Annotated in this window: 115 protein-coding genes and 2 pseudogenes (2 of these 117 running past the window's edge); 72 read left to right on the top strand and 45 right to left on the bottom strand. The window is 55.9% G+C overall.

Annotation, left to right across the window (positions count from 1 at the left end; genetic code table 11):
• A protein-coding gene (rbfA, locus tag GKR98_07590; protein ID QMU58070.1) for a 30S ribosome-binding factor RbfA crosses the window boundary here: on the bottom strand, positions 1-56 show its 5' end (the start). Its footprint begins 343 nt before the window's first position; only the first 56 of its 399 coding nucleotides appear in the window; its start codon is at positions 54-56; the stop codon falls past the left edge of the window.
• 93 nt (positions 57-149) lie between these two features.
• On the opposite strand from rbfA, the gene GKR98_07585 reads away from it, so the two are divergent.
• Together GKR98_07585 and GKR98_07580 are read left to right on the top strand one after the other, a co-directional pair.
• Positions 150-962: a 4-hydroxy-tetrahydrodipicolinate reductase gene (locus tag GKR98_07585; protein ID QMU58069.1), complete on the top strand. Its 813-nt coding sequence runs from the start codon at positions 150-152 to the stop codon at positions 960-962.
• A gap of 51 nt (positions 963-1,013) precedes the next feature.
• A complete protein-coding gene (locus GKR98_07580) occupies positions 1,014-1,370 on the top strand; it encodes a dihydrodipicolinate reductase (protein QMU58068.1) in 357 nt (118 codons plus the stop codon).
• Between the two features lie 15 nt (positions 1,371-1,385).
• Here GKR98_07580 and GKR98_07575 read toward each other — a convergent pair whose 3' ends face one another.
• The gene (locus tag GKR98_07575; protein ID QMU58067.1) at positions 1,386-1,562 is read right to left on the bottom strand and encodes a DUF1674 domain-containing protein; all 177 of its coding nucleotides are present in this window, start codon (positions 1,560-1,562) and stop codon (positions 1,386-1,388) included.
• A gap of 72 nt (positions 1,563-1,634) precedes the next feature.
• Between GKR98_07575 and GKR98_07570 the strand changes: the two genes are divergently transcribed.
• The 7 genes from GKR98_07570 (at position 1,635) to GKR98_07540 (ending at position 10,145) form a co-directional block, all read left to right on the top strand.
• Positions 1,635-2,885 (top strand): methyltransferase domain-containing protein, encoded by a 1,251-nt coding sequence (locus GKR98_07570; GenBank protein ID QMU58066.1) that lies wholly within the window; start codon positions 1,635-1,637, stop codon positions 2,883-2,885.
• Between the two features lie 136 nt (positions 2,886-3,021).
• Positions 3,022-4,728 carry a heparinase gene (locus tag GKR98_07565; protein ID QMU58065.1) on the top strand — a complete coding sequence of 569 codons (1,707 nt, stop codon included), beginning with the start codon at positions 3,022-3,024 and terminating at the stop codon, positions 4,726-4,728.
• Between the two features lie 22 nt (positions 4,729-4,750).
• Entirely contained in the window at positions 4,751-6,337 is a 1,587-nt protein-coding gene (gene purH / locus GKR98_07560; protein QMU58064.1) for a bifunctional phosphoribosylaminoimidazolecarboxamide formyltransferase/IMP cyclohydrolase, read from the top strand.
• A gap of 17 nt (positions 6,338-6,354) precedes the next feature.
• On the top strand, positions 6,355-6,840 hold the full coding sequence (locus tag GKR98_07555; protein QMU58063.1) for a signal peptidase II: 486 nt from the start codon (positions 6,355-6,357) through the stop codon (positions 6,838-6,840).
• 27 nt (positions 6,841-6,867) lie between these two features.
• Entirely contained in the window at positions 6,868-7,395 is a 528-nt protein-coding gene (locus GKR98_07550; protein QMU58062.1) for a DUF3035 domain-containing protein, read from the top strand.
• A gap of 93 nt (positions 7,396-7,488) precedes the next feature.
• A complete protein-coding gene (locus GKR98_07545) occupies positions 7,489-8,832 on the top strand; it encodes an insulinase family protein (protein QMU58061.1) in 1,344 nt (447 codons plus the stop codon).
• On the top strand, positions 8,829-10,145 hold the full coding sequence (locus tag GKR98_07540) for an insulinase family protein (GenBank protein ID QMU58060.1): 1,317 nt from the start codon (positions 8,829-8,831) through the stop codon (positions 10,143-10,145). The genes GKR98_07545 and GKR98_07540 overlap by 4 nt, the downstream gene beginning before the upstream one ends.
• A 420-nt stretch (positions 10,146-10,565) precedes the next feature.
• Here the strand turns inward: GKR98_07540 and GKR98_07535 are convergent, their stop codons facing one another.
• From GKR98_07535 to GKR98_07525, 3 genes are read right to left on the bottom strand one after another with little or no spacing between them, the layout of a single operon-like run.
• Entirely contained in the window at positions 10,566-11,372 is an 807-nt protein-coding gene (locus tag GKR98_07535; protein ID QMU58059.1) for a transglutaminase family protein, read from the bottom strand.
• Positions 11,372-12,331 carry a hypothetical protein gene (locus GKR98_07530; GenBank protein ID QMU58058.1) on the bottom strand — a complete coding sequence of 320 codons (960 nt, stop codon included), beginning with the start codon at positions 12,329-12,331 and terminating at the stop codon, positions 11,372-11,374. Before GKR98_07530 ends, GKR98_07535 begins: the two co-directional genes overlap by 1 nt.
• Positions 12,328-13,749 (bottom strand): circularly permuted type 2 ATP-grasp protein, encoded by a 1,422-nt coding sequence (locus GKR98_07525; GenBank protein ID QMU58057.1) that lies wholly within the window; start codon positions 13,747-13,749, stop codon positions 12,328-12,330. Before GKR98_07525 ends, GKR98_07530 begins: the two co-directional genes overlap by 4 nt.
• Positions 13,750-13,891: 142 nt before the next feature.
• Between GKR98_07525 and GKR98_07520 the strand changes: the two genes are divergently transcribed.
• From GKR98_07520 to GKR98_07450, 15 genes are all read left to right on the top strand, one after another.
• Positions 13,892-14,872, top strand: a complete 981-nt coding sequence (locus GKR98_07520; GenBank protein ID QMU58056.1) for a ligase-associated DNA damage response exonuclease — start codon at positions 13,892-13,894, stop codon at positions 14,870-14,872.
• Positions 14,873-15,083: 211 nt separating this feature from the next.
• A complete protein-coding gene (locus tag GKR98_07515) occupies positions 15,084-16,604 on the top strand; it encodes a 2,3-bisphosphoglycerate-independent phosphoglycerate mutase (protein QMU58055.1) in 1,521 nt (506 codons plus the stop codon).
• On the top strand, positions 16,601-17,704 hold the full coding sequence (locus GKR98_07510) for a peptidoglycan DD-metalloendopeptidase family protein (GenBank protein ID QMU58054.1): 1,104 nt from the start codon (positions 16,601-16,603) through the stop codon (positions 17,702-17,704). Before GKR98_07515 ends, GKR98_07510 begins: the two co-directional genes overlap by 4 nt.
• Before the next feature lie 12 nt (positions 17,705-17,716).
• Entirely contained in the window at positions 17,717-19,078 is a 1,362-nt protein-coding gene (locus GKR98_07505) for a PDZ domain-containing protein (protein ID QMU58053.1), read from the top strand.
• Positions 19,079-19,255: 177 nt separating this feature from the next.
• Positions 19,256-20,182: an ATP-binding cassette domain-containing protein gene (locus GKR98_07500; protein QMU58052.1), complete on the top strand. Its 927-nt coding sequence runs from the start codon at positions 19,256-19,258 to the stop codon at positions 20,180-20,182.
• Positions 20,179-20,940 carry an ABC transporter permease gene (locus GKR98_07495; protein QMU58051.1) on the top strand — a complete coding sequence of 254 codons (762 nt, stop codon included), beginning with the start codon at positions 20,179-20,181 and terminating at the stop codon, positions 20,938-20,940. Before GKR98_07500 ends, GKR98_07495 begins: the two co-directional genes overlap by 4 nt.
• Positions 20,941-21,258: 318 nt before the next feature.
• Positions 21,259-22,059 carry a S49 family peptidase gene (locus GKR98_07490; GenBank protein QMU60014.1) on the top strand — a complete coding sequence of 267 codons (801 nt, stop codon included), beginning with the start codon at positions 21,259-21,261 and terminating at the stop codon, positions 22,057-22,059.
• A gap of 178 nt (positions 22,060-22,237) precedes the next feature.
• Complete coding sequence (locus GKR98_07485; GenBank protein ID QMU58050.1) at positions 22,238-23,182, top strand: calcium/sodium antiporter; 945 nt, start codon at positions 22,238-22,240, stop codon at positions 23,180-23,182.
• The gene (locus GKR98_07480) at positions 23,179-23,964 is read left to right on the top strand and encodes an SDR family oxidoreductase (GenBank protein ID QMU58049.1); all 786 of its coding nucleotides are present in this window, start codon (positions 23,179-23,181) and stop codon (positions 23,962-23,964) included. Before GKR98_07485 ends, GKR98_07480 begins: the two co-directional genes overlap by 4 nt.
• Positions 23,965-24,264: 300 nt before the next feature.
• Positions 24,265-26,130 carry an excinuclease ABC subunit UvrC gene (gene uvrC / locus GKR98_07475; GenBank protein ID QMU58048.1) on the top strand — a complete coding sequence of 622 codons (1,866 nt, stop codon included), beginning with the start codon at positions 24,265-24,267 and terminating at the stop codon, positions 26,128-26,130.
• Positions 26,131-26,153: 23 nt separating this feature from the next.
• Complete coding sequence (locus GKR98_07470; GenBank protein QMU58047.1) at positions 26,154-26,912, top strand: 2,4-dihydroxyhept-2-ene-1,7-dioic acid aldolase; 759 nt, start codon at positions 26,154-26,156, stop codon at positions 26,910-26,912.
• 27 nt (positions 26,913-26,939) lie between these two features.
• Positions 26,940-27,740, top strand: a complete 801-nt coding sequence (locus tag GKR98_07465) for a methyltransferase domain-containing protein (GenBank protein QMU60013.1) — start codon at positions 26,940-26,942, stop codon at positions 27,738-27,740.
• A gap of 85 nt (positions 27,741-27,825) precedes the next feature.
• Positions 27,826-28,482, top strand: coding sequence for a CDP-diacylglycerol--glycerol-3-phosphate 3-phosphatidyltransferase (gene pgsA, locus GKR98_07460; protein QMU58046.1), 657 nt, complete (start codon positions 27,826-27,828; stop codon positions 28,480-28,482).
• A gap of 2 nt (positions 28,483-28,484) precedes the next feature.
• Entirely contained in the window at positions 28,485-28,733 is a 249-nt protein-coding gene (gene moaD / locus GKR98_07455) for a molybdopterin converting factor subunit 1 (protein ID QMU58045.1), read from the top strand.
• Entirely contained in the window at positions 28,730-29,170 is a 441-nt protein-coding gene (locus tag GKR98_07450; protein QMU58044.1) for a molybdenum cofactor biosynthesis protein MoaE, read from the top strand. Before moaD ends, GKR98_07450 begins: the two co-directional genes overlap by 4 nt.
• Positions 29,171-29,276: 106 nt before the next feature.
• On the opposite strand, the gene hrpB is transcribed toward GKR98_07450, so the two are convergent.
• The gene (gene hrpB / locus GKR98_07445; protein ID QMU58043.1) at positions 29,277-31,751 is read right to left on the bottom strand and encodes an ATP-dependent helicase HrpB; all 2,475 of its coding nucleotides are present in this window, start codon (positions 31,749-31,751) and stop codon (positions 29,277-29,279) included.
• A 12-nt stretch (positions 31,752-31,763) separates the two neighbouring features.
• Between hrpB and meaB the strand changes: the two genes are divergently transcribed.
• From meaB to GKR98_07425, 4 genes and pseudogenes are all read left to right on the top strand, one after another.
• Positions 31,764-32,777 carry a methylmalonyl Co-A mutase-associated GTPase MeaB gene (gene meaB / locus GKR98_07440; GenBank protein ID QMU58042.1) on the top strand — a complete coding sequence of 338 codons (1,014 nt, stop codon included), beginning with the start codon at positions 31,764-31,766 and terminating at the stop codon, positions 32,775-32,777.
• A gap of 127 nt (positions 32,778-32,904) precedes the next feature.
• Complete coding sequence (rpmB, locus tag GKR98_07435) at positions 32,905-33,192, top strand: 50S ribosomal protein L28 (protein QMU58041.1); 288 nt, start codon at positions 32,905-32,907, stop codon at positions 33,190-33,192.
• Positions 33,193-33,331: 139 nt separating this feature from the next.
• Positions 33,332-33,757 (top strand): annotated as a pseudogene (locus tag GKR98_07430) (hypothetical protein).
• The gene (locus tag GKR98_07425) at positions 33,754-34,233 is read left to right on the top strand and encodes a low molecular weight phosphotyrosine protein phosphatase (GenBank protein QMU58040.1); all 480 of its coding nucleotides are present in this window, start codon (positions 33,754-33,756) and stop codon (positions 34,231-34,233) included. The pseudogene GKR98_07430 and the gene GKR98_07425 overlap by 4 nt, the downstream one beginning before the upstream one ends.
• Here the strand turns inward: GKR98_07425 and GKR98_07420 are convergent.
• Together GKR98_07420 and GKR98_07415 are read right to left on the bottom strand one after the other, a co-directional pair.
• Positions 34,191-34,484 (bottom strand): hypothetical protein, encoded by a 294-nt coding sequence (locus GKR98_07420; protein ID QMU60012.1) that lies wholly within the window; start codon positions 34,482-34,484, stop codon positions 34,191-34,193. The genes GKR98_07425 and GKR98_07420 overlap by 43 nt on opposite strands.
• A 101-nt stretch (positions 34,485-34,585) precedes the next feature.
• Positions 34,586-35,176, bottom strand: a complete 591-nt coding sequence (locus GKR98_07415; GenBank protein ID QMU58039.1) for a LysE family translocator — start codon at positions 35,174-35,176, stop codon at positions 34,586-34,588.
• Between the two features lie 73 nt (positions 35,177-35,249).
• Here GKR98_07415 and GKR98_07410 point away from each other — a divergent pair, with 73 nt between their 5' ends.
• From GKR98_07410 to GKR98_07385, 6 genes are all read left to right on the top strand, one after another.
• Complete coding sequence (locus GKR98_07410; protein ID QMU58038.1) at positions 35,250-35,702, top strand: winged helix-turn-helix transcriptional regulator; 453 nt, start codon at positions 35,250-35,252, stop codon at positions 35,700-35,702.
• A gap of 125 nt (positions 35,703-35,827) precedes the next feature.
• Positions 35,828-36,436 carry a hypothetical protein gene (locus GKR98_07405; protein QMU58037.1) on the top strand — a complete coding sequence of 203 codons (609 nt, stop codon included), beginning with the start codon at positions 35,828-35,830 and terminating at the stop codon, positions 36,434-36,436.
• A gap of 67 nt (positions 36,437-36,503) precedes the next feature.
• The gene (locus GKR98_07400; GenBank protein QMU58036.1) at positions 36,504-37,289 is read left to right on the top strand and encodes an ion transporter; all 786 of its coding nucleotides are present in this window, start codon (positions 36,504-36,506) and stop codon (positions 37,287-37,289) included.
• 13 nt (positions 37,290-37,302) lie between these two features.
• Complete coding sequence (locus tag GKR98_07395) at positions 37,303-37,995, top strand: aminoacyl-tRNA hydrolase (GenBank protein QMU58035.1); 693 nt, start codon at positions 37,303-37,305, stop codon at positions 37,993-37,995.
• A gap of 44 nt (positions 37,996-38,039) precedes the next feature.
• Positions 38,040-39,017, top strand: coding sequence for a DUF2332 family protein (locus GKR98_07390; protein ID QMU58034.1), 978 nt, complete (start codon positions 38,040-38,042; stop codon positions 39,015-39,017).
• A 78-nt stretch (positions 39,018-39,095) separates the two neighbouring features.
• Positions 39,096-39,473 (top strand): DUF2237 family protein, encoded by a 378-nt coding sequence (locus GKR98_07385; GenBank protein QMU58033.1) that lies wholly within the window; start codon positions 39,096-39,098, stop codon positions 39,471-39,473.
• Here GKR98_07385 and GKR98_07380 read toward each other — a convergent pair.
• From GKR98_07380 to trpB, 4 genes and pseudogenes are all read right to left on the bottom strand, one after another.
• On the bottom strand, positions 39,470-39,958 hold the full coding sequence (locus GKR98_07380; GenBank protein ID QMU58032.1) for a helix-turn-helix transcriptional regulator: 489 nt from the start codon (positions 39,956-39,958) through the stop codon (positions 39,470-39,472). The genes GKR98_07385 and GKR98_07380 overlap by 4 nt on opposite strands.
• Positions 39,959-39,997: 39 nt before the next feature.
• The gene (locus tag GKR98_07375) at positions 39,998-40,354 is read right to left on the bottom strand and encodes a hypothetical protein (protein ID QMU60011.1); all 357 of its coding nucleotides are present in this window, start codon (positions 40,352-40,354) and stop codon (positions 39,998-40,000) included.
• Positions 40,355-40,481: 127 nt separating this feature from the next.
• A pseudogene (locus tag GKR98_07370) lies at positions 40,482-40,607 on the bottom strand (AAA family ATPase).
• A gap of 818 nt (positions 40,608-41,425) precedes the next feature.
• Positions 41,426-42,658 carry a tryptophan synthase subunit beta gene (trpB, locus tag GKR98_07365; protein ID QMU58031.1) on the bottom strand — a complete coding sequence of 411 codons (1,233 nt, stop codon included), beginning with the start codon at positions 42,656-42,658 and terminating at the stop codon, positions 41,426-41,428.
• A gap of 191 nt (positions 42,659-42,849) precedes the next feature.
• Between trpB and GKR98_07360 the strand changes: the two genes are divergently transcribed.
• Genes GKR98_07360 through GKR98_07350 form a run of 3 tightly spaced genes read left to right on the top strand, consistent with a single transcriptional unit; the run spans position 42,850 to position 46,001 of the window.
• A complete protein-coding gene (locus tag GKR98_07360; GenBank protein ID QMU58030.1) occupies positions 42,850-43,455 on the top strand; it encodes a TetR family transcriptional regulator in 606 nt (201 codons plus the stop codon).
• Between the two features lie 19 nt (positions 43,456-43,474).
• Positions 43,475-45,562, top strand: coding sequence for an alpha/beta fold hydrolase (locus GKR98_07355; GenBank protein ID QMU58029.1), 2,088 nt, complete (start codon positions 43,475-43,477; stop codon positions 45,560-45,562).
• Positions 45,563-45,581: 19 nt separating this feature from the next.
• Positions 45,582-46,001: a hypothetical protein gene (locus GKR98_07350; protein ID QMU58028.1), complete on the top strand. Its 420-nt coding sequence runs from the start codon at positions 45,582-45,584 to the stop codon at positions 45,999-46,001.
• Between the two features lie 81 nt (positions 46,002-46,082).
• Here the strand turns inward: GKR98_07350 and GKR98_07345 are convergent, their stop codons facing one another.
• Positions 46,083-46,868, bottom strand: a complete 786-nt coding sequence (locus GKR98_07345) for a phenylalanine 4-monooxygenase (protein ID QMU58027.1) — start codon at positions 46,866-46,868, stop codon at positions 46,083-46,085.
• A gap of 106 nt (positions 46,869-46,974) precedes the next feature.
• On the opposite strand from GKR98_07345, the gene GKR98_07340 reads away from it, so the two are divergent.
• Positions 46,975-47,433 (top strand): winged helix-turn-helix transcriptional regulator, encoded by a 459-nt coding sequence (locus GKR98_07340; GenBank protein QMU58026.1) that lies wholly within the window; start codon positions 46,975-46,977, stop codon positions 47,431-47,433.
• 6 nt (positions 47,434-47,439) lie between these two features.
• On the opposite strand, the gene trpS is transcribed toward GKR98_07340, so the two are convergent.
• Positions 47,440-48,471: a tryptophan--tRNA ligase gene (gene trpS, locus GKR98_07335; GenBank protein QMU58025.1), complete on the bottom strand. Its 1,032-nt coding sequence runs from the start codon at positions 48,469-48,471 to the stop codon at positions 47,440-47,442.
• 82 nt (positions 48,472-48,553) lie between these two features.
• Here trpS and GKR98_07330 point away from each other — a divergent pair, with 82 nt between their 5' ends.
• The gene (locus GKR98_07330; GenBank protein ID QMU58024.1) at positions 48,554-49,246 is read left to right on the top strand and encodes a rhomboid family intramembrane serine protease; all 693 of its coding nucleotides are present in this window, start codon (positions 48,554-48,556) and stop codon (positions 49,244-49,246) included.
• On the opposite strand, the gene murJ is transcribed toward GKR98_07330, so the two are convergent.
• The 3 genes from murJ to GKR98_07315 all read right to left on the bottom strand — a co-directional run bounded on the left by murJ (position 49,237) and on the right by GKR98_07315 (position 54,824).
• Positions 49,237-50,817 carry a murein biosynthesis integral membrane protein MurJ gene (gene murJ / locus GKR98_07325; GenBank protein ID QMU58023.1) on the bottom strand — a complete coding sequence of 527 codons (1,581 nt, stop codon included), beginning with the start codon at positions 50,815-50,817 and terminating at the stop codon, positions 49,237-49,239. The genes GKR98_07330 and murJ overlap by 10 nt on opposite strands.
• A 64-nt stretch (positions 50,818-50,881) precedes the next feature.
• Positions 50,882-53,695 (bottom strand): [protein-PII] uridylyltransferase, encoded by a 2,814-nt coding sequence (locus GKR98_07320; GenBank protein QMU58022.1) that lies wholly within the window; start codon positions 53,693-53,695, stop codon positions 50,882-50,884.
• Positions 53,655-54,824, bottom strand: coding sequence for an ABC transporter substrate-binding protein (locus GKR98_07315; protein ID QMU58021.1), 1,170 nt, complete (start codon positions 54,822-54,824; stop codon positions 53,655-53,657). The genes GKR98_07320 and GKR98_07315 overlap by 41 nt, the downstream gene beginning before the upstream one ends.
• An 82-nt stretch (positions 54,825-54,906) precedes the next feature.
• Between GKR98_07315 and rsmI the strand changes: the two genes are divergently transcribed.
• The 3 genes from rsmI (at position 54,907) to gshB (ending at position 57,205) form a co-directional block, all read left to right on the top strand.
• Complete coding sequence (gene rsmI / locus GKR98_07310) at positions 54,907-55,770, top strand: 16S rRNA (cytidine(1402)-2'-O)-methyltransferase (GenBank protein ID QMU58020.1); 864 nt, start codon at positions 54,907-54,909, stop codon at positions 55,768-55,770.
• A gap of 62 nt (positions 55,771-55,832) precedes the next feature.
• The gene (locus GKR98_07305) at positions 55,833-56,183 is read left to right on the top strand and encodes a hypothetical protein (GenBank protein QMU60010.1); all 351 of its coding nucleotides are present in this window, start codon (positions 55,833-55,835) and stop codon (positions 56,181-56,183) included.
• Between the two features lie 77 nt (positions 56,184-56,260).
• The gene (gshB, locus tag GKR98_07300) at positions 56,261-57,205 is read left to right on the top strand and encodes a glutathione synthase (protein ID QMU58019.1); all 945 of its coding nucleotides are present in this window, start codon (positions 56,261-56,263) and stop codon (positions 57,203-57,205) included.
• Here gshB and GKR98_07295 read toward each other — a convergent pair.
• Positions 57,188-58,705 carry a YifB family Mg chelatase-like AAA ATPase gene (locus GKR98_07295; GenBank protein QMU58018.1) on the bottom strand — a complete coding sequence of 506 codons (1,518 nt, stop codon included), beginning with the start codon at positions 58,703-58,705 and terminating at the stop codon, positions 57,188-57,190. The two genes, gshB and GKR98_07295, sit on opposite strands and share 18 nt — an antisense overlap.
• 190 nt (positions 58,706-58,895) lie before the next feature.
• Between GKR98_07295 and GKR98_07290 the strand changes: the two genes are divergently transcribed.
• From GKR98_07290 to GKR98_07265, 6 genes are all read left to right on the top strand, one after another.
• Positions 58,896-59,774, top strand: coding sequence for an RNA polymerase factor sigma-32 (locus GKR98_07290; GenBank protein QMU58017.1), 879 nt, complete (start codon positions 58,896-58,898; stop codon positions 59,772-59,774).
• Positions 59,775-59,876: 102 nt separating this feature from the next.
• Positions 59,877-61,073: a bifunctional phosphopantothenoylcysteine decarboxylase/phosphopantothenate--cysteine ligase CoaBC gene (gene coaBC, locus GKR98_07285; protein ID QMU58016.1), complete on the top strand. Its 1,197-nt coding sequence runs from the start codon at positions 59,877-59,879 to the stop codon at positions 61,071-61,073.
• A gap of 1 nt (position 61,074) precedes the next feature.
• Positions 61,075-61,539 carry a dUTP diphosphatase gene (locus GKR98_07280; GenBank protein ID QMU60009.1) on the top strand — a complete coding sequence of 155 codons (465 nt, stop codon included), beginning with the start codon at positions 61,075-61,077 and terminating at the stop codon, positions 61,537-61,539.
• Positions 61,539-62,600: a molybdopterin-synthase adenylyltransferase MoeB gene (gene moeB, locus GKR98_07275; GenBank protein QMU58015.1), complete on the top strand. Its 1,062-nt coding sequence runs from the start codon at positions 61,539-61,541 to the stop codon at positions 62,598-62,600. Before GKR98_07280 ends, moeB begins: the two co-directional genes overlap by 1 nt.
• A gap of 48 nt (positions 62,601-62,648) precedes the next feature.
• Entirely contained in the window at positions 62,649-64,670 is a 2,022-nt protein-coding gene (locus tag GKR98_07270; GenBank protein QMU58014.1) for a peptidase M3, read from the top strand.
• A complete protein-coding gene (locus tag GKR98_07265; protein ID QMU58013.1) occupies positions 64,667-65,497 on the top strand; it encodes an inositol monophosphatase in 831 nt (276 codons plus the stop codon). Before GKR98_07270 ends, GKR98_07265 begins: the two co-directional genes overlap by 4 nt.
• Before the next feature lie 48 nt (positions 65,498-65,545).
• Here the strand turns inward: GKR98_07265 and GKR98_07260 are convergent, their stop codons facing one another.
• The 3 genes from GKR98_07260 to trxB form a co-directional block, all read right to left on the bottom strand.
• Positions 65,546-67,252 (bottom strand): bifunctional sulfate adenylyltransferase/adenylylsulfate kinase, encoded by a 1,707-nt coding sequence (locus tag GKR98_07260; protein ID QMU58012.1) that lies wholly within the window; start codon positions 67,250-67,252, stop codon positions 65,546-65,548.
• A gap of 260 nt (positions 67,253-67,512) precedes the next feature.
• Positions 67,513-67,662 carry a hypothetical protein gene (locus tag GKR98_07255; GenBank protein QMU58011.1) on the bottom strand — a complete coding sequence of 50 codons (150 nt, stop codon included), beginning with the start codon at positions 67,660-67,662 and terminating at the stop codon, positions 67,513-67,515.
• A 122-nt stretch (positions 67,663-67,784) separates the two neighbouring features.
• On the bottom strand, positions 67,785-68,771 hold the full coding sequence (gene trxB, locus GKR98_07250; GenBank protein QMU58010.1) for a thioredoxin-disulfide reductase: 987 nt from the start codon (positions 68,769-68,771) through the stop codon (positions 67,785-67,787).
• 178 nt (positions 68,772-68,949) lie between these two features.
• Between trxB and GKR98_07245 the strand changes: the two genes are divergently transcribed.
• Complete coding sequence (locus GKR98_07245) at positions 68,950-69,450, top strand: winged helix-turn-helix transcriptional regulator (GenBank protein ID QMU58009.1); 501 nt, start codon at positions 68,950-68,952, stop codon at positions 69,448-69,450.
• 2 nt (positions 69,451-69,452) lie between these two features.
• Here GKR98_07245 and GKR98_07240 read toward each other — a convergent pair whose 3' ends face one another.
• The 4 genes from GKR98_07240 to GKR98_07225 form a co-directional block, all read right to left on the bottom strand.
• The gene (locus GKR98_07240; GenBank protein QMU58008.1) at positions 69,453-70,016 is read right to left on the bottom strand and encodes a type I secretion protein; all 564 of its coding nucleotides are present in this window, start codon (positions 70,014-70,016) and stop codon (positions 69,453-69,455) included.
• A 538-nt stretch (positions 70,017-70,554) separates the two neighbouring features.
• Positions 70,555-71,313 (bottom strand): peptidoglycan editing factor PgeF, encoded by a 759-nt coding sequence (gene pgeF, locus GKR98_07235; protein QMU58007.1) that lies wholly within the window; start codon positions 71,311-71,313, stop codon positions 70,555-70,557.
• Positions 71,310-72,371 (bottom strand): class I SAM-dependent methyltransferase, encoded by a 1,062-nt coding sequence (locus GKR98_07230; protein ID QMU58006.1) that lies wholly within the window; start codon positions 72,369-72,371, stop codon positions 71,310-71,312. The genes pgeF and GKR98_07230 overlap by 4 nt, the downstream gene beginning before the upstream one ends.
• Entirely contained in the window at positions 72,368-73,255 is an 888-nt protein-coding gene (locus GKR98_07225) for a prolipoprotein diacylglyceryl transferase (GenBank protein QMU58005.1), read from the bottom strand. The genes GKR98_07230 and GKR98_07225 overlap by 4 nt, the downstream gene beginning before the upstream one ends.
• 92 nt (positions 73,256-73,347) lie before the next feature.
• Here GKR98_07225 and GKR98_07220 point away from each other — a divergent pair, with 92 nt between their 5' ends.
• Both GKR98_07220 and GKR98_07215 read left to right on the top strand, forming a co-directional pair.
• Positions 73,348-73,602: an accessory factor UbiK family protein gene (locus tag GKR98_07220; GenBank protein ID QMU58004.1), complete on the top strand. Its 255-nt coding sequence runs from the start codon at positions 73,348-73,350 to the stop codon at positions 73,600-73,602.
• 234 nt (positions 73,603-73,836) lie between these two features.
• A complete protein-coding gene (locus GKR98_07215) occupies positions 73,837-74,340 on the top strand; it encodes a diacylglyceryl transferase (GenBank protein ID QMU60008.1) in 504 nt (167 codons plus the stop codon).
• Positions 74,341-74,448: 108 nt separating this feature from the next.
• Here the strand turns inward: GKR98_07215 and GKR98_07210 are convergent, their stop codons facing one another.
• Positions 74,449-74,877, bottom strand: a complete 429-nt coding sequence (locus GKR98_07210; protein ID QMU58003.1) for an SRPBCC domain-containing protein — start codon at positions 74,875-74,877, stop codon at positions 74,449-74,451.
• 1 nt (position 74,878) lies between these two features.
• A complete protein-coding gene (locus GKR98_07205) occupies positions 74,879-75,202 on the bottom strand; it encodes a metalloregulator ArsR/SmtB family transcription factor (protein ID QMU60007.1) in 324 nt (107 codons plus the stop codon).
• A 211-nt stretch (positions 75,203-75,413) separates the two neighbouring features.
• On the opposite strand from GKR98_07205, the gene GKR98_07200 reads away from it, so the two are divergent.
• Genes GKR98_07200 through GKR98_07190 form a run of 3 tightly spaced genes read left to right on the top strand, consistent with a single transcriptional unit; the run spans position 75,414 to position 77,514 of the window.
• The gene (locus GKR98_07200) at positions 75,414-76,223 is read left to right on the top strand and encodes a pyrroline-5-carboxylate reductase (protein ID QMU58002.1); all 810 of its coding nucleotides are present in this window, start codon (positions 75,414-75,416) and stop codon (positions 76,221-76,223) included.
• Positions 76,223-76,558 (top strand): tRNA-binding protein, encoded by a 336-nt coding sequence (locus GKR98_07195; protein ID QMU58001.1) that lies wholly within the window; start codon positions 76,223-76,225, stop codon positions 76,556-76,558. The genes GKR98_07200 and GKR98_07195 overlap by 1 nt, the downstream gene beginning before the upstream one ends.
• Positions 76,558-77,514: a D-glycerate dehydrogenase gene (locus tag GKR98_07190; GenBank protein QMU58000.1), complete on the top strand. Its 957-nt coding sequence runs from the start codon at positions 76,558-76,560 to the stop codon at positions 77,512-77,514. The genes GKR98_07195 and GKR98_07190 overlap by 1 nt, the downstream gene beginning before the upstream one ends.
• Here GKR98_07190 and GKR98_07185 read toward each other — a convergent pair.
• Positions 77,511-78,089, bottom strand: a complete 579-nt coding sequence (locus tag GKR98_07185) for a thymidine kinase (GenBank protein QMU57999.1) — start codon at positions 78,087-78,089, stop codon at positions 77,511-77,513. The two genes, GKR98_07190 and GKR98_07185, sit on opposite strands and share 4 nt — an antisense overlap.
• A gap of 375 nt (positions 78,090-78,464) precedes the next feature.
• Between GKR98_07185 and GKR98_07180 the strand changes: the two genes are divergently transcribed.
• Together GKR98_07180 and GKR98_07175 are read left to right on the top strand one after the other, a co-directional pair.
• Entirely contained in the window at positions 78,465-78,770 is a 306-nt protein-coding gene (locus GKR98_07180; protein QMU57998.1) for a DUF1801 domain-containing protein, read from the top strand.
• 123 nt (positions 78,771-78,893) lie between these two features.
• On the top strand, positions 78,894-79,949 hold the full coding sequence (locus GKR98_07175) for an MBL fold metallo-hydrolase (GenBank protein ID QMU57997.1): 1,056 nt from the start codon (positions 78,894-78,896) through the stop codon (positions 79,947-79,949).
• 30 nt (positions 79,950-79,979) lie between these two features.
• Here GKR98_07175 and GKR98_07170 read toward each other — a convergent pair whose 3' ends face one another.
• The 3 genes from GKR98_07170 to GKR98_07160 form a co-directional block, all read right to left on the bottom strand.
• Positions 79,980-81,182, bottom strand: coding sequence for a SidA/IucD/PvdA family monooxygenase (locus tag GKR98_07170; GenBank protein ID QMU57996.1), 1,203 nt, complete (start codon positions 81,180-81,182; stop codon positions 79,980-79,982).
• A gap of 81 nt (positions 81,183-81,263) precedes the next feature.
• Positions 81,264-84,596 (bottom strand): carbamoyl-phosphate synthase large subunit, encoded by a 3,333-nt coding sequence (gene carB / locus GKR98_07165; GenBank protein QMU57995.1) that lies wholly within the window; start codon positions 84,594-84,596, stop codon positions 81,264-81,266.
• 95 nt (positions 84,597-84,691) lie between these two features.
• The gene (locus GKR98_07160) at positions 84,692-86,071 is read right to left on the bottom strand and encodes a DUF2029 domain-containing protein (protein QMU57994.1); all 1,380 of its coding nucleotides are present in this window, start codon (positions 86,069-86,071) and stop codon (positions 84,692-84,694) included.
• 246 nt (positions 86,072-86,317) lie between these two features.
• On the opposite strand from GKR98_07160, the gene aspS reads away from it, so the two are divergent.
• Genes aspS through GKR98_07145 form a run of 3 tightly spaced genes read left to right on the top strand, consistent with a single transcriptional unit; the run spans position 86,318 to position 89,799 of the window.
• Positions 86,318-88,282: an aspartate--tRNA ligase gene (gene aspS, locus GKR98_07155; protein ID QMU57993.1), complete on the top strand. Its 1,965-nt coding sequence runs from the start codon at positions 86,318-86,320 to the stop codon at positions 88,280-88,282.
• A complete protein-coding gene (locus tag GKR98_07150) occupies positions 88,282-88,974 on the top strand; it encodes a GNAT family N-acetyltransferase (protein QMU57992.1) in 693 nt (230 codons plus the stop codon). The genes aspS and GKR98_07150 overlap by 1 nt, the downstream gene beginning before the upstream one ends.
• 48 nt (positions 88,975-89,022) lie before the next feature.
• Entirely contained in the window at positions 89,023-89,799 is a 777-nt protein-coding gene (locus GKR98_07145) for a restriction endonuclease (protein QMU57991.1), read from the top strand.
• Here GKR98_07145 and GKR98_07140 read toward each other — a convergent pair.
• Both GKR98_07140 and GKR98_07135 read right to left on the bottom strand, forming a co-directional pair.
• A complete protein-coding gene (locus GKR98_07140; protein ID QMU60006.1) occupies positions 89,779-90,411 on the bottom strand; it encodes an S-adenosylmethionine-binding protein in 633 nt (210 codons plus the stop codon). The genes GKR98_07145 and GKR98_07140 overlap by 21 nt on opposite strands.
• 91 nt (positions 90,412-90,502) lie before the next feature.
• The gene (locus GKR98_07135) at positions 90,503-91,222 is read right to left on the bottom strand and encodes a response regulator (protein QMU57990.1); all 720 of its coding nucleotides are present in this window, start codon (positions 91,220-91,222) and stop codon (positions 90,503-90,505) included.
• Between the two features lie 157 nt (positions 91,223-91,379).
• Here GKR98_07135 and mce point away from each other — a divergent pair, with 157 nt between their 5' ends.
• Both mce and GKR98_07125 read left to right on the top strand, forming a co-directional pair.
• The gene (mce, locus tag GKR98_07130; protein QMU57989.1) at positions 91,380-91,784 is read left to right on the top strand and encodes a methylmalonyl-CoA epimerase; all 405 of its coding nucleotides are present in this window, start codon (positions 91,380-91,382) and stop codon (positions 91,782-91,784) included.
• Positions 91,784-92,056, top strand: a complete 273-nt coding sequence (locus tag GKR98_07125; GenBank protein QMU57988.1) for a DUF1467 family protein — start codon at positions 91,784-91,786, stop codon at positions 92,054-92,056. Before mce ends, GKR98_07125 begins: the two co-directional genes overlap by 1 nt.
• Before the next feature lie 2 nt (positions 92,057-92,058).
• On the opposite strand, the gene GKR98_07120 is transcribed toward GKR98_07125, so the two are convergent.
• From GKR98_07120 to GKR98_07105, 4 genes are all read right to left on the bottom strand, one after another.
• Entirely contained in the window at positions 92,059-92,760 is a 702-nt protein-coding gene (locus GKR98_07120) for a hypothetical protein (protein ID QMU57987.1), read from the bottom strand.
• Positions 92,745-93,323 (bottom strand): nitroreductase, encoded by a 579-nt coding sequence (locus tag GKR98_07115; protein ID QMU57986.1) that lies wholly within the window; start codon positions 93,321-93,323, stop codon positions 92,745-92,747. The genes GKR98_07120 and GKR98_07115 overlap by 16 nt, the downstream gene beginning before the upstream one ends.
• Positions 93,324-93,493: 170 nt before the next feature.
• Positions 93,494-94,603: a class II histone deacetylase gene (locus GKR98_07110; GenBank protein ID QMU57985.1), complete on the bottom strand. Its 1,110-nt coding sequence runs from the start codon at positions 94,601-94,603 to the stop codon at positions 93,494-93,496.
• Complete coding sequence (locus GKR98_07105; GenBank protein ID QMU60005.1) at positions 94,604-94,846, bottom strand: hypothetical protein; 243 nt, start codon at positions 94,844-94,846, stop codon at positions 94,604-94,606.
• A gap of 103 nt (positions 94,847-94,949) precedes the next feature.
• On the opposite strand from GKR98_07105, the gene GKR98_07100 reads away from it, so the two are divergent.
• From GKR98_07100 to GKR98_07085, 4 genes are all read left to right on the top strand, one after another.
• The gene (locus GKR98_07100; GenBank protein ID QMU57984.1) at positions 94,950-95,672 is read left to right on the top strand and encodes a M48 family metalloprotease; all 723 of its coding nucleotides are present in this window, start codon (positions 94,950-94,952) and stop codon (positions 95,670-95,672) included.
• Positions 95,673-95,736: 64 nt separating this feature from the next.
• Positions 95,737-96,000, top strand: a complete 264-nt coding sequence (locus tag GKR98_07095) for a hypothetical protein (GenBank protein ID QMU57983.1) — start codon at positions 95,737-95,739, stop codon at positions 95,998-96,000.
• A gap of 31 nt (positions 96,001-96,031) precedes the next feature.
• Positions 96,032-96,370, top strand: coding sequence for a diacylglycerol kinase (locus tag GKR98_07090; GenBank protein ID QMU57982.1), 339 nt, complete (start codon positions 96,032-96,034; stop codon positions 96,368-96,370).
• Between the two features lie 96 nt (positions 96,371-96,466).
• A complete protein-coding gene (locus tag GKR98_07085; protein ID QMU57981.1) occupies positions 96,467-96,958 on the top strand; it encodes a GNAT family N-acetyltransferase in 492 nt (163 codons plus the stop codon).
• A gap of 106 nt (positions 96,959-97,064) precedes the next feature.
• On the opposite strand, the gene rimO is transcribed toward GKR98_07085, so the two are convergent.
• Entirely contained in the window at positions 97,065-98,429 is a 1,365-nt protein-coding gene (gene rimO / locus GKR98_07080; protein QMU57980.1) for a 30S ribosomal protein S12 methylthiotransferase RimO, read from the bottom strand.
• A gap of 399 nt (positions 98,430-98,828) precedes the next feature.
• Complete coding sequence (locus tag GKR98_07075) at positions 98,829-99,728, bottom strand: LysR family transcriptional regulator (protein QMU57979.1); 900 nt, start codon at positions 99,726-99,728, stop codon at positions 98,829-98,831.
• Positions 99,729-99,824: 96 nt separating this feature from the next.
• Between GKR98_07075 and GKR98_07070 the strand changes: the two genes are divergently transcribed.
• The 3 genes from GKR98_07070 to GKR98_07060 all read left to right on the top strand — a co-directional run bounded on the left by GKR98_07070 (position 99,825) and on the right by GKR98_07060 (position 104,954).
• Positions 99,825-101,345, top strand: a complete 1,521-nt coding sequence (locus tag GKR98_07070) for a trimethylamine methyltransferase (protein QMU57978.1) — start codon at positions 99,825-99,827, stop codon at positions 101,343-101,345.
• A gap of 81 nt (positions 101,346-101,426) precedes the next feature.
• Positions 101,427-103,892 (top strand): FAD-dependent oxidoreductase, encoded by a 2,466-nt coding sequence (locus tag GKR98_07065; protein QMU57977.1) that lies wholly within the window; start codon positions 101,427-101,429, stop codon positions 103,890-103,892.
• Positions 103,893-103,901: 9 nt separating this feature from the next.
• On the top strand, positions 103,902-104,954 hold the full coding sequence (locus GKR98_07060) for a helix-turn-helix domain-containing protein (protein ID QMU57976.1): 1,053 nt from the start codon (positions 103,902-103,904) through the stop codon (positions 104,952-104,954).
• Between the two features lie 16 nt (positions 104,955-104,970).
• Here GKR98_07060 and GKR98_07055 read toward each other — a convergent pair whose 3' ends face one another.
• Genes GKR98_07055 through GKR98_07040 form a run of 4 tightly spaced genes read right to left on the bottom strand, consistent with a single transcriptional unit; the run spans position 104,971 to position 109,280 of the window.
• The gene (locus GKR98_07055) at positions 104,971-105,942 is read right to left on the bottom strand and encodes a D-glycerate dehydrogenase (protein ID QMU57975.1); all 972 of its coding nucleotides are present in this window, start codon (positions 105,940-105,942) and stop codon (positions 104,971-104,973) included.
• 1 nt (position 105,943) lies between these two features.
• Positions 105,944-106,834, bottom strand: a complete 891-nt coding sequence (gene sucD, locus GKR98_07050) for a succinate--CoA ligase subunit alpha (protein ID QMU57974.1) — start codon at positions 106,832-106,834, stop codon at positions 105,944-105,946.
• On the bottom strand, positions 106,831-108,030 hold the full coding sequence (locus tag GKR98_07045; protein QMU57973.1) for a malate--CoA ligase subunit beta: 1,200 nt from the start codon (positions 108,028-108,030) through the stop codon (positions 106,831-106,833). The genes sucD and GKR98_07045 overlap by 4 nt, the downstream gene beginning before the upstream one ends.
• An 11-nt stretch (positions 108,031-108,041) precedes the next feature.
• Positions 108,042-109,280, bottom strand: coding sequence for an aminotransferase class V-fold PLP-dependent enzyme (locus GKR98_07040; protein QMU60004.1), 1,239 nt, complete (start codon positions 109,278-109,280; stop codon positions 108,042-108,044).
• 247 nt (positions 109,281-109,527) lie between these two features.
• On the opposite strand from GKR98_07040, the gene GKR98_07035 reads away from it, so the two are divergent.
• Positions 109,528-110,148: a response regulator gene (locus tag GKR98_07035; protein ID QMU60003.1), complete on the top strand. Its 621-nt coding sequence runs from the start codon at positions 109,528-109,530 to the stop codon at positions 110,146-110,148.
• Between the two features lie 127 nt (positions 110,149-110,275).
• Positions 110,276-111,250, top strand: coding sequence for a CoA ester lyase (locus tag GKR98_07030; protein QMU57972.1), 975 nt, complete (start codon positions 110,276-110,278; stop codon positions 111,248-111,250).
• 90 nt (positions 111,251-111,340) lie between these two features.
• On the opposite strand, the gene GKR98_07025 is transcribed toward GKR98_07030, so the two are convergent.
• Positions 111,341-111,799, bottom strand: coding sequence for a GFA family protein (locus tag GKR98_07025; protein ID QMU57971.1), 459 nt, complete (start codon positions 111,797-111,799; stop codon positions 111,341-111,343).
• Between the two features lie 76 nt (positions 111,800-111,875).
• Between GKR98_07025 and GKR98_07020 the strand changes: the two genes are divergently transcribed.
• The gene (locus tag GKR98_07020; GenBank protein ID QMU57970.1) at positions 111,876-112,841 is read left to right on the top strand and encodes a LysR family transcriptional regulator; all 966 of its coding nucleotides are present in this window, start codon (positions 111,876-111,878) and stop codon (positions 112,839-112,841) included.
• Positions 112,842-112,916: 75 nt separating this feature from the next.
• On the opposite strand, the gene GKR98_07015 is transcribed toward GKR98_07020, so the two are convergent.
• On the bottom strand, positions 112,917-113,462 hold the full coding sequence (locus GKR98_07015; GenBank protein ID QMU57969.1) for a GcrA cell cycle regulator: 546 nt from the start codon (positions 113,460-113,462) through the stop codon (positions 112,917-112,919).
• A gap of 353 nt (positions 113,463-113,815) precedes the next feature.
• Between GKR98_07015 and GKR98_07010 the strand changes: the two genes are divergently transcribed.
• A protein-coding gene (locus GKR98_07010; GenBank protein QMU57968.1) for an acetylornithine/succinylornithine family transaminase crosses the window boundary here: on the top strand, positions 113,816-114,715 show its 5' portion. The gene runs 282 nt beyond the window's last position; 900 of the gene's 1,182 nt are visible here — the first part of the coding sequence; it begins with the start codon at positions 113,816-113,818; its stop codon lies off the right edge, out of view.

Below are 114,715 nucleotides of genomic sequence, written 5' to 3'. Positions count from 1 at the left end.
ACGCGAAGCTGGCGTTGGGTGGGTCCGGGACCGTCATTGAATCGCGATTTGGCCATTTGCCGGATGTAGTCGTTTGCCGGTTGGCGTTCAAGCGGTGCTTTGCAAGCCCGTTCGGTCGTCGTATGGAGAGCCAAGTTGGAGGAAAGACCATGACGGAATTGCCGGGTGTCGTAATCACGGGTGCATCGGGACGGATGGGCCAGATGCTGATTGAAAGTGTGCGCGCGTCCAATGCGTTGCGTCTGATCGGAGCGTTGGAACGACCCGGTCACGACTGGATCGGTCAGGATCTGGGCGAAGTCATGGGCGGCGCGGCGATGGGCGTTCTTGTCGGCGATGATCCGCTGGAGGCTTTTGCGAATGCGCAGGCTGTTATTGATTTCACTTCACCGGCTGCGACCGTCGCCCACGCGGCCATCGCAGCCCAAGCGCGTCTGGTGCATGTGATCGGGACCACGGGTTTGGCTGCGGACGACATTGAAAAAATTGATGCAGCTGCGCGTCACGCAACGATTGTGCGGGCGGGCAACATGAGCCTTGGCGTGAATTTGCTGGTGCAACTGACCCGGCAAGTGGCGGCGGCGTTGGACGAGGATTTCGATATCGAGATTGTCGAAGCTCACCATCGCCACAAAGTTGATGCGCCGTCAGGCACGGCGTTGATGATGGGCGAAGCGGCGGCTAGGGGGCGCGGCGTTTCGCTGGGGGATGTGTCGGATCGCGGGCGCGATGGGATCACGGGTGCGCGTAAGGGCGGCGATATCGGCTTCACCGCCATTCGTGGCGGCGATGTGGTTGGCGAGCATGATGTGATCTTTGCCGCTGAAGGCGAACGGATCGTGCTGCGCCATCTGGCCACCGATCGGAATATTTTCGCGCGCGGTGCGCTGAAAGCCGCCGTTTGGGGGCAGGGTCGTGGTCCCGGACACTTCGATATGCTGGATGTTTTGGGGATGAAGTGATCCGGCTAAGGAATTGATGCGTATTCTTTCCAAAAGGTGGAGAGATTGCCCATGCCCCGGATCATTGCCCTGACCCTGATCGCCTTTATGGCCGCTGGACCTGTGCTTGCGGACGGCTTTTCGCGGGTTAATGACAAAGGCGATTTTCTGCAATTGGTGAAAGACCGCGATCTGAAGCGGTTCGGCATTCGGTTGATTGTGAGAGATAGCGGGCAGATCACTGGCCGGGCCTTCGGTCAGAAAGTGACGGGAGCCTGGAAATGGCAGGACGGATACTTTTGCCGTGACCTTTATGTTGGCAAGGATGATCTGGGTGCGAATTGTCAGATGGTCGAAGTGAAAGGACGCACAATGCGATTCACCTCGGATCGGGGCGAGGGCATTTATGCGGATCTGCGGCTTAAGTAATCAATTGGGCGACGGTTAAAAATCGACCGTGATGCCCTTCTTCTCCCAATCGCCGTAGCGCACAGGCTCGGGGCCGTCGCGGCCACCAAGTTCGGTTGGAAGCGATTTGTCACCGGTCTTTTTTCGACGCTCTTCCGCCTCGGCCAGCGCGCGCTGGGCTTCGGGGGGCAGGTCGTTTTCCGTGTCGGCCATGGGCGCGATGCTTCCTTGTTTGCTTGGTGCCTTTGATATACGTCGGCGCGATGTCAGAGCAAGGGGCACACATTGGCTGAGCCGGGACTGGAACCAAGACGACGCGCGGCCGCGATGATGACGGCTGTGACCAAAGACAAACTGCCGCTGCACACGCTTGAGGGCGAGTTAAAGGGGCTGGAACCTTCAGACCGCGCCCGCGCGATGCGGCTGGCCAGCGAAGCGCTGCGCTGGGCTCCGCGCTCGGACAAGGTGCTGGGACCGTTTTTGCGCAACAAGCCCTATGACAACGTGCTGAACCTGTTCCGGCTTGCGCTGTACGAAATCAACGTTGACGGTGTGCCGCCTCATGCGGCGGTTCATGCCGCTGTGGCTTTGGCCCCAAAGCAGACAAAGGGCTTGATAAATGCGGTTCTACGCAACGTGCAGCGCAGCGAGACGGATTGGAACAGCCTTCCGGCTCCGGCATTGCCGAAGTGGCTGCGGAAACGGTTGAACAAGGCTTGGGGCAAAGAGGCTTTGGCGGTGATGGAGGTGGCGCATGTGATGCCAGCGCCGCTGGATTTGAGCTGCGCCAAGGATGCAAAGCGCTGGGCAGGTGAGCTTGGGGACGAGGTCCTGCCTACAGGTAGTGTAAGGCTGGCAAAGACTGGTCAGGTTTCGGCAATGGGTGGGTTCGACGAGGGGGCCTGGTGGGTTCAGGACGCTGCTGCGGCCTTGCCTGCGAATTTGCTGGACGTGAAGCCCGGCGAGCAGGTGCTGGACCTTTGCGCTGCGCCCGGTGGCAAGACGATGCAACTGGCAGCCGCGGGTGCGGACGTGACGGCGCTGGACGATTCTGAGGATCGTTTGGAGCGGTTGCACGAGAATTTGAAGCGCACCGGGCGGTCGGCCAAAGTTGTGGTTGCGGATGCGTTGCAATGGGAGCCGAGCCAGAAATTTGACGCCATACTGATTGATGCGCCTTGTTCCGCGACAGGCACTCTGCGGCGGCATCCCGATCTGGCCTATGCCAAGGACGGAACCGAGCTAGAGACCTTGCTGCCACTTCAGGCGGCGATGCTGGACCGCGCGCTTGGCTGGCTGAAACCGGACGGGCGGTTGGTCTATTGCACTTGTTCGCTGCTGCCGGATGAGGGCGAAATGCAGCTTGAAGCCGCGCTAACACGCCATCCGGGTCTGATTGTTGAAGATCTGTTGCCCGAAGGCATCGACAAGTCGTTTAGGGCAAGCGGAGGTGGGCTTCGCACGCGTCCGGACGCCTGGTCTGAACGCGGTGGAATGGACGGATTTTTCATGGTTCGGCTGGCGAAACCCGGCTGATCCGTAAAACGGTCATGACAGGTTAACATCCTTTGGTTATTCTGCCGTTGGAAACGGCCCGAATGAATGGGCGGTCTGAGGCAGGACGGAGATTTTGTTCGTGGACGACAGTTGGTCTGCGCGCAAAACGCGCTGGATGAATCGTCTTCACGCCCGAGGGGCGTCGTTGTCGCGACCTGCGACGGCTTTTTCGACGATGCCTGAACCCAAGACAATTGGCTCCTTTGCACGCGGCCGCCAAATTACTGGTGGTAACTTCCTGTTCGCCGGATTTCTGGTGGAAGCGCCCGAAACGATGATCTGGGATCTTCCAATGCCCGAAGACAGTTTCGAGGGCGAGTTGCACGGGTTCACCTGGCTGGATGATTTGGCAGCTGTCGGGGATCCGCATTCGACAAAACGGGCGCAGGAATGGACCCATGAATGGGTGCGCCGGTTTGGGCGCGGCAAAGGGCCGGGGTGGACGCCTGATCTGACAGGTCGAAGACTTATCCGCTGGATCAACCACGCAATATTACTTTTGAACGGGGTCGAGCGTGCTGGAAGCGAAGCCTATTTCCGCTCGCTGGCAGCGCAGACCATATTCCTGTCGCGCCGATATCGGGCGGCGTCACCGGGTTTGCCACGGTTCGAGGCGCTGACCGGGCTGATCTATGCAGGGCTGGCCTTGGATGGCATGGACAGGCATGTCGGGCACGCCATTCGCGCGATGGCACAGGAATGCGCACGCGAAATTGACGAACAAGGCGGATTATCAACGCGCAACCCCGAAGAGTTGCTGGAAGTCTTTACATTACTGAACTGGTCAGCAGTCGCATTGCAGGACGCAGGATTGTCGCCTGGTGCCGCGCATTTAAGCGCAATTGAAGCAGTCGCACCGGTGTTGCGGGCCTTGCGTCATTCGGACGGTAGCCTGTCACGCTTCCACGGCGGTGGGCGCGGAGTTGAAGGGCGGTTGGATCGCTCGTTGGCCTCATCAGGTGTTCGGGCAATTTCCCAGGCCGGGCTTTCAATGGGATATGCGCGTGTAAGCCATGGGCGTACAAGTGTCATCGTCGATGCGGCGTCGCCCCCACGGGCGGAAGCTTCCCGCAATGGCCACGCCTCGACCTTGGCGTTTGAGCTGACGTCAGGCCGGCGGCCTGTCATTGTGAACTGTGGATCTGGCGCAACCTTTGGCAAAAGCTGGCGGCGGGCAGGGCGCGCGACGCCAAGCCATTCAACGTTGGGGTTAGAAGGGTATTCATCTTCCCGGCTGGGCGTTGCCGGGCGTGTTTCGGGGCGTGCAGCCGATCTCTTGATCGATATTCCGCAGGACGTGCGATTTGAGCGCGCCGAAGTGGAAGGTGGAACGCGACTGGTTGTTGGCCACGATGGCTATCTTGCCAGCCACGGGCTGACCCATATCCGAACCTTGCATCTTGGGTATGATGGACGTTCCTTCAAAGGTGAGGATTCTCTGGTTGCTTTGGACAAGGCCAGCCGCCGCCGCATGGACATTGCCTTTGACAAATCAAAGTTGCAGGGCATCCCGTTCAACGTTCGTTTTCACCTGCACCCTGATGTGGATGCGACGCTTGATATGAATGGCACAGCGGTATCGATGGCCTTGAAAAGTGGTGAGATCTGGATTTTCCGCCAGCAGGGTGAAGCTTCTTTGACATTGGAATCAAGCGTTTACTTGGAAAAATCGCGGTTAACGCCGCGTGCGACCAAACAAGTCGTTCTAACTGGCACTGCAATGGAGTATTCTACCCGCGTCAGCTGGTCCCTGGCAAAAGCTCAGGAGACCCCGTCTGCCGTTCGCGACTATGCGATGGAAGACGTAATGGCGGTGGATTGAGGAAACAGGAAAAGCAGATCACATGACAGGTATTCAGCCGGTACGCCGCGCCCTTCTTTCGGTGTCGGACAAAACGGGGCTTGAGGACTTCGCGAAGGCGTTGGCCAATTTGGGGGTCGAACTTGTGTCGACCGGCGGAACGGCAAAGGCGCTGCGGGCGGCAGGTTTGGACGTGAAAGACGTTGCGGACCTTACTGGCTTTCCCGAAATGATGGACGGTCGTGTGAAGACGCTGCATCCGGTGGTTCATGGCGGTTTGCTGGCGCTGCGGGATGACGAAGATCATGTGACCTCGATGGAGGCGCATGGGATCGGTGCGATCGATCTGCTGGTGGTGAACCTATATCCATTTGAGGCAACCGTGGCCGCGGGTGCTGACTACGACACTGCGATTGAGAACATCGATATCGGTGGACCGGCAATGATCCGGGCGGCGGCGAAGAACCACAAGTTCGTGTTCGTTGTTGTGGATGTTGAAGACTATAACAGCGTTGTCAGTGCGTTGCGCGACGGCGGCGGCACCGATTTGGCGTTTCGCCAGAAGTTGGCCCAGACCGCTTATGCCCGCACCGGAGCTTATGATGCGGCGGTATCGACATGGATGGCGGGTGCAATTGGCGCGGAAACGCCACGCCGCCGGGTGTTTGCCGGGCAATTGGCGCAAGGTTTGCGTTATGGCGAGAACCCGCATCAGACTGCTGCGTTCTATACCGATGGTTCGGCGGTGCCGGGGGTTGCAACGGCGGTTCAGCATCAGGGCAAAGAACTGTCTTACAATAATATCAACGATACAGATGCCGCTTTTGCATTGGCGGCGGAATTTGGCGCTGGCGATGGCCCGGCGTGCGCCATTATCAAGCACGCGAACCCTTGCGGTGTGGCGCGCGGCGCGACGTTTGCCGAAGCGTTCGGACGCGCGTTTGACTGCGACCGCACCTCGGCGTTTGGCGGTATCATTGCGCTGAACGGAACTTTGGATGGCGACACGGCGCGGGCTATCTCGGGGATTTTCACCGAGGTTGTGATTGCTTCGGACGCGACGGACGAAGCGAAAGAGGTCTTTGCTGCCAAAAAGAACCTACGTTTGCTGACCACTGGCGGCATGCCTGACCCGATGGCGGCCCGCCTGGCTGCACGGCAGGTATCTGGTGGCTGGCTGGTGCAGGATGATGATTCCGGTCATGTCACGCTGGACGATCTGAAAGTTGTGACCAGGCTAGCCCCGACCGAGAACCAACTGGCCGATATGCTTTTTGCCTGGACCGTTGCCAAGCATGTGAAATCGAACGCAATCGTCTATGCCAAGGATGGTCAAACTGTCGGAGTTGGTGCTGGTCAGATGAGCCGTTTGGACAGTTCCACCATTGCGGCTCTGAAAGCGGGTCGTATGGGGGTCGAGGTCGGGCTAAGTGAAAGCCCGGCGATTGGATCGGTCGTCGCGTCCGATGCATTTTTTCCTTTTGCAGACGGCCTGTTAGCCGCGGCCGAGGCCGGAGCGAAGGCGATCATCCAACCAGGTGGTTCGATGCGTGACGATGAAGTGATTGCAGCGGCGGACGACGCCGGGTTAGCAATGGTCTTCACTGGCATGAGGCACTTCCGACACTGATGAAAAACCTGTCTGCAATGAACTGGACCACTGCTGTGGTGCTGATCCTGGATCAGATCAGCAAGTATATTGTGGTGCAGGCGATGGATCTGAAATCACGCGGTGTTATCGAGGTTCTTGATCCTTACCTGATGTTGAAGATGGCCTGGAATCGTGGCGTGAATTTCGGGCTTTTCGCCAATCATGGCGACGCGACCCGGTGGGGTTTGATAATCATCGCGTTGGCAATATCGGCCTGGATCATTTGGTGGATGCGTCGGGATCGCCCAGGTTTTTGGGTGCAGGTATCCGCCGGTTTGGTGCTGGGTGGTGCGGTCGGAAACGTCATTGATCGGGTGATCTATGGTGCGGTTGCGGACTTTATCAACATGTCCTGTTGCGGGTTCGTCAGCCCGTGGTCATTCAACGTCGCCGATATCGCGATCTTTGTTGGTGCGGTTGGATTAGTCTTGCTGTCGGGGGATGGATCAAAGGACAGTGACGCCACCGATAAACCGGGTTAAGACACTATCGACGTGTAAAAGGGGCACATGGTGCGGACTGCAATTCTCATTACGGCGTTGATTGTGCTGACTGCTTGCGGTGGCGGAAAGGAAGAGGCGCCCGACCTTTTGAACATTCGTCAAGGTAGTGGTGACGGTCCTGACGAATTTGCGATTCTGCCCACAAAGCCATTGGTATTGCCGTCCGACATGACCGCTTTGCCGACCCCGACGCCAGGCGGGTCGAACCGCACAGATCCCCAACCAGAGATCGAGGTTGCAAGAGCGCTGGGCGGAAATGCAGGAGTTTTGGACGGTGGTTTGACGGATCGCGCGTTGTTCACACATGTTTCGCGTTTTGGCGTTCAGGAAAATATTCGCGCTACGTTGGCAGCCCTCGATTTGGAGTTTCGCCGGGCCAACGACGGGAAGTTTTTGGAACGGTTGTTTAATGTGAATGTTTATTTCAGCAGTTACTCAGCGATGGAGTTGGACCAATACGCCGAGTTGGAGCGATTGCGTCGTGCAGGCATTCGAACATCGGCTGTACCGCCAGACCCGACACTAGAGCGTTAACCCGCGCCTGCTCACATCCTTGTAAGCTGCGCTTGAAGAACAGTGCCTTTCGGACCACCTTCACCTGAAGCGAAACGATTAAGAGGACGTGCGATGCGCCGAATTTTTGCGGCTTTCATTCCCCTGCTGATGTTGACGCCCCAAAGTGTGGGCGCCGCCGAGGTTACGACATTCTCGCTGGATAACGGCATGGATGTTGTGGTTCTGGAGGACCATCGCGCCCCCGCGGTTGTGCATATGGTGTGGTATCGCGTGGGTTCGGCTGACGAGCCGCCTGGAAAATCCGGCATCGCACACTTTCTGGAGCATCTGATGTTCAAGGCCACAGATGAGCTGGCTGCCGGCGAACTTTCAGACACGGTTGCGCGCAATGGTGGCTCGGACAACGCTTTCACGTCCTATGACTACACCGGATATTTTCAGCGGGTTGCTGCAGACCGGCTTGAACTGATGATGTCGATGGAGGCCAGCCGGATGGATGGTCTGCGCCTGGTACCCGAAGATATCGCGACCGAACGCGACGTTGTTATCGAAGAACGCAATCAGCGGACCGAGAATGATGCCGGTGCTTTGTTCAATGAACAGGCGCGTGCAGCTCAATATATGAACCATCCTTATGGTATCCCGATTATTGGCTGGAAGCACGAGGCGCATACGCTGACTCTGGAAGATGCCGAAGCGTTTTACGCAGAGCATTATGGGCCAAACAATGCGATTTTGATTGTCGCCGGTGATGTTGAGCCGGAAGAAGTGCTCGCGTTGGCTGAGCAATATTACGGGGTCATCCCACCTAATCCGGCTGTGCAACCTCGGGCACGGGTGACCGAACCTCCACAGTTGGCAGAGCGTCGGATTCGGTTCGAGGATGCGCGGGTTGGCCAACCTTATGTGATCCGGACTTATCTTGCCCCGGAACGCGATGAAGGTGCGCAGGAACAGGCGGCGGCGTTGCGGCTGTTGTCCGAGTTGTTGGGTGGATCAGGGACGACATCTTACTTTGCCGAAAAGTTGCAGTTTGACACTCAGACGGCGATCTACACCTCGGCCTTTTATGGCGGTCTAAGCCTGGATGACACGACGTTTGGTGTCGTAATTGTGCCTAGCGAGGGTGTGACGCTGGCTGAAGCCGAAGCGGCGATGGACAGCGCGATTGAGCAGTTCATCGAAGATGGAGTTGACCTAGTGGCGCTGGAGCGGATCAAAATGCAAATCCGGGCGTCAGAGATTTTTGCACAGGACAATATCGGCAGCATCGCACGCCGGTTTGGGGCTGGGCTGACATCCGGACTGACAGTCGCGGATATCGAGGATTGGCCAAATGTTTTGGCCGCGGTCAACGAAGGCGACATCATGGCGGCGGCTGAAATGATCTTTGACCGCAAAAAGTCCGTGACCGGATGGGTAATGCCCGAAGACTTTGAGGAGGTGATGCAATGATCCGCTTGGCTTTGGCGTTTGCCCTGACCCTTGTAGCGGCTGGCCCTTTGCGGGCAGCGGTTGAAATTCAAGAGATCACGTCACCCGGTGGGATCAATGCCTGGCTGGTCGAGGAGCATTCGATTCCGTTTGTATCGCTGGACATCCGGTTCAAAGGCGGCGCATCGCTAGATCCGGCGGGCAAGCGTGGCGTGTCCAATCTGATGACGGGCTTGATTGAAGAGGGTGCAGGCGAGCTGGATGCACGGGGGTTTGCCGAAGCGCGAGATGCTCTTGCGGCCAGTTATGATTTCGACGTTTGGGACGATTCCATGCGCGTCTCGGCCAAGTTTCTGACCGAGAACCGCGATGAGGCCGTCGATCTGTTACGCCAGGCACTGATCAATCCGCGATTTGACGAAGACGCTGTCGAACGTGTGCGGGCACAGGTTCTGTCGATCATCCGTTCGGATGCTACCGACCCGAACACCATTGCCGGTCAATCGTTTGACGCAATGGCTTATGGTGACCACCCATATGGGTCCTCCCGAGATGGCACATTGGAAAGTGTGGCCGCTTTGACCCGTGATGACATTGTCGCGGCAAACCGCGCCTTGCTGGTGCGTGATCGCGTTTACGTGGGTGCCTCAGGGGACATCACGGCCGAAGAACTGGGCCTTTTGCTGGATAAGCTTTTGGGTGATCTGCCAGAAAGCAACCTGCCCCTGACCGGACCAGTAGACCCGGACGTTCATGCCGGCATTACGGTTGTGCCTTTCGAGACACCGCAGTCTGTTGTTCTGTTCGGGCACACTGGAATTTCACGTGATGATCCAGAATTCTTTGCCGCTTTCGTGGCAAATGAGGTTTTCGGCGGCAACGGGCGGCAATCGCGTCTGTCCAATGAAGTTCGGGAAAAACGCGGTCTTACTTATGGCGTCGGCACGTATCTGGTGAACTTTGATCAGGCCGACATGCTGTTCGGGCAGATGGCGTCGGCAAATGATCGGGTTGCTGAAGCCATCGAAGTGGTCAAGTCGGAGTGGCAGAACATCGCCAGCAAAGGTGTGACCGAGACCGAATTGGAAGAGATCAAGACCTATCTGACTGGCGCTTACCCGTTGCGGTTCGATGGCAATAGCCGGATTGCGCGTATTTTAGTTGGGATGCAGGTCACAGGTCTGACGCCGGACTACATAACCACGCGCAATGAACAGTTGAACGCGGTCACACTGGATGATGTTCTGCGGGTTGCCGAGCGGCTCTATCAGCCTGGAAACCTGCACTTTGTGGTGGTTGGACAGCCAGAAGGTGTGAGCAGCACCGGTCAATAAGCGATTCACAAAAAAAATGGCCGCGCAAGCGCGGCCGTCCAGTCAGGGAGGAACTTATGTGGCGTGCCAAGTAGGACACAGCCCGAAATCTAAACTAACAATTTGCGCAACGCGCGAAACTTAATGAATTAACTCTACACCAAATCCCAAAAATTGGGTGGCTGTTCATAACACTCTGGCTTTGTCATGTGGTATATTTGCGGCAAGTGAACGCTCATTTCATGATAATTTCGACGACAACTGACCCTGCGTCATCCTGTGACCGGCCGCTTAGAGAATTGAAAACTCACAACGAAAACTAACATGCGATAAGCTGCATGAATCGGTTTTGGAACATTTTGTCGCGGCAGGGTTTCGGAGCTAAATTCTCGACGAAATCGGCAGTCTTGGCCCTTAGGAAGCCAAAATATATCGACCTTTCTATTGTGCAGCCTCGATCACACTAACATCCACCGACAATGCTTCGGCGGCAAAGCCCTGGGTAACACCGCGAATCGGAGCGGCATCCTCGCTGTCAAAGCCAGACCCAAGCCGAATATAACGGGCGTCAGGGCACATGTTGTTTGACGCATCAAAGCCAACCCATCCCAGGTTTTCGACAAAGAGCTCGGCCCAAGCGTGACTTGCTGAAGCAATATCTCCAGATGCATGCAAGTAACCCGTGACATATCTTGCGGGAATGTCCACCGAGATTGCCGCTGCAATCAGAGCATGCGCATGGTCCTGGCAAACGCCTTTGCCCGCTCTAACGGCCTCGGTTGCTGTCGTGCCCTGGTCTGTTTCATTGGGTATGTATTCGATAGCCTCTGTGATGACATGGCTGAGTGAGTGCGCCCGCCCCAACGGATCGTTTTCAGAGGCTATCGCATCATTTGCCAATGCCCGAATGTCTGCGTTCGACGCGGTAAATTCGGTTGTTCGCAAATAGACCAACGGCGATATGCGTTCACGGTGACCGCGCAAGACTCCGGACAAGTCGGCTGTTTCAACAGTGCCCGAAACTTCGACAACAACCTTATCAACCGGACCGCGCATAGTGGCGGTTTCGATCCAGTCGCCCGCACCATCGCGAAATCCAGCGCCGCGCACTGCGCCGTCGATGGCGACATCCCACTTCGTGACCGATTGGCCTTCGAACCGTGAAGGCCACAGTCGCAAAGATTGAGCGACGCCACGTGCTGGCGGGTCAAACGCATAGCTGGTTTTGTGATTGACTGCCAAACGCATTACTGGCCCTCGCCGGTTAGATAGACTTCGCCAACAATGGATGACAACGCGGCAATCTCGCCGATCATACGAGTCAAAAACTCGTGCAATCCTTCATCAAAGATGTCGTCCACTTCGATCTGGGACAGTTCAGATACAAGTGCGCGGGCGCGCTGTTGTGCTTCGGTCGGGCGTCCATATGCCTTTTCCAGATGCTCTATGTGCTGACAGGCCTCTTCCGCGCAGGTGATCAGAGATCTTGGGGCATCGCGGTTGAGAATAAGGAAGTCTGCCATTTTGGCGGCAGTCACTTGCCCGCCATACGCCCAGTTGAACGCCCGGTGTGCGCTGAGCGCACGCAATATTGTCCGCCACTGATAGTTGTCCAGACCCGAGCCCACATAGTCTACCTGAGGCAAGAGCACGAAATACTTCACGTCCATAAGGCGCGCGGTACTGTCCGCACGCTCTAGGTAGGCCCCGATATTTAAAAAATCGTAGCTGTCCTTGCGCAATTGCGTGTCTTCAATGGTGCCACGGATCAAAGCGTTCGTGCGCAAGGTCCAGTCGATCAGATCATTCGCGGGAAGTTTGGAGCGCTCGGTGCGCTTCATATTGCGCATCTCCTGGTGGGCAGTATTCAAAGCATCCCATGTCTGGCTACTGAGTGCCGTGCGTACAATGCGCGCGTTTTCACGTGCTCTATCAAAGTTCGAAGCAACCGATGACGAGTTGTCATCGTCAAAGAACAGATAGCTTTCGATATTCCGTTGAACCAGATCGCCATACTTGGCGTCAAAACCGGGCTTGGTGCCGCTGGCTTGCAGGATCGGTTCCCATTCGTTGCGATATCCGCCCGACGTGTTGGGGATAAGCGCGTTGCGGGTGCCGACCTCTAAAAGGCGGGCAACAGTTCCGGCGCGTTCGACGTAGCGACCAATCCAAAAAAGATTATCAGCGTGGCGGGCAAGAAGAGTCATTCGGCCATCACCCAGGTGTCTTTGACGCCACCTCCCTGGCTGGAGTTGACCACCAGAGAACCATCGGTCAGTGCAACTCGCGTCAGACCACCGGGCACCAGTTCGATGCGTTCGCCAACAAGGCAGTAGGGTCGCAGGTCAACGTGACGCGGCGCGATGCCTTCCTCCACAAATGTGGGGCAGGTCGACAGGGCCAGCGTTGGTTGGGCAATGTAGTTGTCCGGGTCTTCTTCGATTTTTAGTCGGAAGGTTTCGATCTGGTCTTTGGTTGAGCGCGGCCCCACTAGCATGCCGTATCCGCCCGATCCGTGGACTTCTTTCACCACCAGATCGCCAAGGTTTTCCAGGACGTATTTCAACTCGTCCGGTTTGGCGCATTGCCACGTCGGCACATTGTTCAGGATCGGCTCTTCGCCAAGGTAGAACCGCACCATGTCGGGCACGAAGGTATAGATGGCTTTATCGTCGGCGACACCGGCACCAGGGGCCGAGGCGATTGAGACACCACCCGAACGATAGGCATTCATCAATCCGGGTATGCCCAGCATGGAGTCGGGGCGGAAACAAAGAGGATCGATAAAGGCGTCATCCATGCGCCGATAGAGCACGTCGACTTTCTTTGGGCCTTCTGTGGTGCGCATCCAGCAGAAATCGCCTTCGACGAACAGGTCCTGACCTTCGACCAATTCGACACCCATCATATCTGCCAGAAAGCTGTGTTCGTAGTAGGCCGAATTGAAATGCCCCGGTGTCAGGATCGCGACCGTTGGGTCGCCTTCGCATTTCTCGGGCGCGACGCTGGCCAAAGTGTGTTTCAAAAGGGATGGATAGCTTTCAACCGGTGCAATCCGGTTTTCGCGGAACAGTTGCGGGAACATCCGCATCATGATCTCGCGGTTTTCAAGCATATAAGAAACGCCCGAGGGCGTGCGGCAATTGTCTTCCAATACGAAAAACTCGCCGGCGCCGGTGCGCACAAGGTCGATGCCGACAATGTGGCTGTAGACGCCGCGCGGCGGCTTAAAGCCCACGACAGCCTTTTCGTATGCTTCGTTCTGATAGACGAGGCGTGCGGGGATTATTCCAGCACGGACAATTTCGCCCCTGCCGTATACATCCATCAAAAAAGCGTTCAAAGCGCGGGCTCGTTGCTTGATACCGCGATCCAGCTTGCGCCATTCTGCGGCGTCAAAGACGCGGGGGAACATGTCAAAGGGGATCAGGCGATCCGGGTCGCCACCTTCACCATATACGGCAAATGTAATGCCTATGCGTCGAAACAGAGCCTCGGCTTCGGATTGTTTGATGCTGCGAAACTCGTCGGGCATCTGCGCCGCCCAGGAATCCAATGCGGCATAGGGTGGGCGCACGGTGTCACCCTCGAACATCTCATTGAAATAGGCTGTCTTTTCCGACATGCGCCCCCGCTGGTTTTGAAGTCCACTATGGCGGGCTGGTCCGAAAAGAAAAGGCCGCAAGCTAAGAAAGTTTCGCGTCAGGGGGTTTGTTGCGCAATTTTTGGGCAATGCGTTTCGGCAGCTTGTGGATTAGGTTGGGCAAATGGCGTGTGATCCGGTTCTGACATTCACCAAAAGCGGTATTTATTGTCCGGCAGGTGATTTCTTTATTGATCCGACCCGGCGCGTTGACCGGGCGCTGATAACCCATGGTCATGCGGATCATGGACGGCGCGGGATGGGGCGCTATCTGATGACCGGAGCGGCTGCGCCAGTGATGCGGCATCGATTGGGTGACGTACCAATTGAGACGGTGGCATTTGGCGAACCCCGCCAAATCGGCGGCGCTAGGGTTAGTTTTCATCCTGCTGGTCACGTTCCGGGATCAGCCCAGATACGGGTGGAAGTTGCGGGCGAGGTGTGGGTGGTCTCGGGGGATTACAAAGTTGTGGACGATGGCGTGAGCGAGGCGTTTCAGCCCGTCGGATGTCATACGTTCATCACCGAGTGCACGTTTGGGTTGCCGGTCTTCCACTGGGATCCGCCAGCGCAAGTGACTCGAGAAATCAACGATTGGTGGTCGGGCAACGCGCGAGCCGGGCGGTTTTCAATCTGTGGTGCATATTCGTTGGGAAAGGCGCAACGAATTTTGGCCGGGTTAGATTTGGGAATTGGTCCCGTTTTGGTACATGGCGCGATCGAGGACACGAATGAGGTCTTACGGGCTCAGGGAGTTTCTTTGCCACGTGTTGTGCGAATGACCGAAGATTTGGACCCGCGCGCCTATCCCGGCGCCTTCGTTTTGGCACCGCCGGGCAGTATGACAGGGCAATGGGCCGCGCGGTTTCACCCGAGTGAGACCGCTTTTGCAAGTGGTTGGATGGCGATGCGCAAAATGCGTGGGCGTGGTGATGCCCAGCGTGGGTTCGTCATGTCGGATCACGCGGATTGGGCTGGATTGAATAGGGCTATTGCCGAAACAGGTGCCGAGCGCGTTTTCGTGATGCATGGCTATACCGGGCCATTCAGGAGGTGGCTTGAAGAGCAGGGGTATGACGCTGGCGACGTCGCAGACGGTAATTGACAGGGGATCGCAAGTTGCCGTGAATTGCGCCGCGCCTTCGCGCGTCGCGGTGGGGCAAAGCGCCTGACGGCGCGTTGCCCGGTTGGGGGCCAGCCCCCACCGATGTTCCATCGGCCCCCCCCGGAGTATTTGCACCAGAAAGAAAATATCTGCAGTGGTTTTCTATTCTGGTGGAGCGCGGTAGAAGGCAGCAGCAGAATTGAGGCACTTTATGACCACCAAAAAACCGGTTGTTCTTTGTATTCTCGATGGATGGGGATTGCGCGACGATCCTACAGCAAATGCTCCGGTTTTGGCGGACACCCCGACCTTTGACCGGATCATGGCGACGTGCCCGCATGCAACACTGATAACCCATGGACCGGATGTCGGATTGCCAACTGGACAGATGGGCAATTCGGAGGTTGGGCATACCAATATCGGGGCAGGGCGCACAGTTGCGATGGATCTGGGGCAGATTGATCTGGCGATCGAGGATGGCTCGTTTCACGACAATCCTGTGATCGGCGCTTTCGCCAGGGACGTCCTGGCGGCAGAAGGCACAGCGCATCTGATGGGGCTAGTGTCGGATGGCGGCGTGCATGGGCATATCGACCATATTGTCGCTTCGGTTCAGGCAATGGTTGATCGCGGTGTGCCGGTGGTTGTCCATGCGCTGACAGACGGGCGCGACGTGGCCCCGACCTCGGCGGCGGAATTCATTGGTCAGCTGGAGGCACGATTGCCGGAAGGCGCAATGATCGGGACGGTGACAGGCCGTTACTATGCGATGGATCGGGATAACCGGTGGGAGCGCGTGTCCCAGGCCTATGCGGCGATGGTTAACGGGCAGGGTCATCAAGCGGGTTCAGCCGGATCGGCGGTGGAGGCCGCGACCGCCCGGGGCGAAACCGATGAATTCATTCAGGCGAGTGTCATCGGCGATTATGCCGGGGTTAAGGATGGCGACGGGTTATGGTGTCTGAATTTTCGGGCCGATCGGGCCCGCGAGATCTTGCGGGCCATTGGCGAGTCGGGATTTGCGGATTTCGACACAGGCGCGCGGCCAGAACTGTCGGCGCTTCTCGGGATGGTGGAATACTTCGACGGTCACAACGATTATATGCAGACCGTCTTTCCCAAGCGGAAGATCGTGAACACTCTGGGGTCCTGGATGGCGCAACATGGCCGGACCCAGTTTCGGCTGGCCGAGACAGAGAAATATCCCCATGTGACATTCTTCTTGAACGGCGGGAAAGAAACGCCCGAGGCCGGCGAGGATCGGTTTATGCCTTCATCGCCCAAAGTGGCGACCTATGATCTGCAACCTGAAATGTCAGCGGGTGAAGTAACCGAAAAGTTCGTTGAGGTGATCGAGGCGGGATATGATCTGATTGTGACGAATTACGCCAACCCTGACATGGTTGGGCACACCGGTGATCTGGCGGCGGCTATGAAAGCCTGCGAGGCGGTAGATGCCGGGTTGTCCCGGGTTGTTGCGGCACTGGAAAAGGCCGGGGGGGCGATGGTTCTGACCGCTGATCACGGCAATTGTGAAACCATGGTTAATCCCGTGACTGGCGCACCGCACACGGCGCATACCACCAATCTTGTGCCGGTTGCGGTGGTGGGCGGGCCGGAAGGGTGCAGTCTGTCAGATGGACGCTTGGCTGATTTGGCACCCACACTGTTGGATCTGATGGGGTTGGAAAAGCCAGCCGAGATGACCGGCGAAAGTCTGATCCAAAGATGAGGCTACCCGGACTTGCTCTGACAGCATGGCTGGGCACTTTGGGGTCGGTAGCCGCAGAGACGCCCGCCGAACTGGCGCAAGTTGCTTCGGATTATATGGCCCAGGCTGCAGTTGCTTTGGCAGAGGCAGACGGAGCCCAGGACCGCATTCAAGCGCTGACAGCGACAGTGCAGGCCTATGAGAAGGGTCTTGCTGCCCTGCGCGAGGGGCTGCGTGGTGCAGCACTGCAAGAACGAGTTTTGTCGGCGCGCCTTCAGGGGCACGACGAAGAACTGACAGAGCTGTTGGGTGTTTTACAGTTGATCGAGCGTGAAGGCCCGGCCGCCGGGCTTTTGCACCCCGAAGGCCCGCTTCCGGCGATACGGGCTGGTATGCTGGCCAGTGATCTGGTTCCGGCCCTGAATGCGCGCGCTGCAATCCTGGTTGTGGAATTGGAAGACTTGCGGGCCGTGATCGCGCTGCAGACGGCAGGACAGACGCAGCTGCAATCAGGATTGCGGGACATTCGCGCCGCCCGTCTGATGTTATCCGAGGCAATATCCAACCGGACAGATCTTCCACCGGCCACGGCGACCGATGACGCCACTATGCAGGCCTTGATCAACAGCACCGAAACTTTGACCGCATTCGCTGACGCATTTGCCACCGATAGCCCGTGGAGCGGTACGTTGAAGGAAACCTGGGATTTGCCAGTTCTGGGACGTGTCCTGCGACGTTTCAACGAAAAGGATGCCGCCGGGGTTGCCCGACCGGGCTGGGTGGTGGCCGCAGAAAACAGCGCGGTCGTTACAGCGCCGACTCCGGGAACGGTTCGGTTTGCAGGGGCATTGCGGGATTATGGCGGAGTGGTAATTTTAGAGCCGCGCGCAGGCGAATTATTGATTTTGGGCGGGCTGGGGCAAGTTTATGTACGGCGCAATCAGATCGTTGAAACGGGTGCGCCACTGGCCCTGATGGGGGGCGTTGAAAGCGCAACACAAGAGAAATTGATCGAAAATTCGGTTGGCGGTGGTCAAGTTCGGCGCGAAACGCTTTATATTGAGATCAGACAAGGACGCGATGCCATTGATCCGGCGGCGCGATTTGAACCGGATGCTTAGTAAGGATAACCAATGAAACGATTCTTTTTGGCCTCGCTCACGGGCGTGATGCTGGGCGCTGTGGCGACAACACAGGTCGCCAGGCCGCTCTTGGCGCAGGAAGCAGACCGCAAGGCCTCGGTTTATGAACAATTGGACTTGTTCGGCGATATTTTTGAGCGAATTCGCGCGCAATATGTTGAAGAAGTCGATGAAGGCGATCTGATCGAAGCGGCCATTAATGGCATGCTGACCTCGCTTGACCCTCATTCATCTTTCCTGTCGCCCGATGATGCAGCCGATATGCGCGTTCAGACGCGCGGCGAGTTTGGTGGCCTTGGCATTGAAGTGACCCAGGAAGAGGGTTTCGTCAAAGTGGTTTCGCCGATTGATGGCACTCCGGCAGACAAGGCCGGCGTCGAAGCCGGTGACTTTATTACCCATGTCGATGGGGACAGCGTTCTGGGTCTGGCTCTGGATCAGGCCGTTGATCTGATGCGTGGCCCCATTGGCAGCGAGATTATCATCACGGTTGTCCGCGAAGGCGAATCTGAACCCTTCGATGTTTCGATCATCCGCGACACAATCAAGCTGACTGCAGTGCGTTCGCGCAACGTTGGCGACACAGTCATTGTGCGTATCAGCACTTTCAGCGACCAAACGTATCCTTCGATGCGCGATCAGTTGAATGAACAGGTCGAAGAGCTGGGCGGCATGGAAAGTGTAAACGGCTTCGTTATCGATCTGCGTAACAATCCGGGCGGTCTGCTTAATCAGGCCGTGCTGGTGTCTGACGCATTCCTTGATGCGGGCGAGATTGTATCGACCCGTGGCCGTGATCCGCAGGATGGCGACCGTTTCAACGCCGAAATTGGTGATTTGGCCGAGGGTAAACCGGTTGTGGTTTTGATCAACGGCGGATCTGCTTCGGCATCCGAGATTGTGGCCGGGGCCCTGCAGGATCATCGCCGGGCAATCGTCGTGGGTACCAAGAGTTTTGGCAAAGGTTCGGTTCAAACTGTGATGCCGCTTCGGGGCGAAGGTGCCATGCGCCTGACCACGGCCCGGTATTACACGCCATCGGGGCGCTCGATCCAGGCGCTGGGCGTTTCACCCGACATTATCGTAGCACAGCCACCGCGTGTAGAAGAGGCGGCCGAAGATGACAGTCCGCGCCGCAACCGGACGGAAGCTGATCTGCGCGGTAGCCTGAACAACGACAGTTTGACCGAAGACGAACGTCGGCAGATTGAAGCTGATCGCGCCAAGGCAGAAGCAGCCGCCGATCTGCGGAAGGAAGATTATCAATTGGCCTACGCCATTGATATTCTGAAAGGAATTTCCGCACTTGGACCAGAATATGCGGCAGCTCTTGCTGCGGCCCAAGCCAACTAAGCTGACAAGATCTTACTCGCGCCGGCGGCCTAGGGCCGCCGGCGCGTTGATTCTTAAGTCTGCTGTACTGCCGAATATGGCGAGTTGCCTGATCACACCTGCATGATCCATGTGCAAATTTGATGGTTTTCCCTTTTCGCTAAGATCCTTAAGTTCCGCCGAAAGGAGATCCGTGAAATGTCTGCGATTGTGGAAGTAAGGGATTTGGAAAAAACCTTTGAAGGTGGCTTCCAAGCTCTAAAGAATGTGTCCCTGAACATCGAACAGGGCGAGATCCTGGCGCTTCTCGGTCCGAACGGAGCGGGCAAGACCACGCTTATTTCGACGATCTGTGGTCTGACGCAACCTACAGCGGGCAGCATCTCGGTCGGTGGACATGACGTGGTTGCGGACTACCGCGAGGCCCGCAGACTTATTGGTTTGGTGCCACAGGAAATTTTTCTGGAGCCGTTCGAATTTGTCGGCAACACCGTTCGCCTGACGCGAGGTCTGTTCGGCAAAGCCAGGAATGATGCGCTTATTGAGACTTTGCTGAAAAAACTGACGCTTTGGGAAAAACGCGATAACCGCACTGTTGAACTTTCAGGCGGCATGCGTCGTCGGGTGTTGATCGCCAAGGCGCTCAGCCACGAACCAAGGGTCCTCTTTCTGGACGAGCCGACTGCGGGTGTCGATGTAGAGCTGCGCAAAGACATGTGGGAACTGGTGGAAGAGCTTCGCGCCGACGGCGTTACGATCATTCTGACCACGCATTACATCGAAGAGGCCGAGGCTATCGCCGACCGGATTGCGGTGATCAACAACGGTGAGATCCTGCTGGTCGAAGATAAAAAAGCTCTGATGTCCCGAATGGGCCAGAAAGAAATGAAGATAGAGTTGAACGAGGCGGCAACGGTCCTGCCGGACAGCCTGTCGTCTTATGATTTGGCGATTGCCGACGAAGGGCGCGCGCTAGTTTATACCTATGACACGACTGGTGAACGCACTGGTATTACGTCTCTTTTGAAAGGTTTGCAGGCGGCAGGATACGGTTTGAAGGATATTCAGACCTCTCAGAGCACCCTGGAAGATATTTTCGTCGGACTGGTAAAGGAAACATCATGAACTGGTATGGAGTCCAGGCAATCTGGCGATTTGAGATGGCGCGGTTCTTCCGCTCGATCGTTCAGTCGATCGTGTCGCCTGTTTTGTCGACATCGCTTTATTTCGTGGTGTTCGGGGCGGCAATAGGCAGTCGCATCCAGGAAGTTGAGGGTGTGAGCTATGGCGCCTTCATCGTGCCGGGGCTGATCATGTTGTCAGTTTTGACGCAATCGCTGCAAAACGCCGCTTTCGGCATCTATTTCCCCAAGTTCATCGGGACGATTTACGAAGTGCTGTCAGCGCCGATTTCGTCTTTGGAGATTGTGATCGGCTATGTTGGCGCGGCGGCGGTTAAGTCGTTGATACTTGGCGTCATTATCCTGATCACGGCGTTCTTCTTTGTTGATATTTCAATTGCGCATCCATTCTGGATGGTGGCCTTTCTGGTCATGACCTGCGTGTCATTTTCCCTGTTGGGATTCATCATCGGAATTTGGGCAAAGAGTTTTGAGCAGTTGAACCTAGTGCCGCTTCTGGTGGTAACGCCCCTGGTGTTTCTGGGTGGGTCATTTTACTCGATCACCATGCTTCCGCCGATCTGGCAAACGATTTCACTGTTCAACCCTGTGCTTTATCTGGTGTCAGGGTTCCGGTGGTCATTCTTTGGCATGGCAGATGTGCCGGTCGTGGCAAGCCTGATCGCGATCACCGGGTTTACGGCTTTGTGTTTCGGGATTGTCTGGTGGATCTTTAAGACCGGATATCGTCTGAAATCTTGAAGCCTTCGAAATGAGCGCGTTTCACGCGCGCACGATACTTTGCCCCGCGATCCCGCGGGGCGGTACGCCTTCGGCGAAAGTATTTGAAGACAGAAGAAGCTGAACCGGATTTTGGCCGGGTCCCAAGCCCGAACAATTTGATTAAATCTTTGCTTCTTTCTGGTGAAAATACTCCGGGGGAGACGTCGCCGTTCAGGCGAGGTCGGGGGCAGCGCCCCGGTATTCCACTCTGGTGTTGCCGGCCAGTTATGCAACATTCCGGTCATGTCACGCGGGTTTGCCTTGTTGCGCGACTGTGCACGCCCTAAATGGGCCTGTATGGTTCGCTATATCCCCTTCATCAAAAAACCGCCTCTGGTGTCTGTCGTTCGGCTACAGGGTGTGATTGCTGCGCAAGCGCGCGGCGGCGCATTGAACGATGCAGGTCTTGCAGACATGCTTCAAAAGGCATTCACCAAAGGCAAACCTGTCGCCGTTGCGCTGGCTATTAATTCGCCCGGTGGAAGTCCGTCGCAATCGTCGCTGATCGCCGCCCGAATTCGCCGTCTGGCAAATGAGAAGGACGTCAAAGTCTATGCGTTTGTCGAAGATGTTGCGGCATCCGGAGGCTATTACATTGCGACTGCTGCTGACGAGATTTGGGTTGATCGCCATTCCATTGTTGGGTCCATCGGCGTCATCTCGGCAGGCTTCGGGTTTGACGAGCTGATCGAACGACATGGGATTGCCCGGCGTGTTTACACCGCCGGCAATACCAAATCCATGCTGGATCCCTTTAGACCGGAAAACCCGGATGATGTCGCGCGCTTGAAGGCGTTGCAGGAGCATATTCACGGTGAATTCATAGATCACGTCCAAACAAGGCGGGGCGACCGTCTGGACGCCGAAGCCGATCTGTTCAATGGTGATATCTGGGTTGGAAACCAGGCGATCGTGCCGGGACTGGTCGATGGAGTCGGACACTTGGTGCCGAAAATGAAGGAAATATTCGGCGACAAGGTTGTGCTACGTCCATATTCAAGGCGCCGCCCATTGCTCAGCCGGTTTGGTGTCGGGTTGACCGGTGATATTTTGGCCGACGTTGAAGACCGTGCGGCATTCGCTCGGTTTGGGCTCTGACGCAGCGTGCTGGTCAAAATCGCCTCTCTTTTTTTGGTGTTCATTGCCGTGTTGGCGATGTTTGGAAAGCTCCGCCTGTTGCTGCCGCGTCGAATGCGTTTGGCGACAGAAAAGTGCCCGTCCTGCGGCCGTCATCGTATAGGCAAGGGCACTTGCCCTTGTGGGAAGGCCTGACGGAATGGAATTTCTCCTCGCCGGGCTTGGGCTTATCATTTTGCTGTTGGCGGGGGATTTGTTGGTTCGTGGCGCGGTCAATTCCTCGCTGCGTCTTGGGGTGCCGGCTCTGATCGTCAGCCTGACGATTGTGGCATTAGGCACATCTGCCCCAGAACTTTTGATCGCCATATCAGCTATAGACGATCATGCGCCGGGACTGGCGATGGGTAATGTCGTTGGATCAAACACCGCGAACATCCTGCTGGTGCTTGGCGTGCCAGCGTTATTCGCCGGGCTTGATACGTCCCAATGCAATACCCGCAAAAGTTATATTTCAATGATTGCCGCAACGGTTTTATTCATTCTTGCAGCTTTCCTTGGCCCGATAACCTGGGTGCATGGGATTGTACTCTTGCTTGTATTGGCCTGGATACTTGGCGGTCAGGCCCGGGCGGCCATGGCGCATCGACGTGCACGAGTGGTCGAAGAAGACCTCGAAGGTGTTGATCCCAATATGCCTTGGTGGAAAATCGGGGCGTTCTTGCTACTCGGCCTCGTTGGTTTGCCTTTGGGAGCAGACATCCTTGTGGATGCGTCACTGATCATTGCCCGAGATTTGGGCGTCTCCGACAGCGTAATCGGATTGACGCTGGTGGCTATTGGGACATCGCTTCCAGAGCTGGCAACAACCACGATGGCAGCCTACCGACGGCAAGCCGATGTGGCGCTGGGCAATGTTATCGGGTCGAATATGTTCAATCTACTGGGCATCATTGGGGTGGCATCTTTCTTTGGACATATCCCGGTTGCACCGCAGTTTCTGACGTTTGATTTGTGGGTCATGTTGGGCGCTTCGCTTTTGATCGCGCCATTCGTCTTTTCTAAAACGTGGGTCATGACCTGTCGATGGGGGGCAGCTCTGACGGTGCTTTACGTTCTCTACGTCACCATAGTGGTTTTGGCATGAGCGGCGCAGCACTGGTTACAGGCGCGAGCAAGCGCATTGGCAAGGCGATTGCGCTGTGGCTGGCTGGCCGTGGGCTGGACGTTGTTGTGCACTACCATACGTCGGCAGACGAAGCAGAGAGTGTTGCAGAAAGCATCCGGGCCATGGGCGCTAGCGCTGTGACCCTCAAAGCTGATCTGACAGACGAAGCTGAGACGCAGAAGCTGGTGGCGAATGCTGTTGATGCTCTCGCACAGCCTTTGACTGTGTTGGTCAATTCGGCCTCAATATTCGAGTATGACAATTTGCAGTCCGCGACCCGTGAAAGTTGGGATCGGCATCTGGAAAGCAACTTGCGGGCCCCGTTCGTGTTGACGCAACGCTTTGCGGAGCAGGTGCCCGAGCCAATCTATGGCGGCGAACGGAATGAGCCGACTGCGCAGGCGCTGATTGTGAATATGGTTGATCAAAGGGTGCAAAAGCTGACGCCTGAGTTCATGAGCTACACCATTGCAAAGATGGGGCTTTGGGCGCTGACAAGAACCTCGGCGCAGGCTTTAGGACCCAAGGTGCGCGTAAACGCAATCGGACCAGGACCGACCGTTCAGGGCATTCGCCAGTCGGATGGCCATTTCGCGGCGCAGCGGGCCTCGACCATTCTCAAGCGCGGATCGGACACCGATGGTGTCTGTCGCGCCTTGGGCTTTTTCCTTGATGCACCTGATGTTACCGGCCAACTAATTTGCGTCGATGGGGGTCAACATTTGGCCTGGCAAACTCCGGATGTGCTTGGTTTGGAATAGCTTTAGTATGCGAATGGACACCGAAGTTGTGCACCGCAGGCCGAAACATCACAGTTTTGTAATGAAATGTTAATGTTATCAGTCATTTGCCGATTTCTCAAAATAATATCCAATGAAATCAATACCCTTAAATAGTGCCTATTTTTTAGGCATATCCACGAATAGGCTAAAAACTAACGAAAAAATCGTTAAGGTAAAAACTTGTCCATGGGGTTATCCACAGAAGAAGTGGACTCCTTTTCTCTTGCTCGGGTTGGCACGGCAGTGCAGCCAACCCGAGAATCAGGCTAAGTGGCGCAGATGAGCGAGCAGACAACACATTCCACCCCCGCGGGCCAGGCTGTGATCCAGACCTATCTAAAGACGCTGGACTCCAGTCCGGGTGTTTACCGCATGCTCGATCAAAAGGGCGCGGTTCTTTACGTGGGCAAGGCGCGAAATTTGAAGGCACGTGTTTCGTCCTATGCACGCCCTACGGGACACAGCCCCCGGATCGAGCGGATGATCCGCGAAACCGCAACGATGATGTTCCTGACCACACGCACCGAGACCGAGGCGCTGCTTCTCGAACAGAACCTGATTAAGCAGCTTAGGCCGCGCTACAACGTGCTTTTGCGAGACGACAAATCGTTCCCCAATATTCTGGTCGCCAAAGCACACGGATTTCCGCAGATCAAAAAGCATCGTGGCGCGAAGAAAGAGAAGGGCGATTATTACGGCCCGTTCGCAAGTGCGGGTGCGGTCAACCGGACGCTCAATCAGCTCCAGAAGGTCTTCCTTCTGCGCAATTGTTCAGACGCAACATTCGAAAGCCGCACCCGTCCGTGTTTGCTTTATCAAATCAAGCGATGCGCCGGGCCATGCGTCGGCCTTGTCTCGGACACCGAATATGGGGGGTTGGTCCGCGACGCCGAGCGCTTCTTACAAGGCCGCACGACCAAGGTGCAGGAGCCACTGGCCGCTGAAATGCAAACCGCCTCTGACGCGATGGAGTTCGAACGCGCCGCTGCGCTGCGCGACCGGTTGCGCGCGCTGACATTTGTTCAGGGCAATCAGGCGGTGAACCCGGCTGGCGTGGCCGAGGCGGATGTGATAGCCCTTCATATGGATGGCGGGCAAGCATGTGTGCAGGTCTTTTTCATCCGCGCCAACCAAAACTGGGGCAATCGCGACTATTACCCCCGCACTGGATCAGGCGCGGGCGTCGCTGAAGTTATGCAGGCCTTTGTCGGCCAATTCTATGACAACAAAGAGCCGCCTCGTCTGATCCTGTTGTCCGATGCAATTGAAGACGTTGAACTGATGGGCGAGGCGCTGGCTGAAAAGGCCGGCCGCAAGGTCGAGATTGCGGTGCCTCTGCGCGGCGAGAAAAAAGAATTGATGGCGGGCGCTTTACGCAATGCCCGCGAAAGCCTTGCCCGCAAGATGTCTGAAACCGCGACCCAGACGAGGTTGTTGTCGGGATTGTCCGATGCCTTTGATCTGGATGGTCCGCCGCAAAGGATCGAAGTTTATGACAACAGCCACATTCAGGGTGCCCATGCCGTCGGTGCGATGATCGTTGCTGGCCCTGAAGGCTTCATCAAAAGCCAGTATCGCAAGTTCAACATCAAAGGCGATGATCTGACCCCCGGCGATGACTTCGGCATGATGAAAGAGGTGCTGACCCGCCGCTTCAAACGTTTGCTGAAGGAAGACCCGGATCGCCAAAATGGAACGTGGCCGGATCTGTTGTTGATTGATGGTGGCGCGGGGCAAGTCAGTGCTGTGCGCGAGATCATGGCCGAACTCGGCGTTGAAGATGTCGCAATGGTCGGGGTCGCCAAAGGTGTCGACCGCGATCACGGCAAAGAAGAGTTTTATCGCACTGGCCAACGCCCTTTCGCGCTGCGTCGGGGGGACCCTGTGCTTTATTTCATCCAGCGCATGCGAGACGAAGCCCACCGCTTTGCCATCGGGGCCCACCGCAACAAACGCTCGAAAGCTGTCGGGGCAACACCCTTGGATGATGTGCCGGGTGTGGGGGCCACGCGCAAACGCGCGCTTTTGCAGCATTTCGGCTCGGCCAAGGCTGCAAGTCGCGCGGATCTGGCGGATCTGAAAGCAGTCGACGGAATATCTGACGCGCTGGCGGAAACGATTTACGATTACTTCCACGGCAGCTAGGCTTTCCCCATTACGAGGGGAAGATGATGGCATCATTGAAGGCAAAACTCGCTGACCCAAATCGGCGGTTCACAACACATCTTTGCACCATTCCATCGGCGACGGTGACGCAGCTGATGGTGGCGGCGGGCGCAGATTCGGTCATTATCGATTTGGAGCATGGCGCAGTGGACTATGGCAGCGCCCACGCCATGATCGCTGCCACCGCGCGCAGCGACTGTGCCCCTTTGGTCCGAATCGCCGCCAACGAAGACTGGCAGGTGAAGCGTGCGCTGGATCTTGGCGCGGAAGGCATCATGTTTCCCTTGATCAAAACGGTCGAAGACGCTGAAAAGGCGGTTGCTGCGATGCGCTACCCGCCGAACGGAACCCGCGGCTTCGGACCCTTCCTGGCACACAGTTATGAAGGCACCAGCATCGCCGAGTATCGCGAGATGGTGGACCACGACCGTGTATGCACCCCCCTCATCGAGACGATCGAGGCGGTTGAGAACATCGAAGCCATCTGTGCTGTGCCAGGTATCGATATCATCGTGCCCGCCATGTTCGATCTCTCGACGGCCTACGGGGTTTCGGGTCAGTTCGATCATCCTGAAGTGGTCGCCGCACGCGATCGGATCGAAGCTGCTGCCAAGGCTAACGGCATACCGCTTTGCAGCAATGCATTGAGTAAAGAGGCCGCCGACGCCCTGTTCGCGAGGGGCTATCGCGGCATCGCCGGGTTTGACGTGCTACTTTTGCGAGGTTCAATTTCCCAGATGCAAAGCTGGACGCAGGATTAAGTGATGGACACCTCCGGTTTTGAGCAAATGGAGAGAACTGGCTGGGGCCAAGCCTCGATTGCCAAAGGCTACGCCAATGGGTTCGGCTATGCAGTTGAGAAAGTCGCGGGCGTATTGACGCAAGCAGTCGCGGTTTTGCCAGGCGAAGAGGTTCTGGACCTTTGCTGTGGTCACGGCGTTGTGTCGCATCAGTTGGTCAAAATCGCGGCCAACGTGACAGGCCTCGATTTCTCCCCCGCTATGATCGATCTCTCTCGCGAGTCAGTTCCGGAAGGTCGATTTGTCGAGGGCGACGCCATGTCGATGCCGTTCGACAACAATAGCTTTGACGCCGTGACCATCGGATTTGGTATCCCGCATTTGCCAGACCCTGAAGCTGCGCTGGATGAGGTGGCTCGCGTTCTGCGCCCCGGTGGACGGTTGGCGTTATCTGTGTGGCAGGGCAAGGGATCCGGCGGAGCTTTTGGATGGCTATTCGATGCCGTCGGCGCCCACGGCAACGTCGATGTCACGCTCCCTGCCGGTCCGGACGCCCATGCCTATGCGGACACCCGAATAGCTTTTCCCGCCCTGGAGAAAGCTGGTTTCGTCGAACCCGACCTGAAACATGTCGCAAGCCAGTTCCTGCTTAACGCCCCGGAAGATCTTTTTGATGTATTTGCCGAAGGCGCCGTCCGCGCGGCTGCATTGCTAAAGGCTCAACCGCACGGCAGGGGCGCTGATATTCGCGCCGCAATGGCGAAGCGTGTGCGGGCCGAAGGCATTCACGGCACCGATGGCTGGCTGGTGCCAATGCCGTCCGTGGTCGTTTCCGCGTTGCGTCCTTAATAATTTACGTGCGCATCTGCCGCTTTTCGCCTCACTTGTTCGTTGACGCCTTTCCCTTTTGCCCAACCGCCATTAAATCGGTTCCATGACATGGACGATCCCAAATATTCTGACGTTGCTGCGACTGGTTGCGGCCCCGGGACTGGTGATCCTGTTTCTCTACTTCGCACGCCCCTGGGCCGATTGGTTTGCGCTGATCCTGTTCGTGGTTGCCGCCGCGACCGATTGGTTTGACGGCTATCTTGCCCGGACCTGGAAGCAGGAAACCAAACTGGGCGCGATGCTGGATCCGATCGCTGACAAGGCGATGGTGGTGATCGCATTGTTGGTGATCACCGGCTATGCGGGCATGGACCCCTGGATCCTGTTGCCCGCGACGGTGATCATGTTCCGCGAGGTCTTCGTGTCCGGCTTGCGCGAATTTTTGGGCGACACGGCGGGGACATTGAAGGTCACAAAGCTGGCCAAGTGGAAAACCACAGCGCAGATGGTGGCCATTGCGGTGCTGTTTGCCACCGGCATCTTCCAGCATATGTGGATCGAGCGCACTGTCGGTATGGATCGGGCGATTATCGCCGACATCATGGGTGGCGGCGATGATCCGATCAATATCCGGCTGATCCGGGACGCCTATTGGTGGACCTGGTGGATTGGCGTTGGCCTGTTGTGGATCGCGGCGACACTGACGCTGATCACAGGGGCCGACTACCTGAAAAAGTCGTTGCCGCATTTGAAGGATTAGCCATGATTGATGTGCTTTACTTTGCTTGGCTGCGCGAACGCATTGGCGAACCGAAAGAGCAGATCGAGACCCAGGCCGCGACCGTGGCTGACCTTGTGGAAGAGTTGAAAGCCCGCAGCGACGCTCACGCATTGGCGTTTTCTGATATGGCCTCGGTCCGGGTGGCCGTGGATCAGGAATTGACCGAAATGTCGGCTTCTATCGCCAATGCGCGAGAGGTGGCTTTCTTTCCCCCGATGACCGGCGGATGAGCGTCCGGGTTCAAGCCGAACCGTTTGATGCTGGCGAAGAACTGCGCCTGTTTTCGGAAGCTGCTAATGGGGCAGGCGCGGTTGTGACCTTCTCAGGCCTCGTGCGCGACGAAGGCGGCACGCTCGGCGGCATGGAGATCGAGCATTATCCCGGCATGACAGAAAAAGCGCTGGAGGCGATCCGCGCCGAGGCGATGGACCGCTGGTCATTGCAGGATGCGTTGGTCATTCACCGGTTCGGGCCGTTGAAACCCGGCGAGCAGATCATGATGGTAGCCACCGCCGCCCGACATCGCGCGGATGCGTTTCAGGCCGCGGAGTTTTTGATGGATTTCCTGAAGTCGCGCGCCCCGTTCTGGAAGAAAGAGCTGTCCGGTGATGGTACCACCTGGGTTGATGCCAAAACCGATGATGAAGACGCCCTGAAACGCTGGTAGTTTCGCCCCGACTTCGTCGGGTCGACCGGTGCGAAACTACGTTTCGCATGACATTTCCAGTTGGGGCTCTGCCCCAAACCCCGGAGTGTTTTTGATCAGAAAAAGATCAGGGTTTTCTGGGTTTGGCGCGTAATGTTGCCTGAGCCTCGGTCGGGTCTTCGGGCCACGGGTGTTTCGGGTAACGTCCCCGCATGTCTTTTCGAACATCTGCATAAGATGTGGCCCAAAAGCCGGGGATATCCATTGTGGTCTGCACTGGCCGTCCGGCGGGAGACAGGAGCGTCACGCGTAACGCGCGACCCGCAACGTTTGGGTGGCGGGTTGTTCCGAACATCTCTTGCAGGCGAAGCGCGATCGCGGGGTCTTCGCCTTCATAATCGATGGGGATCTTGCGGCCCAGTGGAGTGACCCAGTTGGGTGGGGTTTCGCGATCCAGCGTTTGGGTCTGTTCCCAGGTCAGGCGGGCGCGCAGGGCGGGCAGGATATCGAATGATTTCCAGTCGGCAGCGCTGCGTACTTTGGTCAGATGCGGCAGAAGCCAGTCTTCGAGGCCTTCCAGGAGTGTTGCGTCGTCCATCGCTGGCAGATCATGACCCGCCGCCCGGACAAGCGCCACGCGGGCGCGAAAACGGTTGGCCGCCGCCGCAGGGAACAGGCCAAGTTGGCGAATACCGGTCAGCATGCCTTGGGCGATCTGATCATCTGGCGCGTCTTTCCAGGCTTTGGACGACAGGGCGATGGCGCCAAGCCGTTCCTCGGTGCGGGCAATCAAGCGTCCCTCGCGTCGGGACCATTCGACTGATTCCTTGGTCAGGATTTGATCCCTAAACACATCGCGCAAAGCCGCCTCGTTGACAGGCAAAGCGGTGCGTATTGTCGCCTCGCGCGCATGACCGTCCGTGTCGGTGACCACCAGCAGACGCGCGCCTGCTAGATCATCCTCATTCGACATTTTTGCGCCCTTGCCCCCCGACAATAGCCACCTGGGATCATCTCCGGGACGGCGCAGGCCGATGCGGTCGGGGTATGCCAATGCAGCTTGTTCGCCGGGGTCGATAATTTTCGCAGGCGGCGCGCGTTTTTCCAACCGCTTGGCCTCGGCCCGAATGCGGTCCAGCTGGCCTTCGCGGCGGCTACTTTTCAAAGCTGCCAGCCGCTTGCCAAGATAGGCACCACCCCCCCGCAAGGGATCGCGATCCGCCAGAAGCGCAGCCAATAGCGCGGAAGATTTCCCCGCAGTTTCAAGCATATGCGCCAGTCTTGGGTGCAGCGGCATAGAAGCCAGTTTTTTGCCGTGGCTCGTAATTGCGCCGTTTTCAAACGCTCCCAGGGCCGTCAGCAGGTCCTGCGCCTCGGCCAAAGCGCCCTCGGGCGGCGGCGTCAGGAAGGGCAAATCAGTTGTTCCCCACTCGGCCAGTTCCAGCGCCAGCCCTGCAAGATCGGCGGCTTCAATCTCCGCCGGCGGAAACGCCGCCAACGCGCCGTCCTCGCCTTTCGTCCACATGCGAAAACATACCCCAGCCGAAACCCGACCAGCGCGGCCGCGTCTTTGGTCAGCTTCGGTGCAGGTCACGCGTTCGGTCACCAGCCGCGACATGCCCGAGCCTGGATCAAATCGCGCCCGTCGCGCGCGCCCGCCGTCGACCACAACCGTAATGTCGGGAATGGTCAGCGAGGTTTCGGCAATCGCGGTTGCCAGGATGATCCGACGCCCTGTGCCGGGGCGTATCGCCTTTTGCTGTTGTGGAAATGGCAGTGCGCCATAGAGCGGCAGAACGGCGATATCAGGCAGCCGGTCGGTCAGGCGCTGCATGACGCGCCGTATCTCGCCTTCGCCGGGTAAGAACGCCAGAATGCTGCCTTCTGTTTCATTGGCAGCCCGCACAACCTGATCGGCCATGGCAACGTCGAACCAGACATCGCGCGGGATCGGGCGGTCAAGCCAGTGGGTTTCCACGTCAAAGCTGGTGCCCGCCGAGGTGATCAGCGGTGCATCCCCCATCAGGCGCGCAACGGGGGCGGCGTCTAATGTCGCTGACATCGCCAGAAGTATCAGATCGGGGCGTAAGGCTTCGCGCACTTCCAGCGCCAGCGCCAATCCTAAATCAGCGTTCAGGGATCGTTCGTGGAATTCGTCAAAGATAACTGCGCCGATGCCGTCCAGACTTGGGTCCGACTGAATCATCCGGGTCAGAATGCCTTCTGTCACCACTTCGATCCGGGTCTCACGTGAAACTTTTGCGTCTCCGCGAATGCGGTATCCCACTTTACCGCCAACCTTTTCACCAATCATCTCGGCCATGCGCGTTGCAGCGGCTCGCGCAGCAAGGCGTCGGGGTTCCAGCATAACAATGCGCATGTCGGTCAATCCGGCCTCAAGCATTGCCAATGGCACACAGGTTGTCTTGCCCGCCCCGGGTGGTGCCTGCAAAACCCCGCGGCCTTCCGACGACAGCGCGGTCACTAAATCCGGCAAGGCGGCGTCTATGGGTGGATTGAAAGTCACCCTTTTGATGTATCCAAGCCCGTCGGGATATTCGATGAAAATCGACCTCTGGACAGGGAAAGACGCACGCGCCATGGTCCGCCTAAGATGGCTGACGAGATTGAAACCCTTGCCAAATTCCTGCGTTCCGGTGACCGCCGGGCGCTGGCGCGCGCCATAACACTTGTGGAAAGCGGGCGCGAAGATCATCGCGCGCGGGCGGATCGATTGCTGGAATCCGTGATCGATAGCGACAGGCAGGCATTGCGCATCGGGCTGTCTGGCACGCCAGGCGTTGGAAAATCGACGTTTATTGAATCCTTTGGTTGCATGCTGACGACGCAAGGTATGCGAGTTGCGGTTCTGGCGGTCGATCCGTCGTCCACGCGCTCGGGTGGTTCGATCCTTGGTGACAAGACCCGGATGGAGCGGCTTTCGCGCGAACCCCTGGCCTATATTCGCCCATCACCCAGCCAGACGCATCTTGGCGGGGTTGCGCGGCGCACCCGCGATGCTGTGGCGCTGTGCGAAGCGGCTGGGTTTGACATCATCCTTATCGAAACCGTTGGGGTGGGTCAGTCAGAAACTATTGTTGCCGACATGTCCGATTTGTTCGTGCTCTTGCTGGCCCCGGCGGGCGGGGACGAACTTCAGGGCGTCAAACGCGGGATTATGGAAATCGCCGATCTTGTGGTGGTGAACAAAGCCGACGGCGACCTGAAGTCGACGGCAACTCGCACGGCGGCTGACTATGCCGGAGCCTTGCGTCTGATGCGAAAACGCGACGGCGATGCGCCGGGGTTTCCGAAGGCCATGATGGTCTCGGCTACCGAAGAAACCGGACTGGCCGAAGTCTGGGAACAAATCACTGAACTGGCAGATTTTTGGCACAAAACCGGCTTTTGGTCAGACAGACGCAGCGATCAGGCGCGCCGGTGGTTTGCAGATGAGGTGCGCAAAGGTCTGCTGCGTCAACTGGAAGCCAACTCCGACGCTGATGCGGCCATGACCGATCTTGCCGAAGCCGTTGCGTCGGGCCATCGCGCGCCGGGTGCTGCTGCTGCCGAAGTTCTTGCCCGTCTTGCGGCCTCAACCGCAACTCCAAACGCCGACAAGGCTTGACGCCCGCTCGAAATCGACCTATCCCGCGCGAACGGATTCTTGGGCAGGGCCGATGGCGCTGCCCTCTTGCATTGACGGGGCCTGCCCGGACCTGTTGAACTGAGACGATATAGCCGAGGATGTATTCATGTCGCGCCGTTGCGAATTGACTGGAAAAGGCCCGATGACTGGCAACAATGTCAGCCATGCCAAAAACAGAACCCGCCGTCGGTTCTTGCCGAACCTGACCGAAACCGCGCTGATGTCCGAATCATTGGGCCGCACGGTTCGCCTTCGCGTTTCCGCCGCTGCTTTGCGCACGGTTGATCACCGTGGTGGTCTGGACGCGTTCTTGGCGAAAGCCAAAGACGTTGACCTGTCGGAAAACGCTCTGAAAATCAAAAAGCAGATTGCAAAGGCTCAGGCCGCAGCCTGATCTCAATTGCTATGACTGTTAAAGTGGCCCGCGCCTTTGCGGGCCGTTTTCGTTTGGGGCTTGGTGCCCCGCATTCGTTAATGTTCCTTGCAAAGCGCCCTCGTGGTAATCTAGCGAAACCAGAAACAGGAGAACGCCCATGCGCACCCCGTGGCATCTTTGGGTCATTGGCATCGGGACCCTTCTTTGGAACGCAGTTGGTGCAGTTGATTAAGTCATGACGAAAATCAACTACGAACCCTACATGTCCCAGTTTACGCCCGAGCAGATGGCGTTCTTCAACAGCTTCCCTGTTTGGGTGGTTGCCGCCTGGGCTATTGCCGTTTGGTCATCGGTCGCTGGCTCGGCCCTGTTGCTGCTGAAGTCCCGGTTTGCTGGCAGCGCCTTTGGGATATCTCTGATCGCAATGGCAGTGACATTTGTTCACAACTACCTTCTGTCAGACGTCACAATGAGCGACATTGCAGGCCCCGAAGCTCTTTGGTTCTCTGTCGCCATCGTCGTGACGGCAGTTATGGTCTGGCTCTATGCACGCCATATGCGCCGCATCGGTGTGTTGCAGTGACCCGTGTCCTGTTCGTTTGCCTTGGAAACATCTGCCGATCGCCAACGGCCGAGGGAGTTCTGCGCAAGATGGCACCTGAATTGCGCATCGACAGCGCCGGAATCGGGGATTGGCACATCGGCGATCCACCCTATGGCCCGGCAATCGAAGCCGCGGCTCTTCGCGGTTATGACCTGACCCCCCTGCGGGCGCGACAAGTCACGCCGAACGATTTCTACGTCTTCGATCTGATCCTGGCGATGGATGCCAGTAACATCGCCAATCTTGAAAGCATCCAGCCCTCGGACAGCACCGCAGACCTAAGCCTGTTTCTGGAATTTGCACCCGAAACCCGCGAAATCGCCGTTCCTGACCCATATTATACCCGAGACTTCGACGGCGCATTGGACCTGATCGAAATGGCGTCAAAAGGATTGATCAGCTATTTGTCTGATCACCCCCGGCAAAACACCTCGGCGGTTTCGCCAAAACTTTGATAACGCTCCCAAAACCGCTCGTGAGTGCGACGGCCGGATTGCCGTATCTGCTGGGCGCGGTGGGGGTCAGAAAAGAAAGTCGCCGCCAACCGCTGGTCCTTGGCTGAAAGGGTCATATTGGCGGCATCCTGAATGCAGCCGCATAACGCGCGATTCCCGGCACCACGGTCCGACAACAGACAGGCCTTCTCAATCTGCGCAGAAAATGCCGGCAGCGACAGAAACGCTGTCACCACTATGACTCCAACCAATCCGAACGATACCTGTCGCCGCATGTCGTGCCTGTTGCTCTTGCCCAATTGGCGCGTATTCCGCGCTCTCAATACAGACGATCATGCCACAAAATCTGACATCACGCCAGAACAGGATACATCGATAGGATCAGCAAAAAGGCCATGAACCGATTGAACCAGACCAACCGGGTCTGATTGGTCAGCAATCGGCGCATCTGCAATCCCAGCACACACCACAGACTGACGCTGGGCAGATTGATCGACCCAAAGATTAATACCACTGCCAGCACGTCCAGCACCGCGTCGCCCGGCGCATAGATCGTCACTGCCGACAGTGCCATGGCGATCGCCTTTGGATTGACCCATTGAAAGGCCACTGCTTGCAGAAACGTCATTGGCGTGCCGGTTGCGGCGGTTTTTTCAGGCGGGGCTGCATTGGCAATCCTCCAAGCCAACCACAGCATGTAGATCAGGCAGACAACCGTGAAGACGTTGTGCAACCATGGAAAGGCCTCGAATACTTTCGCCAGGCCAATGCCCGTCATAAAGGCCAGAAAGATGAAGCCGAAGCCGACCCCCAACATATGCGGCACCGTCCGACGAAATCCAAAATTCGCCCCCGAGGCCATCAGCATCAGGTTGTTGGGGCCGGGAGTGATCGACATCACGAAAGCGAACCCGGCCAGGGGAAGGACGAACGACTGCAACATGACGCAACAATTATCGGGAATTGTGCCGATTGAAATTGCGAAGTTGTGTGTTTAGTGTCCAATATAGCAACTAATGGCGAAAAATGACGAGATAAACCGCAAAATATTGCAAGAGCTCGGTCGCAATGCGCGACTTAGTAATTTGGAACTGGCCGACCGTGTGGGGCTATCACCTTCGGCCTGCCTGCGCAGGGTGCAGGAACTTGAACGCAGCGGCGTCATCACGGGCTATCGGGTCGTCACCGACCCCGTTAAACTTGGCGTCGGCTTCGTCGCTATGGTCACCGTGGGGTTGAACAGCCACACTAAATCCGCGCAAGAGAGTTTTGAACGCGCCATGGACCGCTCGCCCGAGGTGGTAGAGTGCCACAACGTCACTGGACCGGTTGAATATATATTGCGTGTCGAAGTAGCCGACCTTCCCGCCTACAAAGTATTTCACACTGATACTCTAGGATCGCTTCCGCAGGTCAACGCAATTGCGACATACGTTGTTCTGGACTCTTCAAAGGACGCAAGGGTCTGAGGCTTTACCGAAACACTTGCGGGCAAACCCGTTAACCATTGCTCTTTTCGTGCGCATTCCCTTCATTTCCGGCTAATCTTTCGCGCAAAGGCGGCATTGATCGCCAAAAAGAGCAGAGGCAGATTATGGGACTTTCACGCATTTTGGTCAGTGGCCTGATGGCGCTTGTTTTGACGGGTTGCGCAGGCAATTGGGAAGTGGACTATGGCGACGGCCTTCCGGCAGATGTCACCAAGAACTGGCGACTTGCTGACGTTGTGGCCGTTGTGCCGGAAAGCCTGTCGGTTTCAAACGCTAATACATTCGCGCCAAACGCCGATATCGTCTGGCATGGCGATCCCTTCGGTGACCGCAAGGCGCAAGTGGCCGCAATCGTGGATAGAGGCATCACACAGGGCGCATCTGAATTGTCAGGAACGCGACCGGTTACGATTACTGCACTGGTTGAAGAATTTCACGGCGTAACCCCCATGGCCGTCGCCCGCGCACCGGCAGCAGTGCACAACATCACTTACCTCATTCAGGTGATTGACGCGTCAACTGGACAGCCACTGACCCAACAAGAACGCATTCAAGCCGATCTTGAAGCCTTCGTTGGCAATGCAGCTGTGGCATCGGCGATTAACGGCAAAACCCAAAAAGTGCGCATTACAAACCATCTGGCTGCGGTTACGCGCGGCTGGTTGGGTTTCGGGCCGGATCAGCGGCGTGAATTCAGCGGATTTGGCCGTTAAGCCCCTTGTTTTAAGGCAATCGACACACATCTAGTCAGCCAGACACCTGGCTGATTTCGAGGACATTGTGACCGACCGTTTGAACGCACTTCTGGCCCACAGGGCGTTTGAACCCACGATCATGGTTTTGATTGTGATAAACGCCATTGTTCTGGCGTTGGAAACCTTTCCGGGTGCTATGGCAGTAGCGGGCAGTGTGATCGTCGTCATCGACAAAGCCATCCTGGCGATCTTCGTCATCGAGATCATCGCGCGCTTGCTCGCTGATTTTCGCGGCTTTTGGCGCGACCCATGGCGCATTTTCGATTTTATTATTGTCGGCATTGCGCTGGTCCCGACAACTGGCGCGCTCTCCGCGCTGCGGGCATTCCGCATCCTGCGGGTATTGCGGCTGGTTTCGACCATTCCGCAAATGCGTCGGGTGGTTTCGGGGCTTTTGGCCGCGCTGCCGGGCATGGGATCTATTGTTGCCCTTCTGGGCCTGATCTTTTTCGTCTTCTCTGTAATATCCACCAAACTGTTTGCCGCAGCATTCCCGGAATGGTTCGGAACACTTGGTGCGTCGGCCTACACACTCTTTCAGGTCATGACATTGGAAAGCTGGTCCATGGGCATCGTGCGCCCGGTGATGGAGGTGTTTCCTTGGTCATGGGCACTGTTTGTGCCGTTCATCATCCTAACTGCCTTCGCCGTCCTGAACCTGTTTATCGGTGTAATCGTGGATGCCATGCAGACAGAGCATGCCGACGCCGCACAAGACCAGCGGGATGCGTTGCACCATGACACCGCCGCGATACTGGAAGAGGTGCGCGCACTACGGGCAGAGCTTGCAGCGATGAAACCCGATAGATAGGGTCGCGGCCATTATGAAACTCTTTGTCGGCCTTGGAAATCCCGGCGGTAAATACGCCAACAATCGCCATAACGTCGGGTTCATGGCGGTTGACAGTATTGCCTCCGATCACGGGTTCGGCCCATGGCGTGGCAAGTTTCAGGGGCAAGTCTCCGAAGGTCGGATGGGCAGCGACAAAGTTGTTCTTTTAAAGCCAGAAACTTTCATGAATCTGTCCGGGCAATCCGTCGGCGAGGCGATGCGATTTTATAAACTCGATGCGGCTGATGTGATTGTTTTTCATGATGAAATCGATTTGGCACCAGCGAAATTGAAGGTGAAGTTTGGTGGCGGACACGCCGGTCACAATGGGTTGCGGTCGCTGCATCAGCATATCGGAGACGCCTATGGTCGCGTCCGCATTGGTGTCGGTCACCCCGGCCACAAAGACGCGGTTCCGCATTATGTGCTGAAGGATTTCTCCAAAGCAGATCAGGACTGGCTGGACGACACATTGCGCGGCATTGCCGATGGCGCACCGCACCTGGCTGGTGGTGACACTGGCCGTTTTCAAAATGCTGTCGCTTTGCGCGTCAACCCACCGCGCTCGTCCACAACAAAACCAAAACCCAAAGCTGATCCCAAAGCCCCAGCGACATCGCCAACGCCGGAAGTCGATTTGGACGACCGCTCAGCTTTGCAAAAACTGGTCGACCGTTTCCGGTGATCGTGCCTGGCGCCTTTCACGCGCAATCTGTCCACTGCGCTAACATGGGATCCCCCTTCATGGCGCGCCTCATGAGGCTTTTCGCCGAACGCCTCGGCCCGGACGATCCCCTTGGCGAATACTTGTTGAGTTGGCCCGGAGATCCGGCCCCAGTCGCTGACGGCCTGCCGCTTCGCCTTGCTGGTGCGCTCCACGCGCTCTGCCAAAGGGGAATAGCTCTCGTCGATGTCTATCCGCCCTCACACGCCAGCGACGACATTCTGTGGTCGGCGGTAACCGATACCATGGCCGCACACTCCCAGCATATCCGAACCTGGCTGCGTAGCTCGCCTCAAACGAATGAAGTGCGCCGTTCGGCCATAATCCTGCCCGCGCTGGCGATGTTGCGTGAACAGTTTGATCGTCCTGTCGCCCTTTATGAACTTGGCGCCAGCGCCGGTTTAAACCTGCGGGCCGACCAGTTTTACCTTAAGACGGACGCAGGCACCCTTGGTCCCAGTTCGTCACCTGTTTTACTGACACCCGATTGGCAGGGCACCGTTCCGGAAGGCGAGCTGCCAAAGGTCGTATCCCGCCAAGGCGTTGATCTGAACCCTCTCAACCCGGCCACCAAGAACGATCAAGACCGTCTGTTGGCGTATCTTTGGGCCGACCAGCCCGACCGAATTGATTGCACCAAATCCGCGATTGAACTTGCCGCGCGGTTTCCGGCTTCTGTTGATCAAGGTGATGCAGGCGCGTGGCTGGCTGAAAAACTACCAATCTCGCCGCCCAAAACCCTTCGGTTGATTTTCCACACCATCGCCTGGCAATATTTTCCGAAATCCACTGTAGATCTGGCCAACAGTGCCATCGCCAAGGCAGCTGAAGATGCCAGCTCAGATCATCCGCTCGCCCATCTCGCCATGGAAAGCGACGGGGGCGAGGGCGCTGCCGTCACATTGGCCGCGTGGCCCGGTGGCAAAAAGCAACTGGTCGCACGCGTCGATTTTCACGGCCGTTGGGTCAATTGGCTGGTATAGGGTATCAAACCACCCAACACGCGCTGCATTGAAACGTCACCCCCTCACGCTACATGCCACTCAGCCCCAGGAGTCACCTTGCAAAAAGACCCCGCCATCAATGTTCTCGGTGAAAAATTAGAACCGTGTTCAACCGATCCGGTGACCGGATATTTTCGCGACGGCCATTGCAACACCTGTTACGAAGATGAAGGCAGCCATACTGTTTGCGTAGTCCTGACAGCCGAATTTCTGGCGTTCTCGAAATACCTTGGCAATGACCTGTCAACACCGCGCCCTGAGTTTCAGTTTCCCGGACTTAACGCAGGTGACTGCTGGTGTCTCTGCGCCAGCCGCTTTCTGCAAGCTGCCGACGAGGGTGCAGCCCCACGTATCCGTTTGGCTTCCACACATCGCAATGCACTGGAAATTGTTCCCCTTGATATCCTTATGGAGCACGCCAGCGAAGGCAATTAGCCTTCCTCGTTTTCAACCAATTCGTCGATAAACAGGCTTAGCAATTGCGGACGACCGGAAACACCGGCTTTTCGATAAATGGCGGCAGTCTGAGCTTTGATCGTGCCCTCAGAGACGCCGCGCAGATCTGCCATATCCTGGGTCGAGAACCCCTTGATTGCAAATAGCGCCACGTCCCTCTCTGCTGGGGTCAGCTCCCAGGCTAAAAATCGTTCTTCCAACACGTCCCGAAATGCGCTTTGCGCAACCCGCAGGGCTTCCTCGGCCTTAGCGGCCTGCGCCCGCGATGACCGCAACGCCAGCGCGCCAATGACAACACCCGTCACCAGTCCAAAAGCTGCCCCGATCTCGATGAATTCGTGAACTTGCCAACTGAAAGGTGCAATCGGCAACCCAAGAACCGAGATCAAAATCTCGGAAATGAAAAAGACTGCTGAAAGGACCTGAACCACAAACACCGCGCTCAGAATGTATTTGTTCGTCAAGCAGAGGCCCCCGGCTCACATCAAAAAAGTCTTCAAACCTTAGTCGTCGGTTTCGTCATCGTCGCGGCTATCGTCGTCATCGTCATCACTATCATCACTATCGTCATCATCACCATCATCGTCGCCCCCGCCGCCACTTTCGTTGCCTGAGCCAGACCCGCCAGTGCCCGAACCGCTACCCGATCCGCCCGAGGACCCACTCGCCCCCAGAATTCTCAGATAGTCGCGAAGGATCAGCCCGGTTGACGGATTGACCACGATTTCGCGGCGCGCGTCTTCACTTGTTGCCACGAAACGTAAACGTCCCAACAAGGTTCGGGAAATTCGAATCTCGGTAAATCCGTCAGCTTGCAATTCTGCAACGATCCGATCGCGAACATCCGCGGCATCTGCCATCGCTGGCGGCGCGGCAAGGAATAGACATCCGATTACAATCAGTTTCTTAAGCATAAGTCACCATGGGCGGGCCGTTGACATCATCAATGGCCCGCCTCCCTCACAAAATCAATTGCGCATCGCGCGTTTAGTCGTCATCGCTGTCGTCGTCTGAATCGTCCTGATCATCGTCGTCGTCGTCATCATCGTCGTTATCATCTTCGTCGTCATCATCCAGATCGTCATCTTCGTCTTCAAACTCTTCTTCAAAGTCGATGACCGCGCCCAGGCCTTCTTCGGACAATGCGAATACATACTCGATTTCCAGCGCCTGGCCTTCACCTTCGACGACCACTTCATTGGATCGAATGCGAATGGTCAGTTTCGAAAAGTCGACGTCCTGATAAATCGTTGCCAGTTCGGCCTGAACGGCTGCAACAATTTCGTCCTGCGAAGCGTTGGTCCCGGCCAAAGCGGTGCTCGACATGAGCGACGCGGCGGCGGTCAGTGTCAGTAATTTTTTCATAGTCAGTCTCCGGTAATTTTGGCCGATCAGTGGTTGATCGCGCCCTGCACAGAACAAACAGCACAGCTCGCCGCACCTCGGATATTGGACTTGGGATTAGGTCCAGCACCATAAACCGCCGGGGAAACACCCTAAACTTCAGTTTACGAATGAAGATTCATCAACGAAATGGGAATAAGGGATGGCCTGGGAAACAAAACGTTCTGGGCAGGTAGGCTGTCGTTGGAAATGCCATCCAGACCAGTGAAGTTGCGAGTTTCTGCCATAATTGGGGCCAATGTGCCCAGAATCACCCCCCGGTTTGCCCATCGCTCTCTCAATCCCAAAGATGCCCCATCACCGGATAAACATGATCTTAGCAAACAGTCGTCTGGATCATGAGTGTCCTGGCTTGTCATTATTGGCCCAAAAATATCCCCGCCGGAGGCCCCGCGCGGACACCGCGCGTCCCGGATTTCGTGTGGAAATCCGTTTCCCAATCCTTAACGATATCCTGCGTCACCGTTCGCAGGCACCGACGTAATACCGACACGATACAGACAGCCGATTTTTGGGATAAAACACCCCTAGTCGCTGCCTTCCATGGTCACACCCAGTGCTTTGGCAACGGTGAAAATATCCTTATCGCCACGCCCACACATGTTCATGCAGATGATGTGATCACTCGGTAATTCAGGGGCGATCTTCATGACATGTGCCAAGGCGTGGGACGGCTCCAAAGCCGGGATGATCCCTTCCAGTTCGCAGCACAGCTTGAAGGCTTCCAATGCCTCTTTATCCGTGATCGACACATATTCGGCGCGACCGATCTCATGCAACCAACTGTGTTCGGGCCCGATGCCAGGATAATCCAAACCTGCAGAAATGCTAAATCCTTCAAGGATTTGGCCGTCATGGTCCTGCAAAAGATACGTCCGGTTACCGTGAAGAACGCCGGGCCGACCACCGGTCAAAGATGCGCAATGCTCCATCTTCGCATTCACGCCCTTACCACCTGCCTCGACACCAATAATATGCACGTCCTTGTCGTCCAGAAACGGAAAGAACAGCCCCATAGCATTCGATCCACCACCAATGGCGGCAATGATCGTATCGGGCAAACGCCCTTCGGCTTCTTGCATCTGCGCCTTGGCTTCATTGCCGATAATCGACTGAAAATCCCGCACCATGGCCGGATAAGGATGCGGCCCGGCCACCGTGCCAATGCAATAAAAAGTATCCCGCACATTCGTCACCCAATCGCGCAACGCATCGTTCATCGCGTCCTTCAAGGTCCCACGCCCTGACGTCACCGGCACAACTTCAGCGCCCAGCAATTTCATCCGAAATACGTTCGGGGCCTGACGCTCAACATCATGCGCGCCCATATAAACAATGCACTTCAGGCCAAATTTCGCACAAACGGTCGCGGTTGCGACGCCATGCTGACCTGCACCGGTTTCAGCGATTATCCGGGTTTTCCCCATGCGCCGCGCCAGAATGATCTGACCCAGAACGTTGTTGATCTTATGGGCACCCGTGTGGTTCAGCTCGTCGCGTTTCAGATAAACCTTGGCGCCACCCAGATGATCGGTCAGCCGTTCAGCATGATAAAGCGGCGAGGGGCGGCCGACGTAATGCTTCCATAGGAAATCCATCTCGTCCCAGAAGCTCCGATCAGTTTTCGCCTTTTCATACTCGGCTTCCAACTCAAGGATCAGGGGCATCAGCGTCTCAGACACGAACCTCCCGCCAAAATCCCCGAACCGGCCGTTTTCATCCGGGCCGGTCATGAAGCTGTTGAATAGATCGTTGGCCATCGTGCGCTCCTGAAACAGACTGGCAATATCTATCTGGCAGAATAGGGGTGGTAAAGCCGATGTCGCCCGGATTCTTGCGACCCAAATCCAGCTCAGAAAAGTGAAATTCCGACCGAGCTTCCGGAAATCCAAAAAATTCGCCTTGATTAATTCGTTCGAACGATTTAATTAATGACGAAACAGGAGACCTCATGGCCCGCGTAACCGCCGAAAAAGCCGCTGAAACAAAAAGGCATCTGGTCGAAGCCGCCCGGCAGGTTCTGACCGAACGTGGCTACGCTGGTTTGTCTACGCGCCAGGTCGCCGAAGTTGCCGGGACACAAATGAGTCAAATCCAATATCACTTTGGATCAAAGCAGGGGTTGGTGCTTGCCGTCTTCGAAGACATGAATGCCGAGCTTCTCACCCGTCAGCGGGTCACCTTTGACGATCCGGACACATCGCTGGCCAAGCAATGGGATGTGGCCTGTGACTTTCTGGAAGACGACCTTGAAAGTGGATACGTTCGTATCCTTCAGGAACTCATTGCCGCTGGCTGGTCCGACCCGGTCATTCGTGAAAACGTCGTCAATGGCCTGCGGGGCTGGCACGAGCTACTGCTTGATTTGTCGGGAAAAATCGCCAGCCGGCAAGGGGACGACGCAACCTTGGGCAAGCACCAGATCGCTGCTCTGATATCATCTGTCTACCTGGGTGCAGAAGCGCAAATCCTGCTTGGCTTTGACGAGTCCGAACGCCCGATACGATCGGCTTTCCGCCAAATAGGTACCCTTATTCAAATGCTCGAAACCGCCTAAAAAAGAACGAGGCCAGAAAATGCGCGCCAAACTTCCTCATACCTCCGGCAAAGTCGACCGCGACGGAACCGGCATTCACTATGACATCTACGGCGAAGGGGATGTGACAATCGTGTTTGTCCCCACCTGGGCGATTATCCACTCCCGTGTCTGGAAAGCCCAAGTTCCTTATTTCAGCGACCGCTTTCGAGTCATAACTTATGATCCCCGCGGCAATGGCAAAAGCGACCGTCCCTATACACCGGAAGGTTACTCTCTGGAGGCGATTGTCGATGATGTCGTGGCAGTGTTGGACGCAACGGGCACTGAAAAGGCCGTGCTGGTTGGCCTTTCCTTTAGCAGCGCAGTTTCATTTGCAGCGGCGGCCCGCTATCCGGATCGCGTGCAAGCTGTAGTTTCAACCGGAGCTTGGACTCCTTTGGCGCCGCCCCTGAACGACCGTGTCGACGCCACTGCAGAGCACTCTGACCCGCAGGGCTGGGAAAAAGACACGTTCAGCTACTGGCGCCGCGACTACGCTGATTACACGGACTTTTTCTTGGGACAGGTCAACAACGAACCTCATTCAACCAAGCAACACGAAGATGCTGTGCGTTGGGCGACCGAGGGCGATGCCGAAATGCTGATCATGACCCAGTCGGGTCGCCAGGCGGATTTGGCCGTTTCCGAAGACACTTATCGTCAGGTCCAATGTCCCAGTCTTGTGGTCCACGCCGAGAATGATGCAATTACTTCGGTCGTGGGTTCGCAAATGATTGCCGATATTACCGGCGGCGAGCTTCATATAGTTCCACGCGGCGGGCATGCCGTTCACGCCCGTTTTCCGGCATGGTTCAACATCACAATGCGTGATTTTCTTGCCAAGCACCTGGGCACTCATAGACCCGTCCGCCGCAAGGTTCGCCCTGCAAAGCGCGCTCTCTACCTGTCCTCACCAATCGGCCTTGGGCATGCGCGCCGGGACCTCGCCGTTACGAAAGAGCTGCGCAATCTGCACCCCGATCTAAAAGTGGATTGGCTGGCCCAAGACCCGGTGACGCGCTTCCTCGATGCCAATCAGGAAAGCATCCATCCTGCCAACAAATTGCTCGCAAACGAAAGCGAGCATATAGAAGATGAATGTGGCGAACACGACCTTCATGCCTTCCAAGCCATCCGCAGTATGGATGAGATTCTGATGAAGAATTTCATGGTCTTTCAAGAGGTTCTGGAAGAAGAAAAATACGACCTTGTGATCGCAGACGAGGCTTGGGACGTAGATCATTACTGGCACGAACATCCCGAAATGAAAAAAGCGCAGATTGCTTGGCTGACGGACTTTGTTGGCTGGGTGCCGTTCGCCGAGAATGGCGCGCACGAGGCGTTTCTGACCACTGATTACAACGCCGAGATGATTGAACACATCGAAAGTCAGCCCGGCGTACGGGATCGCGCAATATTTGTCGGCACGCCAGAGGACATCGTCAACAGGGGTTTTGGCAAAGACCTGCCGCAGATGCGCGATTGGATTCCAAACCACTACGAATTTTCGGATTACATCATCGGGCAACACCCGTCAGAATTTGGCAGCCGCGAAGACCTGCAGGCAGAATTTGGATACAACGATGGCCGAAAAACCTGCATCGTCTCCGTAGGTGGCTCTGGCGTCGGGGCAACTCTGATCCGGCGCATTCTTGCGGCCTACCCGGCGGCCAAATCGCGTATTCCTGAATTACGCATGATCGTCGTGGCCGGACCGCGCCTTGATCCAGCGATGTTTGACGTCCCTGAAGGTGTCGAGATGCGCGCATTTGTTCCCAATCTTGACCGGCATCTCGCGGCTTGCGACCTAGCATTGGTCCAAGGAGGATTGACCACCTGTATGGAGCTTACCGCCGCCGGAACTCCGTTTCTGTATTTCCCTCTGCGCAATCACTTCGAGCAAAACTTCCACGTTGCCAGCAGGCTTGAGCGTTACAATGCCGGCAGGAAAATGATTTATGCTGAAAGCGATCCCGACAGGATTGCGACAGCGATGGTTGAAGAGCTAAAGGCCCCTCGCATCCCTCTACCTGTCGCATCCGGAGGCGCACGTTCTGCGGCCGAAATGCTTTCGGAACTTCTCTGAACGAAAAGGAGCAACGTCGATGACCACTGAACATGACGAAATCCATGCTGTTGCCTTGGATTACATCGAGGGCTGGTTTGAAGGTAATGCCTCCCGTATGCGACGTGCGCTCAGTCCTGATCTTCGCAAGTGTTCGATAAGTACCGATCCTAAGTCGGGAAAGGTGATGGTATGCCAACCCAACAACAATGCATTTCGGATGGTCCGTCTAACAGAGTTGGGCATCATGAAAGAAAATAATGTTAAAGTGGATGTCGAAGTTCTTTATGTTTTCAGAGATATAGCGGCGGCTCGAACAACATGCCCTTATTTCGAGGATCTCCTGCACCTTGCAAACTTCGGAGACTACGGCTGGCGCATCGTAAACGCCATATGGCAAGTTACCGAAGGTGAATGGTCACCTTCAGCCGAAGAAGAGCTTGAGCAACTGATGGCATAGCTCTCAGTCCTGTGGAAGGCGTCCGTTGGATGTCATGTCGGGCTTATCAATGGCAAACGGCCCGGATGCGAAGTGCTCAATTCAAGCTGCCACTTCAAACTGCGGCGGAAGATCACCCATGGCCATTGCTTGGCTGATCAATGAATCAATATCTTCATCAATGGCGGATACCAGTTCGTCGAAACCTTCAATTGCAAAGTAAACGGGTTGCAGGATGTCTATGCGATAAGGCGTGCGAAAGATCGTTAGCAGATCAAACGGAAGCACGTTCGCGTCCCTTCCAGCAGCATGAGCCGCTTCTGATGGCGATGACATGATGCCAGCGCCAAACGCCTTGCGTTCGCCGTCTTCATGAATCATTCCGAATTCCACTGTAAACCACCACAAGCGATAGAGATGCTTGATCTGGTTCTTTGGAAGGCTCAGGGCCAGCGCACCAAACCGTTCCATAAATGTGCAAAAATCAGCGTTTGTAAGCATCGGGCAGTGCCCGAAGACCTCGTGAAAAATGTCAGGCTCTTCGATATAGTCGATGTCTTCACGACGCCGGATGAAAGTGGCGACGGGAAAGCGGCGGTTCTTCAAAAGGTTTGAAAACTCTGATTGCGAGATAAGGGCTGCAACCGGTTTAACTCCCGCGCCGGTGAGTGAGTTGAGTTTCATGTCCAGGTCACGAACCTGTGGAATTTGATCTGGTGCGAAAGCAAGTTTGGATTGCCCTTCCAAGTAGCTGCGACAGGCAAACCCTTCTAGCGTCTGCATCTGGCGGTCGAACATTTCGCCCCAAATTGCTGTTTCGCCAGCGTCATAGTGAAACAGCCCATCTGGACCGGGTTCTTTCGACGTGTAGTTGGTGGATTTCATCACAAATACCTCTCTTACATGAGAGTTTGGCCCGATACTCAGGGAATTCTTGCTGAATTGGCTGTTCTTGAATAGATTAATGGCAGTAAATCCCAACTTGGCGCTGAAAATGAAAATTTCCACTCAAGACAGAGCTATTTTGCGGGAAATCCAGCGAGATGCCACTCATTCGCTCTCTGCGCTTGCCGACAAACTTTCCATGGCGCAATCTACGCTTTGGCGCAAAATGAATGATCTTGAGGCCGCGGGCGTCATACGCGGCAGGGTTACTCTGGTGGATCCCGCGAAAGTCGACGTCAAGTTATGCGTCTTTGCCAATGTCACACTGGAAGATCACTCGGAAGAAGCCGTCGACGCGTTCGCCCGACTGGTCGGAACGCACAGCGAAATTCTGGAGTGTCACAAGATCTCAGGCGCATCAGACTATGTATTGAAAATTCGGGCGGCCGACGTCGAAGCCTATGAAAACTTTCAGACAAGGTTCTTGCTTAGAAGCCCTTGGGTGCGATCAGTACAATCAAGTTTTGTTTTGAAAGAGGTCAAAGCAACAACAGAATTGCCGCTTTGATCCAATTTATCTGCGTGACGAGATCATTCCGACGATTTCGTATGTCTTGTCCAATATTGGGGCCGCAATAGCATTTGCGCGCTCAGCACCCCGTCCCAAGATGCGGTCAATTTCTGCCGGATCTGCCAATAACCGGGTCATCTCACCAGAAATCGGCGAAAGCTTTTCGACGGCCAAATCTGCAAGCAAAGGCTTGAACTTGCCCCACTGCATTCCTTGGACTTCAGACATCACGTCGTCTGTCGTGCGTTCGGAAATCGCCGCAAAAATGTCGATCAGATTTCGCGCTTCCGGACGGTCCTTTAGGCCTTCGTAGTTTTCAGGCAACGGCTCTGGGTCCGTGCGCGCTTTGCGGAGTTTCTGTGCAATCGCGTCTGCATCGTCGCTCATATTAATGCGACTCATATCCGATGGATCAGACTTTGACATCTTCTTCGTGCCATCACGCAGGCTCATGACTCGTGTTGCAGGCCCTTCGATGACAGGTTCCGCAATCGGAAAGAAGTCTTCGCCAAAATCGTGGTTGAACTTGGCGGCGATATCGCGCGTCAGTTCCAAATGCTGTTTCTGGTCGTCGCCAACAGGCACATGGGTGGCGTGATACAAAAGAATGTCAGCCGCCATCAGTGCGGGATAGCCAAACAGTCCCAGGGACGCGTTCTCGGTGTTCTTGCCGGCTTTGTCCTTCCACTGGGTCATCCGACCCATCCAACCCATGCGTGCTACACAGCTGAAAACCCACCCAAGCTGTGCGTGTCCAGGAACCTGACTTTGGTTGAACAGAATCGACCGCTCCGGGTCTATGCCGCAAGCGATGAAAAACGCGGCCAATTCGCGTGTGTTGTCTCTTAGTTTTGCGGGATCCTGCCAAACGGTAATCGCATGCTGATCGACCAGACAGTAGATGCAGTCGTTGTATTTGCCAGAGTCCTGCATATCGACGAATTTTTTCAGGGCGCCAAGGTAATTCCCGAGCGTCAATCCGCCCGACGGCTGGATCCCAGAGAAGACACGCGGGGTGAACGCCGCATTCGTCATTGTATATCCCTTTCGAAAAGGTGGATTTTTGCGCCCACGCGGCTTACCGAGTGCATTGAAGCCCGTCAAGAAAGGCAAGGCAATGTCCGACAATAACCCGCAGATGCAACCGGTATTCAATACGCTTCCATCCTCGGTTGTGGTTTTAGCGCTGGCGATCTTCGCGGTCGAAGTTCTGTTTTCTTTGGGGACGCGCGGCATTGTTGGCGGTCCGGGGGCCGTCGGGTGGCGGCTCGAGGCATGGACCGAGTTCGGATTCTTCGCACCCCTTTTGGAGCAGATGGTCGATCGTCAGGAATGGTTCACATCAGAATTGAAGCGCTTTGTCACCTATCCCTTTGTCCATCTCAGCTTCACTCACACGGTGTTTGTCGCCGTATTTCTTTTGGCCCTGGGGAAGTTGGTCGGAGAAGTCATGGGCAATATCACCGTCTTGGTGGTGTTCTTCGCGTCTTCGATATTCGGCGCTTTGATCTATGCAGGTCTAACTGGGGACAGTCGCCCATTAGTTGGGGGATATCCCGGCGTTTACGGGCTTATTGGCGCCTATTCATTCATTCTTTGGGTGACCCTTGGAACACGAGGTCAAAGCCAGTGGCAGGCATTCTCGCTAATCGGCATTTTGATGTCCATTCAGTTGCTGTTCGGCCTACTTTTCGGTGCCGGGAATGATTGGGTCGCAGAGTTTTCCGGATTTCTTATGGGGTTCGCAATATCGCCTATTCTGGTTCCGGGCGGCTTCAGTCGGTTGCTGAACAAGATGCGTCAGCGTTGACGCCGCAAAGCCGATTTCAACTCATCCAGCTGGAAAGCTCCGATTAACAGGCCAGAGGCCGCGTAGACAGCCATGCCCGAAATAACCAGACCAAAGAGAGCCGCAATTTCCAACCCGCCGGTCGCGGCAAAGGGATGTAGAAACAGGTCTGCTCCCCATAGAAACACACCCATAGCGACCGAAGCGAGAATGATCCGCCAAATCCGGTTGCGACAGCGATCATCAAGCACCGCTGCCTGACCCATGCTCCTACTGCCCCACCAAAGCAGCGCCAACATAGTCCATCCTGCGACGGTCACAGCGACAGCTGCGGCGATGTATTCTAACCATGTTGCCAGTCCAATCGCCAACCCCGCATTCACCACCATCGCAACAAGGGCGAACCTGAAAGGTCGGTGCGTATCTTCGCGGGCGAAATAAAGCGGTTGAATGACTTTCTGAAGAATGAAGGCCGGTAAACCGAGCGCATAGATTGCTGTCGCAAGTGCTGTAGCTTGGGTGTCTTCGGGACCAAATGCGCCCCGCTCGAAAAGAGCGCCAATGATTGTTGCAGGGATGACAATCAGCGCCACGGTTGCCGGGACCGAAAACGCCAGCGAAATTTCCGTTGCGCGACTCAGGGCATCCTGTCCGCCTTCTGTATCTTCTGCTTGCAGTCGACGGGACAGGTCCGGCAACAAGACGATGCCGATGGCGATGCCGACCACACCAAGCGGCAGTTGATACAGACGGTCTGCATAGGAAAGCCAGGCAATGGCTCCGTCATAAAAACTGGCAACCTGTCGACCAACCAACAAGTTTATCTGAACGACACCACCGGCCAGTGCAGCCGGTGCGGCAATGATGGCCAGTCTTTTCATATCCGGCGTCAGAACGGGCCTTGTCGGCATCAAATTGAAACCAGCTGTCCGGGCTGCGATCCATACCAGCGCCAGCTGCCCGATCCCCGCAATGACGACCCCAAAAGCAAGGAATGTGCCGTGGACACCTTCACCGCCAGGCGCGTTGATTATGCTAACCGGCAATAGGCCGCTTTCAGCGAACAGCAGCGCACCTATCAGTATGACGTTAAGAAGTACAGGCGCGGCTGCCGCAGCTTTGAAGCGACCGCTTGCGTTCAAGACCCCTGACACCAATGCTGCAAGCGAAATGAACAGAATGTAGACAAAGATTACCCGTCCCAGTGTGACAGCCATATCCAGCCGCGCATCGCCCAAAAATCCACTTGCCATCGCCAGCACAAGCCACGGCATGAAAATGGTGGCAAGAATGGTCAATCCGATCAGAACAAGGGCTAACCAGGCAAAGGCGTTGCGTGCAAAGTCTTCGGCCTCATCTCCCGCTTCCAGCTTCTTCGAAAAAAGCGGAACGAAGGCCATGTTAAATGCGCCTTCGGCGAAAAATCTTCGAAACATGTTCGGCAAAGAAAATGCGATCAGAAAGGCCTCAGCGACAGGTCCGGTTCCAAGCCAAGCAGCAATCAGAATATCGCGGACAAACCCCAGAACTCGGCTGGCCAATGTCCAAACGCCGACGGTCAAGGCTTCACTTATCAGCCGTACCGGCTTCACTTTTGGGCACCCGATTTTTGACCCAAAAATCGACCCCAATCTATCTGTGAAAAATTGGTCACCGTCATGCGTCTCGCGCCCGTTTTGCTCCAGCCGTGATGGCATCCCGTAGTTTGGCTTCCAAGGTCTTTTGCTTACTCGCAGCGTGGAATTTCAGGCCGAACATATCTTTAACATAGAACGTATCCACGACCTGCTCACCATATGTCGCGATGACGGCACTGGCGATGTAGACGTTCGCTTCCGCCAGCGTGCGCGTAAGGTCATACAAAAGGCCCGGACGATCACGCGTATCAACTTCGATGATCGTGTAGATATCCGATCCTTCGTTGTCGAAGGTTATAGAGGTCGGGACCTTAAACGCTTTCTCGCGCTTCTTCATCTTGTCACGGTCGACAAGAGATTTCCTAGGTAGGACAGTTCCGTGAAGCGTCTTTTCGATCATCGTCCTCAGGCGCGGCAGACGCGCGGACTCATAAGGATGACCTTCGGCGTCCTGAACCCAGAAAACAGCCGTCGCATAGCCGTCAGACGACGTATAGGTTCGTGCATCCACGACGTTTGCGCCGACTAATGCCAGTGCACCTGCCAGCCGCGAAAATATTCCAGGATGGTCCGACAAGGCAAAACAAACGCGCGTCGCATCTCGATCTTCGTCGGGGGTCAGATTGGTGAGGATCTCATCATCCGCAATGTCGCGCAACATGTCTGCAAAGACGACATGGGTGTCGTTTGGCAAACCCTGCCAATAGGGGCCATAGTGCCGACTGGTCTCGCGGCGAAGCTGTTTTGTGTCCCAAGAGACCAGCGCAATCCGGAGAGCCTTCTTTGCTTCTTTCTCTGCCGCTTCGCGATTGACAGCCTCTAGCCCGTGTTCCAGAGCTGCTGCTGTTTGTCGGTGTAGGCCGCGCAATAATTGTGCTTTCCAATTGTTCCAGACGCCCGGCCCAACGCCACGAATGTCACAGACAGTCAAGACAGTCATCAGATCCAGGCGCTTTTTGGTCTTCACCGCCTTTGCGTAGTCGCGGACCGTTCGCGGGTCGGAAATGTCGCGTTTCTGCGCCATATCGGACATCAAAAGATGATAGCGCACCAGCCACTCGACAGTTTCAGCTTCGTCTGACTTCAATCCAAGCCGTGGAGCGACCTTGCGAGCGATTTTTGCTCCAAGAATGGAGTGATCTTCGGGTCGACCCTTGCCAATGTCATGCAGCAACAAGGCCGCATACAAAACTTTTCGATTCACCCCGTCCTTTAGGACCTGACTTGCGATGGGTAGTTCTTCCACCAACTCGCCACGCTCGATTTGTGCAAGAATGGAAAGGCACTGGATGGTATGCTCATCAACGGTATAGCTGTGGTACATGTTGAACTGCATCATCACGACAACTGGTGCGAATTCGGGGATGAAGGCAGCCAGGACCCCCAATTCATTCATGCGGCGCAGAGCCCTTTCCGGATTGCCGCGCTTAATCAGTAAATCCATGAATATTCGGTTGGCTTCGGGCGAGTTTCGCATGTCCTCGTCGATCAGATGCAAATTGGCCGAAACCAAACGCATTGCATCGGGGTGGATCAGATAACCGGTTCTCAGGGCTTCATCAAAGATACGCAACAAGTTCAATTTGTCAGACAAAAAGGATTTCTGACGCGTTACTGCAATTCGATTGTGCTTGATCGTATACTCTGAAGCAACTTTACGGCGTCTCCTAAAAAATGTCGCTAGGGACGGTGCATTTTTCACATGCGCTGCTTCAAGTGCAGTCAGGAAAATGCGTGTTAGTTCGCCAACCTGCGTAGCGTGGCGAAAATAGTCCTGCATGAAGTGTTCAACAGCACGACGCCCTCCGCGATCAGAATATTTCATGCGTTGGGCAACTTCGACCTGCATGTCGAATGTCAATTGATCCATGGCGCGATTGGCGACCAAATGCATATGGGTCCTGACTGCCATAAGGAAGCTTTCGGCCGCTACAAAGCCGTCGTATTCATCCTGTCGAAACAGCCCCAGACCAACCAGGTCACTAACGTCTTGGACTCCGTGGATGTATTTGCCGATCCAGAACAAAGTCTGAAGATCGCGCAAGCCGCCTTTGCCCTCTTTGACATTCGGCTCGACCATATACCTCTGCCCGCCCTGTTTGCGGTGCCGCTCTGCGCGTTCGACTAGTTTGGCTTCAATGAATTCCGCAGCGCTGCCTTTGAACAACTCGGTCTTAAGTCGGTTGTGTAGTTCTTCGGCAAGAGACTCATCTCCAGCCAGAAATCTATGCTCCAGCAAGGCAGTGCGAATTGTGTAATCATCACGACCCAGCCGAAGGCAGTCTTGCACAGTTCGACTGGAATGCCCGACCTTCAAATGCAGATCCCAAAACATATACAACATGCTTTCGATCAGACTCTCGGCCCACGGCGTGACTTTCCAGGGCATCAGAAACAGTAAGTCGACATCGGAATGCGGTGCCATTTCCCCGCGGCCATACCCACCGACCGCGATCACTGCTAATCGCTCGCCTTCGGTTGGGTTTGGATTTGGATGCAATCGTGTCTGCGCGATCTGTAAGACCGTTTTCACCACGCCATCAGTAAGCAAAGAATAAGCCCGCACTACGGGTCGCGCTGCCAATGGATCGTTATCAAAACCTGCTGCAATTCGTTCGCGACCAGACTCCAGCGCGGACTTTAGCACTTCGACAGTCGCATTACGAATAGAGCGGCCATCTGTGCAATCACCAAGAGCTGCAACAATCTCGGCCATAACCGCGTCGTGGTCGAAAATCTCGGCATCTGGAGCAATCAGACTCAAGTTGTTCGATCCCCCAGATGCGTCAGGTTCAGAAACCCGGGCCGGCAAAGCTTCTTGGAGCGGTATCAATGACAGTTACCTGATTGTTCTGGATTTGTGCCACGGCAAGACCGCGCTCGTTCGTGCCGTTCTGGAAGAAGCGAAACGGCCCATAAACACCTGCAAACCCCTGACCTTGAATCAGGCTTTCGCGGCTGAGTGCATTAGAATTTCCCTGTGCGATCAAAGCGCCCACGGCAGCGACAGCATCATAAGCCAGACCAGTTACCGGGCTTGGAGTTCGACCAAAGGCAGCCTGATAACGGGCATCGAAGCGAGCGCTTAGATCCGGGTCAGGCGCCGCGAACCATGCTCCTTGAAGACCCTTCAATGACAACGCGCTGGCTGGAACGTCCAACCTTTGGATGCCGACGAATTGCGCAACTTCGGGATCAATCCCGTTCTCCGGAAGCAGTTCAGACAAAAACGGTAATGTCCCGCGATCTGAAGCATTTGCCGTTGCAATTAGTACAGTAGCACCAGATGCACGAAACTCGCGTGCGATATTTGGAACGGCTTCGATGACTCCGGTCTGCGACTTCGGATAGCTCATCGCGCCGGCCAAAACGCCGCCGTTTGCAGCTAGTGCGCGTTCTATCGACACGCGCGCCAATTCATCGGCAGCCGTTTCTTCGTGAACAATGAAAAAGCGGTTTTTGCCCTGCGAAACAGAATAGCGAACAAGCCGATCAGCGGCGGTCTGGAACGTGTTGCCCATGACAAAAACGTTGCCGCCCGCCACGCCCGGATTATTCGAGAACGACAGGACGTTAACACCACGCGGCGCGGCCACTTGACCGGCTGCTCGTGCAGCCTCACCAAATAGGGGGCCAACAATTATCCGCGCTCCTTCGCTAAGCGCATCTGAAGCTGCGATTGTAGCGCCTTCCGGGGTGCCTTCGGTGTCATAGACTCGCAAATCTATGGCCGCCCCCTGAAGGTCGCCAACGGCCATTCGCGCCGCGTTTTCCAATGACAACGCTAGTTCTGCGCTTGTCGATGAGCTTGCCGGTACCAAAAGCGCGACAGGTACAGACCTTTGAGTATTGATCAGCGGACCATTTCCAAGCGATACGTCGCAAGCAGCCAGAACACCCGAGGCCAAAACAGCCACCAAACCCGAGACAACCTTGCGGCGGACTGACAAAAACGCGACCATCTGAAAACCTTTTGTTGTGGCGGATACATACCTTGCGCGAACCTAGGCTTAATCAACGATCAAGTAAATCGCAGACCCCGCGATGACGGCAGAGAATGACCGACAAACACTGCCGGCCGGTTTGCACTTTGTTGCGACACCAATCGGCCACGCCCGTGACGTAACGTTGCGCGCATTGGACATTCTTCGAGATGCGGATGTGCTGGTCGCAGAAGACACAAGATCGCTGCGCAGGTTGATGGAGATACACGGCGTTCCATTGTCAGGACGACAAGTGCTTTCGTATCACGATCACAGCGGCTCAGGAGTAAGAGAAAAGCTAATCTCGTTGATACAGAGTGGGAAGTCGCTGGCATATGCCTCGGAAGCTGGCACTCCGCTTGTTTCGGACCCGGGTTTTGCACTTGGCCGAGACGCAGCTTCTGCCGGAGTGAATGTCACATCTGCTCCCGGAGCTTCCGCTGCCCTCGCTGCACTAACGGTGTCGGGGTTGCCAAGCGACTGCTTTGTGTTCGTCGGTTTTCCACCAACGACCAAGTCAGCTCGCGAGAAATTTCTAAAGAAATTTAAGGATATTCCCGGAACTTTGATCTTGTATGAGAGCCCGAAACGGCTGGGTCTGTTGTTGGAATCTGCAAGTGACGTGCTTGGGGCAGACCGTGACGCCGCAATCTGCCGAGAGCTGACAAAGAAGTTCGAAGAAGTTCGACGCGGCACTTTGAGCGAGTTGGTAGAGTCGCTTTCAAGCATGACGCAGAGGGGCGAAATCGTCGTCTGCATAGGCAAGGGCAGCGTGACCATAACGGACGAACAGGTTGCCGAAGAACTAAATCAAGCGCTTGAAACCATGAAACTTAAGCAGGCGGCTACCGAAGTTGCAGAGCGTCTGGGCGTGTCCAAACGGGACGTTTATCAGCTTGGGCTAGAGTTAAAGTCCGGAGCTTAATCGGTTCTTCGTGTAATTGGGTTATGCCTAGACCTTACAACGGAGCAGGCATGACCAGACAATTGCGCGGTTTGACGAACTACCATGATGGGCTGGCAGCTGAATCGGGCGTCGAGCGCGAGTATTGTGAACGTGGCGGCGAAATTGCCGCGCGCCGCTGGCGTGGCAAGTCTGGCGAAATAGACCTTGTCGTCCGTAAAGGTTCCGAGATCGTCTTCGTTGAAGTAAAGAAATCGCGCGATTTTGCCAAAGCTGCCGAACGCATCACCGCAGGTCAAATATTGCGCATTACACGCGCAGGCGAAGAATTTCTTGCAACGCAACCAATGGGGCAACTTACTAATACGCGGGTCGATGTCGCCCTGGTGAACGGGCAGGGCGAAACCCAGATAATCGAAAATGTAACACTCTGATCTGCCTTCGCGCACATTGCGTTGCGGGAATGGATGGGTCAGAACGCCCCTGAGCAAGAATGTCATGAGGTGTAGATATGCGTGTAGCAATCCAAATGGATCCTATCGAGAGTATCGACATCAATGCTGATTCATCTTTCAGAATCGCTGAAGAGGCGCAGTCACGCGGATCTGAGCTGTTTTACTATACTCCGGATCGACTATCCTGGGACGAGGGCAAGATCACCGCACGTGGTTGGCCGTTGACGGTTCGCCGTGAAGTCGGCAATCACTTCGATCTTGGCGCGGAAACGACGGTCGATCTGGCCGATTTTGATGTTGTCTGGCTGCGTCAGGATCCACCTTTTGACATGGGCTATATTACGACAACGCATCTACTGGATCAGCTTGCCGGATCGGCCCTGGTCGTCAACGATCCATTCTGGGTGCGAAATTATCCAGAGAAATTGCTGGTGTTTCAGTTTCCTGAATTGACACCTCCGACAACCATAGCCCGTGATCTGGATACCCTTCGGGCATTTCGCGAACGTCACGGCGATATTATCGTGAAGCCGCTTTATGGAAACGGCGGAGCAGGTGTTTTTCGCCTGACCCCGGATGATCGAAATTTTGCCAGTTTGCACGAGCTATTCACGGGCATTAATCGCGAGCCCTTAATTGCGCAAAAATTCGTGCCGGACGTCAGTAACGGTGACAAGCGAATTATACTTGTCGATGGGGACCCAATCGGTGCCATCAATCGTGTGCCCAAAGAAGGCGAAACAAGATCAAACATGCACGTTGGCGGACGTGCCGAGAAAATCGGATTGACCGAGCGCGACCTGGAAATATGTGCAGCGATTGGACCGCTGCTGAAAGAAAAGGGTCAGGTATTTGTCGGCATCGACGTTATCGGGAATTACCTGACAGAGATAAATGTTACCTCGCCAACGGGCATCCAGGAACTGGAGCGGTTTGACGGAACGAATGTTGCCGGTGCCATTTGGGATGCAATCGAGGCAAGATCAGCCAGCGCGGTCTGACAATATCCTATAACTCAAAGCCTCTGCAACGTGCTGGCGTGTGACATCGGTGTCGCCCGCCAGATCTGCGATGGTGCGGGAAACTTTTAAGACCCGGTGATATCCACGCGCCGAAAGCCCGATCTTTTCGGCTGCTTTCAACAATAGTGCACGCCCTTCATCATCTGGGCGGGCCACATCGTTCAGCAACTCACCAGAGATATCTGCGTTGACGCGAACTCCTTCCAGGTCAGCATATCGGTCTGCCTGTCGTTCCCGTGCTGATTGCACCCGCGCGGCTATTGTGGCTGAGGATTCGCTCGGATCTTGTGGCAGATCAAGATCGCTGAACGAAACCGGCGGCACTTCTATCCGGATGTCGAAGCGATCCATCAATGGGCCGGAAATTCGCCCCAGATAATCATCGCCACAGCCCGGCACTCGTGGGCAAGCGCGCGCCGGGTCAAACAAGTAGCCACATTTGCAGGGGTTGGCGGCGGCGATCAGAAGGAATCGACAGGGGTAGCGCACATGCGCATTTGCACGCGCCACCGTAACGTCACCGGTCTCAATCGGTTGGCGCAATGTTTCCAGGACGCCACGCGGGAACTCGGGAAATTCGTCCATAAACAGCACTCCATTGTGCGCCAGGCTGATTTCTCCGGGAAGTGCGCCTTTTCCACCGCCAACGATTGCAGCCATGGATGCTGTATGATGCGGAGCGCGAAATGGTCGGCGGCGCGAAATGCCGCCGGCATCAATCATTCCCGCGCGCGATTGTACCATGGAAGTTTCCAATGCCTCGCCGGGGCTGAGTGCCGGCAAGATGCCGGGTAAACGTGCCGCAAGCATGGATTTACCAGATCCCGGGGTGCCAACTAGCAACACGTGGTGTCGGCCAGCAGCAGCAATTTCCAAAGCGCGTTTGGCACGCTCTTGTCCACGAACATCGCGCATATCAGGAGTGTCCCAATTGGCGATGGCTTCGCCGGGAAGTGACAATGAGACAGGACAACTACCAGTGAGATGCGCGACCGCAGCCGCCAACGAGTTTGGCGCAACGACAGCTGTTTCGCTGACCCATGCTGCTTCAGCTCCGGATTGTGTTGGGCACATTAGCGTCCTTTGCGCCTCGGCTGCGGCCAGTGCGGCAGGTAATGCACCGGCAACAGGGACCAAACCACCATCCAAAGATAATTCCCCAAGTGCGACCAGTGTCTCAACCGAGTCTGCTGGCAGTATCCCAATGGCCGCCAAAAGCGATAGGGCGATTGGCAGATCAAGGTGCGAACCTTCTTTGGGAATGTCCGCTGGTGACAGGTTTACGGTAATTCGCTTGGACGGCAGCGCGATGGACATAGCACAAAGTGCCGCCCGAATCCGTTCACGCGCTTCCGAGACGGCCTTGTCCGGCAATCCCACAATAGAAAAGCTGGGAATGCCCGGTGAAAGCGCGCATTGCACTTCGACTAAACGGGCGTCGATGCCTTCAAAAGCAACTGTGTAGCTGCGTGCAACCATGATGGAGCCTTGTGTTTGCACCAATAGACCGTGGCAGCATTAACCGACGGTTAACTGCAAATCGAAAGTCCGGTTGGTGGGGCATTGTCGTTAATTTCAGTCAATTTTGATCTGAAATGGCGCGGCCACAGTATAAAATTATGAAGGCAAAGAAGTGCCCAACAAAATATGGGCAACAGGGAGATTCTGCATGGCGCTGGATGGTAACTTTAATCAACAACTTTCACGGGTTGCGATGAAGGCCGAATTATTGGACGCCGACACAGAGTTGCAACTGGCCTACGCTTGGCGCGATTGTCGCGACGAGGAGGCGCTTCACCGGCTGATTACGGCCTATATGCGGCTTGCAATCTCAATGGCATCAAAGTTCCGTCGCTATGGCGCGCCCATGAACGACCTTATTCAAGAAGCTGGTTTGGGCCTGATGAAAGCAGCGGAAAAATTCGATCCTGATCGCGGGGTCCGTTTCTCGACCTACGCTGTTTGGTGGATCAAAGCCTCGATCCAGGATCATGTCATGCGGAACTGGTCGATGGTGCGCACGGGCTCCACTTCTTCACAGAAATCGCTGTTCTTCAATCTGCGGCGCGTTCAGGCTCGTTTGGAACGGGAAGCTGCTGCGGCAGGCGAAGTTTTGAATCGTGAAGAGATGCGCCAGAAAATCGCAGCCGAGATTGGAGTTCCTTTACACGATGTAGAGATGATGGAAGGGCGGCTTTCCGGATCCGATTTCTCTTTGAACGCACTGCAATCCTCAGACGAAGACGGGCGCGAGTGGATTGACACACTCGAGGACGAAACGGCGCAGCAATCAGCCGAGGTTGAGCATCAAAAGGACCTTGAAACCATTCGTGAATGGTTGATCGGGGCCATGTCCTCGTTGAGTGATCGCGAGCAACTGATCGTTCGAGAGCGCAAGTTGCGTGACGTTCCCCGCACTCTTGAGTGTCTTGGAAATGAGCTTGGTTTATCAAAGGAACGCGTGCGCCAACTAGAAGCATCGTCATTTGCCAAAATGCGAAAGTCGTTGGAAAAAAGGTCCTCCGAAGTTACCGAGTTTCTAAACTAAACGATTCATATGTGGTTACTTGCCCTTACAAGCGCATCTCACGCGCTTGCCCCTTGCGCCTATGCCCCGTAACACTTGGAGCAACGCGCAAAAGGAAAAATCATGCTTGCAGGAAAGCGCATTCTACTTGTCATTGGTGGTGGTATTGCCGCCTTCAAATCGCTGGAACTCATTCGCCTGATCCGAAAATCCGGTGGTAGCGTTACCCCTGTATTGACTCGGGCTGCCCAGGAGTTTGTCACTCCGCTGTCAGCCTCGGCACTTGCAGCAGATAAGGTGTATGTTGATCTATTTGATCTCACTGATGAAGCAGAGATGGGACACATCGAATTGTCTCGTTCGGCCGATCTGGTCGTTGTTGCCCCCGCGACCTCAGACCTGATGGCGAAAATGGCCGGTGGACATGCAGACGATCTAGCTTCGACCATTCTTTTGGCAACTGACACTCCGGTATTAGTAGCTCCTGCAATGAATGTCAGAATGTGGCTGCATCCCGCTAATCAACGAAATGTCGCGACGCTCGAAGCCGACGGTATCCGCCGCATTGGACCAGATGAAGGGGACATGGCGTGTGGCGAATTCGGTCCGGGACGTATGGCCGAACCACAAGCAATTTACGACGCAATCGTAGATGCGCTGGCTGACGGCCCGCTTAAAGGCAGGCATGTATTGGTAACTTCCGGTCCAACTCACGAGGCAATTGACCCGGTGCGCTACATTGCCAACCGATCATCCGGCGCACAGGGCACGGCCATTGCATCGGCGCTATCGGCGCTTGGCGCGCGCGTTACGTTTGTAACCGGGCCTGCGGACACGCCTCCGCCCTCGGGCGTCACGGTAATGGCAGTCCAAAGTGCTCGCCAGATGCTGGACGCTGTGAACGCAAACCTGCCTGCCGACGCAGCGGTTTTTACCGCCGCTGTCGCTGACTGGCATGTGGCAATCGAGTCTGATGGCAAAATAAAAAAGGATAAAAGCGGGAACCCCCCGACGTTCGAGTTGATCGAGAACCCCGATATCTTGGCCAGCGTAAGTCAATTGGCTGAAGGCCGACCCAACCTTGTGATCGGTTTTGCGGCTGAAACGGACGACGTGTTGCAGAACGCTACAGCCAAGCGGCAACGCAAGGGGTGCGATTGGATTGTTGCAAACGACGTCTCTCCTGAAACCGGTATCATGGGCGGAACGCAAAATGCAGTTACAATTATCGACGCAGACGGCGCAGAGACTTGGCCAATGATGCCAAAAGACCAAGTTGCCCGAAAGCTGGCCGCGCGCATTGCCGAAGTTCTCACCTGAGATGACACCCGTCGTTCGTATACTGCGTTTACCGCAATCAGACCCGACGATTGCCCTGCCGAAATATGAAACTGCCGGTGCCGCCGGAGCAGATATCCGAGCGAATTTCTCGCAGGAGCAGCGGTCAGGCATGACTCTGTCACCAATGGAGCGCGCTCTTGTTCCTACGGGCGTGTCGGTTGAAATTCCCGCTGGATTCGAGGTTCAGATACGACCGCGTTCTGGTTTGGCTTTGAAAAAAGGCCTCGGGTTGGTCAATTCTCCGGGAACCATCGACAGCGACTACCGCGGCCCGTTGGGTGTAATTGTCATCAACTTAGGTGAGGAACCCGTTGAGATTGCTCACGGCGACAGGATTGCGCAACTTGTCGTCGCGCCAGTTGTGCAGGCGGACTTTGAAGAAAGCGAAACTCTCAATGCGACCGGACGAGGGGCCGAGGGTTTTGGTTCGACGGGGCTGAGCTGATGATCTTGGTTTTGGCATTAGCTGCAATTATTTGGGGTGTTGGGCATCTGTTGAAAGCTCCAACTGCAGTCCGAGTATTGATGCTGGCCTTACTTTACTTGGCAGTTCTGGCTGCACAACTATTGTTCCCAGATGGTCATTCCATACGCGTGGCGACAGGCGGTTCCCCGGGCGAATGGTTGATCGTAGGTGTACTTGCGTTGCTGGTGTGGGGCTATGTGCGCGGACTGCGGTATTTGAAAACTCAGGTCCGACCCGAGAACCTTGAAGGCAATTCTATGCAATCCAATGCCTCGACAAGTGAGCTGGAGCGTAACGCCCGCCACATTGTCTTGCGCGAGATTGGTGGACCCGGGCAACAAAAGTTAAAAAAGGCTCGTGTGCTTGTCGTCGGGGCCGGTGGACTGGGAGCACCTGCTCTTCAGTATCTGGCTGCGGCAGGAGTCGGAACGATTGGGGTTATCGACGACGACAAAGTCGAGAATTCAAACCTTCAACGTCAGGTTATCCATAACGACGACCGCATTGGTATGCCCAAGGTGTTTTCAGCTGAAATCGCCATGCGTGCGCAGAACCCGTTCATTGAAGTCAGACCGTTCAATCGCCGCATCAATTCGGACGTCGCCGATCAGATCATCGGTGACTTTGATCTGGTCCTGGATGGAACCGATGATGCGGATACTCGTTATCTGGTCAATGACGTGTGCACGCGGCTGAAGATTCCATTGATTTCGGCAGCGATCAGTCAGTGGGAAGGTCAGATCAGCGTCTTTGACCCATCGCGGCGCGCGCCGTGTTATCGATGCGTTTTTCCCGAGCAACCTGCTCAAGGTCTTGCTCCCAGTTGCGCAGAGGGTGGAGTTCTTGGTCCGCTTCCGGGTGTCGTTGGGTCGATGATGGCCGTTGAAGCAATAAAGTTTCTGGCGGGCGCCGGAGAGACCCTTTTGGGCCGCCTGATGATCTACGACGCACTATATGCGGATGTTCGGACGATCCGCATATCCCCTCGTCAGGACTGCGCGACCTGCGGCAGCGACGCGGTAGCAACTGGAAGCGGATAGGTCGCGACCATAGGTAACATCTGAATAGCAAATTGTATTGAGGCACCGATGAATAACCCCATCCTGGCTGATTGGACGACACCTTTTGGCCTTCCGCCATTTGATTTGATAACTGACGACGATTTTTCGCCCGCTTTGGATCAGGCTTTGGCCGATGCGCGCGCGGCGATCGGTGCAATTGCCGAAAACAGTGAATTACCGACTTTTGAAAACACGATCGAAGCGCTGGAGTTAGCAGACGAAACTCTGGGCAAAGTTCTGTCGGTATTTTTTAATCTTGCCGGAACGGATTCAAACTCGGTTCGCGAAGAGCTTCAGCGCGCATTCTCACCTAAGATATCTGAATTCTCGTCAGAAGTTTCCATGAATACGCGACTGTTTCAACGCATCGAAAGCCTTTGGGAGCAACGTGACAGCTTGACTCTGACGGCCGAGCAGTCACGCGTTTTGATGCTGACGCGCCGCGGATTTTTGCGCGCAGGAGCGAAACTTGAAGGAGGCGACAAAGATAGACTTAGTCAGATCAAGGCACGACTCGCAATTCTAGGAACGGACTTTACCCAAAATCTGCTGGCCGAAGAAAGATCGTGGTACCTGGATCTCGCCAGTGAAGACTTGGAAGGGCTGCCGGATTTTCTGATCTCTGCCGCAAAGGCCGCCGGTCAGGAGAAAGACAGGTCCGGCCCGGTAATTACCCTTTCCAGATCCTTGATTGTGCCGTTCCTGCAATTCTCCAGTCGTAGAGACCTCCGCGAAAAAACGTGGCGGGCATGGACTTCGCGCGGCGCTAACGGTGGTGAAACCGACAATCGCGCGATCACTGCCGAAATATTGGCCTTGCGTCACGAGCGGGCGGCTCTTTTGGGGTATGCCGATTTTGCAAAATACAAACTTGAAACCGAAATGGCCGGTGCGCCCAGTGCTGTTGAAGACTTGCTGATGCAAGTTTGGGAACCAGCTCGTGCAACGGCTTTGCAAGACGCCGAGGTTTTGGGTGAAATGATGCGTGCCGATGGCGACGACAGTGTTTTCGAACCTTGGGATTGGCGGTACTACAGCGAACGTCGCCGCGTCGCCGAACACGATCTGGATGAGGCCGAACTAAAGTCGTATCTGCAGTTGGACCGTATGATCGAGGCTGCATTTGACTGTGCCGGGCGTCTATTTGGAATTACCGCCGAACCGATTGACGTCCCATTAAATCACCCAGATGCCCGCGCTTGGGAAATTTCGCGCGACGGTAAACACTTGGCTGTTTTCATAGGCGATTACTTCAATCGTGGTTCCAAGCGTTCAGGCGCTTGGTGTTCTGCGCTTCGATCACAGCGCAAGCTAGGCGGCGACGTTCGACCGATTGTCATAAACGTCTGTAATTTCGCCAAACCTCCAGAAGGCCAGCCAGCATTGCTCAGCTTTGACGACGCGCGCACCTTGTTTCACGAGTTCGGCCACGCGCTGCACCAAATGCTGAGCGACGTCACATATGAAAGTATTTCAGGTACCAGCGTCGCACGTGATTTTGTCGAATTGCCCAGCCAGCTTTTTGAGCACTGGCTCGAAGTCCCAGAAGTGCTTGCGAAATATGCGACGCATGCCGAGACAGGCGCACCCATGCCCGAGCATCTTCTGAAAAATCTTCTGAACGCCGCAACCTATGACATGGGATTTCAAACGGTCGAGTATGTCGCGTCAGCTCTGGTTGATTTGGATTTCCATCGGGGTGACCCCCCTTCTGATCCGATGCAGCGACAGGCAGAGGTTCTTGATCGCATAGGCATGCCCCACGCCATTCCAATGCGCCACGCAACGCCGCATTTTGCACATGTGTTTTCCGGTGACGGATATTCCAGCGGATATTACAGCTACATGTGGTCGGAAGTCATGGATGCTGATGCATTTCAGGCCTTTGAAGAAGTCGGAGATCCCTTTGATCCGGCAACGGCGGCGAAACTGGAGCACCAGGTTCTTTCTAGCGGTGGCAGCAAGGACGCCGCTGAACTTTATACTGCTTTCCGGGGCCGAATGCCTGGTCCGGATGCGATGTTGAAAGGGCGGGGATTGTCTGAGTGAACATCAACGCATCCACTGAGGCACGACTTGTCGCACTGGTGCGTCAGGTTGCGACTAAAGAGATTTTGCCGCGATTTATGGCGCTCGCCCCTAACGAAATCGAAACGAAGACCCACGCCGATGATCTGGTGACCGTTGCCGACCGCGAAGCGGAGCGATGCCTAACCCAAGGTATTCAGGACATTATTCCCCACGCAGTCGTCATTGGCGAAGAAGCCGTGTCTGCGGGTGCGGCTTTGCTTTCTGACGTTGCCGATGCGGAAGTTTGTGTGTTGGTCGACCCAGTCGATGGCACCTGGAATTTTGCCAATGGATTGCCATTGTTCGGGGTCATGCTGGCGGTTGTTGCTCAAGGGCATACGTTGTGGGGACTGATCTACGACCCGATGTCGGATGACTATGTCGTTGCTCAGCGCAATGAAGGTGCGCGACACGTTTCCAAGAATGGGGTGGAGACACAGCTTAATTTCGGCAAGAGCCGCATAGTTGCATCCAAGGCAACCGGGTATGTGCACGCGACAAGTTTCACCGGCTCTGAACGCTCGAAGGTTTTCGATTGCATTCCCACATTTGCGAAGGCTGACTCCCTGCGGTGTTCGGCACACGAGTATCGTTTGCTCGCACGAAACGTGGTCGACTTTGTGGTTTCACCAATATTGACGCCATGGGATCACGCTGCTGGCTGTTTGGTCGCCCAGGAATGCGGTGGCATTGCGCGTTTTACCTCCGGCATCAACTACACGCCCACACAGCATGAAGGACGGCTCATCGTTGCCAAATCTGAGAATGACTGGCACCAGATATCGGATATTTTTGATCTGCGATGATAGCCGCGCCCGCGGGCCCATCTGATTACTCTAAAGGCCCGCCTTTACTTAGCCGGCAACCAATCCCAGTTGCTCAAGTTTCAGCAGAACTTGATGCGCACAGTGATCGACCTCGACATTCTCGGTGTCCAGACGCACCTCAGGAGAATCTGGGATGTCATAAGGGTCAGAAATGCCAGTGAATTCTGCGATTTTCCCTTCGCGAGCCAGCTTATAAAGACCTTTGCGATCGCGACGTTCACATTCTTCCAGAGAAGTCGCGACGTGTATCTCCAAAAATGCGCCAAACTGTTCGATGTCTTCGCGGACGGCACGACGCGTTGTTGCGTAAGGCGCAATTGGTGCGCAGATTGCGATACCGCCGTTCTTGGTGATTTCGCTGGCGACGTAACCAATACGCCGAATGTTCAGGTCGCGGTGCTCTTTCGAGAAGCCCAACTCGGATGACAGGTTTTTTCGCACGATGTCGCCATCCAATAGTGTGACGGGTCGGCCTCCCATTTCCATGAGCTTGACCAAAAGAGCATTGGCTATTGTAGATTTTCCAGATCCGGACAAACCGGTGAAAAAGACAGTGAACCCCTGTTTCGAGCGGGGCGGATACCGGCGTCGCAATTCGTTTACGACTTCGCCGAACGAAAACCACTCGGGAATTTCCAGGCCCTCGCGCAGTCTGCGACGCAATTCGGTTCCGGAAATATTCAGGACTGTCGCGTTCTTTTCAACTTCGTCAGCCGGTTCATATTGTGCGCGGTCCTGCACAAAGACCATGTGTTTGAAATCAACCATTTCGATGCCGATTTCGTCCTGATGTTTGCGGAATAGTTCTTGCGCGTCGTAAGGGCCGTAAAAATCTTCACCAGCCGAATTCATTCCGGGACCGGCGTGATCGCGTCCTATGATCATGTGGGTACAGCCATGATTTTTGCGGATCAGGCCATGCCAAACCGCTTCACGGGGACCTGCCATACGCATCGCCAGATTCAAAAGGCTCATGGTCGTTGTCGCGGCTGGGTATTTATCCAACACTGCCTCGTAGCAGCGGACCCGCGTGAAATGGTCAACGTCACCAGGTTTTGTCATGCCGACAACAGGATGGATAAGCAGGTTGGCCTGAGCCTCTTTCGCCGCCCGGAACGTCAGTTCCTGATGAGCGCGATGAAGAGGATTGCGGGTTTGAAATGCCACAACGCGCCGCCAACCCAATTTGCGAAAATATGCGCGCAACTCATTCGGGGTGTCGCGGCGCATCTTGAAATCATAATGCACCGGCTGCTGAATACCTGTGACCGGACCGCCCAGATAAACTGGACCCGCCTGATTGTGTAGATAATTTACAGCTGGATGCGCAGAGTCGTCCGCGCCAAACACTTTCTCAGCTTCAGCGGATTTGTCAGGCGACCATTGATCCGTGACAGACATAATCGCCAGGATCACACCTTCCTGATCGCGTAGGGCAATGTCCTGGCCCGGATTTACGGTCTCAGCGAAATTTTGCGATACATCCAGCGTGATAGGCATTGGCCAAAGCGTGCCATCCGCAAGGCGCATGTTGTCGAGGACACCGTTATAGTCAGCCTCGTTTAGAAATCCCTTCAGCGGGTTGAACCCGCCATTCATCAATAGTTCCAGATCGCAAATTTGACGAGGCGTCAGGTCCCACGACGGCAACTCGCCGGCATCGACTTTTAGTTTTTGCGCACTTTCGTAGGAAACGAAAAGTTCAGGGATTGGGGCGTGAGTTGGGTGCAGCATGGCCTGTTTCTTAAGCTGAAATGATTTGGTGGACGTAAATAACCAAGCGCGCGGCGACGCAAGCCCAGAATTTGGTCAAATTTTCCTATTGGGAAATGCGTAGTTACAGCGATTGGCGAAACTGAAAATGATGACGCCAAGAGCTGAAAGTGAAAGGATACGCGCGCTAAAACTTTAATTTACTGACGGGAAGAGTGCTCAGAAACCAATGAGGCGCAGCCCGCAAACTGCGCCTCAATGACATGATTAATAATAGAAGATTACTTTTTCATCATCTCGCCGTCATCCATCATGGCGTCTTTGTCCATCATGGCCTCATCTTTCATCATTGCTTCGTCGTCGTGCGTTTCGCAGGCCGCCAAAGTTCCAAGTAAGGACAAAACAATAACTGACTTCGCAATAGTGCTCATGGGTTCTCCCTCATTTCGTTAGTTGGGTAAGTCCAACATGCCGAAAGGAGCACAGCCCGCTGTGCAATCCTACCTAGGGTCACGCACTGGTGACCCTGCGTGAAGTGACTGAAATATTGAGGTTATTCTGCGGCACTGACCGCTACGGTTGGGGTCTGTTCGGCTTCTTCTTCTTGTTCCGCAAGAAAGCGTTCAGCCTCAAGCGCCGCCATGCATCCCATGCCTGCAGACGTCACCGCCTGACGATAAACGTGGTCGGTAATGTCGCCGGCAGCAAAGACACCGGGAATGGAAGTCGCCGTTGAGTCTGGTGCTGTCACAACATAGCCGCCATTGTGAAGCTCCAGTTGGTCCTTGACCAATTCGGAAGCCGGTGCATGGCCAATAGCCACAAAAAACCCTTTGCAGGGGATCTCTGTGATCTCACCAGTTGATACATGCTTGGCACGGACGCCTTCCACCCCGCGAGGATTGTTCCCGCCAATCACCTCATCAACACTGTGGTCCCAGAGAACTTCGATCTTCTCGTTCTTGAATAGACGGTTTTGCAGAATTTTTTCCGCGCGAAGCGAATCACGACGGTGAATCAGTGTAACCTTCGATGCAAATTTAGTAAGAAACAGAGCTTCCTCAACAGCCGTGTTTCCGCCGCCAATGACCACAACTTCCTGACCTCGATAAAAGAACCCGTCGCAGGTCGCGCAAGCGGATACGCCAAAGCCTTTGAAGTGTTCCTCGGATGGCAATCCAAGCCATTTTGCTTGCGCGCCAGTCGCCAGAATTAGGGCGTCGGTCGTGTAGGTGGTGCCGCCGTCGCCTTGTGCCGTGAATGGTCGCGCCGACAAGTCAACCGACTGAATATGATCGGAAATGATTTCGGTTTCGACGCTGCGAGCATGAGCTTCCATGCGTTGCATAAGGTCTGGACCTTGCACCTCTATGTCGCCAGGCCAGTTCTCGACTTCTGTTGTGATCGTCAATTGCCCGCCCGGCTGAATGCCCTGAACAAGAACCGGTTTTAGCATGGCGCGACTGGCGTAGACGGCCGCTGTATACCCTGCAGGGCCAGAGCCAATTATCAGAACTCGGCTATGCTTTGTCTCGCCCATGGTGATCCCCTTTTTGTCGGCAGCCAGACTGATATAGACGCAGTAAAAAGCGACTAAAAGGGGCGTCGCGCAGAGTTGACCCTTCATTGGGCATCTCTTAAGAATATTGCGCAGAATTGAAATATTATTGCGCGGCCAACGATGCCCGCATACACTTCCGAAAAATCTGGGAGGATTCATGCCAGGCAATAAGCTGGACCCAATCGATCGAATGATCCTTGCCGAACTTCAGGCAGATGGGCGCATGACCAATGTCGAACTGGCTTCGCGGGTAGGAATCTCTGCGCCACCATGTTTGCGCCGAGTGCGGACATTGGAAGATCAGGGATACATTCGCGGTTATCATGCCGCCGTTGACGCCAGATCTTTAGGATTTGAAGTGCAGGTCTTCGCTATGGTTGGCCTTCAAAGTCAGGCCGAAGTGGATCTTGTGGCATTTGAAAACCTTTGTCGGTCAATGCCGTTGGTACGTGAATGTCATATGCTGAACGGTGAAGTCGACTTCATTTTGAAATGCGTCGCGCCCGATCTGTCGACTTTCCAAAGGTTCTTGACCGAGGAACTGACCGCCGCGCCAAATGTCGCAAGCGTTAAGACATCATTGGTCATTCGCGACGCAAAGGACGAACCCGGTGTTCCTTTTGACGTTTTGGAAGATCGTTTGAACCAAACGGCCTGAGATTACATCAGACCGTCAAGTTCCTCGACGGTGATACGGGGCGCAGCAAGGCGCCCGAAGCCAGAGATTCCTGAAAGGTAAGGAAAGAACTTCAAATAGTAGCGCATCATTTCGTCTGAAAGTGATAGCGCAACGTCCGGACCCGGATGATATGTCTCAACCTCCAATCCGGCAGCCAAGATCGTTTCGTGGTTTTCGCAAGCCAAATGATAGACTTTGGTCGGGGCAACTGGTGTCACTTCAATAACCGACATTCCATCTGCACCGGTCGACAGCGGAACCAACGCGGCTTCTGCGCCCAACGCCGCCCGCACCTTGGGATCACGATTGAATCTGCGGGCGTGAGGTCCAAATGTTTGGTCTTGAACGGGGCGACCCAGGCCGAACGCATCAGACATCACGCGATAGAGATGGTCGGGTTCATCGTTCATTGATGGTGCGCCCGGAACTAAGGTGATCGCACCTTTCCAGATCAACTCGGCTGTACGACCATTTGCACATTCCAGCATGGTGCCTGGCATCAAGTCTTCGACTGCAACCGGACCTTCGGTGGTCTGAACCAGGATGCCATGCGCAAATGCTCCGAATGCCTGCTCAAAACGGGCAGAGCGGGCGCTACGCGCGTGGCGTCATGAATTTGTCCGTCTTCGATCCATTCCGTCTCAAAGCGCCGGGTCAGTTTGGAATTAACCGGAACCGAAACCGGGCGGCTATAGCGCCGCACGCTCCAGCGGGGTTGCGAACGCGGACGGTCCTTTATCTTTTCCGGAAAGGGCGGCAGCGTAGGTGGATTGAAACTCATGACATCAACCTTTCAGCGGTTGTTATTGGATCGGCTCGCCACATTTTTGGCGCATTGCTCTTAAGCTCGGGCATCTTCGGCGGGCCTCGGTTTTAACCGTTTGAGCTTCTCGGGTCTTTGATAAGGCAGTGGTGGCAAGCCTTCCCCAGTCGTTGAAATGAGGCGTTTCATCCAGCGAGGCTTGGCGTTCATCACAGTCTCCGTCATAGAAATGGCAGCGGCAGTTGCCGTTGATCTGTCACCAACTTGCACATGAAAATGGGCAATGGCGTGACGGTTTCAGGGTGGTTTGTAGAGAGTTTCTAAAGGCGAATTGCTGAAATCAATCGACCGTAGTCCGCTTCTTTCTGATGAACAGAACGGCGATAGGAATAGAACTTAGCCGGATCGGAATAAGTGCAATGCCGCGTCCATTCGGCATGTTCGATGCCGGCAACACGTAATCGATGCAAGCCATAGGATGGCAAATCGAATTGGTAGCGATCGCCATTCCCATTCGCAAAAAAGCGTGAATTTCCGGCATCGTCGTCTAAAAATGTCTCTAGGAATTCTGGCCCAACTTCATAAGCTTTTTGGCTAATCGACGGGCCAATAACCGCGCGGATGGCTTCGCGTGTTGCTCCCAGTTTTTCCATCGACTCTATGGTCGCCTCCAGAACGCCTGACATCGCGCCTTTCCATCCCGCGTGAGCGGCCCCGATAACTCTGGATTGTGGATCGGCGAAAAGGACGGGCTGGCAGTCAGCAGTCAAAACTGCCAATGCAATGCCGAATTGGTCGGTGACCATTGCGTCTGCCTTTGCCACGTCGGGTTGCCCGTCGGTTCCGACAGTCGCAACGATTGCGGAGTGCACTTGATGAACCCCCGTTAAACGTTCGGAACCAACGTCCATCGCATTGGCCACCCGCTGGCGGTTGATGACAACGATTTCCTGTTGATCCGAGGACCCCATTCCACAATTTAATCCCTCAAAAATACCGGACGACGCGCCACCTTTGCGGGTGAAAAACCCATGCCTTTGGTCGCTCAGTAAATCGGAAGTCAGGATTTCAAGCGTCACATCGAAACTCCGGGCGGTATTGGGGTGTCAGGCGCGAACAGCGCAATCACTTTGAAGAGCGTTCCCATTTCTGCCGCGTGGGTCAAGCGGCGATGTGCTGCAATATGCGTGTCTAATGGCTGGCCTTCCAGGTTCGCGGCCAGTGCTCTTGCACGCTCGGTAATACCAAGGCGCTCCAAAAACATGCCCTGTGGCGTGGAAGCCGACGTGGCGGCGGGATGAGACGCCAGCGCCAGTGCACCAAAATCAACATGGGCAGTCAAATCAGCCATTCCAGGTGTTTCAAGCGGGTCGATCTTTTTGTGGGCTTTCAGCGCTTGAAACGTATCGCCCAAAGAAATTTCACTTCCATAATCAAAGATGTAAGCGACGCCACCTTCGTCAAAAATTCGTTGCCCAATTGATCGAACGGTTGCTGTTGTTGAAGTAGAGGTCTCAACAAGATCGCCATTCTTCGTGTCGGCAAGTCTTGCGTTCAGCAACTCCGGTTTCATGGGGTCGGACAGACCAAAAGCCAAAACCTCATCGACTATTCCGATGACCCTTTCACGCCATCCATCGCCGTCACGCAAAAACTGACGAATTGGAAGTGCGTCAAAGAATTCGTTCGCAATCAGGAATACCGGTCCCGCCGGAACGCTTTCGAACGAATCGTGGTGGGTCAATGGGTGCTTTATCGCGCCCTTTTGGGCTGCTTTGAGATTTAGGGAGCCTTCGATCAAATGCAGCTGTGCGCCTTCGTGAAAACCTTGGACGTGCTTTGTTGCGCGCATAATATCAGCCATCAGGGTTCCCCGACCCGGCCCCAGCTCAACCAGGTTGAAAGGGGTAGGAGCACCGCGATCCATCCATGACTGCGCCAATGCAAGCCCAACCAACTCTCCGAACATCTGACTGATGTCAGGGGCGGTTATGAAATCGCCCTTTGCTCCAAAGGGATCGCGTGTCGTGTAGTAGCCGTCTTCGGGATGCATCAGGCAGGTAGTCATGTATTCTGCCACGGTCATGGGCCCGGCCGCGCGAATACGCGAAATTAACAGATCTTTGAGCCTGCTCATGCCCGCCTGCGGGCCAGAACGACAAATGCAAGACCGATAAGGATCATAGGTGTCGACAAAAGTTGCCCCATCGAAAAGCCGAAATCACTGATGAACAACACCCGACCCAGCGGGTTTTCAGGTGTCATGAATTGCGCGTCCGCGACCCGAAAGAACTCGACGAAAAATCGCGCTGCACCGTAACCTGCAAGGAATAACCCGCAAATTGCGCCCGGCGTGCGCAACCATCCACGCGCAAAGGCAAGCCAAAGTAGGAACAGGCCCAGTACAAGACCTTCAAGCCCTGCCTCGTAAAGCTGGGAAGGGTGCCGCGCACAAAGACCTTCGACACCGGGGCAATCCTGCGCCGCGACACCGGGGAATATGACACCCCATGCGACGTCGGTTGGACGGCCCCATAGCTCGGCGTTGATAAAATTGGAAATTCGACCAAGCATCAACCCGGCGGGAGCTGCCAGTGCAAGTGCATCGGCCAATTTAGGAATTGGGATGCCATTGCGGCGCGCAAATAGCACACCTGCAACAACCACACCCAAAAACCCACCATGAAACGCCATCCCGCCCTGCCAAACTTTCGGAATATCGCCAGGATTCGAAAGAAAGTGAGCCGGGTCATAAAACAACACGTAACCCAGGCGACCACCCAGGATGATGCCGATGATCATCCAGGTCACCAAATCATCCAGCGCAGGCCGACCCATCGGCGCTTGTTTGTCTGGCCAAAGTCCGGGCCGTTTCAGCGCCTGAGCGATGATCTGAAACCCGATGATGACGCCGGCGATATAGGCCAGCGCGTACCAGCGGATAGCAAGTGTGATCGGACCGAGTGGGATCTCAATTAACGTCGGCGAGATTTCGGGAAATGGGATCGAAAGCAACATGATGAACGTGAAGTGGCAGGGCCAAAGGGCGCCGTCAACCTTGTGAAGCGCTGACGAGTTCCCATATACGTGATGTGAAAGTATTCGGAGGCGTTATGCAGACCCGCAACAAGATTTTTGACGACATCTCGCAGCTTATGACCAATGCCATGGGCGTGGCCCAGGGAGCAAAGGATGAAGCCGAGACAGCAATGACCGGTATGATTGAACGTTGGCTGGCGGATCGGGATTTCGTGACGCGCGAGGAATTTGACGCGGTTCGGGCCATGGCGCAAAAAGCCCGTGAGGAAAACGAAGCCCTAAAAGCGCGCATGGATGTGCTTGAGGCGGAGGCCAAAACCGACGCCTGATCATTGCTAATTAATGTGTTGCAAAGCCCGCAGGCTGCTGCGGGCTTTTGTGTTTGTGGTCCTACACAAATTGGATGCGTCCAATAGTCGATTCTGGAAATTAGTCCTTTACAGAATCCCGCTTCTCCCCCACCATATCTCGTAAGGTTCGGAGGTGAATCTACCGAACCTAGAGCAGGCACCAAGCTGTGGTGGCCAATGACGCTGCCCAGCAAAACAAAAAATGAGGCCGGTATGTCGCTTTCCGAGCAGTATTTCTCGACTGATGAACTTCACCCAATTGATATAGTTGAACATCTTGCCGAGCATCACGAGTGGGATTTTGACCGCGTGGCGGACGATCAGATTGCAATGGCCGTTGAAGGGCAATGGCGGACCTATTCGATCACATTGGCCTGGTCAGCACAGGACGAGACTTTGCGTTTGATCTGCACATTTGAAATGGATCCTCCCAAGGAAAAACTGCCCGCGCTATTTGAAACGCTGAATGCCACCAACGACATGTGCTGGGCTGGGGCGTTTGCTTACTGGTCGGCGCAAAAACTGATGGTTTGGCGGTATGGTCTGGTTCTGGCTGGCGGACAAATCGCCGGACCAGAGCAGATTGATACAATGATCCGTGCAGCGGTTATGTCAGCCGAGCGTTTTTACCCCGCATTCCAATTGGTGGCTTGGGGCGAAGAGTCACCGGAAGATGCGATGCGCGTTGCTATTGCAGAAGCCTACGGCACCGCTTAACTTTGGGTTATGCTTCGCTGGTTTGCGTGTATGTGACCTTTCCCCCTGGTCTGCAGACTGGCAAAATCGACCGGGTCGCCAGTGCGGCCCGGTCATTTCGTTTTGGGGTCAGGCTGCGGAGCTGCGAAGGCGCGCAAAATGTTCGTCCCAGCCCTTGTCCAGCGCTGCAAACAACGGCGCGGCATTCCCTGTAACAGCTTCGGCGATACCATCGTGCGTGACGGTCACCATTGTAGAGTCGCCTATAGGCGTCAGGTCCCAGGTCACGGTGCTCTCACGCCCCTCGAAGGGTCCGATGACGAACGTGCAGACCAATCGGATTGGACGTTTCATTTCCAGAACACGGCCCCAAACCTGAGGCTTTGGACTGTCCGGATTATCACCACCTATCAGGCTGTAATCTGCGCCTTCGGTCAAATCTGCCTGGGCCGGATGATACCAGGTGCCTAGCTTTTCCCTGTCGGTCAGATAGGACCAGACTTTGTCTGGGTTTGAATTGATCACAATGGTTTTTACGAGCGAGTTCGAATCTGGCATTTCATTTTTCCTGTTTATTTTGGTCGTCTGCCTCGACGGCGTCTTTCAGTGCCGAAAGACGGTCATTCCAGAAGTGGTCAAAGTGATTGAGCCAATCGGCGACAGATTTTAGTGCCAATGGCTGCAATTGATTGATGCGATCGCGCCCGCTTTGGTGTGTTGCTATGACACCGCCGTCTTCCAGAACGATCAGGTGCTTTTTGACTGCCGCGCGGGTCATGTCGAAATGACCTGCAACCTCTGCTATGGTCATATCTTCCTGCGCCAAAAGAGAGATTATGCCGCGTCGGGTTGGATCGGCCAGTGCGCGGAATGCGGGTTGGATTGCCGCCTCGGATGCGGGGCTCACAGGGATGACCGATGAAGCGATGGATGGTTGGTTGGCATGGTGGACTCCTATATGATACTAAATGGTATTACTTCACTTATGATACCAAAAGGTATTATGTCAACCCGTCTATCGATAAATTCCCGGGGCGCTTTCGGTTTCCTTCTGCTCGCGATTGAGTAAAAAGGCCGAAAGACGGAGGCGAAACATGAATTTTGAAGACATCAGCACGCGCGGACTTGTTTTGCTGGGTTGCGGAAAAATGGGCAGCGCGATGCTGGAAGGCTGGCTGAAAGGCGGATTAGTTCCCGATGCTGTGCATGTTTTGGACCCATATCCTTCAGAATGGCTTAACGCACAGGGCGTTCGTGTGAACGATGGCCTGCCTGCAAGACCGGCTGTTGTGATCGTTGCGGTCAAGCCGCAGATGATGGGCGAAGCATTGCCATCGATCCAGGCTTTCGGAAATGGTGACACGATCTTTGTTTCCATCGCAGCAGGAACCACGATCTCTACTTTTGAAGATGCCATGGGCGTGCAGACGCCTATTGTTCGCGCGATGCCAAATACTCCGGCAGCGATTGGCCGTGGAATTACCGCCTTGATTGGTAACAGCCAAGCCGACGAGGCGGCGATTGAGCTGGCCGAAAAATTGCTTGCAGCGGTCGGTAAGACAGTTCGGCTTAGCGCCGAAGCGGAAATGGACGCTGTTACGGCAGTCTCGGGGTCGGGACCGGCCTATGTGTTCCACCTAATCGAAACTATGGCGGCGGCAGGTGTTGCGCAGGGATTGCCAAAAGAATTGGCGATGAAACTGGCACTTACAACCGTGTCCGGTGCCGGTGCCTTGGCCGAGGCATCAGATGATAGTCCAACGCAGTTGCGCATCAATGTAACCAGCCCAAATGGAACAACGCAGGCCGCCTTGGAAGTATTGATGGACCCGTCCACTGGTTTTCCTGATGTCGTCTCGCGCGGGATTGCGGCGGCAGCAGAACGCAGCAAGGAACTTGGCTGATGGCGCTGTCGTTTGATGATTTTTTGAAAGTGGATATTCGCGTGGGAATTATCCGGCGCGCCGAACCCTTCCCCGAGGCACGCAAGCCCGCTTATAAGCTGTGGGTCGATCTAGGACCTGAAATTGGCGAAAAGAAGAGCTCGGCCCAGATCACGCGACACTATGAACCCGAGACTTTGATCGGCAAAAAGGTCGTGGCCGTGGTGAATTTTCCGCCGCGTCAGATTGGGAAATTCATGTCGGAGATTTTGGTGCTGGGTGTTCCGGATGCGGATGACGATGTGGTCTTGCTGACCCCTGACAAAGATGTCCCTATCGGTGGGCGGATGTACTAATGGCGCGAATTTTGGTGACGCGGCCACTGCCGGACCAGGTCATTTCGGTGTTGGATCAGGGGTTTGACGTGTCTGTCCGCAAAGTGACAGTGCCGCTGACCGAGGCAGAGATGATTCAGGCGTTGGGCGAATTCGATGCGATTTTGCCGACCCTGGGTGATCCGCTTTCGGGGGCGGTCCTGGCGAAAGCCGGGGCAGTTAAGACCAAGCTGCTGGCGAATTTCGGCGTTGGATATAATCATATCGATGTCGCGGCAGCACGTCGTCTGGGAATGGCTGTGACTAATACGCCGGGAGCAGTGACTGACGCCACCGCAGACATTGCCTTGACCCTGATGCTGATGGCGTGCCGACGCGCGGGCGAAGGCGAACGTGCTGTTCGCTCTGGGTCGTGGGAAGGGTGGCATCCAACGCAATTCCTGGGAATGCACATGACCGGCAAGACCCTGGGCGTGATCGGAATGGGGCGGATAGGCAAAGCGATAGCGCGGCGCGCGGCGCTTGGGTTTGGAATGAAAGTGGTCTTTGCAAACCGGTCTGTCGTGGCGGATCCGGGGGTTGAGGCAAGGCAGTTGGACGGCGCGATGGACGTGGCGCGCAGCGCCGACATCATTGTCGTCGCTGTTTCTGCCATGCCCGAGACGCATCATTTGATCGATGCAGAGTTTCTGGCGGCAATGCAGCCTCATGCACTGCTGATCAATATCGCACGCGGTGACATTGTGGACGAGGCGGCGCTTATTTCCGCCCTAGCAAACGGTCAGATTGCCGGGGCTGGTTTGGATGTCTACGAGTTTGAACCTCGGGTGCCTGATGAATTGAAAGCCATGGAGAATGTGACGTTGCTTCCGCATCTGGGCACAGCCGCGCTGGAAGTTCGGGTCGCGATGGGAGTGATGGCGGTGGCGAATGCGAATGCCTGGCTGGCCGGTGAGGAATTGCTAAACCCGGTTTAGTCGCCCACCGCTTCCCGCCAATGGCGGCGGCATAGCGAAACATAGGTTTCATTGCCGCCGATCTGCACCTGGTCTCCGTCCTTCATGGCCACGCCGTTTTCGTCCTGCCGCACGACCATGGTCGCCTTTTTCCCACAAAAACAAATGGTTCGCGCCTCGCGCATTTCATCTGCCAGGGCCAGAAGAGCAGCCGAGCCAGGAAACAGTTCGCCGCGAAAATCGACGCGCAGGCCGTAGCACATAACTGGCAGGCCAAGATCGTCAACTGCACGGGCCAGTTGCCAGACTTGGTCCTTGGTCAGAAATTGTGCTTCGTCGAGGAAAACACAGGCGACGGGTCCGGCCTTTTTGCGGCGTTCCAATATGGCATAGAGATCGCTTTGGACGTCATAAGTATCTGCCTTGGCGTCGATGCCAATTCGGCTGCCGATCTGACCGGTTCCAGCGCGCCCGTCGACGGCGGCGGTTAACAGATAGGTCTGCATCCCACGTTCGCGATAATTATAGGACGCCTGCAACAGCAAGGTCGATTTGCCTGCGTTCATTGTGGAGTAGTGGAAGTAGAGCTTTGCCATGTGTTGGGCCTATCGTGGGATTTGTTTGGCGGCAAGATGAAGGTTAACGGAGCGCGCGGAGATATTGAGCCTTTCGCAATGGTTTCTTCGTTAACGCGTTGAAATTGAGAGAATATCGCCAGGCTGTATCGCGTCGGTATTACGTCGGTATCGCGTCGGTATGATATCGGTATTTACTGCCTTCGAGCGTAAGTTCGTTCATCAAGATTAATGGCCCGTTAAGACTTGGATATCGCCCAGGGGGCGCTGCCCCCGAGTGCGCCATGGGCGCACTCTCCCCCGGAGTATTTTGTGATCAGAAGAAGGTGTTAGAGTGGGCGCCAGGAGGTGTCGGCCAAGCAGTAAGATGCAGAGGCACCGGGTGCCTATCTGGAAATGTTGGATGAGGATTGGCGCAAAGAGCGGTTGTTGGAAGTGCGTGCGATGTATTTTGAGACATTGCCAGAATTAGTGGAGGGGATGATGCAGTATCGCCTGGATGGCGAGATTTTTGCGCATCTGAATGCACAGAAGGCCTATGTTGGCGTTTACCTGGGGGAATTAGAGCGCATTGATCCGGGCGTGGTTCTGCGCGGAAAGATGAATTGCGGGAAATCATGCCTTCGATTGCGTAAGTGGGATGATCCAGAAGTGGTACGCGCTTTGGTATCGGCGAAAGCTGTGATCCGCCGGAACGACTAGAGTTGGCCGCAAATCATGTGGTCGATGGTCGGAAATCTCGCTACAATTTGACAGACGGCAAAAAAATCGACATTTTAATCTCACTGCTGTCTAAATCGACACAAATAAATCTTGGGGGGCGACATGAAGCTGTCGAAAATCGCGTCATCTGCTGTAGCGCTGGCATTTCTGTGTATGGGGACTCAGGTCTCTGTCGGAACTTGCGTGGAAGTCACACTAACAGGAACCCAGGGCGGACCACCTGTATTTCGAGGCCAAGCTGGATCGGGCACTTTGGTGACCTATGGGACCGAAGAGAATAACTGCCGGGACATGTTCTTGCAGTTCGATACCGGCCGCGGCACCACCCAACAGCTTTCGAAGATAGGCGTTCCTGCTGGTCGAATTACTGCGGTGTTCTTCACCCATATCCATTCAGACCACTCTGAAGGTCTGTCGGATTTGATGCAGCTTCGCTGGCACTTCAATTCGGGCGGCCCAAAGGTTGATATGGTGTGCCACGAAGATGCCAAATCTTTTGCGGGCCATACGATGAGTTGTGAGAATTTTGCAGCCCATATCGGCGATGCTCTTATCCAGTCGGGAGAAATGGCCCAGCGCCTGGCTGAGAACGCCAAACGCTTGCCAGGAGGGCCTGCCGAACTATTGAACGTTTCCACGTTTGGACCGTCACAGGTGCCGCAGGTGGTATGGGAGAAGGACGGGATTACCGTGTCTGCCATTTCCAGCCGACACGTTGCCGGGCATGCATCCTTTCGCGTTGATACGCCTGCAGGAAGTGTTGTCGTAGGTGGGGACGCTGGCAATGATGCGCCAGCGCCGCCGCGTGAAACTTCGACATCAGCGCAGGTTGAACTGTTGGCTGAGGGCGCTGACATTCTGGTGCATTCCGTCATTCATCCGGTCATGGGACCAGACGGCACAACCGGGTTTCCGCCGCCAATCTTTTTCCGCCAGTCAACTGCCACGGATTTGGGATCGCTTGCGGCGCGCGCTGGGGTCGACAATCTGATGTATACCCACCTCATTCCGCCCATGGGCGCGCCGCGACAGGGGCCATATCCCTTGCCCGCTCCACTGACCGAAGAAGATTATGTGGGTTCGGCGCGCGAGGGTGGCTTTGAAGGCAACGTGGTTGTTGGCACCGATCTGGCTAAAATGCGGCTGACGGCGAACTGACCCAATTGCAGGCCAACTTTGGCCCGCACCTTAACCAGCAATGCGGGCGGCGATGACTTTGGCGTCATTGCCGACCCCATGCAGGATGCTCGATTGTCGGGTTCTAAGGAAGTGAATCCCGATAAAGTGCAGCCCGTTGACCACTGTGCTTGATCCGTCGTCGTGAATTGGGAAGCCACCGTCGTCAAAGGCATCTTCCCAAGGCAGCCACGAGGTGAAATCTGGTCGAAATCCGCCGGTATGAAAAACGGTCCCGAAGCTGGACAGGTCAACTTCGGTGGGAACCGCGTCGGTAAACGGCAAGGGATCCGGCATGTCCGGATTAGAAAGCCCGAGTTTTTCAGCTGTTGCCGTCACAACATCACGCAGTTGCAGATAGCGGTCGTTGCCCCATGAAATGGATTGAGCAAGATCATCTGCAAAGTGTGCAGTATTGCCTTCGGCATTCAGAAACCGCCCGACCAATGTGACACCCATATTGTGCAGGATCGGCAAGCTAAGATCGTGGCCGCCATGGTGGCCGGTTGCCAGAATATTGGCAAACAATCGCGCTTCTTTCGGGAGTTCGACCGTTTTTGCCTCTAGGAACCCCGATTGCACCAGCCACCAGACGATATCCTTGCCGCCGATACGGCGCTGGATCCATGGCGCGCGGCCGCAGGCCAGGGTGACATTGCGTCCGGCCTCGACCAGTTCCTCGGCGATTTGGCAGCCGGATTGCCCGCTGCCGATGATCAGAATGTCACCGTCTGGCAAGGTGTCGGCGCTGGTGTAATCCTCCAGCCCGATCTGTTTCAGGTGATCGGGAAGCGAAGCAGCCCCGACCGGTCGGTTTGGCTTTTGGAAGGCACCAGTGGCGAGAACTAGATTTTGCGCGGCATAATCGCCGTGATCGGTGGACACGGTAAAGGAATTTCCGCCGCCCTCGATTTTCTGGATCGACGTGCCGGATTTAATCGGAGCCGCAAAATGCGCGGCGTAGCGTTCAAGGTAGGCCACAATCTGGTCGCGGGGCATGAAGCCATCGGGATCGTCGCCATCATAGGGATAGCCGGGCAGTTGAACGGACCAGTTCGGGGTGACCAGACAGAAACTATCCCAACGGTCGCGCCAGCTTTGGCCGATCTGGCCGCGTTCCAAGATCACATGATCGACATTGTGCTGCGTGAGTTCATGACTGATCGCAAGGCCGGCTTGACCTGCGCCCACAATGACTGTGTGCGTGTTTTGCATTCCATCCCCCGTTGGCGAATTCGCCTTGTCGCCGGAAGACTATCAGGTTGCATTCCAAAAGCCAGATACTTGGCAGAGACGTCAGGCCCCCTGCAACGACCTAACCACGATCTCGCCTTCCTTTCGCGCAACCATCGCCAAAGCGGCAGCGTGTGCAGCGGCGGCAGTTGTGAAGTAGGGGATTTTGTCCATCAGGGCGACGTTGCGCATGGACCGGGAGTCTTCGACGGCCTGCGCGCCTTCGGTGGTGTTCATGACCAACGAGATTTCGCCATCCTTCATGACATCGACAATTGTGCGGCCGCCTTCATAAGCCTTGTTCACAATATCGGATGCGATGCCATTTTCGGTCAGGAATTTGGCGGTGCCGCGGGTCGCAAGGATAGTCAGGCCCAGTTCGTGCAGCATTTCGGCGGTTTCGACCAATTCGTCGGTTTTGTCGGCGTCTTTGATCGAAAAGAAGACGGTGCCGTCGGTCGGCAATTCAGTGCCGGCGCCCATTTGCGCCTTCAGGAATGCGCGGGCAAAGCTGCGGTCCCAGCCCATGACTTCGCCGGTTGACCGCATTTCGGGACCAAGCAGGGTGTCGACACCCGGGAAACGGGCGAAGGGCAGGACAGCCTCTTTGACGCTGAACCAAGGGGTGCGGAAAACGGCCAGAGCCATTGGATCGCCAGTTGGGATGACAACATCGTCGGAAACCGGTGCATGGGGTGGCTTAAGCGGGAATGTATCCAGTTTCTCGCCTGCCATCAGGCGGGCCGCGATGGATGCGATGGCCGAGTCGGTGGCTTTGGCTACGAAAGGCACGGTACGCGACGCGCGGGGGTTCACTTCGATCAGGTAGATCTCGCCGTCTTTCACGGCGAACTGGATGTTCATCAGACCGACGACGCCAAGTTCCTTGGCCAAAGCCTCGGATTGTTCAATGAGCTGGGCGATGATGTCGTCGGGCAGAGTGTGAGGTGGAAGCGAGCAGGCGCTGTCACCGGAATGCACTCCGGCTTCTTCAATGTGCTGCATGATGCCTGCGACGTGGACGTTTTCGCCGTCGGACAGGGCGTCGACGTCAACTTCGACGGCCCCGGAAAGGTAGCTGTCCAATAGGACCGGGCTGTCACCTGAGACGACCACGGCATCGCGGATGTAGCGTTCCAGCGAAGGCGTGTCGCGAACGATCTCCATGGCGCGGCCACCCAGAACATAGGAAGGGCGGATCACCAGCGGATAGCCGATCTCAACGGCGGCTCTCATCGCTTCTTCGTCGGTGCTGGCGATGGCATTCTTGGGTTGCTTCAGGCCAAGGCGATTGACCAGATCCTGGAAGCGTTCGCGGTCTTCGGCCAGGTCGATGGCGTCAGGTGTGGTGCCGAGGATCGGGATGCCGTTGTCATGGAGCGCGTTGGCCAGCTTCAGCGGCGTTTGACCGCCAAACTGGACGATGACGCCATGCAAGGTGCCGTTATCCAGTTCGACACGTAGGATTTCCATGACGTGTTCGAAGGTCAGCGGTTCGAAATACAGCCGGTCTGATGTGTCATAGTCTGTCGAGACGGTTTCGGGATTGCAGTTGATCATGATGGTTTCATAACCTGCGTCCGAAAGCGCAAAACAGGCGTGGCAGCAACAATAGTCGAACTCAATCCCCTGACCAATCCGGTTGGGTCCGCCGCCAAGAATGACAACTTTATTCTTGTCCGAGGGGCGCGCTTCGCATTCCACGTCGCCCATCATCGGTTCTTCATATGTGGAATACATGTAAGGCGTTTGCGCCTCGAACTCGGCGGCGCAGGTGTCGATGCGTTTGAAAACGGCGGTGACGCCAAGGTTCTGTCTTGCGCGCCTGATGTTGTCTTCGTCGCGGCCAGTCAGCATGGCAAGACTGGCATCGGAGAAACCCATCATCTTCAAGCGGCGCAGTCCGTCTTCGGTGACGGGCAAGCCGCTTGCGCGCACACCGGCTTCGGCATCTATAATCTCGCGAATACGGGCCAGGAACCATGGATCAAAGGCGGTAACAGCTTGGATGTCGTCGTCAGACAGGCCGTGGCGCATAGCTTGCGCAATGACTCGCAGGCGGTCGGGGGTTTGCTTGGACAGTGCCGCAGTGATCGCCGCCGGGTCAGGTGCGCCTGGGATTTCGATTTCGTCAAAGCCAGTCAGGCCGGTTTCCATCGATGCCAGGGCTTTTTGCATGGACTCGTGGAAAGTTCGGCCAATGGCCATGGCTTCGCCGACAGACTTCATTGCCGTCGTCAGATGGGGTTCGGAGCCGGGGAATTTTTCGAAGGCGAACCGCGGGATTTTGGTGACGACGTAGTCAATCGTTGGCTCGAATGACGCCGGGGTGACTTTGGTGATGTCGTTGTCGAGTTCGTCCAAGGTATAGCCGACGGCCAGTTTTGCGGCGATCTTGGCAATCGGAAATCCGGTCGCCTTCGAGGCCAACGCTGATGAACGTGACACCCGTGGGTTCATCTCGATGACGACCATCCGGCCATCGGCCGGATTTACTGCCCATTGCACGTTCGATCCGCCAGTTTCGACGCCAATCTCGCGCAGGACTGCGATCGAGGCCGAGCGCATCATCTGGTATTCTTTGTCGGTCAGCGTCAGAGCAGGCGCAACGGTGATTGAATCGCCGGTATGCACGCCCATCGGGTCAACGTTTTCGATGGAACAGACGATAATGGCGTTGTCGGCTTTGTCGCGCACGACTTCCATTTCGTATTCTTTCCAACCGAGCAGGCTTTCGTCGATCAGGATCTGTGCCACCGGCGAGGCTTCAAGCCCACGACGGCAAATTTCAAAATACTCATCGCGGTTGTAGGCAACCCCGCCGCCAGTGCCGCCCAATGTGAAGGCTGGGCGAATGATCGCGGGCAGGCCCACATCATCCAGCGCGTGCATTGCATCTTCCAGACCTTTGGGGATGTCAAAGCGACCACTGTCGTCCTTTGGTGCGGCGACAATTGTTGCAATCGGGTTTTCAAGCCCGATGCGATCCATGGCTTCGCGGAAGAGTTTGCGGTCTTCAGCCATTTCAATGGCGTCGCGTTTGGCACCGATCATCTCGACACCGAATTTATCCAGGACACCCATTTCTTCAAGCGCCAGCGACGTGTTCAGACCGGTTTGACCGCCCATGGTGGGCAAGAGGGCGTCGGGGCGCTCTTTCTCGATGATTTTCGCGACAGCTTCGGGGGTGATGGGTTCGATGTAGGTGGCGTCAGCAAGGCCCGGATCAGTCATGATCGTCGCAGGGTTCGAATTCACCAGAATTACCCGGTAGCCTTCTTCGCGAAGCGCCTTACAGGCCTGTGCGCCGGAATAATCGAACTCGCAGGCCTGTCCAATAACGATGGGCCCGGCCCCGATAATCATGATCGACTGAATATCGGTTCTTTTTGGCATCAGGCATCCCCTAGGTCACGCGAAACACGTATGCGATTCCAGCATACGCAAATTGTCGTGGGTTATAGGGGTTGGTGCCCGTGGCGCAAGGCGATTTATGGGGATTCTGACGCCGGTTTTTGATTGGGGTCCGAGCGCTGTTCCTGAAGCGCCTGATACAGCACCGCCAGATAGGTCAAAACCATCACCGGGACACCCGCCATGAATTGCCACATGACCCGGTAACCCGGTTCGACCAGCGCAGACATTGAATAGACGTTCAGCACAAGAACAAAGGCAGCAAAGGCGGTGATTTGCAGGGCTTGGCGGGTGTTCAGGAACACTGGCAACATCATTGCCACGATCAGATAGTAATGGACCCAACCAAGCGGTGCCATAAGCGGCACCAAAACTGCCAAAGCGAACAGTTGAAAAGCGATGCGTCTTTGTTTGGGTAACTTGCGCGTAGCGATCCAGGTCCAAACAAGTCCGGCGACAAAGCCACCCTTTACCGCCAGCTCGATCCACAGAGGTTTGGGAACCGAGTGTTCCTTGTCCAGATAAAGGGGCGCGGTGCCTTTCAGGATCTCAACGATTTGATACAGGAACCCTTCGGCGGATATGCCGACATTGGCCATGAAGACCGTGGCGTTCAAACGCGCCATCAGATCGAAGTATTGTGCGTGCAGCGGCCAGCCGATCAGGGCAATGCTTGTTGCAGCAAAACCCAGACAAGCGGCTAAGAAAGCCGCCAGGGCTTTCCAATTGCGGTTCCACAGGAAGATGATTGCGAAAGCTGCGGGTGTGATTTTCAGGCATGCCGCCAGTGCCAAGGCAAGACCGGCTTGGGATTCTTTCCCGGCTTGAAGGCGATCAAACGCCAGCAAGACCGCCGCATAGACCAGAATTTGCACTTGCCCCAGATAAAGCGCGATGACCGAAGTGGCGAGCGTGATCAGCATCAGAACACTGGCGGCCATCCATATGGCCAGGGGCATCTTGCCTCGGCCGATGATGCGCCATGCCAAGAAACTTGAACCGAGCAATAAAAGCCCGTTGACCAACAGAACCGCGTTCATCGCGGCCAAGGGCGAAACCGTATTGGCGACCGGTGCCATCAAGGCGGCGACCCATGGCAGATAGATGTAGGGGTATGCACCAGCCTTGGGGTGCCCGCTGCTAGCAACGGCCTGTTGCCATTCGAGGGGCATTTCCGGGCCGATGATGTCGGGTGGGCCCGCATAGATCATGTCGTGCTGACCCGTGCCATAGAAATGCCCGGCGTAGTAATAGGCGCTGAAGTCTACAGCCCAACCGTCCCAAAGCGGTAGAATGGCCGAGACCCAGAAGAAAATCGCCATCAACAGACAAACGGAAATATCAAAGGGCGAGACGCCCCAAACCGCATAAGACTCGCGCGACATTGGCGCCGATAGATACCAGCGAACACCGGGTGTTTTGTTGCCCGGATCATATGAAACACTGACTTCGGTCATTTGGCGTTGATCTGTGTGGCCCCGCGTCGGTTTTGACGTTGCGTGCAATATCCATGGGTTTAGGGGCCTATTCTGGGGCTGAAATGCGGAGATTTTGGGTCAATACAGGCGAAAACCGCCGGATCGGGCTGAAATTCAAGGATCCAGCCGGGCTGGTTCGTATCAAAGGCGCATTTGCTTGACTTCCGCCGCCCTACAAGGTGTATCAGCGCGAGTTTGAAAAAGCCGCCCCTGAAGGGACATCTTATGCACGCCTATCGCAGCCAAACCTGCGCCGAATTGAACGCCTCGAACGTAGGCGACACCGTTCGTCTGTCTGGTTGGGTGCATCGCATCCGCGACCATGGTGGCATCCTGTTCATTGATTTGCGCGACCACTATGGCATCACGCAGGTTCTGTGCGATCCCGACAGCCCGGTTTTCAACGACATGGAAAAGGTGCGGTCCGAGTGGTGCATTCGCATTGATGGCACCGTCAAGGCGCGGGATGCCGATCTGATTAATTCAAAGATTCCGACCGGCGAGATCGAGGTTTTTGTCCGCGATCTTGAGGTGTTGGGTTCAGCAGAAGAGCTGCCGTTGATTGTCTTTGGCGATCAGGAATACCCCGAAGAAACCCGGCTGAAGTATCGGTTCCTCGATTTGCGCCGCGAGGCGATGCAGAAGAACATGACGCTGCGTTCGGACGTTGTGACGTCGATCCGCAAGCGCATGTGGGATGACAATTTCCGCGAATACCAAACGCCGATCATCACAGCCTCGTCGCCCGAAGGCGCGCGGGATTTCCTGGTGCCGTCCCGCCTGCATCCCGGCAAATTTTACGCGCTTCCGCAGGCACCGCAGCAGTTCAAGCAGTTGCTGATGGTCTCGGGCTTCGACAAGTATTTCCAGATTGCGCCGTGTTTCCGGGATGAAGATCCGCGCGCCGACCGGTCACCGACCGATTTCTACCAGCTTGACCTGGAGATGTCGTTTGTCACCCAGCAGGACGTGTTTGACACGATCCAGCCGGTCTTGCAGGGCGTGTTTGAGGAATTTGGTGGCGGACGCAAGGTGGATGCCAACTGGCCGCAGATTTCCTATCGCGATGCGGCGAAATGGTATGGCACCGACAAACCGGACCTTCGCAACCCGATCAAAATGCAGGATGTTTCCGAACACTTCCGCGGTTCGGGCTTTGCGATCTTTGCCAAGATTCTGGAGCAGGACGGCACCGAAATACGCGCCATTCCGGCCCCCACCGGCGGCAGTCGCAAATTCTGCGACCGCATGAACGCGTTCGCCCAGAAAGAGGGACTGCCCGGGATGGGGTATATCTTCTGGCGAAAGAAAGGCGATTTTGATCCGGATAAGTACCGCGAAGTTAAGAACATAATGACTGGCGAATTGGTCAAAGTGAGAGAGGGATTGATAGAGTATTCTCTTCGAGTTGGTGGAGAAGAAGACGCGGCGGAGCAGATCGCGGAGGCGCTAAAGACTGGCAACCGCGCGCGAGCGGAATTCTTGATGGAAGCATACTTCGGTGAACACGAAGCCGCTGGCCCGCTGGCCAAAAACATCGGGCCAGAGCGCACCGAGGCTATTCGCCAGCAACTGGACCTTGGTGTGGGCGACGCAGCGTTCTTCCTGGGCGGCAAGGCGAAGGTTTTTGAAACTGTCGCGGGTAAGGCGCGAGTCGAGATTGGGAACGAGCTTGGCCTGACCGATCAGGACCGGTTCGCCTTTGCCTGGATCGTCGATTTCCCGATTTACGAGCGGGATGAAGAAACCGGCAAGGTCGATTTCGAACACAACCCGTTTTCGATGCCCCAAGGTGGGATGGAAGCGCTGAACGGTGATCCGCTGGATGTGCTGGGCTATCAGTATGACCTTGCGTGCAACGGCTATGAACTGGTGTCGGGCGCAATCCGAAATCACCGTCCCGAGATTATGTTCAAGGCCTTCGAGATCGCTGGCTATGGCGAAGACGAGGTGAAGAAACGCTTTGGCGGCATGGTCAATGCATTCCGCTATGGCGCGCCGCCCCACGGCGGATGTGCTGCCGGGATCGACCGGATTGTGATGCTGCTGGCCGACGAACAGAACATCCGCCAGGTGATCCTGTTCCCGATGAACCAGCGGGCCGAAGATCTGATGATGGACGCGCCCAGCGAGCCGACGAACGAACAACTTCGCGAGTTGCGCCTTCGGGTCTTGCCGCCGGAGGATTGATGTCTCTATCTGATTGGCATCCGCCGTCTCCGCCGCCGCGCACGGTCTACCGGGGCCGTTACGCACGGCTGGAGCCCTTGTCGCGCGATCATATCCATGGCCTGCGCGAAGCACACGCCGAAGATGATGGCACTATGTGGGCCTATTTGTTGGATGGGCCGTTTGACGATACAGGCTATTCGGCCTGGGTCGACAGGGCGCGCGGACTTCATGACCCAATGCACTTTGCGGTTCGCATGGAAGACGGGCGTTTGGGCGGCACGCTCAGTCTGATGCGGATCAATCCCGGCGCAGGCAGTATCGAAGTCGGTTACATCAGCTTTGCACCCTGTATTCAGCGCACGCGTTCGGCGACTGACGCGGTTTACCAGACGATGAAATGGGCGTTTGAGAACGGCTATCGTCGGTTCGAATGGAAATGCCACGGCGAGAACTTGCGATCGCGCCGCGCCGCTGAACGGTTTGGTATTAGCTTCGAAGGTGTTTTTCGGCAGGCAGCAGTGGCTAAGGGTCGGAACCGGGATACGGCTTGGTTTGCAGCGATTGACAGCGAATGGCCCGCGCTGGAAACGGCGTTTGAGACCTGGCTTGATCCGGCGAATTTCGACGCTGAAGGTCAACAACGGCAACGATTGGCTGACTTGACGGCACCGATTTTGGTGGCGCGAGACCTGGCGCTTTTATCGCCGTAGACGGGTGGCGGGTGCGGCCTTAGGTTGACACGTGAGGGAGCATTAAATTTGCTGCAAGTGCTGAAAGATGCCGGTTACGACGTCATGGTCCGAAACCACGCCGAGGCGATTTTGGCGGTGGATTTCGAACAAGAAACCGCGCGTTTGATCGAGCATCTGACCGCATATCGCATTTCAATGTCCGAGCTGATCTCGGGCGGAGGTGGCGAAAGCGGGCAGACCCAGCGGTTGCGCCATGCCCTGAGCGACATTGGTTGGAAGAAGCACAATTTCGCGGTGCAGGTGGTGGTTGACGGGCAGATGCGTGATGGCGTCAGTCATGAGGTGGACCATGTGCTGAAAGCGGATGCGGGGACGCTGGCCCTTGAGATCGAATGGAATAACAAAGATCCGTTTTTTGACCGAGATCTTGAGAATTTCCAGAGATTACATGCACTTTCAGCAATCTCATTGGGGGTGATCATCACGCGCGGAAGCTCGATGCAGGATCAGATGCTTGGGCGGGTGCAGGGGTGGATGGATGCGGCTGGCCTCCATTCGGAAGAAGATCTGGACCGACTAGACCTTGGTGGGCGGACCGAAGCACAGCGACGGACCGTTGCCGGGCAAGTTGGGCGCGGTGTCCCGTTTGCCGAGGCTTTTTCGCGCAAGTTCGTGTCGGACAAATTCGGGCCGGCCTCGACCCATTGGGCGAAACTGGAAGACAGGGTTGCCCGGGGAGTCGGCAATCCGTGCCCGCTACTGTTGATAGGATTGCCAGCATCGATCCTGACGGATAGCGACGTGCCGGACGGCGAGCCGGACTTATTCGGCGGCGACACCTGAATTGTGGCTGTAGGTTTTCCAGTCGGGTTTGTAATCGGCATCGGCCTGATTGCCCCAGACGGTCCAATTCTCGCGCACACCGCGCCCGAATAATTCCAGATAAGGGCCCCAGGAACAGCTTTCGATCAGATCGTATTGTTCGTCAGGTTTGCGCGAATGTTCGCGTTTGCGGGTCTGGATCATGTTGACCTGACGACGGCCCGGCGCTTCGGTCCGTACGTTTTTCCCGCGCGTGCCGAACAACAGAATTTCGGTGACATTGCGGAAATAAAAGCCGACGCCGCGTCCGTCTGATCCGCCGTCTTTGCGAATTTTGTGCCAGATAATGTTGGATTTGTATTGGAACCCCCAGGCATCCAACACCCGCAATCCTTCCGGCAGCAACGCGTTTGGCACCCACATATAGCAATGGGCGCGGTCGGCCATGTGCTCGGCCACTGGCAGGGCGCAGATGTCGTCCAGTTCCATTGTGGGATAGCGCGCAAGGCGCTTATGTTCCGGTGCGACTTTGCCGGTGCGGTTCACAAAGCGCCACGGCGGATCGGCCATCACTGTGCCGAACCGGTCGTCACCCAAAAACTTGGCAAGGTCTTGTGCGGCTGTCGTCCCCATATCCAACATGATGGTCTGTCCTTGGCGTGCTGGCCAGAGGAACAATATGTGAACATTCGACCTTTATCAACTGCTCTTGGGCGCGTGTCGATCAAACCGCGATTTCGTGTTCCAGGCGCAACTCGATCACGTGGCGCAAGTCGGCCAATGCTTCGGGAATGCGGAGGTTGACCTGACGTGTGGTTTCGAAGTTATGCAGGGCATCGGACAGAGGGTCATCCCCGGCGCTTTTCGCAAGACCGATTAGGAAATTTATCGCGTAATCAACGGTTTCCTCATCAGGCGTGCCAGTAAGAAGATCTGCGGCCAATGCCAGATCATCGCGCAAGGCGATCCGGTCCGGTACAACTTCGTCCGAAGCGACCGCGCGCAATCCAAGGGGCTGGGCATACTTCGGAAGTTCGGCCAGAACCATTTGCTGAAAGGCTGAGATCGAAGTGATTGGTTTGGGCATGAATACATTCGCGCCGGCTGCAACGGTGGCGTCGGCCAAAGTGTCATCCCCCGACATGGCGATAATGACGCCGATGGGCGGGTCAGATTTGGCAAGTGTTTCGATCAGGCCCAGACCAGAACCGTCTGGCAGGCCGACATCAATTAACACAATGCCCGGTCGATAGGTTCTGAGATGCCGGTTCGCGTTTTTCAGCGTATCAGCGCGACGGATGCGTGCGCCCGACCGCTGGCAGATCATCCGCAAAGCCTCGCAAGCAAAGCGGCTGTCTTCGACCATCAACACCGTCTGGCCCAGAAGCGGACGCTCCGCTGTAGGCGGGCGAGCCATTAGGAAGTCTTCCAAAGTCTCCGGCACGGGCCGTTCTCCTTATCTAAGTCGGCACAAAACACCTTCATCATCACCGCGCGAAACTAAGGATTGGTTAAGCATGATTAGGATGCGTCGAGCTGTCCCTTGTGAAGCCAAAAGAGCTTGCCCATAAGCTCGGACCCAGATGCAGGAGAATTTCGCCATGATCGGACGTCTCAACCACGTTGCCATCGCCGTTCCCGACCTTGAAGCGGCCTCGGCGCAGTACCGCGATACGCTGGGGGCCAATGTTGGCACGCCGCAGGACGAACCGGACCACGGCGTGACAGTGGTGTTTATCGAACTGCCGAACACTAAGATCGAGCTGTTGTATCCTTTGGGCGAAGGCTCGCCCATTGCGGGATTTCTGCAAAAGAACCCTTCGGGTGGCATTCATCACATCTGTTACGAGGTCGATGATATCCGCGCCTCGGCAACGCAACTTATTGAAAAGGGCGCGCGAGTACTGGGCGGCGGCGAGCCAAAGATCGGTGCCCATGGTAAACCGGTGTTATTCCTGCATCCCAAGGATTTCAACGGCACGTTGATCGAGTTGGAGCAGGTCTGATGAACGTCGTCTCGGCCATCGTTCTGTTTGCAGTGATCTGGTTTCTGGTGATGTTCATTGTGTTGCCAATTCGCATGGAAACGCAGGGCGACGACGGCAAGAAGATAAGAGGAACACCTGCCGGTGCCCCCTCGTCAAACTTCAGCATGAAGCGCAAAATGCGCACGACCACCTACGTCTCGATTGTGCTCTGGTCGGTGATCAGTGCGATTATCATCTGGGGTGGGATCGGGATAAGAGATTTCGATCTCTTCCACCTGTTCAACAGCTAGGCTCAGCCGCGTTCCAAATGGTGGTAGATATGGGTGAAAGTGGCAGCGGCCACCACCGGCACCAGTAGATTGACCAACGGAATCGTCAGCGGGAAGGCCATCAGCGCGCCTGCGATCCAGATCGTCGGCAGGTTGTGACGAAAGGCGGCTGTGGCACCTTCACGTCCAAGGCGGCGGACTGCTATCATGCGATAATATTCCCGGCCCAGAAGAAACCCGTTCAAACCATAGAAGATAAGCGGCGCGAGCGGGGCCAGGATTATGTAAACCAGAAGTGCGGCAAGGTTCGCCGCAACTAAAACGCCGAGAAATCGTAGAGATTCGCGCAGCCCTTCCCAGATCCCAACGCGTCGGGCTGGCGGAAAGCTCGGATAATGCTCCGCCTCGACCGCGTCGGCGACATCATCCAGGAAAAGGCCCGTGAATGCCGAGGCAACGGGCACCATCAAGAGGGGCGACAGGAAGAATAACAATATAACCGAACCCCAGGACAGAAGGTCGTCCAGAAAGGTGATCTCGCCGATGAAAGGCAGGGTGATTTGGTCGGGCAGCATCCATTGGACGCCCCAGAAAAGCACCAGATAGGCGCTGATCAACAGACCGAACGTCAGGGCCAGTCCTTTCAGCAAGACGGACCGGAAGCGCGGATCGCTGAGTTGTCCGGCGGCAGTGGTGAAGCTGGTGAAAATCACGCGGTGATCCATTCGGTTATCTTGTCAAGGTCGGGACGGGGCCGTTCGGGCGGTGTGGTCTTTGGCGTGCCGATATGGATGAACCCGGCCAACCATTCGTGGGGCATCAGCCCCAGATTGGTTTCGCGCCAGGTGCGGTCGTGGCTGGCCCAGCCGCTAAGCCAGTTTGCGCCCCAACCGGCGGCAAGGCTTGCGTTCAAAAGCTGCATGGCCACAGCCCCTGCTGACAAGGTTTGCTCGACCTTAGGGATCTTTTCCGGGGGTCGGGGACTGGCAACTATTGCAACAGCCAGGTCGGCCATGTCGAATTGGTTGCGCATTTTCTCGATCTTCTCGGGCGCAATTGTGAGTGCAGCGCCACGCGCGTCTATAGTTCCAGCCAGCCGCAGCAAGGCGGTGCGTTCCAGCACGATGAAGCGCCAGGGTTCCAGCTTGCCATGATCAGGCGCGCGGGCAGCAATTGTCAGAAGCCGAGTGATCTCTTCGCGGTCGGGTACGGGGGTGGTCAGGATTTTCGCGGGTCGCGAGCGACGAGTGGCGAGGAAATCCAGAACGGGTTGGTTGGCGTCGGGCATGAGTGATCCTTGTTGTCGCGGCTTAAGTATTTATCCAATGGCGCCTTTTCCAGCCCCGTGATCTTGTTTCGCCGCGCCTTTTGGCGCGTCGATCCGCGCACGGGCTGACGCCCGCGCGGATATTCTTGCCTCCGGCGGGAGTATTTCTTGCCAGAAAGAATGCAAATTGGTCAGGAAAGGGCTTTGGCCATATCGTCAAGTTGCGTAGCAATCCACGCTTTGAACGCTGGGTTGGGTTGCCGTTTTTCCAGAGTGGTAGCGTAAGGATCGGGGGCGTGGATTTTGGAGCCTGCGAGGGATTGCAGCACGTTGTGGCCACAGAAAGGGACGTAAGTTTCCGAATAGCCGCCTTCGTGCACCATGACGAGCTTGCCGCCGCAGATGTCGTTAGCGAGGTCCATCGTGGCGCTGGTCATGTCAGCGAAGGTTTCAGCAGTGCAGAGCATACGGCCCAAGGGGTCAAAGGCGGCGGCGTCAAAGCCGCAAGCGACGATGATGGCATCGGGTTGGAATGCCTTTATGGCCGGTAGAGCGAGTTGATTGAGTGCCTGTTTCCAGCTGTTGTGGCCTGCACCTGGGGGGATCGGGATGTTTAGGTTGTGCCCCTCTCCAGCCCCGTTGCCCCGGTCGGCGACTGCGCCGGTGTCCATTGGATAATTGCGATCCTGATGCATTGAAATGGTCAGCACATCGGCGCGGTCGTAGAAGATCGCCTCGGTCCCGTTGCCGTGGTGCACGTCCCAATCGAGGACCGCGATCCGCTTGGCGCGGTCGCTGGCAAGGGCGGCCTCGATTGCGATGGCGATATTGGCCAGAAGGCAGAAACCGTTTTGCCAGTCGGGCAGGCAGTGGTGCCCCGGTGGACGCGAAAGCGCGTAGGCATTGGTGAGTTTGCCGTCCAGCACATCGAAAAGCGCGGCTTTGGCCAGGCCGGCGGACAGACAGGCGATGTCATAGCCATCGGGGCCGTAGGGCGCGCGCATTCCGGTTTCACCGCCACCCGCTTCGGCAGTGGATTTGAAGGTTGCGAGGAAATCAGCGGGGTGGACGCGAACGAGATCCTCCATCGTGACCGGGGCAGCGGATTGGACGTTGAGTTCGCCAAGAAGGCCCGTGACCTCAGCCAGGTTTTTCAGGCGGCGCTTGGTCTCCGGGTTTTCCGGCAGACCGCCCGTGGCTGTGGGCTGCATCATACCGCCAACCGGGGACATGAATGCGTAGTTGCCGCCCGAGTGCCAGAAACAGCGTTCGTCGGTAAAAAGGCCGGTGGTCTTTGTCATCTAAGCCTCGTCTTCCGTGCGCTGACGATAAACACCCTCGGGCAGATTGAGCGCTGACGTGAGATCAGCGAGTTGCGCCAGCGACAGGGTGATTTTCTGAACAGATTTGGTGCGTTCATCGAATTGCTCGATCGTGATGCAATCTTCGAAAGCGTTGATGGTGATATCTTCCTGACGATGCTGTGCAGCGTCGTCGATCAGGGTGACGACAGTGGCGTCAAATTCGTGTTCGATAGTAAACATGTGGGTGAGGTTGGCGCGATTGGCGGAAGGTCGCAAGCGTTTCATGGGCGTGATTGCCTTTGGCCCGGGTTATGCGGCATCAATAGCTTGAGATGTGTGTCAAATGAGGTTTTGTCCTTTGCGTATTCCACTGATTGCCGTTGTTTTGATCGGCCTAGCCGCCTGCGAAGTTTCCACTGTAAATGTGCCGTCCGGCCCCACCGCACCGCTTCCGACCGCGACGCGAAGTGGTTCACCGCAATCCGCAGCCGATTTTCGCGCCGTTGTGCGCCGGGTTGAGCCGATTGCCGAGCGGTCCTGTCGTCAGATGCGGCCCGGACTGAATTGTGATTTCGCGATCATCATCGACCCTGACGATTCTCTGCCGCCGAACGCCTACCAGACATTGGACAAACAGGGCCGTCCAGTCATTGGCTTCACGCGCGCGCTATTTGCCGAGATGCGAAACCGTGATGAACTGGCCTTTGCCCTAAGCCACGAAGCAGCCCACCATATTGAGGGGCATATTCCGCAAACGCAGACGTCTGCGACAACCGGGGCGTTGCTAGGTGCCGTTCTGGGGTCCCTTGCCGGTTTTGATGCAAGTGGTGTGGAAGCGGCCCAGAACATCGGTGGCACCATTGGAGCAAGACGATTCTCGAAGAACTTCGAACTGGAAGCAGACTCGCTGGGTGCCCGCATAGCCATGCAGGCTGGATATGACCCCCTGCGCGGTGTGCTTTATTTCCAGCGTTCACGCGATCCCGGGGACCAGTTTCTGGGCACGCATCCGCCCAATGGCGACCGGATTCGGATTGTTCAACGCACAGTCGCGGCCGCGCAGTAATTTGACATAGATCAGGGAAATCTCGTTTTGGATGGCGCAGGCTTGGGTCAGAAGGAGGCCTGAGATGAGTTTTATTTCCCGAATAGTGCGGCACGAGCGCCTGATGTCGCGGATGGCAGATCGCAGTGGCGCTGATCTTGAACTGGCTCTGCAAAGCGGGCTGATTGCGCCCGACGAAATGCATGACGCTGTTCTTGCCTGCTCGGGTTGTGCAAACCCTGGTGCCTGCGAAGAATATATGGACAATGATGCGGTCGGTATCCCTGCGTTTTGCCGCAACGGTGAAATGATCGAGCGTGTTGCCAGGCTGATGTCATCGGCTGATTGACCTTTTGCCTGTTGCCCGGCAACAGTTGGGTATGAAAACGGTCTCTGATTTTGTCGAGCGCACGCGGTCGCGCATTCTTTGGAGCTGGGCCGGAATAACCGATGCCTGGGTCGAGCAACCATCGTTTCGCTCGTGGGTCTGGGTCAACGTCGGCTCGATAGCGCTGGCACTTTATTTGCCACTGGCGACAGGCGAGCGCGCGTTGATTCTGGTCTTGGGTGTGCTTTTGCTGGCAGCCGAGATTTTCAACACAGCGATTGAGTATACGGTCGACTATATCTCGACCGAGCGGCATCCATTGGCTGGCAAAGCCAAGGATGCGGCAAGTGCGGGCGTGTTTTTGACCGCGATAGCCGGCGGTGTCGCCTAGGTGGTGATATTGCTGGGCTTATGGAACGGCTGACATACCTGGCGATGTTGAGCTAAACTACTCCTCATAGTCACAACGACTTTTGGAGGGGATGTGATGGAAGACATCGTTCGCGATGCGCGTCCGGAAGATGCTTTGCGGGTGCATGAGATTATGGTGGCGGATCACACCATGACCGGCACCATGCGCGTGCCGCATCAACCATTGGAATATACCCAGAACCGAATGGCGTCAGATCCGGCGGTGTTCAAGTTGGTCGCGATGCGAGACGGCAAGGTGGCAGGCTATGCGGAATTGGTGACTGCGCCCGATGCCGCCAGGCACAGCCATGTCGGCGAGATCAACATGATCTGTGTGCATCCTGACAGTTTGCGCAAAGGCGTCGCACGGCAGTTGATGGCAGAGATGATCCGGATGTCGGACGACTGGCTGCGGCTGAAGCGTTTGGGATTGTATGTCTGGACCGACAATTCGGGTGCGATTTCGCTTTATCAGGAATTCGGCTTTGAAGTTGAGGGCACGCTATGGGCCTACGTTTGGCGCAAGGGTGAGTTTCTGGATGCCCATGTAATGGGTCGCATTGTCTGATCTGATTTCGCCTTGCCCTGCGGCCAAGGCGATCCGCGCCGACCTGATGGTCGGCGAGGGTGCGTATTTAAAAAAATTTAGATGTTTGACGACGAGAATGCGGGGGTCAGGAACCTTTCAGGCGACCCCAGAGATCGTAGTCCGAGGCTTCGTCGATTTCGACTGTGACGATATCACCGGGGTTCAGACTGTCTTGGCCGTCGTCGATGAAAAGGTTGCCGTCAATCTCGGGCGCATCGGCTTTTGTCCGGCAAGTGGCGGCGTCATCGTCGACCTCGTCAACGATGACTTCGATTGTCTGACCGATCTTGGCGTTGAGTTTGGCCTCTGAGATGGCTTGGGATTTGGCCATGAAGCGGTGCCAGCGATCTTCCTTATCGTCATCTGATACATGGTCTGGCAGGGCATTTGACCGTGCGCCGTCGACATTCTCGTATTTGAAGCAACCTACGCGATCCAGTTGCGCCTCATCCAGCCAATCGAGCAGGGTTTGAAACTCGTCTTCGGTTTCGCCGGGGTATCCGACGATGAAGGTCGAGCGCAGGGTGATGTCGGGGCAAGTTGCGCGCCATGCGGCAATCTCGTCCAGAGTGCGGGCGGCGGCGGCGGGTCGGGCCATGCGCTTCAGCGTATCGGGATGGGCGTGTTGAAACGGGATGTCGAGGTAGGGCAGAACGCCGCCCTCCGCCATCAACGGGATCAACTCGCGCACATGGGGGTAGGGGTAGACATAATGCATTCGCACCCAGGCGCCGAGGCTGCCAAGATCACGGGCGAGGTCAATGATTGGGGCCTTGGATGGGCGCTCTTTCCAATCGGTGCCATAAGCTGAGGTGTCCTGGCTGATCACCAGCAATTCGCGCACGCCGCTTTCGACCAGCTTTTCCACCTCGCGCAGCACGGCGCGGGCCGGGCGCGACGTCAGACGGCCACGCATGTCGGGGATGATGCAGAACTTGCACTTGTGGTTACAGCCCTCGGATATCTTCAGATAGCTGTAGTGGCGCGGGGTCAGTTTAACCCCGGCGCTGGGCATCAGATCGACGAAGGGATCGGGCGAGGGCGGAACAGCGACATGGACCGCATCCAGCACCTGTTCGTATTGTTGCGGGCCGGTCACCGCCAGAACTTTGGGGTGGGCACCGGTGATGTATTCGGGCTCGGCCCCAAGGCAGCCCGTCACAATCACCCGCCCGTTTTCTGTCAGCGCCTCGCCAATTGCATCAAGACTTTCCGCCTTGGCGCTATCCAGAAACCCGCAGGTGTTCACAATGACTGCATCCGCACCGCCATAGTCGGGGCTGATGGCATAACCCTCGGCGCGCAGACGTGTCAGGATGCGTTCGCTGTCGACCAGAGCCTTGGGGCAGCCAAGGCTGACCATGCCGATTGTCGGCTGGCCGGGGCGGGCGGCATCCGGAACGCGGGCATTCGCCAGGTCGGGGCGCAGAGTGGGTGGGTTCTGGGTCATGGGTGGGGCTGATAACCGGTTCCGCGCCAAGGGGAAAGACGTTGAAAGCTATGCTTCAAATTGCCGGTCAGCGAATGAAATCGGTCCCACCCGGACACTTAACGTTCACTATCTTCCGAATCGAACCAATATAAAAAGCCAACACCGGCAGGTGGACGTTCAGGTCCCATTCTTTTCAGACTGATAATTCGGCATAACGCGCCGTGGCAGGATAATGACCCTTGAACATCCCCGCATTGACGATGTGGTGGTCTGGCTGGCGAACCGTGCTGGAGGCCAGCGTTCGGTCCTGTAAACCCACCTTGAACCATCGGCCTCTCTATACTCAATCCATTTCGTGGTCACATCATGCGGACTGAACCGTCTCACGAAGTTTACTTTTTGCACGGATCAACTTGCTTAGCGATCTTCAAGAATCCAGTCTCGCACGTTTTTCGCCGCAGAACTCAATGGGCGGGTCTTTGACCAAACCAAATAAAACCCCAAACCTGTCTTCCATGTCCATTCTGGCTTGGCCGCCATGACGCCATCCCGGACCAGCGGATCAGTCAGATGCTTCCATCCAAATGCAAAACCTTCGCCAGCCATACAGGCCTGCAAAACCAGCGCATAATCATTCAGCCGCAAACCGCCCTCGACCGTCGCGTTTTTTATGTCAAAATGGGCGAACCACTGGCGCCAGGTTGGACGGTCACGGATAGGTTCTTCAAGGTGGATCAGCCGCTGGTGCAGTAGATTTGCCAACCCTTTCAAATTAACAGCGGTGGCCATTACCCGAGGTGATGCGACAGGGTAGATTTCTTCGATGGCGATCAGCGCAGACTCGCAACCCGGCCAGCTTCCATCACCACGGCGAACTGCCAGGCTGATGTTTTCCGAGTCGATATCCGGTTCGCGATCGCTGGCCTGTAGGCGCAGGTCAATGCCCGGATGGCGCTCATGCAATTGGGTCAGGTGAGGCATCATCCAATAGTAGCTGAACGCCGACGAAGCGTTCAAAGTCACATAATCCTCACGTGACAGATGGCGGACGGCGCGCGCGGAAACCAAAAGGTCTTCAAAGCTGCGGTTGACGTCCGAATAGAGCCGTAAACCTGCCGCTGTCAGGGAAATCTGGCGATGTTCTCGCACGAACAGCGCCAGGCCCAGCGTTTCTTCCAGTTGTTTGATCGTGGCACTTACGGCCGGCTGCTGCACGTTCAATTCGTCTGCCGCAAGAGTGAACGAGCCATGCCGCGCCGCGGCCTCAAAGACCATGATGTGACGGGGAGAGGAAAGAAGGTGCCAAAGCTCTTGCATAACTACAGATTATCCAACGCATACATTTTTTCAAGCGTCACAATGCAATTTCCATAGGTTAGATTTATTCAAAGATTCGGAATGAGGGAAATCTAAATGGCACGACGCGCACGCGCGGCTCGCAATCGCGAGTCGTCTCAGTCCGGAGTTCCGGCGTCTCCGTATATCCAGCGGGTGCTGCCTTTCTTCGAAGCGTTGGATGAAGAGCAGATTGAGCGGCTTGAAGCTCAGGTTGACTGGATTTTACAGGATGTCGGCATCGCGTTTCGCGATGATCCCGAATCCCTTGAGCTTTGGAAGCGCGAAGGCGCAAAGGTTGATGGTGATATCGTTCGCGCACCGGCGGACTGGATCCGCAACCTTTGTTCAAAAGCGCCAAGCGAATTCACCCAATTGGCCCGCAATCCCGATCGGTCGGTAAAAATTGGCGGCGTAAATCAGGTCTTTGCCCCGATATACGGTGCGCCATTCGTGCGTGACCTTGAGGGCGGGCGGCGCTACGGCGATTTGGCGGCATTTAATGATTTGGTGCGTCTGACCTATATGCACCCCAACCTGCATCATGGTGGTTTTGTTACATGTGAACCCTGCGATGTTCCGGTCAGCAAACGTCACTTGGACATGCTCTATGCCCATATGACAATGAGCGACAAGCCGCACCTCGGAGCCATCACCGAGATGAGCCGCGCCCAAGACAGCGTCGACATGGCCGAGATCGTATTTGGCGCAGATGTGATGGAGCAAAACTGCGTCATCATGGGCAACGTAAACACCAACTCACCGCTTCTGGTGGACAAGGTTGTTGCCGAAGCAGCGCGTGTCTATTCCTCGCGCGGTCAGGGCATGATTGTTGTGCCCTTTATCTTGACGGGCGCCATGGGGCCGGTTTCGACCGCCGCCAGCGTGGCGCAAGCAATGGCAGAAGCAATGATGGTTTGTGCATATGTGCAGCTGTTGCGACCTGGCGCGCCATTTGTTCTGGGGAACTTCCTTTCGTCGATGTCGCTAAAATCCGGTGCGCCAACGTTTGGCATGCCTGAGCCCGTTGTGTCGAACTATGCTATTGGCCAATTGGCGCGTCGAGTTGGGCTGCCGCTTAGATGCGGTGGTTCCCTGACCGCGTCCAAACTCGAAGACGCTCAAGCGGCATATGAAAGTGCTGATTCAATGCATTCCACCATGCTTGCCGGAGCAAATTTTGTTCTGCATTCGGCTGGCTGGCTGGAAGGTGGGCTTTGTGTCGGTTTTGAAAAGCTCATCATGGATGCAGATCGCTTGGGGTCATATCAAAAAGTGCTCAGCCAAGGGCTAGACGTGTCAGATGAAGCCTTTGCACGCGATGCATATGATGAAGTTGATGCAGGCGGCCACTTCCTTGGATGCGGCCACACGATGCGCAATTATCAAACAGCCTTTTATGAACCAAAGCTGAGCGACAGCGAGAATGTCGAAAGCTGGGAAGAGGCCGGTTCGAAAGATATGCGCCACCGCGCCTACGAGCGTTGGACGGGCATGTTGAAAGACTATCAGGCGCCGCCAATTGATCCGTCAACCCGCGAAGCTCTGCAAGCCTACATTGCCAAACGCAAGGAAGAACTGCCGGATGCCTGGTACTAGGGCATCCGCCAATCAATCCATCCGATAAACAAAATACGCCCGGCCGGTTCTGCCGCCTGCACTTGAACCAAGGAGAAACCCATGCCCGACATTCAAAAAGAAGAAGTTGGCGGCAAAAAGCTTCCGTCTCATGCCAAAGTCGTTGTCATCGGCGGAGGCGTCGTTGGGTGTTCGATCTTGTTTCACCTTGCCAAATTTGGCTGGAAAGACGCCGTTCTGCTTGAGCGTGACGAGTTGACATCAGGCTCAAGTTGGCATGCAGCAGGTCAAATCCACACCATCTCTTCTGACCCTAACATCAGCCGCCTTCAGAGCTATACAATTGATTTGTATAAGGAAATAGAAGAAACCTCTGGGCACTCTGTTGGCCTTCATATCACAGGCGGTTTCTACGCCGCCTCAACCAAAGAATGGTATGACTATCTGAAACGCGAGCGTTCAAAAGCGCGTTACATGGGGCTGGATCAAGAATTTATTTCGCCAAAAGAGCTGGCCGAGCGCCACCCGCTGATAGATCCCAAGCACTATCACGCAGCCCTTTGGGACGAGCAAGATGGCGACCTTGATCCCTCGGGCGCGACCTATGCGTTCGCCAAGTCGGCCCGCGTGCACGGCGCTCAATACTTCACGCACTGCGGTGTAACCGCGATGAGCCAGCGCCCGGATGGCAGCTGGGATCTGACAACTCCAAAAGGTAAGATCAATGCCGAGCATGTCGTTAATTGCGGGGGCCTCTGGGCGCGCGAAGTCGGCCATATGTCGGGGATTCACCTGCCAGTGCAGCCGATGGAGCACCATTATCTGATCACCGAAAAAATCCCGATGATCGCCGAGCGGATGGAAAGCATGGGCGAAGCCGGGCGTTTGCCTGCCGGGATCGACTATGAAGCCAATATCTACTTCCGTCAGGAACGTCAGGGCATGCTCCTGGGCACATACGAGCCCAAGTCAACACCGTGGAAAGTTGATGGCACTCCATGGGACTTCGGCCATGAACTGCTGCAACCTGACCTGGACCGCATCGCGGACCGGCTCGAGATGTCGTTCGAACGCATCCCGACTATTGGCGAAGTGGGCATCAAAGACATGATCAACGGCCCGTTCACTTTCGGACCTGACGGCAACCCGATGATCGGTCCGGTTCCGGGCATGAAAAACTACTGGTGCGCCGTCGGCGTCATGGCCGGTTTCTGCCAGGGTGGCGGCGTTGGTCTTACCATGGCCGAATGGATGATCGATGGCGAACCCTCGATCGATGTTTGGGCCATGGACGTTGCACGCTTCGGCGAATTTGCGACGCCGGACTGGGGCACAATCAAATCGTCGGAAAACTACGAACGACGGTTTGTAATGACCTTCCCGAACGAAACATTGCCAAAAGGCCGGATGCAGAAAACCACAGCGCTTTATGACCGCCTTGTCTCAAAGGGCGCGATGATGGGGCAGGGCTTTGGTCTGGAAAATGCGCTTTGGTTTGCCGACAATGCCGAAGATGCACACGAAGTGCCGACCTTCGAACGCAACCGCAGCCACGACTATGTCGCACGTGAAATCAAGGCTGTTCAGGAAAACGTTGGCGGGATCGAAATCGCCAACTTCGCCAAGCACGAGTTCAAAGGCCCCGGCGCACGCGAATACTTGAACCGCACTCTGGCCGGATACGTTCCCAAACCGAGCCGTTTGACCCTGACGCCAATGCTGACACCAAAAGGCAAACTCTACGGCGATCTGACCGTCGCTTGTTTGGGTGACGAGCACTTCATGCTCTTCGGGTCGGGCGCGATGCAAGATGCGCACAGCCGTTGGTTCCAGAAAGACCTACCAGATGACGTGACTTATCAGAACGTGTCGGACGACTGGCATGGTGTTGCATTGTCCGGGCCAAAGTCGCGCGATCTTCTCGCCCGCCTATGCCGTGAAAACGTCGGCGCCGAAGCCTTCAAATTCCGCGATCTGCGGCAGACCTTTGTTGGTGGGGTGCCGGTCATTCTGAACCGGATTAGCTTCTCTGGCGAATTGGGCTACGAAATCTACTGCAAGCCACAATACTTGCTCCGACTTGCTGAAGCGCTTGAAGCTGCTGGCGCAGATCTGGGCTACCGTTGGTATGGTGCACGGGCACTAATGTCGATGCGCCTTGAAAAAGGCTGGGGCGTCTGGACGCTTGAATTCCGCCCGGACTTTGACGCGGTTGAATCCGGCATGGATGTCTTCATCAACTGGAAAAAAGACTTCGTTGGTAAAGAAGCGACTTTGGCTGCCAAAGAAAGTGGACCCAAACAGAAGCTGGTAACGATGACCATCGACGTCGATGGCATTGACGTCAGTAACGACGAGGCGATCCTGAAAGACGGCGCCGCCGTCGGCTACGTGTCGTCTGGGGGCTATGCGCACCGTGTCGGTCGTTCGATGGCCATGGGGTATGTCGCCTCTGAACATGCCGTGCCGGGCTCCACGCTTCAGGTCGAAATTCTGGGCGAGATGTTCGACGCCGAAGTTCTCGGCGCGCCGATCTATGACGCCAATGGCGCCAATATGCGCGCGTAGTCGGGGGTTATGGTGGGCGCGATGCCGAAGTCAGCCAATAAGGCGATTGAAGAGCAATCTTCAACAATCCCGGACTCGGCCGCCCGCCGTTGCGTGTTTCTTTTGTTGCCGCGTTATGCTCCCATCGATGTTTCCAGCGCGGTAGCCGTGCTTCACGCCGCGAACCAGCACGCCGATAAGGCACTGTTTTCATGGGAGATTGTTACCGAGAATGGTAAACCTCAGGAATCGCAGAACGGCCTAAGTCTCGCGGTAGACGGCGCGCTGGGCGACGTCGGGCATAGCGATCTTATTTTCGTTTGCGGGGGCGACCACAGTTCGGCAGACAATACTTTAAAGACTGTCGGCTGGCTTCGCAAAGCGCGCCGGATCGGGGCAATGATCGTGTCGCTCGGCGGTGGCACAGTTGCGCTCGCACAAGCGGGAATGCTCAAAGACCGCTCGGCATCTGTTCACTGGCTGCAACGCGCGGCCGTTGCCGAGGCCAATCCCGAAGTCGAAGTGCGCACTTCGATCTTCAGTATGGATATGAACATTGTCACCTGTGCTGGTGGTGCGTCGACTGTTGACATGATGCTGCATTTGGTTGCGCGACTATGCGACACTGAGATCGCGACAGGCGTTGCCGACAGACTGGCGTGCTCAACGGCGCGGACCGAGCGTCACGACCAAGTGTTGTCCGATAATTGTCGCTCGGGCGTGCGCAATCAAAAGCTCGCCGATGCCCTGGCCATAATGCGCATTGAACTGGAAGAGCCTTGGCGTCCCAGCGAAATTGCGACCCATGTCGGTATGTCTACGCGCCAGCTTGAACGATTGTTCTCAAAGCACTTGGGGAAAAGCCCGAAATCCTACTACCTGAAACTAAGGCTAGAGCATGCGCGGTCACTGATCCAGCAGACAAACATGCGCCTCATCGATGTGGCCATGGCCAGCGGTTTCAGCAACCAATCCTATTTCTCTCGCGTTTATCGCAAGCAGTTTGGAACTTCTCCGCATTTGGAGAGAGGATTGACCTCTTCTGGTGCCAAAGGAAGTTCCTTGGCACCCAAATCCAAATAGGAACTATTCCGACGGCTCAGATTACGCGATCTTTCGGGTCTCTCCCTGCGAAGAAATCTTCAAGATTGTCTAGCACGCGAAAGCCCATCGCTTCGCGGGCTTCGCGCGTCGCTGACCCCAGATGTGGCAACATGACAAGGTTGTCACACTCCATCAGCTCTGGCGCAATTTTCGGCTCTCCGTCAAAAACATCCAGCGCGGCACCACCGATGGTCTCAAACTTCAGTGCCTGAATAAGCGCGTGTTCATTGATAACTTCGCCCCGAGCTGTGTTGATCAGGAACGCATCGGGCTTCATGAGATCAAGCCTTGCGCTGTTGATCAGGTGGCGGTTTGCTGTACCACCCGGACAGTGCAGCGAGACGAAATCGCACAATGGTAGAAGGTCTTCGATGCTTTCGACCTGCCGAGCATTGAACTGTTGCAATTTATCGTCGGCCACCTTTGAGCGGTTCTGAACAACAATTTCCATTCCAAATCCGAAATGCGCACGTTTGGCCATTTCCTGGCCAATGCGCCCAAATCCGACGATTCCAAGGGTTTTGCCACTGACCTTTGTGCCGACCAGATGAGTTGGCCGCCATCCGCTCCACCCCCCAGCCCGCAACTCCCGCTCGCCTTCGCCCGCGCGCCGTGCTGCCATCAACATCAAAGTCATCGCGATGTCGGCCGTACACTCCGACAATACGTCTGGCGTGTTGGTGACTGTCAAATTCAACGATTTGGCCGAGTCCGCGCAGATATGCGAATAGCCGACACCATAGTTGCCAAGTATTTTGGCCTTTGGCGCGCGAACGTCAAAAACATCTGGTCCCAGTTTGTCGGTGACCGTCGTTAGTATGGCGTCATAGTGCGCCATCGCCCCCCGCAAGTCGCTGCCGCCTAGAGGGCGGTCCGAGGTATTGAAAGTTGCATCGTAACGCTCGGCCAGTTGGGCTTCGACGGCTTTCGGCCAGCGACGCGTTACGAGGACCGATGGTTTTGCCATTCTAAGCGACCTTCTGCATGACGGAGGCAATGGTCTCGCCAATCACCGCCGGGTTTTCAGCAACCGTCACTCCGGCGGCCGAAAGGATCTCGACCTTTTCCGATGCGCTTTCACCAAAGGCCGAGATGATCGCGCCCGCGTGCCCCATGGTGCGCCCTTTCGGTGCGGTCAAACCAGCGACATATGCGATAACCGGCTTAGTGACGTTCTCTTTGATGAAGGCCGCCGCCTCAGCTTCCTGCGGTCCACCAATTTCCCCAATCATTGCAATGATATGAGTGTCTCTGTCTTCCTCAAAACGCTGCAACATGTCCTTGAATGACGACCCATTTATCGGATCGCCACCAATACCAATGGATGTCGACACACCAATTCCACGCTCTTTAAACTGAGCAGCCGCCTCGTATCCCAAAGTCCCGGAACGACCAATAATCCCGACGTTGCCTTTCAGATAGATGTGACCAGGCATGATGCCTAACAGCGCCTTGCCAGGGCTGATTGTGCCCGCACAGTTTGGGCCAGTAAGAACCATGCGGCGATCACGCGGATAGCGCATCATATAACGTTTGACGGCAATCATATCCTGGGCCGGAATGTCGTCAGTGATGCAAACGCAGTACCGGATGCCACCGTCTGCGGCCTCCATAATGCTGTCGGCAGCAAAGGGCGGAGGAACAAAGACCAGACTTGCCTCTGCGCCCGTTGCCTCAACCGCTTGCTTTACTGTGTCAAAGACCGGAACACCTTCGACGACTTCGCCACCCTTGCCAGGAACCACACCACCAACAACTTTGGTTCCATAGCTCACCATGTCTTTGGTGTGGAAACGGGCCATCTTACCGGTGATCCCTTGCACGATGACCTTGGTGTTTTCGTCCAGAAGTATGCTCATGACACAGCCCTTACTCTGACACCTTGCGAGATGTCGCTTTTCCATGCGCCGACCGAACGCTCGGCGGCCTCCATCAATGTGGTTGCGCGAATGATCGGCAGACCAGATTTGGCAAGGATCTTTTGACCCTCTTCAACATTGGTTCCGGCAAGACGGACAATCACGGGCACGTCCACCTCGACCTCTTTCAGCGCCTGAACCACACCTTCGGCGACCCAATCGCAGCGATTGATCCCGGCAAAGATGTTAACCAGAACGGCCTGAACATTCTTGTCTGACATCACCAACCGGAAGGCTTTCGCCACACGGTCAGGTGTCGCCCCGCCGCCAATATCCAAAAAGTTCGCAGGCTCACCGCCAGCCAGTTTGATGGTGTCCATGGTGGCCATGGCCAAACCGGCGCCGTTCACGATGCAACCAATGTTGCCGTCCAAACCGACATAAGACAGGCCGCGATCAGCCGCGCGGCTTTCGCGCGGATCTTCCTGTGACTTGTCACGCAGTTCGGATATCTGCGGATGACGGAACAGGGCGTTATCATCGAAAGTCATTTTCGCATCCAGCGCCAAGATGCGGTCGTCGCTGGTAATCACCAACGGGTTGATCTCAACCATCGTGGCATCCAACTCGGTAAATGCGCGGTAGCAACCCAGAAGGGTGCGCACCATCTGTTGCGTCTGAGCTGGCTTGATGCCCAATGCAAAGGCAATCTCGCGGGCTTGGAACTCGCGCAGACCCACGGCCGGTTCAACGGTCGAACGCACGATGGAATCGGGCTTGTCAGCCGAGATGTCCTCGATCTCCATGCCGCCTTCACCCGACGCCACGATCATGACGCGTTGGCTGGACCGGTCCAGAACGAACCCCAGATAAATTTCGCGATCGATCTGCACGCCAGCTTCCACATAGACCCGGTAAATCCCCTGACCTTCAGGTCCCGTTTGATGGGTCACCAGCTTTTTGCCGAACATCTCTTCGCAGGCTTCTTGAATTTCGCTTTCGCTGTCGCAGACTTTGACGCCACCAGCCTTACCACGGCCCCCGGCGTGGATCTGTGCTTTCACAACCCACTTCGCGCCACCCATTTCGCGGGCGCGATAGGCTGCCTGCTCGGGCGAATAGGCCAATGCACCGGGTGGCACATCCACCCCAAAACCGGCCAGGACTTCTTTTGCCTGATATTCGTGAATGTTCATGATGGGCTTCCTTATTCGGCTGCCATGACGGCGTTGTAGTGGATGCCAAGGCACTGATCGATCGTCGCTTGATCGACCTCGATGCCCAACTTGCGCAAAGCGTCAGCAAAAAGATTGACGATCTGGGTGACGTGCGCGGCGGACAAAAGATTGAGAATGCCAATGCGCACCTGCACAGGTGCCGAAAGGGTTGGCCAGATGCCAAAGCCTTCCGCGCGGCAGTTCTCCACCAATTCCATTTCGCGCCCCGCCAGCGGAGCGGGCAGATTGAATACCACCAATGACGTCATGTTCGACGTGACATCACATCCCATGGCGGTCAAAGCGCCTCGCAGGGCGGCCTCGTGGTGCACATATTTTTCGGCGCGCTTGGCCACGGTGTCCTGCAAGGTGATGCGCAGTGCCTCGTGGAACGCCGCCACTGCATACGCTGAATGGGTGCGGTGATAGGTGCCCTTTTCGACGTCCATACCGTCGATAATGCCCCAATGACGCGCTTCCAAAATTGGGTGATGAACAAAGCTGCGCGTGCCAGTGCCATTCAGCGTTTCGATATAGCGATCTGTGAAGGAAACGGGCGCATATGTTAGCGGCAAGCAACAGATGCCCTTTTGCGGACAGGATGCCCAGCCATGGACGCCGGGGTAGTCGTCGATGCAGAAATCTTCGACGCCAAGAGAAGATACAGCATCGACAAGACCCATAACGTCGTGACGTTCGCAGGCATCTGAAAAACCTTGAATGTCATTGATCCGGCCGGACCCGGTTTCCCAATGCGCCATCGCGGCCCACTTGGGTTTGTGCAAAGCCAGCGCTTCTTCGACAACGTCTGCCGCAACCGACTGACCGTGCGGAACTGTCACGATAATCACGCTTTCAGGCTGCGGGTCCATCGGATTTGCTGCCAGTTCGACCTCGGTCGCAGCTTTCATCCGGACCGTCAGCCCGTCGATGCCGGAAAAGGTGCCATTGACGAACATGACCACTTTGTCGCCAGGTTGCACGGCATTGAACATGACGTCCAAACCACTCCAGCCGGTGCCGGCTACGCCGTAGGTGTAAGTATTCTTTGTGCCCATGACGGTGCGGAGCATCTCTTTGCATTCGACCATGCCACGCAGAACATCGGCCTGCATGTGATCAGCTAAACCGGCACGAGAGAAGGCCTGCATGACGCGGGCGTCCGTGTTGCCCGGACCAGGGCCAGCAGCGATGGTCTGAGGAATTTCCAGCTGCGGGTAAACATCCATGGTCATAAGCGATCTCCGTCGAAAATTGCGCCGCCGTCTGGTGCGGTGCGGACCATTTCGGCGGGATTGCGAAATTCCACAACACGCGTTATTCCTGCTTTTGGGTATCAAATTGGGTGGGCAAAATACTACCCATAAGTGTAAGTATTCGACAGTATACCGAAAAAAGCACTACCTAAATGGGTAGATTATTGGAATTCACTGATTGTAATCAGAGGGTTAAATGAAAGATAGGCCGATTGACATCATGCTTGCAGACAGCAATCCGCTAGTGCTGTCGGCCATGTCTGAGATCTTTGAACGGGATCCGCGATTCTCTGTTCTGGCCACCACGTCTACCGCCGAAGGGTTCCTCTCGACCTGTTTGCGGGTGCCGGTCGAGGTTGGTGTGATCGACTGGAACCTGCCAGTCATTGGCGGCGCCCGTCTGATCGAGATTCTGCGCGAACAACAACCGGCCCCCAAACTTGTGGTCTACGGCGATGATCGAAGCGACCTTCCCCGATTGGCAATGTCGGCGGGGGCCGCGGGCTTTGCGCCGCGTTCGGGCGAAGTCGAGGGCCTGACGTCGACTTGCATCGATGTGTCCAGCGGCAAGATGGTTTTCCCATTCATCGATATCCGCGACCTGCAGGCAGATTCAATCCAATCCCTGTCCCGCAAAGAGCGGGTAATGCTGGAAGCACTTTCAAAAGGACTGACAAATCGCGAGCTGTCAAAAGAGCTTGAAATCACCACCAACACGGTGAAATTTCACCTCTCAAACCTCTATGAGAAACTGGCTGTCAGAAACCGCGCTCAAGCCATCGCATTTTACTACTCGTCCCGGCTTCCCGGCGAGCAGGGCAGCACCACGAAACAGCGGTAATTTCCAGCCGTCAGTATGCTTCTGTATGCACTAAAATTTCTTGACTTCTGCACAAATCAATCTCCTTGCTCCGCTCAATGCCAACCTTGGCAGGGCAAAATTACGGCTAGAACAGGAGCATTCTGCCATGAGCTTTCACCCCATCGAACAGGCCCCCGCCCGCCTTAACAGAAGCGAGTTGGCTGTCCCCGGATCACAACCGCAAATGTTTGAAAAGGCGGCGCAATCCGACGTTGACGTGATCTTTCTTGATCTCGAAGATGCTGTCGCGCCAGATGAGAAACCGCAGGCGCGGAAGAACATCATCAAGGCCCTGAACGAGATCGACTGGAACACCAAGACAATGTCGATTCGTATCAACGGACTGGACACGCACTATATGTATCGCGATGTCGTCGACATCATCGAGCAGGCCGGCGAGCGTTTGGATTTGATCATGATTCCCAAGGTCGGAACAGCCGCGGATGTCTACGCTGTGGACATGCTTGTGACCCAGGTGGAAGACGCCATGGGCCTGACCAAACGCATCGGTTTTGAACACATAATCGAGACTGCGTTGGGCATGCAAAATGTGTCGGCGATTGCGGGCGCTTCCAAGCGCAACGAAAGCCTGCATTTCGGGGTTGCTGACTATGCCGCCTCTATGCGCGCGCGCACCACAGTCATCGGCGGCGTGAACCAGCATTATTCGGTGCTGACAGATCCTGCCGACGATGGATCCCGCGCCGTTCATTGGGGCGACATGTGGCATTCGGCCATCGCGAATATGGTCGTTGCCGCGCGCGCTAACGGCCTGCGTCCTGTTGACGGTCCGTTCGGGGATTTCTCCGATCCCGAGGGCTACAAAGCGGCTGCGTATCGCGCTGCCGTTCTGGGATGCGAAGGCAAATGGGCCATCCACCCAAGCCAGATCGCCCTGGCGAACGAGGTGATGAGCCCCTCCGAGGACGAGGTCAAAAAAGCACACCGCATTCTTGCGGCCATGGCCGACGCCGAAGCCGCGGGTAAGGGGGCAGTTTCGTTAGATGGCCGTCTGATCGACTATGCGTCAATCCGCCAGGCAGAAGTTCTGGTCGAAAAGGCCCGCCAGATCGCTGCATAGCGGCTGGAACAACAACCAATCATTCGGGCATGCTGGATAAACCAGTGTGCCCGAAAGTTTGTAATCCGACTGGTTCTTCCGCTCTCGTTGCTAACTGCGCCATCCCGATAAAGACGGCTCATCGATCATCACGCCACTTCCCCCGGCCTCGGCGGGCACATCAGAAAACTTCGGAAGGCCGTCGTTAAAATCCACAACGCGCTCGTCATAGAATGTGTGCATCGCTGGATTGTAGCTGAAATCCGAGCCTGACAGAGTAAGCGGATACACGATTTTCCAACCCATGCCGGGCTTGGTTGTCAAAACATTCCCCCCACACCTGGCGCAGGACGTTCTTTGAGACTCGTCATTCTTGTCTGAGACGGTGGTGGTTCCATGAACTTTGACGGAGTCTTCGGGCCATGCTGCCAAGGCAGTCATTGGCGCAGAATGCCATTTCCGACATGACTCACAATGGCAGTAGGCGGCAAAAACCGGATCGCCTTCGACCTCGACATGAACCTTGCCGCAATAACATTGTCCGGCATGTAGGTTGGAATGTTCAGACATTTTTCCCTCGTAAGTTTGTTCCTTCCCATCGATATTTGGATGACAGACAATCCTAAATACGAAATACTGCGCCACAATGGATAGAAAACGCACCAAAGACACGATCTCCTACGACGACGACATCGACGATTCTTGGAGAAACGTTGGTTGGGCAGAGCTTCCATTTTTTCTTGCAGCGGCCCGGACTGGCACGTTCCGCGCTGCGGCCGAACGGCTGAAGGTCAATCACGCAACGGTGGATCGCCATATCAAGGCGCTGGAGGCGGCCTATGATGTTCGACTTTTTGACCGAAAATCGCGAGGCGTCACGTTAACGGCGGCAGGCCTAAACCTTCTGGAAAAAGCCAAAATCGCCGAAGGCGCGGTGATTGATGCCAAACGGATGGTCAGTGGTTTGGACTCCCGATTGGCGGGGCCGGTTCATCTCAATATGTCGTCTTGGGTGGCGAATTATGTGTTGCCGCCGGAAATGGGACGCTTCCGCAGCCTATATCCCGACATAGAATTAAAGGTCTCGGTATCAGATCGGGTTGAAGACCTGGCAAAATCGCCCGCCGACGTCAGCTATCGTGCGGCGTGGAGCGTCGAAGACGATGTGGTTGGTCGCAAACTCTATTCCTACAACGCCGCTGTCCTTGCCAGCAAAGACTATGTCACGCGGCATTGGGAAAACCGCGGTCCAGATGGGGAAGGGCTGCACTGGATCGGGAAATCGACGCTGTGGCCGAACCCGGAACTGGATAAGCTGGATCTATTTCCAAAGGCCAGGCGTGACATGGATGTGCGGGACCCCATCCTGATTAACCAACTTCTCAGACAGGGACATGGCATGGCCATTGTGCCATTTGGGACGCTTGCGCACTTCCCTGAACTGACGGTCGTTCCGACAACTCCGGTTGTGTCTGACCGTTCGATCTGGATTCTGCTGCAAACAGATCTAAGACACACGGCGCGGGTGCGCGCCGTGGTCGAGTTTCTGACAGACGTAGGGAAACGCGCAATCGCCATGGAAGACGCGCTTATCGAGCAGGACTATTCCTGATTGCCCATTCGTACTGATTTGCGCACTGAACCAAGGGTAGCGTTTCCCAAGGCTAAAGCCAGAATTGCAGAAGTCTTAGCGGCGACGGTCCCGACGGCTCGACATTGGCTGGAACGCAACGCCGACATGGGCCTCGCAATACGGCTTGCCCTGCTGAACACCCAGACCACAGAACCAGAAATCATCCGTCGCCGGATCGCCAATCGGCCATTTACAGGTCCGCTCGGTCAGTTCCATCAGGCTGATCCTCTTGGCAGTCTTTTCAACTTCACGCACCGTGGCCAGCGCTTCGGGGCTGATCTCGTTGGCGGAAGGTTGCGGTGGCAGGGGCTGGCCCGCGGGCACAATCGGTTTTCTCGGAGTAACCGTGACCTCAATAACCTTATCCTGCGGTGCGACCTTCGTTGCGGCCTTGGCTGCCGGAGCTGCCTTCTCCTTGGCCGCCTTCTTTTCGGGTGCGGCTGGTGTACCACCAGAACGATTCGACAGGCCCAAACGATGCACCTTGCCAATCACAGCATTGCGGGTGACGCCGCCAAGCTCTTTGGCGATCTGGCTGGCCGATTGGCCTTCTCCCCACATTTTCTTCAAAAGATCGACGCGATCATCGGTCCAGGACATAGCTTTTCCTGCCTTTTTGGATTGAAGCCTCATACTAATCACCCCAACCACCGCCCACAAGACCACCTTCCCGCAATTGCCAGCGCAATTTGCCAGAAAATTGCCGATCTCTGCGCGCGTGCAACATTTTTGCCCGTCAAAGTGGCGGGTTTCGGCCAAATAAGCACTGGTCATGTCAAATCAGTTCCGCTAAAGACCCGCCCATGACGAAGATGGCCCTGATATCGCTCCGACGCCGACGCTGATTTTAAGCGATCCCGTCCGCGTGCCTGCACGTCCTTTCCTCCTTTACAATTGTTGACAGCCGCCTGTGCCACTGGCACCTCTCTGGCTTCTGAATAAGGTCTATGCCGATGATACCGTCGATTCTGCCCACCTATAACCGTGCCCCCATGACCTTCGTCAAAGGCGAAGGCGCCTGGCTGATGGAAGAAGATGGCACCCGATACCTCGACCTTGGGTCCGGAATTGCGGTGGCATCCCTTGGACATGCAAATCCCACATTGGTGCAGGCTCTGACCGAGCAGGCCAGCAAACTCTGGCACACCTCGAACCTCTATGGCATCGACGGTCAACAGGAACTGGCCGACCGTCTGGTAAACGCCACTTTCGCCGACACGGTGTTTTTCACAAACTCAGGAACCGAAGCCTGCGAACTGGCCGTGAAGATGGCGCGCAAATACTGGTTCGACAAAGGCGAAGACCGCTCGGAAATCATCGCCTTCACCGGGTCGTTCCATGGCAGGTCTGCTGCCGGTATCGCTGCCGCCGGATCCGAGAAGATGACTAAAGGCTTTGGCCCGCTGCTTCCAGGCTTCAAGCATATAGACTTCAGCGATCACGAGGCACTGACCGCCGCCATCAGCGATAAAACGGCCGCAATCATCATTGAACCCGTCCAGGGCGAAGGCGGCATTATTCCAGTTCCCGATCAATGCCTTAAAGGTCTGCGCGACGCCTGCGACGAAGTCTTTGCACTTCTGATCTTTGACGAAGTCCAATGCGGGATGGGCCGCACCGGCAAGCTCTTCGCCCACGAATGGGCGGGCATCACACCAGACATCATGATGGTCGCTAAAGGCATCGGCGGCGGCTTCCCACTTGGTGCATTGCTGGCCACCGAAAAGGCCGCCGAATGCATGACAGCAGGAACCCACGGATCGACCTACGGCGGCAACCCGCTGGCCATGGCCATCGGCAATGCTGTGATGAAAGTGATCGACGACGAGGCTTTCCTTGCCGAGGTGAACCGC

The sequence above is a fragment of the Boseongicola sp. genome, assembly GCA_014075275.1.
Taxonomy (GTDB): Bacteria; Pseudomonadota; Alphaproteobacteria; order Rhodobacterales; family Rhodobacteraceae.
The sequence above is the reverse complement of the archived record's forward strand: the minus strand, read 5'-3'. Positions and strand labels throughout refer to the sequence as shown.

Coding starts and splice junctions, on each gene's coding strand:
- GKR98_07585 (QMU58069.1), top strand. CDS start 150: ATGACGGAATTGCCGGGTGTCGTAATCACGGGTGCATCGGGACGGATG.
- GKR98_07580 (QMU58068.1), top strand. CDS start 1,014: ATGCCCCGGATCATTGCCCTGACCCTGATCGCCTTTATGGCCGCTGGA.
- GKR98_07575 (QMU58067.1), bottom strand. CDS start 1,562: ATGGCCGACACGGAAAACGACCTGCCCCCCGAAGCCCAGCGCGCGCTG.
- GKR98_07565 (QMU58065.1), top strand. CDS start 3,022: ATGAATCGTCTTCACGCCCGAGGGGCGTCGTTGTCGCGACCTGCGACG.
- purH (QMU58064.1), top strand. CDS start 4,751: ATGACAGGTATTCAGCCGGTACGCCGCGCCCTTCTTTCGGTGTCGGAC.
- GKR98_07555 (QMU58063.1), top strand. CDS start 6,355: ATGAACTGGACCACTGCTGTGGTGCTGATCCTGGATCAGATCAGCAAG.
- GKR98_07550 (QMU58062.1), top strand. CDS start 6,868: ATGGTGCGGACTGCAATTCTCATTACGGCGTTGATTGTGCTGACTGCT.
- GKR98_07545 (QMU58061.1), top strand. CDS start 7,489: ATGCGCCGAATTTTTGCGGCTTTCATTCCCCTGCTGATGTTGACGCCC.
- GKR98_07540 (QMU58060.1), top strand. CDS start 8,829: ATGATCCGCTTGGCTTTGGCGTTTGCCCTGACCCTTGTAGCGGCTGGC.
- GKR98_07535 (QMU58059.1), bottom strand. CDS start 11,372: ATGCGTTTGGCAGTCAATCACAAAACCAGCTATGCGTTTGACCCGCCA.
- GKR98_07530 (QMU58058.1), bottom strand. CDS start 12,331: ATGACTCTTCTTGCCCGCCACGCTGATAATCTTTTTTGGATTGGTCGC.
- GKR98_07525 (QMU58057.1), bottom strand. CDS start 13,749: ATGTCGGAAAAGACAGCCTATTTCAATGAGATGTTCGAGGGTGACACC.
- GKR98_07520 (QMU58056.1), top strand. CDS start 13,892: ATGGCGTGTGATCCGGTTCTGACATTCACCAAAAGCGGTATTTATTGT.
- GKR98_07515 (QMU58055.1), top strand. CDS start 15,084: ATGACCACCAAAAAACCGGTTGTTCTTTGTATTCTCGATGGATGGGGA.
- GKR98_07510 (QMU58054.1), top strand. CDS start 16,601: ATGAGGCTACCCGGACTTGCTCTGACAGCATGGCTGGGCACTTTGGGG.
- GKR98_07505 (QMU58053.1), top strand. CDS start 17,717: ATGAAACGATTCTTTTTGGCCTCGCTCACGGGCGTGATGCTGGGCGCT.
- GKR98_07500 (QMU58052.1), top strand. CDS start 19,256: ATGTCTGCGATTGTGGAAGTAAGGGATTTGGAAAAAACCTTTGAAGGT.
- GKR98_07495 (QMU58051.1), top strand. CDS start 20,179: ATGAACTGGTATGGAGTCCAGGCAATCTGGCGATTTGAGATGGCGCGG.
- GKR98_07490 (QMU60014.1), top strand. CDS start 21,259: ATGGTTCGCTATATCCCCTTCATCAAAAAACCGCCTCTGGTGTCTGTC.
- GKR98_07485 (QMU58050.1), top strand. CDS start 22,238: ATGGAATTTCTCCTCGCCGGGCTTGGGCTTATCATTTTGCTGTTGGCG.
- GKR98_07480 (QMU58049.1), top strand. CDS start 23,179: ATGAGCGGCGCAGCACTGGTTACAGGCGCGAGCAAGCGCATTGGCAAG.
- uvrC (QMU58048.1), top strand. CDS start 24,265: ATGAGCGAGCAGACAACACATTCCACCCCCGCGGGCCAGGCTGTGATC.
- GKR98_07470 (QMU58047.1), top strand. CDS start 26,154: ATGATGGCATCATTGAAGGCAAAACTCGCTGACCCAAATCGGCGGTTC.
- GKR98_07465 (QMU60013.1), top strand. CDS start 26,940: ATGGAGAGAACTGGCTGGGGCCAAGCCTCGATTGCCAAAGGCTACGCC.
- pgsA (QMU58046.1), top strand. CDS start 27,826: ATGACATGGACGATCCCAAATATTCTGACGTTGCTGCGACTGGTTGCG.
- moaD (QMU58045.1), top strand. CDS start 28,485: ATGATTGATGTGCTTTACTTTGCTTGGCTGCGCGAACGCATTGGCGAA.
- GKR98_07450 (QMU58044.1), top strand. CDS start 28,730: ATGAGCGTCCGGGTTCAAGCCGAACCGTTTGATGCTGGCGAAGAACTG.
- hrpB (QMU58043.1), bottom strand. CDS start 31,751: ATGGCGCGTGCGTCTTTCCCTGTCCAGAGGTCGATTTTCATCGAATAT.
- meaB (QMU58042.1), top strand. CDS start 31,764: ATGGCTGACGAGATTGAAACCCTTGCCAAATTCCTGCGTTCCGGTGAC.
- rpmB (QMU58041.1), top strand. CDS start 32,905: ATGTCGCGCCGTTGCGAATTGACTGGAAAAGGCCCGATGACTGGCAAC.
- GKR98_07415 (QMU58039.1), bottom strand. CDS start 35,176: ATGTTGCAGTCGTTCGTCCTTCCCCTGGCCGGGTTCGCTTTCGTGATG.
- GKR98_07410 (QMU58038.1), top strand. CDS start 35,250: ATGGCGAAAAATGACGAGATAAACCGCAAAATATTGCAAGAGCTCGGT.
- GKR98_07405 (QMU58037.1), top strand. CDS start 35,828: ATGGGACTTTCACGCATTTTGGTCAGTGGCCTGATGGCGCTTGTTTTG.
- GKR98_07395 (QMU58035.1), top strand. CDS start 37,303: ATGAAACTCTTTGTCGGCCTTGGAAATCCCGGCGGTAAATACGCCAAC.
- GKR98_07390 (QMU58034.1), top strand. CDS start 38,040: ATGGGATCCCCCTTCATGGCGCGCCTCATGAGGCTTTTCGCCGAACGC.
- GKR98_07375 (QMU60011.1), bottom strand. CDS start 40,354: ATGGCAGATGCCGCGGATGTTCGCGATCGGATCGTTGCAGAATTGCAA.
- trpB (QMU58031.1), bottom strand. CDS start 42,658: ATGGCCAACGATCTATTCAACAGCTTCATGACCGGCCCGGATGAAAAC.
- GKR98_07360 (QMU58030.1), top strand. CDS start 42,850: ATGGCCCGCGTAACCGCCGAAAAAGCCGCTGAAACAAAAAGGCATCTG.
- GKR98_07355 (QMU58029.1), top strand. CDS start 43,475: ATGCGCGCCAAACTTCCTCATACCTCCGGCAAAGTCGACCGCGACGGA.
- GKR98_07350 (QMU58028.1), top strand. CDS start 45,582: ATGACCACTGAACATGACGAAATCCATGCTGTTGCCTTGGATTACATC.
- GKR98_07340 (QMU58026.1), top strand. CDS start 46,975: ATGAAAATTTCCACTCAAGACAGAGCTATTTTGCGGGAAATCCAGCGA.
- trpS (QMU58025.1), bottom strand. CDS start 48,471: ATGACGAATGCGGCGTTCACCCCGCGTGTCTTCTCTGGGATCCAGCCG.
- GKR98_07330 (QMU58024.1), top strand. CDS start 48,554: ATGTCCGACAATAACCCGCAGATGCAACCGGTATTCAATACGCTTCCA.
- GKR98_07315 (QMU58021.1), bottom strand. CDS start 54,824: ATGGTCGCGTTTTTGTCAGTCCGCCGCAAGGTTGTCTCGGGTTTGGTG.
- rsmI (QMU58020.1), top strand. CDS start 54,907: ATGACGGCAGAGAATGACCGACAAACACTGCCGGCCGGTTTGCACTTT.
- gshB (QMU58019.1), top strand. CDS start 56,261: ATGCGTGTAGCAATCCAAATGGATCCTATCGAGAGTATCGACATCAAT.
- GKR98_07295 (QMU58018.1), bottom strand. CDS start 58,705: ATGGTTGCACGCAGCTACACAGTTGCTTTTGAAGGCATCGACGCCCGT.
- GKR98_07290 (QMU58017.1), top strand. CDS start 58,896: ATGGCGCTGGATGGTAACTTTAATCAACAACTTTCACGGGTTGCGATG.
- coaBC (QMU58016.1), top strand. CDS start 59,877: ATGCTTGCAGGAAAGCGCATTCTACTTGTCATTGGTGGTGGTATTGCC.
- GKR98_07280 (QMU60009.1), top strand. CDS start 61,075: ATGACACCCGTCGTTCGTATACTGCGTTTACCGCAATCAGACCCGACG.
- moeB (QMU58015.1), top strand. CDS start 61,539: ATGATCTTGGTTTTGGCATTAGCTGCAATTATTTGGGGTGTTGGGCAT.
- GKR98_07270 (QMU58014.1), top strand. CDS start 62,649: ATGAATAACCCCATCCTGGCTGATTGGACGACACCTTTTGGCCTTCCG.
- GKR98_07260 (QMU58012.1), bottom strand. CDS start 67,252: ATGCTGCACCCAACTCACGCCCCAATCCCTGAACTTTTCGTTTCCTAC.
- GKR98_07255 (QMU58011.1), bottom strand. CDS start 67,662: ATGAGCACTATTGCGAAGTCAGTTATTGTTTTGTCCTTACTTGGAACT.
- trxB (QMU58010.1), bottom strand. CDS start 68,771: ATGGGCGAGACAAAGCATAGCCGAGTTCTGATAATTGGCTCTGGCCCT.
- GKR98_07245 (QMU58009.1), top strand. CDS start 68,950: ATGCCAGGCAATAAGCTGGACCCAATCGATCGAATGATCCTTGCCGAA.
- GKR98_07230 (QMU58006.1), bottom strand. CDS start 72,371: ATGAGCAGGCTCAAAGATCTGTTAATTTCGCGTATTCGCGCGGCCGGG.
- GKR98_07220 (QMU58004.1), top strand. CDS start 73,348: ATGCAGACCCGCAACAAGATTTTTGACGACATCTCGCAGCTTATGACC.
- GKR98_07215 (QMU60008.1), top strand. CDS start 73,837: ATGTCGCTTTCCGAGCAGTATTTCTCGACTGATGAACTTCACCCAATT.
- GKR98_07210 (QMU58003.1), bottom strand. CDS start 74,877: ATGCCAGATTCGAACTCGCTCGTAAAAACCATTGTGATCAATTCAAAC.
- GKR98_07200 (QMU58002.1), top strand. CDS start 75,414: ATGAATTTTGAAGACATCAGCACGCGCGGACTTGTTTTGCTGGGTTGC.
- GKR98_07195 (QMU58001.1), top strand. CDS start 76,223: ATGGCGCTGTCGTTTGATGATTTTTTGAAAGTGGATATTCGCGTGGGA.
- GKR98_07190 (QMU58000.1), top strand. CDS start 76,558: ATGGCGCGAATTTTGGTGACGCGGCCACTGCCGGACCAGGTCATTTCG.
- GKR98_07185 (QMU57999.1), bottom strand. CDS start 78,089: ATGGCAAAGCTCTACTTCCACTACTCCACAATGAACGCAGGCAAATCG.
- GKR98_07180 (QMU57998.1), top strand. CDS start 78,465: ATGTTGGATGAGGATTGGCGCAAAGAGCGGTTGTTGGAAGTGCGTGCG.
- GKR98_07175 (QMU57997.1), top strand. CDS start 78,894: ATGAAGCTGTCGAAAATCGCGTCATCTGCTGTAGCGCTGGCATTTCTG.
- GKR98_07170 (QMU57996.1), bottom strand. CDS start 81,182: ATGCAAAACACGCACACAGTCATTGTGGGCGCAGGTCAAGCCGGCCTT.
- carB (QMU57995.1), bottom strand. CDS start 84,596: ATGCCAAAAAGAACCGATATTCAGTCGATCATGATTATCGGGGCCGGG.
- GKR98_07160 (QMU57994.1), bottom strand. CDS start 86,071: ATGACCGAAGTCAGTGTTTCATATGATCCGGGCAACAAAACACCCGGT.
- aspS (QMU57993.1), top strand. CDS start 86,318: ATGCACGCCTATCGCAGCCAAACCTGCGCCGAATTGAACGCCTCGAAC.
- GKR98_07150 (QMU57992.1), top strand. CDS start 88,282: ATGTCTCTATCTGATTGGCATCCGCCGTCTCCGCCGCCGCGCACGGTC.
- GKR98_07140 (QMU60006.1), bottom strand. CDS start 90,411: ATGGGGACGACAGCCGCACAAGACCTTGCCAAGTTTTTGGGTGACGAC.
- mce (QMU57989.1), top strand. CDS start 91,380: ATGATCGGACGTCTCAACCACGTTGCCATCGCCGTTCCCGACCTTGAA.
- GKR98_07125 (QMU57988.1), top strand. CDS start 91,784: ATGAACGTCGTCTCGGCCATCGTTCTGTTTGCAGTGATCTGGTTTCTG.
- GKR98_07120 (QMU57987.1), bottom strand. CDS start 92,760: ATGGATCACCGCGTGATTTTCACCAGCTTCACCACTGCCGCCGGACAA.
- GKR98_07115 (QMU57986.1), bottom strand. CDS start 93,323: ATGCCCGACGCCAACCAACCCGTTCTGGATTTCCTCGCCACTCGTCGC.
- GKR98_07110 (QMU57985.1), bottom strand. CDS start 94,603: ATGACAAAGACCACCGGCCTTTTTACCGACGAACGCTGTTTCTGGCAC.
- GKR98_07105 (QMU60005.1), bottom strand. CDS start 94,846: ATGTTTACTATCGAACACGAATTTGACGCCACTGTCGTCACCCTGATC.
- GKR98_07100 (QMU57984.1), top strand. CDS start 94,950: ATGAGGTTTTGTCCTTTGCGTATTCCACTGATTGCCGTTGTTTTGATC.
- GKR98_07095 (QMU57983.1), top strand. CDS start 95,737: ATGAGTTTTATTTCCCGAATAGTGCGGCACGAGCGCCTGATGTCGCGG.
- GKR98_07090 (QMU57982.1), top strand. CDS start 96,032: ATGAAAACGGTCTCTGATTTTGTCGAGCGCACGCGGTCGCGCATTCTT.
- GKR98_07085 (QMU57981.1), top strand. CDS start 96,467: ATGGAAGACATCGTTCGCGATGCGCGTCCGGAAGATGCTTTGCGGGTG.
- rimO (QMU57980.1), bottom strand. CDS start 98,429: ATGACCCAGAACCCACCCACTCTGCGCCCCGACCTGGCGAATGCCCGC.
- GKR98_07075 (QMU57979.1), bottom strand. CDS start 99,728: ATGCAAGAGCTTTGGCACCTTCTTTCCTCTCCCCGTCACATCATGGTC.
- GKR98_07070 (QMU57978.1), top strand. CDS start 99,825: ATGGCACGACGCGCACGCGCGGCTCGCAATCGCGAGTCGTCTCAGTCC.
- GKR98_07065 (QMU57977.1), top strand. CDS start 101,427: ATGCCCGACATTCAAAAAGAAGAAGTTGGCGGCAAAAAGCTTCCGTCT.
- GKR98_07060 (QMU57976.1), top strand. CDS start 103,902: ATGGTGGGCGCGATGCCGAAGTCAGCCAATAAGGCGATTGAAGAGCAA.
- GKR98_07055 (QMU57975.1), bottom strand. CDS start 105,942: ATGGCAAAACCATCGGTCCTCGTAACGCGTCGCTGGCCGAAAGCCGTC.
- sucD (QMU57974.1), bottom strand. CDS start 106,834: ATGAGCATACTTCTGGACGAAAACACCAAGGTCATCGTGCAAGGGATC.
- GKR98_07045 (QMU57973.1), bottom strand. CDS start 108,030: ATGAACATTCACGAATATCAGGCAAAAGAAGTCCTGGCCGGTTTTGGG.
- GKR98_07040 (QMU60004.1), bottom strand. CDS start 109,280: ATGGATGTTTACCCGCAGCTGGAAATTCCTCAGACCATCGCTGCTGGC.
- GKR98_07035 (QMU60003.1), top strand. CDS start 109,528: ATGCTTGCAGACAGCAATCCGCTAGTGCTGTCGGCCATGTCTGAGATC.
- GKR98_07030 (QMU57972.1), top strand. CDS start 110,276: ATGAGCTTTCACCCCATCGAACAGGCCCCCGCCCGCCTTAACAGAAGC.
- GKR98_07025 (QMU57971.1), bottom strand. CDS start 111,799: ATGTCTGAACATTCCAACCTACATGCCGGACAATGTTATTGCGGCAAG.
- GKR98_07020 (QMU57970.1), top strand. CDS start 111,876: ATGGATAGAAAACGCACCAAAGACACGATCTCCTACGACGACGACATC.
- GKR98_07015 (QMU57969.1), bottom strand. CDS start 113,462: ATGTCCTGGACCGATGATCGCGTCGATCTTTTGAAGAAAATGTGGGGA.